A 101,632-nucleotide genomic window follows, 5' to 3' on the forward strand; every position below is an offset into this window, starting at 1 on the left:
GTAATTGGATGGACTCGCCCTCGCCGAGGCGTCGAGCGCGCCACGGTGGCACCCTACGATAACCACCGACAGCGAGGGCAAGGCCATGCAAAAGCGTACGACGAAACCGCAAGCTGCACACCCGGAAACGCTCTCTCTGTGCACGACAGTCGCTGTTGATCTGGCCAAGCAGGTGTTCCAAATCGCCGGCGAAGAGGCGCACGGAGAGCTGGTGTACGAAAAGCGTCTCCAGTCGCGCGAGGCGTTCTCGAGGTTTTTGTACCAGATCGCCAAGGGCGCGACGGTCTTGCTGGAGACCGGGCCGGGCGCACAAGCCTGGGCAAGACAGGTGCAGGCCCTGGGTTGTCAGGTGCGCTTGTTACCCGCACAGCGAGTCGCCGAGCACCGCAGTGGTGCCAAGAACGATCGCAACGATGCGCAGGCGATCTTGCGCGCCGGACGCGATACCACCATCCATGCCGTACCGGTGAAAACCGTGGAGGCCCTGGCCATGCAGGCGGCGCATCGGGTCAGACAGGGCTACCTACGGCGCCGGACGACGCTGGGCAATCAAATCCGGGGGCTGCTGCTCGAGCATGGCCTGGCGATCCCGCAAGGCGCTGCAGCGCTCAGCGACCGCGTGAGCCGGATTCTGGAGGATGCCACGTTGCCGCTGCCAGACCTGCTGCGTGAGCTGATCGCCGATATGCAGGCGGAATGGCAGGCGCTGGAAGGCCGTCTCCTGCTGCTGACCAAACGGCTGGAACAATGTGCACGCGCGGACAAGACCGCCTCGCGACTGATGAGCGTGCGCGGGGTTGGGCCGATCATCGCCACTGCCCTGGTCGCCAAGCAGGTCAAGCCCGCGTGCTTCCCGAATGCACGCCAGTTCGCGGCCTACTTTGGCCTGGTACCCGATCAGCACAGCAGCGGGCAGAAGGTTCGGCTCGGCAAGATGAGCAAACGCGGTGATGGTTATCTGCGCAGCCTGATGGTCGAGGGCGCCCATGCGGTGCTCCGCACGCTCAAGGCTGACTCCGAGGAAGTGGACGACCGTCGGCTGAACCGCTGGATGCAGCGGCACGGACGCAAGGGGGCGGCCATACGTCTGGCCAACCGCAACTTGCGTATCGTCTGGGTGCTGCTGCAGTCGGACGCCCGCTACTGCCGTAATCCCTCTGTCCAACCGGGAGCAACGATAGCCGAATAGATCCCACGAGATCCCGCCACCGAGGCGCTGAGCGCCTCAACCGCTGCTGAGAACATTGACCCCAGGTCAGACCGTCGCGCGATGATGCCTGCCATCCTACTGGCCCCTAAGCCTCTTCGTAATTGGCACGGCGCGAGCTCAGACAATGTTGGCCCGGAGCCCCTTTGCGGCTCCCTTGCTGAGGCCTGATACATAGATGCAACCGGGTTTCTCTGTTCAAAGCGGGTTGACAGTAAAAGGCGAGTCCATACATAGGATGGGGGGAGCGAAGCGATACCCATCGCCGGGCCGTCAGGCAGACGCCTTTTCCGCCCGCTGTAGCTCGCGCCGACGGGCTTCGGCACGCGCCGCCGGAATGATCCAGCGGCCGTAGTCCACGGCGTCGTAGTAGGGGTCGTAACCGCGGTTGAGGAAGGTGGTCACGCCCAGGTCCACGTAATCCAGCAGGGCTTCAGCCACGGTTTCCGGCGTGCCGACCAGGGCGGTGGTGTCGCCGTAGGCGCCGACGGCGGTGGCGGTCGGCATCCACAAGGCGCGGTCGTGGCGGTCTCCAGCGGCGGCTGCGGCGAGCAGACGCTCAGAACCGGTGCCCTTGATTCGCTTGCGCCACGGGCTGCCTTCGGCGAACTGCGGGTTGGCCTGGATCTGAGCGAGGATTTCACCCGCACGTTTCCAGGCCAGTTCTTCTGTAGGGCCAAGTATCAGCCGCACTGACAGACTTACCCGAGGCGATGCCACACCGGCCTGTTGCGCCGCCGCCCGCAGCTTGCCGATCTGCTCTGCCACCCCGGCCAACGGTTCGCCCCACAGCGCGTAGAGATCGGCGTGCCGCACGGCGATCTGGTAGGCAATATCAGACGAGCCGCCGAAGGAAATCGGAATATGTGGCTTCTGCAACGGCTTGACCGGTGAGAAGGCGCCTTTGATCTGGAAGTACTTCCCATGGAAGTCGAAGGGATCTTCGGACGTCCAGGTGCGACGGACGATCTCCAGGTACTCATCCGTGCGCTTGTAGCGTTCGGTCTTGTCCAGCAGCGTGTCGCCTTCCTGGGGTTCGGCGGTGATGCCAGTGATGGCGTGCAGGCGGATGCGCCCGCCGCCAGTGGTGTGATCCAGCGTGGCGAAGGCGCGTGCGGCGACGGTGGGCGAAGTCAGGGCCGGGCGGTGGGCGATCATGAAGCCCAGGCGCTCGGTGTGGGCGGCGACATATGCCGCCAGCTGCAGGCTGTCGGCGCTGCCGGGGCCGCTGGCGATCAGCACCCGATCAAAACCGGCATGCTCGTGGGCACGGGCGTGCTGGCGGAGGAATTCCAGGTCGAAGTCACCCGTGCGCGGGCCCTGGGTTTCGGACCATTGGCGGGGGAAGACCATCCCGACGAATTCGATGGACATTGTTCACTCCTTGAGTGTTGGTGAAGGGCAATGGATGCGCGGGGCTAGCCTCGCGCGGGGTCAGAACTGGTAGTCCACCTGGGCCAGCAGGGTGCGGCCGGGCATTGGCTGGAGGAAGGTGTTGGCGGAGCCGGCGAGGCCGCTGACGAAGTTCAGCTCGTCGGTGAGGTTGAGCACGCGCACGGTCGCGCTCCACTGCGGTTGGCGGTAATAGACCGCCAGGTCGAGGTTGTACTCGTTGGGCACCTTCACGGTCTTCGACAGGTTCAGGTACCAGTCACTGGTCCACCAACCTGACAATTCGGCACCGAAGCCCGAGTCGAAGCTGTAGTCGAGGTAGCCGCTGACGCTGTACTCGGGAATCTGCACAGCATCGAAGCGGCCCGAGGGACGCAGGTTCAGGCTGTTGTTGTCACCAAATACCGTGCCGTTGTCCGGGATGAAACCGGCGGAGGCAAAGCCGGCCTGGGAGACGAACTCGTTGTAGGCGGTGAGGCGCGTGAGGTTCAGGCCGCTGCGCAGGTTGGCGTTGGGCTGGTAGCGCAGGCTGGATTCCACGCCCTTGATGATCAGGCGGGCCATGTTGTTGTTGCTGTCCGGCGCCTGGTCGCGCTCCTGGCGGAAGGCGGCAAGGGTAAAGAACAGCTGGTCCGGCAGGGGTTCGAGCTTCAGGCCCACTTCGTGGAGAACGCTGAGGCTCTTGAAAGACAGCGGGTTGAGCAAGTTGGCGCCGGCGCCCGTGCCCCAGCCGATGCCGTTGGAGAAGAAGCCGGTGTTGACTGCAAGGGAGCGGTCGAAGGTGTAGTACAGCGTGCTGTACTCGGTCGGCTTGAACCAGGGGCTGACCTGCACAGAGAACAGTTTGTAGCTATCGCTGTCCTGGCGCTCGGTGCCGGGGCGCAGGACGAAGGGGTTCTCGATCTGGGCGTCGATCCAGCTGCGGCTGGCACCCAGGTTCAGGCCGAAGCGCTCAGCGAAACGCAGGTTGTGCTGGGTGAAGAAGGTCTTGGTGCTCCAGGTTCCCTCCGCGGTATAGGGCGCGATGGATTCGGCGTAGAGGTGATGGCCCGCCGGGAACATCGGCGCCAGGTTTAGCCAGCCGTAAAGGTCGGAGAATTGCGCAACGCCGGGCTGGCCGATCCAGGCGCCATTGCCGCCAGCGGGGTTGAGGTTGTTCAGGCTGAGCAGGTCGCCAGGGTTCTTGGTGGACGGGTCCTGGGTCAGGTCGTAGGCATGGATGGTGGAACCGAAGCTGTTGTTTGCGGCGATGGAGCGGTTGTATTCGTGACGGTAGATCAGCCCGGTATTGCTGTCGTCACGCACCTTGAGACCGAAGATTTCGCCTTCGTTGCCGGAGCGGAATTCGAAGCGGTTTTCGAAGATTTCATCTTTGGCCTGGACCTGGAACGCGCCCACGGCGTCGGTGGTGTCGTCGGAGTCCTGGTAGTAGGTGCTGTTGGCCAGGGTGATGTCCGGGCTCAGGTCCCATTCGCCGCGCAACTGGGTGGCGAATCGGCGTGAGGTGTTCTTGTCTTCGGCGCGCTGGGAAACCTGCGGGTCCAGGTCGACCAGGCCGTTGCCGGCCAGATTCGGGTCATAGACCCAGCCGCGCAGGCTGCCGGGTCGGGCCTGGGTGTTGGGCGAGGCCGTCCGGAAGCTGCCGTTGACTACGCCGAACTGGCCCTGGGCGTTGCGTTGGCGCTGTACCCAGCCGAGCACGGAGGCATCGGCGGCACCGGAGGAAAGCACCGGAGACCAGAAGGTACTGCCGTTCTGGAAGATCGGTGTGGCGCGGCCGGCGTAATACTTGCCGCTGTCGGCCAGGTCCTGGGTCGGACGGTTCCAGCCGTGGGTGATGTTCCAGTCGTAGTAGTCGTCGTAGCTGGCGTTCCAGTCGACGCGGGCGCTGTCACCGCGCCAGGCGAAGGCGCCGTAAAAGGCGTCGAAGTTGTTTTCGACGTTGTCGTAGAAGGTTTCCTGGCGCTGGCGGGTGATGCTGAGCCGGTAGGCCAGCGCCTCGTTGATCGGGCCGGTGTTGTCCACCGTGAAGCGGGTCGAGTCGCGGGACTCGCCGTCGGGAATCCAGCTGCCCACTTCGCCGCTGAGACGGGTCTTGAAGCCGTCGAAGCTCGGCTTCTTGCTCAGGTAGTTGATGTAGCCGCCGCTGCCGCTGACCGAGCCGTAGACCACGGAGGAGGGGCCGGCGACGATGTCCGCCCCCTCGTAGGCGTTGAAGTTGGCGGGGTGGCGAACGCTGTAGGCGCGCTGGCCGTCCTGGAAGATCTCCGAGTTCTGGGCGCGGAATTGTGGGGCGATACCGGCGTTCTGGCCACCGCCACGGGTGATGCCGGGCGCGTACTTGACCAGGTCGTCGGAGGTGCGGATCGGGTCGTTGGCCAATTGCTCGGCATTGATCTGGTTGACCGAGCGCGGTGTGTCCAGCACCTCTACCTGGCTGCCACCATAGACCGAGGCCACTGGGCGTGCCGGGATCACTGAGGTGTCCGTGTCCAGCTTGCTGCCCTGCACTGTGACCACGCCGAGACGGGTTTCTGCAGCCGGGGGCTTCTGGGTGTTCTTCGCCGTGGGTTTCGTCTCTTCGGCCATGGCAGCTGAGCTGATCAGCGCGAGGATGGCCAGTGACAGCCTGGACGGACGCCAACCTGCTCGTGCGGGCTGGACGGGGAAAGCGGCGTTAGACATGAACTTAAGTTCTCCGAAAGTGGTTTTTCCAGGGCGAGCCGGACCGCACCCGCAGGGCGGCCGTTCAGGTTCGAGTGCATTCACGCGGTAGGAAGGAGTTGTCTCTTCACGCAGGCGGGAGTTGTCTCTTGAATCGCCCTTGGGTGTTTCCCGAGAGAGTTCGCGTTGCCTCTTTCAACTGTTGCCTGGGCGGTTTTGTGCCCAGGTCGAATGGGTAACTGCAGGGTCCATGCCATGTGCGGAACAGTGGTTCTCAGCGGAAAAACGGGGGTATTGAGGGCTCGTTGCTGGTGGGGTTGCTGGAACGGTGCTGGGAACGCGGCAGGGAGTGCTGACTACGTGTTGCGGATACAGCAACACCCCTGCTGCGGCATGAGCCCGGACCGTAGCTTGGGCAGAGCACAGCGAAGCCCAACGTTGCACGGGATCGGTACGGGACAGGCCTTGTAGGAGCGAGCTTGCTCGCTCCTACACAAAGCCTTCGCCAGGCGGAAGCCTTGCCGCGAGGGTGGAGGCGGCGCGGGAGCTGCTGGAATGCCGCAGGAATCTTTGAGGGCAACCGACCTGTAGGAGCGAGCTTGCTCGCGAACAGTCCGAGCACCAGTGGAAAGGAATCAGGCATGGTCGGCCAGCAGCCCGAGGATGTGGCGGTGCTGCTGTGCCAGACGTGCGTCATGGCGTTCGCGGGGGCGTGGGGCGTCGACGTCGAGCACCTCGCGAATGCGGCCGGGACGCGAGTCGAGCACCACGACACGGTCGCCCAGGTAGAGCGCTTCGTCGATGTCGTGGGTGACCAGGATCAGCGTCGCACCGGTCCGTTTCCAGATGCCCAGCAGCTCTTCTTGCAGGCGCTGTCGGGTCAGGGCGTCAAGGGCGCCGAAGGGCTCGTCCAGCAGCAGTACCTGGGGCTCGGCCACCAGTGCCCGGGCAATGGCGGCGCGTTGTGCCATGCCCCCGGAGAGCTGCTCCGGCCGGGCCTGCTCGAAGCCCTGCAGGCCTACCAGTTGCAGGTAATGCCGGACCCGGGCGCGTTTCTCCCTTTCCTCCAGCGGGCTGCGATGCAGGGCGAGTTGCACATTCTCTTCGACGCTCAGCCAGGGGAAGAGACGGTGGTCCTGGAACACGATGCCGCGATCCACGCCGGGCCCTTGCACCGGATACCCGCCGACCCGGACTTCGCCCTGGTCCGCCTGCTCCAGCCCCAGCACCAGGCGCAGCAGGGTGGACTTGCCGCAACCGCTGGCGCCCACCAGGCAGAGAAACTCGCCGGGGCGGGCATCGAGGGAAAGGTCCCGCAGTACTTCGAGGCGCTGACCGGGTAACTGGAAGTGTTTGCTGACCCCGTTCAGGGCCACATTGGCGGCGCTCATGACGTCCTCCTGGAGATTGGTGTTCAGTACCCACGCAGCCAGCGCCGGAGCCGCTGCTCCGCCTGGCGCAGGGCGAAATCGGAGAGCACCGCGAAAGTGCCGATCAGGGCGGTGCCGAGCAGGACCAGGTCAAAACGGCCGACCTCGCGTTGGCCCCAGATGAAGCCACCCAGGCCGGCGGCACTGGCGCCCATGAGGATTTCGGAGCCGATGGTGGCGCTCCAGGCCACGGCCAGGGCAATACGCAGGCCGCCCAGCCAGGCCGGCAGGATGGCGGGTAGCAACAAGACGCGCAGGCGCTTGCCCCAGCCGAGCTGGTAGACCCGTGCCACTTCATCCAGGCGCGGTGGCACGGCGCGCACCCCCTGGTAAGCGGCGATGGTCATGGTGTAGCTGACGGCCAGGCCGATGAAGATCACCTTGGAAGTTTCACCGAAACCGGCCCAGAGCCCCAACAGGGCGATCCAGCCGAACAGCGGCATCTGCCGCAGCGGGTGGACGAGCGAGCCCAGCAAACGATCCAGCAGCGGCCAGGTGGCCATCAGCGCGCCAAGCAGGCTGCCGCTGAGCAGCCCCAGGGCGAGTCCTGCCAGCAGGCGCCCGAGGCTGCCAAGGCTGGCTTGCGTGAGCCGCTGGCCCAGTTCCAGCCACTGGCTGTCGGGCAGTATGGCCGGGCCACGCCAACTGAGCAGTGCCAGGGTGGCGCAGGCGAGCACGGCGCCGACGGCGACGCGGCGCAAGGGATAGTCGAGGCTGCTCATGGTCGGGCTCCGGGCAGGCGGTCATGCAGCCACAGCAGGAAACGGTCACTCAGGAAACCGAGCGCGCCGGTGGCGAGCATGGCGGCCAGGACCACATCCATCTGGAAGTAGATCCGGCCACTGTTCATCAGGTAACCCAGGCCGCTGCTGGAGGCGAACAGCTCGCCGAAGATGGCGGCGATCCAGGCTTTCGAAAGGCCGATTCGCAAGCCGGCCAGCAAAGCGGGAAGAGCCCCGGGCAGGATCACTTTGCGATAGCGCAGGGCCGGCGGTAGCGCGAGTGCGGCAGCGGCCTCCAGCAGGCGCGGAGACAGGCCGAGAATGCCCTCGCGGGTTTTCACCGCGACGGGGAAATAACAGGCGAAGGCAATCAGGAAGACCTTGTAGGCCTCGTCTATGCCCAAGAGGAAGATGATCATCGGCGTCCAGGCAATGGCCGGAACCTGGGCCAGCAGGTTGATGACCAGGCCCAGGTTACGGTCCAGCCCAGGAGATAGCGCAAGCACCACACCGGTGGCGATGCCTACCAGGCTACCGGCGAGGAAACCGGCGACGACCCGCGCCAGGGTGGTGCCTGCCGCCTCCACCAGCTCGCCGCTGCCGAGCATCAGCCAGAGGGTTTCGAGCACTTGCGCCGGCGGCACCAGCAGGGTTGCCGGTGCCAGCTCATTGGCCGCGACCCAGTACCACAGGCCCAGCAACAGCAGCGGGGCGGCAAGCGTCACCGGTAGCCGAAGCAGCGGATGGACCAGGGTCATTGCCGGGCAACCTGGGGCAGCGGGTTACCGTCGCGGTCGTACTCCGGCCAGTGCCCTTCCAGCTGCAGTTCACGCAGGGCAGCATCGACGAAGCTGCGGTCCACCCAGGCGTCGATGTCCACCGGGCGACGGATCAGGTGGTTCTCCAGCATGTAGTTGGCGACTTCCCGGTAGTGGGCCAGCAGGAACGGGTCGGGGATAGGCGAGAAGCGGAACAGGAAGTCGCTGTCGCGGTATTCCTTCCATTGCTGCTCGACGCTGTAGCCCTGGGGTACCCAGGTCTGGAACAGCTCATCGCCGTTCTTCGGATCGCTGGCCCAGGCGCTGACGCGGATCACCGCCTTGAGGAAACGCTTCACGGCGGTCGGGTACTTCCGCGCGAAGTCCTCGGCGACGAAGAAGTCGGCCGCAAACTGCCAGTCCCTGGGCGCTTCGCGGGTTGACCAGAGGATGCGCCCACGGCCATCGGCAGCCAGGTTGGCGCCATACACGCCGGGTGCGTAGAGGGCGTCGATGCGGCCCTGCTCGAGCGCGGTACGAGAGTCCACCAGGCTCAGGTTGAGGACCTTGAAGTCCGCCTGGGTGAACCCCTTGCTGCGCAGCAGGCGGTCGAAGCCGTATTCCCAGGGCTGGCCCTTCATGATGGCGATGCGTTTGCCCTTGAGCTCGGCCAGGTCGTGTGCGGAGGAATCGGCCTTCACCACCAGGTAGGCGTTGTTGCCCCGGAACCCGCCACCGACGAAACGCGTCTTGAGGCCGGCGGCACGGCCGAAGATGGCTGGGAATTCGCCGGCATAGCCGATATCCACGGCACCGCTGGCCAGGGCTTCATTGCTGGCCACGCCGCCACCCAGCGGATGCAGCCATTCGATGCGCACGCCGTCTGCGGCGAACTCCTGCTCCACGGCCTGTCGTGCGGCGGTCAGACCGGAATTGGCGCCGGAGAGCTTGGGCGTCAGTGGCGAGCCGGCGCCGGTGGAAATGCGGATTACCTGCGGGAGCGGCTCGGCCATGCCGAGCATGGGCAGCATGGACAGGAGCACGGTCAGGGCGAGGCTGAAATCCAGCAGACGGCGATGCGTATCCATGGCGTCAGGCTCCGGCGGGACCGTTCACGGAACGCAGTTCTGGCAGGCTGTCGTGGCTGCGGACCAGTTCGGCACGTTCGCTGCGAAAGTGCGGCAGGACGTGCTCGCCCAGGCGATAGGCTTCCTCCAGATGTGGGTAGCCGGCGAGGAAGAACAGGTCGATGCCGGCCGCGTTGTATTCGCGGATGCGCGCGACCACGTTGTCGTAGCTACCCACCAGGGCGCAGCCTGGTGGGATGCCGATGTAGCCAAAACCGGCCCAGACGTTGGGGTAGATGAAGAAGTCGTCGTAGCCCTGGGTTTCATGCTTCTCGGCGTAGCCGTGCTCGTAGCTCAGCTTGCGCGCGGTGCGCAGGCCAGCGTGGGCAGCGACGGCCTTGACCGCACCCTTGGCGATGCCTTCGTCGAAGAAGCGCTTGGCTTCGGCGCGGGCTTCTTCCTCGGTTTCACGGGTGATCACGTCGATGGACATGCCGAAGCGGATATCGCTGCGGCCGTACTTGAGAGCGCGCTCGCGCACATCGGCGATCAACGCTCGGACCTCGTCGGGATGCTCGGCGCGCATCAGGTAGTAATCGGCGTGCTTGGCGGCGAACTCGCGGGCCGGAATCGAGGAGCCGGCGGTGCAGATCAGCGGCAGCTCGGCCTTCTTCAGCGGACCCCGCAGGCCACCGCCTTCAGCGCGGTAGTACTTGCCTTCGTAGTGGAAGTTCTCGTTGTGCCAGTAACCCTTGACCACATCGAGGAACTCGATGGCGCGGTCATAGCGTTCGTCGTGGCTGCTGAAGTCGCCGACCTGGCGCTGGATGACATCGGAACCGCCGTTGATGATGTTCCACACCAGGCGGTTGCCGGTGGCGCGCTGGTAGGTGGCGGCCTGCTGGGCGGCGACCCAGGGCGTGTAGTGATAGGGCTGGAAGGCGGTGACGAACTTGAGGGTGCGGGTTTCCCGTGCGAGCAGGGAGCAGACGGTCCAGGGTTCCTCGCCTGTCGGCGCATTGACCATCAGGGCGCCACCGAAGCCGTTGATTTCCGCGGCCCGGGCGATCTGGCCCAGGTAGTCGATGTAGGTAAAGTGGTCGCCGACGCGGAAGTTGGAGACGGCACCGGTGCCGTGCTCGCCACGGTTCCAGTCGCCGCGGTTGCGCGGGTCGCCGGGCAGGTACTGGGTTTCGCCATGCAGGGGCAGGCGGGTGAAGAATTCAATACTCATGGGGGCCTCGTCAGGAAGCGGTTTATTCGGTCGATTAGGCTTGAGCAGGTTTCGCGCCACTTCGATGCAAGCTTTGCAGGGCGTGGGTTGCGAGCGGTTTGCGGTTCGCCCGTGCTGGAGTGGCAGCAACCCCTTGCTGCTGGCGCAGCAGTGCGCCAGCAGCGTTCGGCCTGTTAGTGGCTGGCGGTGACCTGGTTGCTCAGGGCGGGCCAGTAGTTTTCAAGCTTGAGGTCGAGAATCGCCTGGTTGGTGAAACGGGTGGCGAAGGACTGGGTGATGTCGAAGTCCTGGCGGATCAGCCTGTTGTCCAGGGCGTACTGGGTGAGGGCGCGGTAGTGGGCCTTGAGTTGCGCGTCGCTCTTGGGTGCCCAGCGATCCTTCCAGGCCACCGGGTCGTTCTGGTCATCGCGGCGCAGCACGCTTTCCGGCGTGCCGGCGCGGGAGGAAAGCTGGTAGTAGGCGTCCTTGTTCTGTTCCTGGGAAATCCACCAGGCTGCCTTGACCCAGGCGGTTGCGAGGAGCTGGGTGATCTCGGGGTAGCGCTGGATGAAGTCATCGGTGCCCCACAGGTCGGAGATCAGGCGCCAGCTGTTATCGCCCTGCTTGGTGGACCAGATGATCCGGCCGACACCCTTGTCTTCCAGCAGGTACGACTCGCTGAGCAACACGGCGGCATCCACCTTGCCGGCCGACACCGCTGCGGCGCCGACTTGCGGGTTGAGGTTGGCGACCTTGAAGTCGCTGAGCTTGAGGTCCTTGCTCGCCAGGTAGTTGCTGAAGGCGAACTCCCACGGGCGTCCGCGATGCAGCGCCAGGCGCTTGCCTTTAAGGTCGTCGATGCTCTGGGTGGTGGAGGAGGCGGGCACCACCAGGTAGACGTTGTTGCCGCTGCCGCCAGGGACGATGAGTTTGCCCGGTACGCCACCTGCGCCGCCGATGACCGAGGGCAGGTCGCCACGCACGGCGAAGTCGATGCTGTTGTTGGTGAAGCCTTCGTTGATCTGCGGACCGGCGCCTGCATGGGGCAGGGCGATCCAGTCGAGCTTCACGCCCTTGGCCGCCAGTTCCTTCTCTAGCCAGCCGTCTTCGATCACGCGTCCCGGGATACCACCGAACACCGGCTTGCCGCCCTGGGTGTAGGCGACGATGGCGATTTTCACGGAGGCCGGCACCTCGGCCGCGAGGGCCTGGCCGACGGCGAACACTGCGGCGAGCGCTGCCAGTCCGGCGCGCCATGGATTCTTCATGGGAGTTCTCCTTTCCAGTTCCTGCCAGTTGGTCCGGCATTTGCGGTGGAAAGGAGCGAAATGCATGCCAGCAGCCTGGCAGCGACTTCGGAACCCAGGTGCGACGCGGCCTGCAGTCTTGAGGGGGCTTCTGCTTTCGGTGTTTCGCGAGTGCTGGGATTTCAGCAGTGGTGCTGGAAGGTTGCTTCCGGATCAGCAATTGGTGCCGGGAAAATTTCATATATTCCATTTAGAACTTAATAAATATTTATTAATTCCTTAAGTATCTAAAAGGCTTGATGCAAGATGCCCGGGCGCATCAGAAAGCAAGGAATTCGAGATGTCACTGCTCACTCACCCCCATGCCCGTGAACTGACCAAGTCGGTCCGTGCGACCGTGCTGGTCTTCAAGGACCCGCGCTCGCAGGAATTGCTCAGTCGGATCGAGCGGGTGGCGCCCAGCGAGGCCAATGCGCTGATCATAGGCGAGACCGGAACTGGCAAGGAACTGGTCGCCCGCCATATCCACCACCTCAGCCGACGTAGCAAAGATCCCTTTGTCGCGGTGAACTGCGGCGCCTTCCCCGAAACCCTGGTGGAAAGCGAACTGTTCGGCCATGAGAAGGGCGCCTTTACCGGCGCCACGTCAAACAAGGCCGGCTGGTTCGAGGCGGCCAACGGCGGCACGCTGTTCCTCGACGAGATCGGCGACCTTCCGCTGGCCATGCAGGTGAAATTGCTGCGGGTGCTGCAGGAGCGCGAAGTGGTGCGCCTGGGCTCGCGCACCCCAGTGCCCATCAACGTGCGGGTCATCGCAGCGACCAACGTCAATCTGGCCGATGCCGTGGTGGCCGGGCATTTTCGCGAGGATCTGTTCTATCGCCTGCACGTGGCGACGCTGCGCTTGCCGCCGCTGCGGGAGCGGCCGGGCGATATCCTGCCCCTGGCAGAATTCTTTATCCAGGAACACTGCCAGCGCCTGGGCTACAACCGCGCCACCCTTAGCCTTGACGCCGAGCGCGTGCTGCTCGGCCACAGCTGGCCGGGTAACATCCGCGAACTGGAAAATGCCATTCATCACGCGCTGCTGGTATGCCGCAACGAGGTGGTACAGCCCAACGACCTGCACCTTGTCGACATGCGCACCCAGGCGATCCGTCATGAGGAACGGCTCCCCAGCCTGCCTCTCGCGCACAATCCGGCAGATCTGGATGCGGTGCTCAATCAGCTGTTCGAGAAGAACATCCCGAATCTCTACGAGCACATCGAAGAAACCATCTTCCGTTCGGCCTATCGCTTCTGTCATGGCAACCAGCTGCAGACCGGTAGGCTCCTCGGCATCAGCCGCAATATCGTGAGGGCGCGGCTGGAGAAGATCGGCGAACTGGGCTGAACCCCCAGCTGCAGGGAGAGGGCGAATTCATTAGGCAAGGGCGGCCAAGCTGCCCCGCAGGGCTCTAAAGGCGAACCTGCGGACCGCCTGGCGATTAAAGCACCCCACCGGTAACGCGCCCTGGCTAGGGCCAGCGGTAGGTTGGTCTTCGCGAAGCGAAGCCCAATGGTGCGGTGTTCTGCTTCTGCTTTTCCAGTGGGGATGAATTCATTCGCCCCCACTGAAGTAATTTCTGCCGGGGCCTTAGAGCGGACCGACTTCCACCTTGCCGTCGTGGCGCTCGTTCATCCAGCGCAGTACTTGCTCGCCGAACTCGGGCGGGGCCTTGCGAGCGACGCGGCGCACCAGGTCCAGTACGGTCTGCTGGGCCAAGGCTTCTTCCATGCGTTTCTGCGCCTGCAGCATCACCGCGTGAATGGAGCAGGGGTCGGCAACCGCCCAGTTCGGTGCCGGGCAGTCACTCCCGAAGATCGCGCAACGCTCGCGCACGCCCCGGCACTCGAAAATCTGCTTGTCGCCATCGATGGCGCGGACGATGTCCAGCACTGTGATCTCGTCGGCCGGTCGCGCCAGGCGGAAACCGCCGCGCACGCCTTCGGTAGCAGCCACCAGGCCGGCCTTGGCCAGGCGGGTGAATACCTTGGCCAGCAATTCCGGGGGCACGCCCTGCAGTTCGGCCAGGGCACGCACGCTCGCTTCGCGGCCGTTGCCTTTCTCGTCTGCCAGATAGAGGAGGCAGTGAATGCCGTACTCCACGCCCGCGCTATACAACGCCATTTTTAACTCCGACTATATCTATCGCCTTTAATAGGGCGGCTTTTCGCACATACCGCAATGCTTGGCGCCCTGCAGGGAGGCTTCAGGATTACGCCGATGCCTCTAATACTAAGCTATGCATGGCGAGCTACCCAGATTTGCTGCGGCTTGAAGGTGATGATGGCGACGAGTGGTGCAGCGAGCAAGAAAAAACGCTTGCCGAAATTAACTACGACTAATAAGGTCGTAGTTAGCCGGTGTGGTTCGGGGCGATGACCTCACAGCCCGGCATGAAGATGTCGGGCGCATCAGCCCGGGAAAACCTGACTTTTCGCCTTCTGGAGATACATATGAAACAACGCATTCTGATCGTCGGCGCCGGCTTCGGCGGTATGTGGAGCGCCCTGAGCGCAACCCGCCTGCTGGACCAGCACGGCCGCGATGACGTCGAAGTGGTCGTGCTCGCACCCCAGGCCGAACTGCGCGTCCGTCCGCGCTTCTACGAGCCTGACGTGCACAAGATGGTGGCGCCGTTGGGCGAGCTGTTCGACGCGGTGGGCGTGACCTTCGTCCAGGGCTTTGCCGAGCGCATCGACACCGAGGGCAAGCGTGTCGGTTATCGCACCACTGCTGGGCAGTTCGCTGAGCTGGGCTATGACCGTCTGGTCCTGGCTACCGGCAGCCAGGTGGTACGTCCGGCGCTGGCTGGTGTCGAACACGCTTTCGACGTCGACCAGCTTGAAGAAGCCGTGCGCCTGGAGCGTCATATCCAGTCCCTGGCGAAGCTTCCGGCTTCGGTCAGTCGCAATACCGTGGTCGTGGCCGGTGGTGGCTTCACCGGTATCGAAACCGCGGCCGAAATGCCGGCGCGCTTGCGTGCGGCATTGGGTGAGGACGCCGAAGTGCGTGTGATAGTTGTTGACCGTGGCAGCGAAATCGGTGCCGCGCTGGGTGATGGCCCTCGTGGCGCGATCATCGAAGCCTCCGAGCAACTCGGTGTGGAGTGGCGTCTGAACAGCGCAGTGGCCTCGGTGGACGCCGGTGGCGTAACGCTGGCCAGTGGTGAGCGCATCGAGGCGGCTACCGTGGTGTGGACCGTGGGCGTACGCGCCAGCTCGTTGACCGAGCAGGTTGCCGCCGAGCGCGATGGCCAGGGCCGTCTGCACGTCGACGCGAACCTGCAGGTGCCAGGGCAGGAGGGTCTGTTCGCCACTGGTGACGTGGCTCGCGCCGCTTGCGATGACCAGGGCAACTACGCACTCATGTCCTGCCAGCACGCCATCGCCCTGGGCCGCTCGGCAGGCAACAACGTGGCCGCAAGCCTGCTGGGGGTGGCGCCGATCCCCTATAGCCAGCCCAAGTACGTCACCTGCCTGGACCTGGGCGCCTGGGGTGCGGTGTTCACCGAGGGCTGGGACCGCCAGATCAAGTTCGAGAAGGCCGAAGGCAAGTCCATCAAGCAGCAGATCAACAGCGTGTGGATCTATCCGCCAGCTGCTGAGCGCGCTGCCGCACTGGCTGCCGCCGACCCGTTGATCCCGGTTGTGGCCTGATACCCGCAAGTCCGATCCAACTGCCTGTGCCGCGCCGTCTCTCGACGGCGCGGCATCAGATTCTCCTTTTTCTCGCGGAGGTTGCCATGGGCCTGACGGTGATGATCACGACCCGACCACTGGCCGCAGCACCAATCGAACAACTGCTCGCACGCTGGCTATCGCAGGATTGCTGGACCCTGAAAGCCCGTTCGCCAGACGGGCGCTGCTGGCAACTGCAATTGGCGACGGGGGCATGCACCGCGGCGGCGGAGCGAATGTTCGACGCAATAATGATGAGCGATTGGTTGGTGGCACTGGATTTCGACGCGGCGGAGATCGTCGCCTGACCGGCTACCGCAACACGAGGAGGGCGACCATCACCGCGATTCCATGCTTTTGGATAGTGCGAAGTGGAGCTTGTTGGAACCATAGTCCAGCTCTAGCCTCTAGTATGGCTTTGCCACGCAGGGTCCTGACAACAAGCACAAGGAATCGCCGTGACCGCGCAATCGACCCCCTCGCAGGACATCCTCGACGTGTTGATCGTCGGTGCCGGTCTGTCCGGCATCGGCGCAGCCTGTTACTTGAAACGGGACCAGCCGTCCAAGCGCTTCCAGGTGCTCGAGGCCCGCAATGAGCTGGGTGGCACCTGGGACCTGTTCCGCTACCCGGGCATCCGCTCCGACTCCGACCTCTACACCTTCGGCTTCGAGTTCAAGCCCTGGAAGGACGAGAAGGCGATAGCCGACGCCAGCGCGATCATGAGTTACTTGCGCGAAACCGTGGCCGAGCACCAGATCGACCGGCATATCCGTTACGGCCAGCGCGTGATTGCGGCGAACTGGCGCAGCGAACACGGATGGTGGGAAGCCCAGGTGGAAGATGCCGCCACCGGTCAGCGCAGCATCCAGCGCTGCCGCTGGCTGTTCTCGGCAGGCGGCTATTACCGTTATGACCAGGGGTTCTCCCCGGCCTTCGACGGTATCGAGCGCTTCCAGGGGCAGGTGATCCATCCGCAGCAGTGGCCGGAAAACCTCGACTACTCGGGCAAGCGGGTGCTGGTGATCGGCAGTGGCGCCACAGCCGTGACCCTGGTACCGGCCATGGCCGACAAGGCCGCCCACGTGACCATGCTGCAACGCACGCCGAGCTATGTGATCCCGCTGCCGGCTAAGGACCCGATTGCGCTGCTGCTGCGCAAGCTCCTGCCGGAGCAGACCGCCTATTCCATCGTGCGCTACAAGAACGCCAGGGTCGCGCTGGCCTTGTGGCGCTTCTGCCAGCGATTTCCCAACGCTGCACGGCGCATCATTCGCTTCGTAAACACGCGCGCGCTGCCCAAGGACTATCCGGTGGACGTGCATTTCAACCCACCCTACAACCCTTGGGACCAGCGCCTGTGCGTGGTACCCGACAGCGACCTGTTCCGGGCGCTGGGCAGTGGCAAGGCGTCGATCATCACCGATCACATCGACACCTTTATCGAGCAGGGTGTGCGCCTTAAGTCCGGTAACGTACTGGAGGCGGACATCGTCATCACTGCGACGGGCCTCAACGTGCAGGTATTCGGCGGCGTGCAGCTCTCCCGCGATGGCCGGCCAATTGCCTGGAACGAGACGGTGGCCTACAAGGGCATGATGCTGTCCGGCATCCCCAATTTCGCTTTCGCGGTGGGCTACACCAACGCCTCCTGGACGCTCAAGGTGAGCCTCCTCTGCGAGCACTTCTGCCGCCTGCTGGGCTACATGGATGACCACGGCCACGCCGTGTGCGAACCCCAGGCGCCAGCCGGCATGCCCACCCGCCCGCTACTGGATTTCGGCGCCGGCTATGTGCAGCGTGTGCTGGCCAACCTGCCACGGCAGGGGCCGGGCATGCCCTGGGTGATGTCCATGGACTACTTCAAGGACGTGAAGCTGCTGCGCAAGGGGCCGGTGGCCGATGCCTGCCTGAAGTTCTCCGTCGCGCCGGCCGAGCAGGCCGTTACCGGGGGCACGCCGAGCGGTGAAAGCGCGGCCACGAAATAGAAAGGTGCTAGCAGCGTCGCTAGGCCCTTCCGGGCTCGCGCTTGAGTTGCTCGCGCATCAGTTCCAGGTAGCGCGTGGCGCCTAGGCCCAGGGGGCGGTTCTTGATCCAGACGATGTCGACCCACAGGCGCATCTGGCTGGCCATGTTGTCGAAGCGGACTTCGGCCAGTGCACCGGAGGCAACCAGCGGCTGGATCAGCGGCTGCGGCAGGTAGGCCCAGCCCAGGCCAGCCTGCACCAGGTCGAGGGTGGCCAGGTAACTGTCGGTGAGCCAGATTCGGTGCGACAGCACGATCTGCGGGTCGGAGGCCGTGGGTTCGCCAGAGGCGACGATGATCTGGCGGATAGTGGCCATCTCCGCTTCGCCCAGTGGCACGTCCCCAGCGGCGGTTGGATATCCGGGAGCGGCAACTGCGACCAGCAATTGGCTGCCGGCTTCGATAAACGCCTCGCGCTCGTCGATCCCCGGACGCTCGAAGACCAGCGCCAGTTGCACGCTGCCCTCATGCAGCATGCGCACGGCCTCGGATTGCGAGGCGGAGCGCACCTCGATCTGCAGCGCCGGAAATTCGCGGGACAGGGCTGTCAGGGGACGGCTCCAGGCCCCGGTTTGCAGCTCCGGCGCCATGGCCACTACCAGGCGGGTTTCCAGACCTTGATGCAGTTGCAGGGCATGGGCATCCAGCAGGTTCAACTGGCCGGCGACCTGCCGGGCCTGCGGCTCGAGCGCGCGAGCGGCTGCTGTGGGAAGGGCCTTGCGGGTCGAACGGTCGAACAGTTCCAGATCCAGTTCGGCCTCCAGTTGGGATACCGCCATGCTGACGGCGGAGGGCACGCGGCCAAGCTTGCGGGCTGCAGCGGAGAAAGAGCCTGCTTCGAGGACGGCGAGGAATACTTTGAGCGATTCGCTGGTGAAAGCCATGGTGGTTGTCAGTTTTCCTGATAACAGTTGTCTTTTTCTATCAGGCCTTAGCACCTAATTTCTACTCCATCGACATCAACGGTCAGGAGCGTGAAATGAACAACACAGGTTGGCAGGGACAGGTGGCGCTGGTCAGCGGCGCGGGCAGCGAACTGGGCATCGGCATGGCGATAGCACGCCGGCTCGGGGCCGCCGGGGCGAAATTGATCGTCACCGCGAGCAGCGCCCGAATCGCCCAGCGGGTGGCGGAACTTCGCGCAGAGGGCTTCGAGGCCGAGGGGCGGGCGGCCGACCTGACCGACGAACAGCAGGTGCGCGACCTCGCGACCTGGGCCGAGTCCCGCTGGGGGCGCGTCGACATCCTGGTGAACAACGCCGGCATGGCCATGCAGGGCAGCCCTGAGCCTTTCGCCGAAGTCGCCAGCATGGACCTCGACACCTGGAACCTCTCCATCACCCGAAACCTGACCACGGCGTTCCTGCTGACCCGCGCTGTGCTACCCGGCATGCAGGCGCGGGGTTACGGACGCATCGTGAACATCAGTTCGACCACCGGCACCCGTGGCAGCAATCCCGGCGAAGCCGCCTACAGCGCGGCCAAGGCCGGCATGGTGGGCCTGAACATGGGGCTGGCGCTGGAAGTGGCCCGGCAGGGGATCACGGTCAACAGCGTGGCGCCGGGCTGGATCGCTACCGGCTCGAGTACGGAAGAAGAAGCGCACGCCGCGCGCTATGTGCCCATCGGCAGAGCGGGGCGCCCGGATGAAGTGGCGGCGGCGGTGGCCTTTCTCGCGTCACCGGAAGCCAGCTACATCACCGGTGAACTGCTGGTGGTGGATGGTGGCAACTGCCTGATCGAAAACAAGGCGCCGTGAGCGGGAGGAAAACCAGCATGAGCACTCAAGTCGTACTGATCACGGGCGCCGCCGGCGGAGTCGGCCGCGCACTGGTGCAGCGATTCACCGAAGGCGGTTGGCAGGTTTTCGCCACCGACCTGGATGCCCAGGGCCTCGGCCGATTGCAGGCGGAGTTCCCTGCCTGCGGCACCTTCGTCGGAGACATCCGTCGGCCGTCGACCTGCGAGGAAGCCGTTGCCGCAACGCTGTCGGCTTTCGGTCGGCTGGATGCCCTGGTCAACGCGGCCGGTGTCTGGCGCGAAGGGCCAGTGGAGAGTTTCAGCGAGGAGGACTTCGATCTGGTCCTCGACGTGAACCTCAAGGCCTCCTTCTTCATGTGCGCGGCGGCCATTGCGCCCCTTAAGGAAAGCCAAGGCGCCATCGTCAACATCTCCAGCGACGCCGGCCGCCAGGGCAACCGCAACGCGGCGGCCTACTGCGCCAGCAAAGGCGGGGTGACCTTGCTGACCAAGACCCTGGCACTGGACCTGGCGCCATTTGGCGTGCGCTGCAATGCGGTGTCACCGGGCGATATCGAAACGCCGATGCTGAAGTTCCAGGCCGAGCAGTACGGCCAGGGCGATCCCGAGGGCTACTACCGCGAGTTGCTGGCGAAGTATCCGCAGGGCGATCGAGCCTGTTTCATCCAGCCCCAGGAGGTCGCTGAGCTGACGTATTTCCTCTGCCAGCCCGCGGCCCGCTCGATCACCGGAGCGGATATGGCCATCGACCGAGGCGTATCAGCGGGTAATTGAGGGGGCAGCAAAGCGCTGCCCCTTACCGGGTGCCTTAGCGCTCGACAGCCAGCGCCACACCCATGCCGCCGCCGATGCACAGGGTCGCCAGGCCCTTCTTCGCATCGCGCTTGATCATTTCGTGCAGCAGGCTCACCAGCACGCGGCAGCCGGAGGCGCCGATGGGGTGGCCCAAGGCAATGGCGCCGCCGTTGACGTTGACCTTGGCCATGTCCCAGCCCAGTTCCTGGCTGACCGACAGCGCCTGTGCGGCGAAGGCTTCGTTGGCTTCTATCAGGTCAAGGTCAGCGAGGTTCCAGCCGGCCTTTTCCAGGCAGCGCCGGGTCGCAGAGACCGGGCCGATGCCCATGATCGCCGGGTCGACGCCGGCATTGGCGTAGCCCGCGATGCGTGCCAGCACCGGCAGGCCCAGGGCTTCGGCCTTGGCTGCGCTCATCAGGACCACGGCGGCAGCGCCGTCGTTGATGGTAGAGGCATTGCCGGCGGTGACGCTGCCGTCTTTCTTGAAGGCAGGCTTGAGCTTGGCGAGGCTTTCTGCGGTGGTACCGGCGCGCGGACCTTCATCGGTGGCGAAGGCGATGGGGTCGCCCTTGCGCTGCGGGATCAGGATCGGGGTGATCTCGTCGGTGAAGCGGCCGGCTTCGATGGCGGCGACGGCCTTTTGCTGGGAAGCGGCGGCGAAGGCGTCCTGCTGCTCGCGGGTCAGGCCGTATTTTTCCACCAGGTTCTCGGCGGTCACGCCCATGTGATAGCCGTTGAAGGCGTCGGTCAGGCCGTCGTGGATCATGGTATCCAGCGCCTTGGCATGGCCCATGCGCATGCCGGTGCGGGCTGCCGGGAGGATGTAGGGCGCCAGGCTCATGTTCTCCTGGCCGCCGGCGATGATCACCTCGGCGTCGCCACAGCGGATGGCCTGCACACCCAGGTGCAGGGCCTTGAGGCCGGAGCCGCAGAGCTTGTTCAGGGTCATGGCCGGCACTTCATGGGGCAGGCCAGCGAGGATGGCGGCCTGGCGCGCCGGGTTCTGGCCGCTGCCTGCGGTGAGGACCTGGCCGAGGATCACTTCATCCACCTGGTCGCCCTTGAGGCCCGTTTGCGCCAGCAACTGGCGGATCACGGCGGCACCCAGTTCATGGGCCGGAATGTTCGCCAGGGCACCTTGGAAGCTGCCGATGGCGGTGCGGGTAGCGGCGACGATAACGACGTCTTGCATGCTTGAATCTCCTGAGAAAGGCGCCGGAACGACGAAATAAAAAGGCGCGGCCCGAGTACGGCTGGGCCGCGCGACACGCTAAAGGGTCAGAACTGCTCGGCGGTGAGGCCGAAGAGTGGCTCGCTGCCGCCGCGAATGCTGGCTTCCAGGCCGAGGGTGCGTGGCAGCAGGCGACGGAAGTAGAACTCGGCGGTCGCCAGTTTGGCGGCGTAGAAGCCTTCGTCTTCCTCGCGGCGCGCCTGGGCCACCTGGGCCATGCGCGCCCAGAGCCAGGCGTAGGCCACGTGGCCGAAGAGCTGCAGGTATTCGACCGAGGCAGCGCCGACTTCATTGGGGTTGCGGGCGGCCTGGTCGAGCAGCCACTCACTGGTGCCCTCCAGACGCTGCAGGGCTTCCAGCAGTTCGCCGGAATAGGGCGCGCCGGGCTGGCCGGCAAAGCTGCGCACCTCGGCACAGAACAGGCGCACCGCGGCACCACCATTGGCGACGACCTTGCGGCCCAGCAGGTCCAGGGCCTGGATGCCGTTGGTGCCTTCGTAGATCTGCGCGATGCGCACGTCGCGCACCAGTTGCTCCTGGCCCCATTCGCGGATGTAGCCATGGCCACCGAAGACCTGCTGGCCGAGCACGCAGCTGTCCAGTCCGGTGTCGGTGAAGAAGGCCTTGGCGACTGGCGTGAGCAATGCCACCAGGGCTTCGGCGCGCTGGCGTTCGTCAGCGTCGTCGGCGTACTTGGCGAGGTCCAACTGCTGGCCGACGTAGCAGGCGAAGGCGCGGCCACCCTCGGTCATGGCTTTCATGGACAGCAGCATGCGGCGCACATCGGGGTGCACGATGATCGGGTCGGCCACCTTGTCCTTGGCCACTGCACCGGTGGGGGCGCGGCTCTGGATACGCTCGCGGGCGTAGGCCACGGCGTTCTGGTAGGAGGCGTCGGCGCAACCGATGCCCTGGATACCGATGGACAGGCGCTCGTAGTTCATCATGGTGAACATGGCTGCCAGACCTTTATTGGCCTCGCCAATCAGGTAACCGGTGGCGCCGTCGAAGTTCATCACGCAGGTGGCCGATGCCTTGATGCCCATCTTGTGTTCGATGGAACCGCAGGAAACCGCGTTTTGCGCGCCAAGGGAACCGTCAGCATTGACCATGACCTTGGGCACCAGGAACAGGGAGATGCCCTTGGGCCCGGCCGGGGCGTCCGGCAGTTTCGCCAGCACCAGGTGGATGATGTTCTCGGTCAGGTCCTGCTCGCCACCGGTGATGAAAATCTTGGTGCCGGAAATGTGGTAGCTGCCATCGGCCTGGGGTTCGGCCTTGGTACGGATGATCCCCAGGTCGGTGCCGGCGTGTGGCTCGGTCAGGCACATGGAACCGGCCCAGCGGCCTTCGTACAGGGGCGGCAGGTAGGTGGATTTCAGCGCCTCGCTGGCGTGGGCATCGATGGCCAGGCAGGCACCGGAGGAGAGGGCGGAGTACAGGGCGAAGCTGGCATTGGCGGCGTAAAGCATCTCTTCGAACTGCACGGCGAGCATCTTGGGCATGCCCATGCCGGCATAGTCCGGGTTGCCGGAGAGGCCGACCCAACCGCCTTCGATGTAGGTGGCGTAGGCCTGTTTGAAGCCGGCCGGGGTGGTGACCACGCCGTTCTGCCATTGCGCGCCTTCCTCGTCGCCGCTGCGGTTTAGCGGGGCGATGAGCTGCCCGGTGACCTTGGCGGCTTCTTCCAGGATGGCGTCGGCGGTATCGGCGTCGACGCGCTCGGCCAGGGCGGGCAGGCGAGCCCAGATGGACGGGGCATCGAACACTTCGTGCAGGACGAAGCGCAGATCACGAAGCGGAGCGCAATACTGGGGCATGGGGGTTACCTTGCTTTGGCACGGGTGAAGAGGTTTTGAGGAAATTGATCAGCTGCGACACGGCGCCGAGGATCAGGCTTTCCAGGAATGCTGAGCGTTCGGCATCGGGAAGCCCGGAGTGCTCCAGCCAGTTGGGTATTTGCTGGAAGATGCCCGAGAGCGCATCGCCGGCCGCCTTGCGCCGGGCCGAGGACGGCTCGGCGGCTAGCCCGACGTCGCGCAGCCAGTATTCCTGGCAGCGCAGCTCCAGCTCGTCGATGCGCAGCTGGTGGGCAGGCGTCAGGCAATGACGCTCCTGCATGGCGAGGCGAAAGTGCAGGGGGCGAGCCCTGTGCAGCTCGATCAGTGCGGTGACCAATTCATGCAGCCGCTCGATGCAGGGCTTGCGTGGGTTCGACCGGGACGAAACCGCGAGCAGCCCTTCGTAGTACTCCTCGATGAACTCGAACAGGAGGTCTTCCTTGCTGCTGCAGTGGTGATACAGGGAGCCGGCGGCGAGCCCGAGGTGGGTTGCCAGCTCACGCAGGCTGACCTGGCCAAAACCCTTGCAGGCGAAAAGCTCCAGGGCTTTTTCACGATTGCGCTCGAAACGCGACGCTGACGAGTTGTCGCGACGGACCCCCGGCATGGCATCGTGACTCGCAGACTGTGTGAAACCCACCTTACCTCCTGCATGGGCGCTGATGCCCACCTTCCAATCAGGGTTTCGAGTCTAGGCGCGGGGAGGGCGCTGGCCTATGCCCAAACTGCGCAGGCCGGCGTGGTAGTTTTTGCCACAGGCGCGCTGTCTGGCGGACGTCAGGCTCAACTATCATGGGCGGACTTTCCGCCGGAACGATGCGGAGCATTGAGAGGCAGCATGCGGGAACAGGATTCGGTGGCGGCGTATCTCGTCCAGGCGGCATTGCACAAGCTGGAGGACGCGCCTGAGCGCAAGCGGGCGATACTCGAAGAGGCCGGTATCGACGCCCACTCGCTGGAACGGCCGGACGCCCGCCTACCGGCCACGGCCGTCCACAGTTTCTGGCTGGCCATGGTCCGGGAGTTGAACGACGAGTTCTTCGGGTTCGACTCCCACGGCTTGCCGCGCGGCAGCTTCGCCCTGATCTGTCGGGGCCTCATCCAGGAACCGACCCTGGGCAAGGCGCTGTCGCAATACCTGAGGTACCTCGGGCTGTTCATCCATGACATCCGCGCGAGCCTTGAGGTGCGCAACGGCCAGGCCGTGATCGGCCTGCAGACATCGATGGCCAATCAGGCCATCAGGGGCAGCGCGGAAGAGATCTTCCTCAATATCGTTCTGGGGGTGCTTTGCTGGCTCGTTGGGCGGCGCATTCCCCTGGACCGGACCCGCTTCGGCCATCCGCGTCCTTCTCATGGTTCCGATCCGCTGCTGTGGGGGCCGTTGCTGGAGTTCGACGCTGACCGCACCGAAGTAGTGTTCGACGCTGGCTACCTGGCGCTTCCCGTGGTGCAGGACCTGCCCGCGCTGAAGCACTTCCTGCGGACCTCGCCGCAATGGCTGGTGGTGCGCATACGCAATGACGAGAGCCTGGCTGCACGGGTGTTCCGGCGCCTGCGGCAGCAGGAGGATTTCATCCCACCAACCCTGGTCGCCCTGGCCGAGGAACTGGGAATGAATGCCACCAGCTTCCGCCGCCAACTGGAGCGTGAGGGGTTCAGCTATCAGGAGATCAAGCACGAGGTACGCCGCTCGGTGGCCTTCGAGTTGCTCAAGGGCGACCGCTTCAGCATCAGCGAAATCGCCATCATGAGCGGGTTCCAGGAGCCCAGTGCATTTCATCGGGCCTTTCGTAGCTGGACCGGCGAGAGCCCGGGGCAGTTCAGGAAGCGTGCCCGACAGAAAGTCGAGCCCTGATTCAAAAACCACTCTCTCTGAGGGCCACCGCGGCCACATGGGTCAGCCCCTCGACCAGCAGGCTGCGGCGGCCGCCTTCGATCTGCAGGTGGCCACGGGTTTCGCGCAGGGTCGGCGGGGCGCTGGCCAGTTGCACCAATACGTGGAACAGCGGTGGGTTCGGCACCAGCTCCTGCCCCTGGCTGGCTACCGTAAGCGGGCCGCCGAAGCGGGAGGCGAGCATGGGGTGTTCGAGCTGGCTGACGCGAGTTCTGCCGATGGCCACCACCTTGCCAGCGATGGGCGCCGCGCGGCCTTCGGGGTAGAAGCGCACCGCGCCGCCCTGCATCAACCGTTGCACGTCGTCCTGGTCGACGTAGGCGTCCACCTGCCAGCTCCGTGGGTCCACCAGCATGCCAATGGCTTCGCGGCTATGCACCCACTGCCCCGGCTGCCAGTGGGGGTCGAGGTCCAGCCAGCGGCCGGCGAAGGGGGCCTGGAGCTGCAGCCGGGCGATTTCCGAACGAGCGGCACGAGCTTCCTCGAACTGCACACTCAGGCGCTGGCGCGTGGCCAGGGCCTGGTCGGCACCGCTGGGGTCTGCGATCAGGCCGCCAAGCCGTGCCTCGTAGCTCTTCACGCTGGCCTCGCTGCTGGACACCCGCGAGGCGATATTGGGTTCGTCGAGCGCCACCAGGGTGGCACCGGCCTGCACGTCGCCAGCCGGGTGGATCGTTTGCAAACGAGCCGGGTAGGGCGCGAAGACGCGCAACTGGTGCTCGGCACGCGCCACGCCAACGGCGTGGATCTGGCTGCGCCAGGGTACCGCGAGCAGGAGCAGGAGCAGCGCCATCAGACCCCACCAGAAGCGTCGGCGGCTGGCAGGGATGCCCGCGCGATGGGCCCACCAGTGCTTCAGTTCGCGAAAGACCGGCATGAGGATGAACCAGCAGATTTCCACCACGAACAGCACGATCCCGAGCAGTTTGAAAAAGAGTAGGTAGACCGCCACCGCGATGCCGAGGAACAGCACCAGGCGGTAGACCCAGGTGATCATGGCGAAGGCGACCAGCGCGCGGCGTTTGCCGGGGCTGAAGGCTTCCGGCCATTCCTCGTCCAGGCCCAGCAGCACCCGTCGCAGCGTCACCCGCGCCAGGGCCGAGGAACGTTCGTGGAGGTTCGGGAAGTCCAGCAGGTCCGACAGGATGAAATAGCCGTCGAAACGCATGAACGGGCTGGCGTTAAGGGCCAGGGACAGTACCCAACTGGTGGTCGCCAGATAGAGCAGGCCGTTGCGCAGCGGGCCGGGGTCGCACAGGGCCCAACCGAGGGTGGCCAGGCCCGCCAGGGCCAGTTCGGTGAGGATGCCGGCGGAAGCGATCGCCAGGCGCTGCTTCGAGCTGCGCAGTTTCCAGCTCTCGCCGGTGTCGGTGTAGAGCATCGGCCAGAGCACCACGAAGGCTATCCCCATGTGCCCCACCCGCAGCCCCAGACGCGTCGCCACCAGAGCGTGACCCAGCTCGTGGAGCGTCTTGGCCAGGATCAGCGCGAGGGCGAAGCTCACCAACCCGGACGCGGAGAAGGATTCCACCACTGCGGCGGTGAAGCTGTCCCACTGCTGCAGCACCAGCAACACGCCGAGTATGCCGAGCACCACTACTACCGTGCCGGTCAGTGGCTGGAAGAGCCAGTCCAGGTGCCGGGCCAGGCGTTGCAAAGCGTTCTGCGGGCGCAGCAGCGGTACGCGGAAGAACAGGTAATGGTGCAGCCACCAGCGCCAGTCCAGCCAGGCATTGCCTTCGCTGCGCCGGGCCATGCGTGCGGCGGCGTCGGGCGTCGGGCGCAGCAACTGGTGCTGTTCGAGGAACTGGCGGAACTCCAGCACCTGCTCCACGTCCGGGCGCAGCGGTGTGTGCGCCTCGATGTCCTGGCAGATCCGCGCTGGCGTGCGTTCCCAGCGCAGCAGGCATTCGAACTCAAGCCAGCCGATTCGGTAGAAGCGGTTGACCACCGTGTCCTGGATCACCCAGGCCGGTTCGCCGTCAATGCCCGGCGCGGTTTCCAGCAGGCGCAGGTCTTCGCGCAGCGGTGGCAGCGGCAGCTCGGCCGCGTCCGCCATCACAACCCGCTCCAGGCGCGCAGTGCGGCAAAGGGCCGGCGCAGCAGGTAGTAACCCAGTACCACTCGCTCGCCATAGAGCTTGGCGGTGCCGTGCAGGCCAAGGCGGGCGTGTTCAGGCTGGCCCTCGACACTGGCCAGCAGCCGGTAGGCCACTACGCCCTCTTCATTGGCGCGGGCCTGGTAGCTGGTTTCCAGCACCTGTCCCTTGAGCGGGGAGAGGGGGTAGGCAGTGAGGAATAGCGTGACTTCGGCGCCGGGCTCCAGGGCGATGGCGTCGGCCACCGGCAATTGGATCAGCATCGCCGGATGCGCCGGATCGGCTACCTGGAGAATGCGTTCACCGGTCACCACCGGTTTGCCCAGCCAGTCATTGGGGTCGCTGAACACCGCCACGCCGGCGCGTGGCGCACGCACCCGGGTGCGCTGCAACTGTGCCTGTACCGCTGCCAGCTCGGCGCGTCTTTGCTGCGCGCGCCCATTGAGCAGGGTCAGCTCGCCCTTGCTCTGCGGATTGTCGAAAGCGCGCTGGCTCGCGGCCATCAGCTCGGCATCGGCCACTGCGACTTCCTTGCCGAGTACCTCGGCGCGGCTTCGCAAGGTGGTTTCGTCGAGGGAGAAGAGCAGCGTGCCTTCCTCCACCGGCTGGTTCGGCCGCACCTGCATGCGCTCGATCACGCCATCGATAGGCGAACTGACGATCTGCGCCTGGCGCGAGACGATTTCCGCCGGCGCCAGCGCGGTCTGTCGTACCGGCACCAGCAACAGCAGTGCCGCGACCGCCATCGCCACTAATGCCTGGCGCTTGCTGGGCCGCCAGCCGAGCAGGCGACGCCGGCGGCCGAAGGAGGCCCAGCAGTGGGCCCAGGTCTGCCAGACGCCTTCCATCAAGGGCACCAGGTTTTCCGCCGGTGGTGCTTCGAGCAGAAACAGCGCCAGCCCGAGACGCTGACCATCGCGATCATGCAGGGGAATGCACCAGATTCCGCTCGGCCACCATTCCGCCCACCCTTCGGCAATGTCGTCCGGTGGTGCAAGGCTGTCGCGGCCTAGCCAGCGTGGCTGGGCGTCGGGCAACTGGCTGGCGAGCCAGCGGCTGGCCCGGCGCAGCCAGACCAGGTAAGGCGAATCCTCGCTGGGCCTGGCCAGCCCCGACACACAGAGCAGCTCGAGGTCGTCGCCGCGCTGGGCCAGCACCAGGGCCTGGTGGTAGTGCAGCAGGGCATACGCATCGTTGGCGATGGAGAAGGCCAGTGCGTTGAGCGAGTCGGCGGCAAGGGCACGGTCGCGCAGGGCGGCCAACCCCAGTAGCAATTGCGGATGGGGCAGGCGATCAGTCATGGGCTTGCGGGAATCGTGCGGTGCCGCTCATGCCGGCGATCAGTTCCGGGTGCTCGGCGTCTAGCCGCGCTTCCAGTTCCACGGTCTGGGCCACGGCATCGACCCGCGAGTTGATGGCGCTGATATGGGCGGCGTACGCCTTGCCGGTTTCCAGGATGCTGACCTCCAGCGGCTGACCGGGCTTGAGCCGCGGCAGCAGGGTGGAGGGCACGTTGAGGCGCACCTTCAGGGCACCGTCGCTGACCAGGTCGAACAGCGGGGTGCCCGCGGCTACCGTCTGGTAGGGCTTCACATGGACCTTGGCCACCCGCCCGGAAAAGGGTGCCTGCACCTGGCAGTAGCCGCTCTGGGCCTGGGCCAGGGATCGGGCGCCTTCAGCCTTCTGCACCTCGGTGTTGGCCATGGCCACTTCCAGGTCGCCGACCGCGTCCAGTTTGCGCAGGTTACGCTTGGCGTCGAGGTTCTGCCGGGCCATGGTCAGCTCGGCGACAGCCACTTTGGCGCGGGCCTGGGCTTCTTCGCAGTTGAGCTGGGCCAGCAGGGCGTTCTTCGCCACTTGCTGGCCGAGGGACGCCTTGAGCTCGCCAAGGGTGCCGTTCATCTGGCTGGAAAGGGTGGTTTCCAGGTCGGCGGCGAGCAGCACACGAATCGCGCCAGGGTCCTCCAGGGGACCGGCTGGCGCGGTGTCTTCAGCAAGGGCAGGGGTGAGTACGAGGGACAGCAACAGGGCGAGCAGACTGCGCTCAGCGTTGTACGACATTCGGTGTTCCTTGTTGGCGGACGAGGAGGTTGGTGCGTTCCTGATCGCCCATCGTGCGCTGGATCTCACGGGCCAGGGTCTGGATGTCGTGCTTCTCGATCTGCTCGGGAAGGATGTCCAGTCCGACTGAGTTGTACAGGCGACCCCAGGCGGCCTGGGCGCTGGAGTAGGCCGCTTCGCGCTGGTAGCGCGAAAGCAGGTAGCGGCCCTCGGCGCGAATAAGCTCCAGTTCCGAGCCGTAAGAAGTCGTTCGCGCGGCCTGGGCGTAATCCAGCAGGCTCTTGTCCACACGCAGGCTCTGGTCGGCGAATTCCACTTCCTGGCGCGCCAACTGATAGCGCAGGGTACCCACCCGGACCTGAGTGAGGATGGCCATTGACAGCGCCACCCGGCGCATGTCGTCGGTCTTCTCCTGGGACTCGGCGGCGCGGTTGAGCGAGGGGAGTTGCAGCAGGCGGAGCAGGTTCAGCGACACTTGCAGCCCGGTCTCGGTCCAGTGGCTGTTGTAGAGGAACTTGTTGGAGTCGTACTTGTAGCCGAAGTCCAGGCTGACATTGGGCCAGAGTTGAGCTTTGGCGATCTTCAGGTCATTCTCGTTGACCCGTTTCCGGTACCACTCCTCCATGATCTCCGGACGGTTCTCCAGGGACAGTTGCTCCAGCCTGGCGATGTCCTCGGAGACTGCCGGCAGCGGCTGTTCGGCCTGGTCGGCGAGGATCAGTTTCGAACCCGGTGGCAGGGACATCAACGCAGACAGCTCCGCCTGGGCGAACTCCAGATCCTGGCGGCGCACGGTGAGCAGGTAGATGGAGTCGAGCAGGGCGCGTTGGTAAGCCAGCACTTCCTGGCGCGGCAGCAAGCCCTTGCTCTCGGCCTCACGGGCAGAAAGCAGCGCCTGGTGGGTGCGTACCAGCAGGCGGTCGACCTGGGGCATCAGGCGCTGGGCGCCGACTGCGCGCCAGTAAGCGTTGCGCACGTCCTGCAGGACGTTCTGCGCCACTTTGCGGCGGCGCTCCTCGGCCATATGGATCTGGTCACTCTTCTGCTGGGTGCGGTAGTAGGCCACGCCGAAGTCCAGCAGGCTCCAGGAGAGCCCCAGGCCATAGAGCTCGCGGTAGCGTTCCTCGGACGTGGATGCCCGCAGGCTTTCCTCGCGGTCCTCGATGCCAATGGAGGTACCACCGGAGTCGTTGTTGCGCCCGGCGTAGCCGGCCGAGGCCACCAGGCGCGGCAGCATCTCGTGGCTGGAAACGTCGCGCAGGTCGGAGGCCAGGGCGTTCTCCATCAACTTCAGGCGGTAATCCAGGTTGTACTTCAGGGCCCGCGCGGCGGCCTCGTAAAAGGTGATGGGGGCGGTCACCGGTTCCTGATCGGCGTACATCTGCGCCTGGTCGCGGACGATGCGCTGGCGGTTTTCGTCTTCTGTGAACTCCTGGGTCTTCATTGCCGAACAGGCGCTGAGCAGCAGGACGGAGGCGATGGCGGCGCTCAGAAGTTTCAGGGGGTGTCTTGGCATGGTCTGTCCTTGGTCCTTGCTTATTCGGTCGTACCGTTGCCGAGGGCGCGCAAGCGCTCTGCGGCCTCGCGCAGCTGGGCGCGGAAGCCCGGGGCTGTGCGGGTATCGGAGGGAGGCGGAAGCTGGGCGTCGCCCTGGGTGAGGTTATCCGGGGTGACAGCAAACACGGACGGGTCTGGCAGCAGCCCGTCGGCACTGAGCCCGATGCGTCCATGGCGGCCGAGGACCCAGGCCAGGTCCAGGTTGCTGTCACGGCGGCTTTCACCGACGGCGCGGGCAACGAACTGGCCGGGGATCAGGCCGAGTCGGCTCTCCAACGTGTCGCTCTGGATCTCCGGTACCCGTCCGAGGCTGAGGTCGCTACCGTCGGCTTGCCAACTGGAGAGTTCGAGGTCGCGGTCCTCCGCCTCGACGACGGGGCCGACGAACACCACCGGATCGACACCCGGCAGTGGGAGCCGGCCGAAGGGATCGCGGTCGCCACGGTCGAAGTGCGGATCGATCAGGCCACTATCGGGGGCGGGGATGAAGGGGGCTGCGATATCCAGGTCAATCACCAACTGGGCCAGATCCACCGCACCGGCCCGGTCGCCCACCGTGTAGGTGAAGACGTCCTGCAGGACGCGGCCAAGGCCGGCCGCCCGCAGCACGTCGGGGTTGGTCAGGTCGATGCTGTAGGTGTAGCTGCCATCGGCGTTGATCACCAGGGTGCCGTAGCGGCCGGCCAGGGGTTGGCCGATCGCGCCGGCCGTGCCGCTGCCGTTCTCCGCGCCCGTGCGGATGCCGACCACCTGCAGGAGGTCGCCGCCATCGATGTCCGAGTCGTTCGGCAGCACGTTGCCGGTGGCCTGGGGCGCCGGGGTCTGGTCGCTGGCCAGATTGCCGTCGTCCTGGGCGACCGGGTTGTCGTTGGCGCCCTGGACCAGGATGTTCAGGCGCGCCTCCGACTCGGCTCCGGCGGTGTCGCGCATGCGGTAGGTGAAGACTTCCCGCAGGGTTTCGCCGGCGGTGCGCAAGGCCTGCACCGCGGGGTTCGCGTCATCCAACACATAGACGTAGCTGCCGTCGGCGTTGAGCGTCAGGGTGCCATAGAGCCCCTGCAAGGCCTGACCGACGCTGGCGGACTGGCCGCTGCCATTGCGCACGTCCAGCACCTGCCGGGTTTCCCCATTGCTCACCGCATCCACGTCGACGTCGTTGCCCAGCACATTGCCGGTGGCGGGCTGGCCAGGGGTGGCGTTGTTCACCCCGCCGGCCTCGATGGCAATGCTGTCATCGTCCTGCGCGATCGGTGTGTCGTTGCGGCCGTCGATGGTGATGCGCAGTTCGGCGGTGTCATCCGCCAGGTGTGGGTCGGCCAGGGTGTAGGTAAAGGTATCCACCAGCGTCTGGCCGCTGATGCGCAGGGCCTGGACTTCCGGCAGGCTGTTGTCGACCACGTAGGTCCAGCTGCCGTCGGCGTTCATCGTCAGGTCGCCATAGAGCCCGCGCAGGACCGTGCCTACGGTTCCGCTGGTGCCGCTGCCGGCTTCACTGCCGGTGCGGATGGCCGATACCGACAGCGGTCCGCCTTCGAGGTCGGTGTCGTTGTTCAGCACGTTGCCGCTGGGGTTCAGGCCGGGAACGTCGTTGTTCAGGCCGCCGGCTTCGATGGCCGAGGCTTCGTCATCGAAACCATCGGGCGCATCGTTGCGGCCGATCACTACGATCGACAGCTGTGCGAGGTCGGTCAGCCCGCCAAGGTCGGTGATCTCGTAGGTAAAACGGTCTATCAGGGTGCCGAGCAGGTCCAGGGCCAGTACGTCCGGGTTGCTGGAATCGACCGTGTAGGTGTAACTGCCATCGCTGTGGATCACCAGGGTGCCGTACTGGCCCAGCAGTACGCTGCCGACCGAGCCGGCGACACCGTTGCCGTTCTCCGCGCCGGTACGGATGCCGGTGACGCTGATCTGGTCGCCCTGATCGATGTCGCTGTCGTTGGGCAGCACATTGCCGCTGGGGTTGAGCACCAGGCCGTCGCCATTGTCGGCGACCGCGATGTTGAAGTTGTCGCGGGCGACGGGGGCGTCCCAGGCGCCCTCGATGGTGATGCTGAACTGGGCGATGTCTTCGGCCCCGGCGGTGTCGCGCATCCGGTAGGAGAATACTTCCTGCAGCGTGTCGCCCGGCTTCAGTGCCTGCACGGCGGCCAGGCTGTTGTTCACCACGTAGCTGTAGGTGCCGTTGGCCGAAACCGTGAGGGTGCCGTAGAGGCCGCTAATGACCTGGCTGGCGGTCACCGCGGTGAAGGTTCCGCCGGCGACCTCGCTACCCGTTCGAATGCCGTTGACGGTCTTGGTATCACCGGCGTCGACATCGCGGTCGTTGTCCAGAAGGTTTCCACTTGGGTTCACTCCCGGCGTGGCGTTGTCGGTGCCACCGGCTTCCACGGCAATGGCTCCATCGTTGACGGACAGTGGGTTATCGTTGACGCCACGGATGGTGATTGTCAGGTCCGCGATGCTGTTTGAGCCCGCATCGTCGCGTGTGGCGTAAGTGAAGATTTCGACGAGGGTGTCGCCGTTGACTCGCAGGGCCTGGACCTGCGGATCGTTGTTATCGACCACGTAGGTGTAGCTGCCGTCGTCATTGAGCGTCAGGGTGCCGTAGCGACCTGCGAATGGGACACCGACCGTACCCAGGGTGCCTCCCTGGCGGATACCGATGACGGTGACGGTCTCGCCGTACTGATCCACATCAATATCGTTGTCCAGCACATTGCCGCTGGGGTCGAAACCGGAGGTCCCATTGTTCAGCCCTCCGGCTTCGATCGCTGTCGCGAAGTCGTTATTGTTCTCGCGAGCGTCATTGGCGCCCTGGATGGTGATGCTCAGCCACGCGATGTCGGTGGCGCCAGAGGCATCAATCAGGGTGTAGTTGAATCCGTCTAACAGGGTGTCCGCTGCAGTGCGAAGTGCTTCGACTTCCGGCATGTCATTGTCCAGGCGATAGCTATAGCTGCCGTCGGCGTTCAGGGTCAGCCATCCATAGGCTCCGCGCAATTCGGTACCGAGGATGCCAGTCGTGCCTGCTCCTTCGACAACACCAGTGCGCACCGACGCCACCGCCCGGGTCTCGCCATAGTCGATGGGGTCGAGGGCGCTGCCGTCGACGTCCGTATCGTTGTCCAGGACATTGCCGCTCGGGTCAACGCCGGGAATCTGGTTGTTACGACCACCGGCTTCCACTGCCGTAGCGGTGTCGTTGGTCGCCAACGGGTTGTCGTTGCGGCCAAGGATGAGGATCACCAGTTGCGCTGATTCAGGCGCTTCCAGGCCATCGGAAATGGCGTAGGTGAAGCGCTCGATGAGGAAATCCGAGAGCAGGCGCAGGGCCTCCACTTCGGGGTTGCTGTTGTCCAGCAGGTAGCTGTAGGTACCGTCGGCATTCAGCGTCAGGGTGCCGTACTGGCCAGCGAAGGCCTGGCCGATCACGCCGTTGGTCCCGAGCTCGTCATTGCTCACGGACACAACGGTAAGCGGGTCGCCGTCCGGGTCGACATCGAACAGCAGGGCATCGCCCGTGGGGTCGATGCCCGCCTGGCCGTTGGCTACGCCGCCGCGTTCGACGGCCAGGTTGAAGTGATCCTGGGCAATGGGCGGGTCATTGACCCCGCGGACGGTGATCACCAGTTGCGCCTGGTCGGTCAGGCCGTTGGTGTCGACGATCTGGTAGGTAAAGGTCTCGGTCAGGGTCTGGCCGGCCAGCAGGGCCTGCACCGTGGGGTTGCTGCTGTCCACGTCATAGGTGAAAGAACCGTCGGCGCCGATGCGCAGCACGCCGAAGTTGCCCGCCAGCAGGGTGGCGTTGGCGGTGCTGGTGGAACCGGCGGCTACGCCGATCAGCGCGCCACCGGCGGTTTCCAGGCCGACGCGCACGCCGTTGACGTTGAGCAGGGTGTTGGGCCTATCGGCGGCGTCGACGTCGTTGTCCACGCCATTGCCGCCGGGCTGGGTGACGGTGCCGGGACGGCTCGGGAAGCGGATGACGTTGCCGCTGGGGTTGCTCTCGCCCACGGCGTTGGGGCCTGCCCCGGCCTGGGCGGCGGCCTGGTCATCGCTGGCCACCGGGTTGTCGTAATTGCCGCGTAGGGTGATGCGCAGCTCGGCCAGGTCGCTCAGCCCGAGTGCATCGGTGACCTGGTAGCTGAAGAAGTCGGTCAGCGTGTCATTGGGGCCGAGGCGCTGCACGGCCGTGGCGTTCTCGTTGATGACATAGCTGTAGCTGCCATCGGAGGCGATGGTCAGTGTGCCGTACGTTCCGGCGATGCTCACGCTGCCACCTCCGGGAACGATGGTCAGCAGGCCGGGCACGATCTCCCGCAGCGGACGCACACCGGTGACTGTCTTGGTTTCGCCATAATCGATCGGGTCTACCGGATTCTCGCCGCCGTCAACGTCGATATCGTTGTCCAGCACATTGCCCACGGCGTCGGCACCGGGCACCGGGAAGCCCGGAGGCGGGGTGTCGTTGGGGTTGCCGACGTCGGTGTTGTTGACGCCACCTTGCTCGATGGCGGTGCCCTCGTCGTTGACGCCCTGCGGCGTGTCGTTGGCGCCCTGGATGACCACCGAGAGGGTGGCCGAGGATTGCTGCGGCGGTCCGCCCAGACCGATGTCCGAGATCACGTAGGTGAAGCTCTCGTTCAATTGGTCGCCGGCCTGGCGCAGCGCTTGCACCTCGGGATTGGCGTTGTCGACGATGTACTGGTAGGCGCCGTTGGACTGGACCACCAGTTTGCCGTAGCGCCCGAACACTTCAACCGAGCCAAGCAGCGGAACCGAGACCAGTGCGCCGAGCGGCGAGGTGACCGAAACGACGAAGATCTGATCGCCATTGGTGGCGATATCGACGTCGGTGTCGTTCTCCAGCAGGTTGTCGCGTGGGTCGATGCCCGGCAGACGGTTGAAGGTACCGCCGGCTTCCACCGCCGTGGCGTTGTCATTCACCGCAACAGGCGCATCGTTCACCGGGTCGAGGCGGATCACCAGGAAGTCGCTGTCGGTGCGTGCATCCGCAGGCTCGCCTGGAATGCCGTTGCCGTTGAAGTCGCCGTAGTTGCCCAGGTCGTTGGTCACCACCTGAAGGAAATCGACGCCATTGAAGTTGAGGTTGCCCAGGTAGCTGACGCCCGCCAGGGCCGCATTGATGTCAGCAATCCGGCCCACCAGGACCAGGTTCGTGGTACCGGCGCCGGTGACGGTCACACCCGTGGTCGGACCGGTGAGCGTCAGGGTACCGCGCAGCACTTCGAGGCTGACCTGGATGGCCCGACCATTGACGTTGGGGTCACGCTCGGCATCGATGTCGCTGACGCGGATGCCGCCGATGGCCAGCGGCGTGTCTTCCTGGCCTTGCTGGAAGCCGGGCAGGCTGTTGACCGGTGCATCGTTGAGTTCGACGTAACCGGAGTTGGCCTGCTGGGTGGCGCCTTCGCCGAGGGTCACCCGGACCTGGCCGAGGGTGCCGCCGTCGGTGTCGATGCGAATGCGCAGTTCGCCGAACTGGGCAATGCTGTTCACCGTGGTCGGCGCGTCGATGCGAAACAGGCCGGACGGCAATACGCCAAAGCTGAAGCGGCCGTTGGCGTTGGTGGTGGTGGTGAAGGTCTTGTCGTCGCCATTGCCGAGCACGCCGTCGTTGCCGGCCCAGATCAGGTTGATGGTCTGGTTGGCGATGGCCAGCTCGTAGGCCGGTGTGCCGGGAACCGGGTCGGCGTCCGGGGTGGCGTCGTTGGGCGCCGTGGCGGCCGTGCCGGTATCGTTCCAGAGTGTGCCGCTGATGATCCCCAGGCCGGCACCTTCCCGAAGCACGTAATTGTTCAGGGTGGTGCTATCCGGACCGGGGCCGTTGGAACCGTTGCGCTCACCGGTAGCGGTGCCATCGGGGCCGACCGAAGTGCCACCCCAGCTGGTGAAGGTTTCCGGCAGGCTGCTCCAGGTCAGGTTGGCGTCGGTACTGGCGATGCTTGCGTTGTTGGGAACCTGGACGCTGTAGACCACGCTGACGCTGGTGCCGGGGTCGATTCGGGCAATGTCGACGGTCAGCCCGCCCGTGGTGCTGAAGCTCACGCCGGTGGGCAGGTTGCCCGGGCCATAGGTGGTGCCGCCAATGGTGAGACTGAGCAGGCTGTAGTTGCTGCCGGTGGGGAAGCCGTCCGTCAGTCGGACATCGTAGGCCGGCAAGCTGCCGTTGGCGGTGAAGTCGACGGTGACGGTGGCGGTGCCCAGGCTGCCGCCCGGGTTCGCGTTGAAGTCGGTGACGGTCTTTTCGAGGTTGGCGAAACCGGGCTCGACGATGCGCTCGAACAGGGTATCGCTGGTGGTACGGATGATGCCGTTGACGCGATCATGCACCGTGACGCCGAGCTGGACGGCGGACTGGTTGCCCAGGCTGTTATCCACGCGGGCATTGAACTCGAACACAATCCCTTCCAGGTCGTCATCGTTACCATCGTTGCCCCCGGCGAATCCCTCGTTGGTGATGTTGCCCAGGTTGAGGGTCACCACCTGGTTGCCATTGCCGTCGGTGCCGAGCGAGACGTAGATGGGATTCAGCACCCCGGTTGGGGCCGGTCCGGACAGATTCGGGGTGATGAGTTGGGCTTGCGGGCTGTCTTCGTTGCCGATGATCTGAAGGGTGCCGCTGGTGATCAGGTCGCCGAGGCTGGTGACCAGCCCGCCGTCGGAAATGAACCCAATACGCATGGTGCTGAGGTCATCCACCGTCAGCCCGTCGTCGAGGGTGACAACCAGCTGGTAATTGGGGTTGATGCCCTCGGGAATCAGGACGGCGGTGCGGTAGCGGATGATCTCACCAACGGCCACGACCTCGATCGGTGCATTGGTGGGGTTGGGGGCGGCCGTATCGTTCAACCCCCCCACGCGGGAGAGGCGTATGCCCTGGGCGATGGGAAAAATAAGGATACTGTCGCGCTGGTAGTCGTTGAGCACGCCGGTGTTGAGCAGGCCGTCCTGGCCGGTGCGTTCGCCGGCCGGATCAGCGGCACCGTTGGTGTTGTTGCCGTTGAGGCTGGTCCAGCGCACATCGGCGAGGTTGTCGAAGCGGGCCACCGAGGCACCGGTGGCGTTCACCACGCCACTGATGCGGATGGAGATAGTGCCCCCTTTGGCGATATCGACATTGCCGGTGTTCACCAGCGTGCGGCCCGTCGGATCCAGGCGGAAACTGGCGCTGATATCGGTGCTCACGCCGCCGACAGTGTAGGTCACGCTGACCAGGGTCAACTGATCCAGCTCGGTGGGCAGCTGGCTGGAGAAAGCGATATCGAAGGCGTCGAAGTCGTTTCCACCGTTGCCATTGGCGATGGTGATGCTGAAGTCGACCGGGTCGCCTTCGTCGAAGCCCAGGCCCGGGTTGGTGATCAATTGCTGGCTGAGCTGCAGGGTGGGTTCCTGAATGGTGATCGCGGGCTTGGTGCCAGTCAGGTTCACATCGCGATTCAGCGGCGCGCTGCCGTTCGGGGTGTTGCCATCGGGGTCGCTGTAGCTCAGCCGGGCGTCGTTCTGGCGCACGCCACCGGCCTGGTTGCTAATCACGTTGCTGGCTACCAGGCGCACGCGAATCACGAAGCTGTTGTTACCGGTGTTGTTGTCGCCAGTGGCGCTGGCGACGGTAAAGGTGAAACGTGAGTCGACGCCGTCGGCGCCCAGGGTGCCGCTGGGCGCGGTCATGCTGGCGATGTTGACGGCACCGGCGAAGTTCGCTGTCAGCGCACCGCCAGCGGTGGTGATCAACTGATAGCCCAGGTTGCCGTTGAAGCTGGTGTCCAGGCGCAGGCCGGGAGGAATCAGGTCGTCGATGCGCAGGTTCTGGGTGGTGCCTTCGGGCAGGGTGACGATGATGTCGTAGAGCATGCTCTCGCCGACCACCAGGTTCGCGCCGGTGGTGTGGGCGGCGCTGGAGTCGCCATTGTCCAGGCTGCCGCCAGCGAAGCTCTTGCGGATTTCCGGCGCGCTGACCTGCTGGCTGGCGATATCCGAAAGCGGCACCGGCACGAAATTCTGTCCGCCTTCTGCGCTGGCGTAGTGGGTCAGCTCGGCCGTGCTTTGCCGCGTGGCGCTGGCCCCGATGGCCGCAGCCACCTGCACGTCATAGGTTATGACCACGACGTTGGCGCCGCTGTTATCCGCCGCGGTCCCGGGGCGGCCGGCCAGCAGGGCACCGACGCCGGGTGAATCGATGAAGGTGATGGTGTTGGTGGCGTTGTTCACGGTGAAGTGGGTGCCGGCGACCAGCCGGGTGCCATCGCCGCGATAGATCAGCAGGTTGGCGGCGGACAGGTTGCCACCGACGAAGGACATTCCCGGCGGTAGGGTGATGCGGGTGCTGACGTCGTAGGCGGTGCCGCCACCGTGGTTCTCGATGGCGGTAGCCAGGCGCAGGCGGTCGTTGGCATCGATTCCGGTGACATTGCCGTTGACCGCAAGGATATCGGTGATGCTGCCGCTGAACGGAACGCCCGTGGTACCCGGTGCGTTCCAGGTGCCGGTGGTGCCGGTGACCGTGCCATGGCTGGTGGATACCACGCCGTGGCCAATGGTCAGCACCGGCTCGGCGACCGAAGCGATCAGGGTGACGTCATCGGTGGTGATCAGGACGCTCCTGTCCAGGGTTCGGGTCTGGTTCGATTGGCCCAGCACGTTGAAGGCGCGCTGGTCGGCGAATGGCTGGTCGCTGACGGTCAGGGTGAAGTCAATGGCGATGCGGCTGCCGTTGATGCCGGAATTGACGTAGTCGGCAAAGGTGAAGACCAGTGAGTTGCCGGGGCCAAGGGTGACCGAAGCGGGGCTGTTGGGGTTGGTGTTGCCAGTGGCCAGGCGCCAGATTGCATTCGGATCGAGGCCCGTCAGGTCGAACAGGGGCAGCGGCAGGTAGGCGGTGAGCGTGAAGTTCTCGTAGTCGCCGGTTATCAGGTCGTAGCTGAGGCGGAAGGTGACGACGTCTCCCGGGCTAAGCTCGGTGCCCGGCGCCGGCGCGCCACCGCCGTTAAGGTCCGCGAGGTCGATCTGCACCTGGCTGGTAGGAATGGTGCTGGTGGTGCTGGAACCATCGCTTTCGTCGAAACCGCTCAGGTTGTTCACGTCCAGCAGCACGGTCGCGGTGACCGTCGCACTGTTGCCGATGGAGTCGCCTTCGTTGATCTCGCTGTGGGGCGCGCCTGCCGGCGGCGTATAACTCTGCCCGACACGTGCCTGGTAAGCGATCACGGCGAGGGTGGCGCCTTGCAGTAGATCATCGAACGCCAGGTCGCCATTGAGCCAGTTGCGGACGCCGAATGCATTGGCCAGCGACTGGGCGATGTCGAACACCATGGACGTTGTGCCATCGGCGTTGACCGCGCTGCTGGTGACCAGCGCGATGGTCTGGGTGACGCCGTTCTGGCTCAGCGTCAGCGTGGCGGTGCCGGCGACCAGGCTCTGCCCGTCACCCAATTGGTCGGAAACCAGGAAGTTGCCGTTGCCGAGGAAGGTCTTGCCGAAGGCGAAGTAGTCGGACAGCGCGATATTCAGGTTGTAGTTGAGCGTATCGCCCGGGCTCAGCCCGGTAGCACCGACATCGGTGCGCACGCTGACCTGCTTCTGCAGCGTGATGGACTTGGCGACGAAGCTGACATCGTCGCCCTGGCCATCGAAGCGGATCAGGCCATCGGTGGCGTCGCGCGGGTCAAGGGGTTGCCAGTTGCCTTCCACCGTCGGTGCGCCGAAGGTGATGGTGACGTCGTCGCCAGTGGCCGGGTTGAGGATCGGTGCACCCGTGGCATCGTCATCCGGTACGAAGAAATGCACGCTGGTGGTGGTGGCAGCGGTCAGCGTTGGGTAGCGGACGGTGAACTCGCGGATGTACAGGTCGTTGCTGAGGTCGCCGTCGCTGTTCTGCGCCAGGATCGCCTGGATCAGCGCCGGGTTGGTGACGGCGTTGCCATTGAACAGGGTGATCGAAGCAATGGTTCCGCCACCGCCGGGGCTGATGGCAGTGACGATGACGTTGCCCGGAACCGGCTGGATGAGCACCACATCGCTCAGGGTTTGCGAGTCGGCCGGGGTGATGATCACGTCCAGCTCGCGGCCGAAGTTCGGCCCGGTTGCGGTTTCCCCTTCGGGCGTTGTGATGACCTGGTCGAAGTTGATTACCGTCGGGTGCACCACGTAACTGTCGGCGTTGGCGCTCGGCTCCACGATGCTGGGGTCGGTCGCCGGGTTGTTCAGCGAGTCGTTGCCGTACTGGAAGCCACTGCGCGCGCGAATGGTCAGGTCAGGCGTCGGGCCCGAGAAGGAAAAATCGGTGTCGGCCAGATCGCTCAGCGAAGCCGTCACTTGCACCGTGATAGGTGGTTGGCCCTGACTGACACTGGCGAATGGCAGTTCCACCACCACCATCTGGTCGCCGGCGCGCATGCCGAAGTCGGCGGCGTTGATGACCAACGGCAGGCCGTTCGTCCCCACCGCCAGCGGGTGGCTGGCCTGGCCATTGGCATCGAAGGTCAGGACATGGGTGGTCAACGTCTGCCCCAGGTAAGTGGCGGAGACGAAGGTGATGCCGTCGTCGATCTCGGCACCCGCGCCATCCTTGCCTGTGGCCGGGAAGAACAGGTCGAGGAAGGGGGCGTAACCCGTGTCGGTGGTGATGTTGGTAAAGGTGACGTCGAAGGTGAAGGTATCGCCCAGCAGCACGTCGGCGCCACCGGTCAGGGTGGTGGTCGGGCCGGCGGCCAGCAGGCGGTCATAGGCTGCCGTGGCGGTGGCGGCCAGAGCGATGGGCTTGTCGATTTCACCGCTGGTGACTTCCAGTTCCCAGTCGCCGCCCACGCGGGTACTGCCAGTGTCGTCACTGGAGGCCGCAACATCCGCGCCGGTCCAGCGCGCCAGCTCGTTGACCAGGGTGCGTCCCGCGCTGCCTTCGCCCACCTTGCAGCCATAGAGCTGGATGTCGGCGCCTTCGCTGAGGGACTTGCTCCACTCGCTGAGAGGCTGGGCGAACTGGCCGATGTTGTCGGCAGTCAGGGTGGTGCTACCGAGGGTGAATTCGCCGGAGGCACCGTGGGAGAGGATCTGGATGGAGTCCACCTGGCCAAGCTGGGCGAGCGCGGCGGAAATCGCGGCCAGACCGTCCTGGCTACTGTCCACCACCAGTGCCTCGACGTTGGAGGGCAACTGGCCCACCAGCTTCTCGCGGTGCTCGATGCGGCTGTCCAGTACCAGCAGGTGGCGCGTTGCTGATTGCTGCTGGCCCGGCTCGCTGCGGGCATCGTCCGGGGTGGCGTGGGACTGGGCGGCGTCGGCGTTGTCGCCGTTGTCCTGATGCTGCTGGTCGACAGTCGCGGCCGCAGCGGCGCCGTCGAAGAGAATGCGCGGCTCCAATGCCATGGCGCGGCGTTGCGGTTTGAAAACGGGCGGCACGAGGGCACCCAGCTTGGTTTTCATATCCATATTTTCACCAAGAGTCGTGCCCGCGCAGGCAGGCGCAAAGAGCAAGGAGGAATCAGCCGAGAATCAACCTCGGCCCAAATCCGGGTAAATCGGATGCTGTGGTGGCATCCAGAATGCGTGTGCAAATCCGTGCACTTGACGGTCCCTTTAATACATCAACGCGATATTTGTAGGAAACATCTGTCAGAAAAAAAGTAGATAGCGGACACATGACTCGCCAGTCCGCCCATCGTTTATGTCGATTCCGACAACGAGGAGTGCCAGCAGTGGACGGCTGTGCGGGCACGCCAGTCTTTCGGTTCATTCTGGTGTTGCCGGTGCCTGATGCCCTGCCAGGGAGAGTGCCCCTAGGCTGCAAACAGGTAGGGTGAAAGACGTTTCGCAAGTCCGCAGGTTTACTCTGGATGAGCCCCCGCAGATTCGTCCGCCTGCACTAAGCTCGTTTCAGCAAGCCGTTTTCGGCGTGCGTTGTTCGCTGTAAGGAAAGAGGCCAAGAACCTTTTGGGGCGGGAACATGCGGATACGAGTGCAGGGGTGGCTGGCGTTTGGTTTGAGTGCCTTTCTGTGGACGTTGTCCTGGGGGGTGCAAGCGGCAGGGGAGGGGGAGGGGGAGGCAGAGGTTGCATCGCCGCCTTCGGTGGAGTTGAAGATTGCCAATCGAAGCATCTTCACGTTCCACGGCACCTTGCTTGGCGAGACGCCGGAAGCCCGTGCCAGGCGCGCCGATGCCGTGATTGAAGAAATGCTCGAGGGCACCGAGGAACTGGATGTCACCCTGGACACCATCCAGGACAGCTACCTCGTGCTGCTCGGCGACCGCCGGGCCTTCATCGTCTCGCCTAAGGACGTGGACTCGGCTGACGGATCGGTCCGGGAAGCGGCGGAAAAGGCGGCCCAACGGCTTCGCCAGGTCGTTGCGGAATCCCAGGAGGCCCGTAGCCTGCGCTTCCTGCTGACCGCTGGCGGGTTCACCGCCGTGGCGACCCTGATGTACATCGCGCTGTTGCGGCTGTTCTCCTGGGGTCACGAGAAGGCGCTGTCCTGGCTGCCCAAGCGCATGCGCAAGCACACCAGCGCATTGAAGATCGGTCAGACGCAACTGGTGGATACCAGCAACCTGTTCCCGATCATCCGGCGCCTGCTGGCGCTGTTCTATTGGTCCGCGGTGCTGTTGCTCACGTACGAATGGCTGACCTTCGTCCTGCAGCGCTTCCCCTACACGCGACCCTGGGGTGAAAGCCTCAACCAGTACTTGGTGGAACTGATCCGTTACCTGCTGGATGCCATCGTCAGCGCCATTCCGGGCCTTGTGATCGCGCTGCTTATCTTCTTCATTGCGCGCGGCTTCAGCGCGTTCAGCAAGCGTGTGCTGGAGCGCTTGTCTCGCCCGGGCACCATCAGCTGGCTCAACCATGAAACCCTGCAGCCGACCACCCGGTTGACGTCGCTGGCCATCTGGTTGTTCGCCTTGGCGATGGCCTATCCCTACTTGCCGGGTGCCGGGACCGAAGCGTTCAAGGGGCTGTCAGTGCTGATCGGCCTGATGATTTCCCTGGGCGCTTCCAGTGTCGTCGGCCAGGCTGCCTCCGGTTTGATCCTTACCTATACCCGCACGTTGCGCCCCGGCGAGTTTGTCCGGGTGGGCGAGCATGAAGGCACGGTAACCGAGGTCGGCATGTTCACCACCAGCATCCGCACCGGCCTCGGCGAAGTGCTGACACTGCCCAACTCGATGATCACCGGCTCGGTGACCAAGAACTACTCTCGGGTGGTCCAGGGCGCCGGCTACGTGGTGGATACGGTGGTCACCATCGGCTACGACACACCCTGGCGTCAGGTCGAGGCGATGCTCAAGGAAGCCGCCCGCCGAACGCCAGGCATTCTGCAGACGCCCGCTCCACAGGTGTTCCAGACGGCTCTGTCCGACTTCTACCCCGAGTACCGGTTGGTGGCCCAGGCGGTTCCCAGCGAACCCAGGCCACGCGCCGAGCTGCTGACCCTGTTGCACGCCAATATCCAGGACGTGTTCAACGAGTTCGGCGTGCAGATCATGTCGCCGCATTACCTGGGCGACCCTGCGCAGGAGAAGTGGGTACCCAAGGAGCGTTGGTTCACTGCACCGGCCAAGGCGTCTGACCAGGAAGGAGCGGAGCAATGATTGACTTCGTACTCGGCGCCCTGCGCTCGAACCCGGAGATCGCTGTATTCCTGGCCATCGCCCTGGGTGTACTGATCGGGCGGATTCGGCTGGGCAGTTTCCACCTGGGGTCGGTGGCTGGGGCCTTGCTGATGGGCCTGATCATTGGACAGATCGGCCTGGAGGTGCCCCACGAGTTGAAGTCGGTGTTCTTCGTGCTGTTCATCTACGCCGTGGGTTTCAAAAGTGGACCGGAGTTCTTCGGCAGCCTCAACCGGGGCACCCTCAAGCTGGTGCTGTTTTCCGTGGTGCTCTGTGCCACCGCCCTGGGCACCATCCTGGCGGTGAACGCCTACTTTCATTTCGACGCCGGCTTTACTGCCGGCCTGGGCGCTGGCGCCCTGACCGACACCGCCATCATGGGCACTGCCAGCAGCGCCATCGCCCAACTGTCCCTGGATGATGCGGCCAAGGCCCAACTCAACAGCCACATGGCCATCGCCTATGCCATCACCTACCTGTTCGGCACCATCGGCCTGATCGTCTTCGTCGGCAGTATTGCGCCCAAGCTGCTGGGGGTGGACATGCGCACCTCGGCGCGGGAACTGGAGCTGGAGCTGGGCATCGCCAGCAACGAGAAGATCATCAGCATTCCCTACACCCGCATTGTGGTGCGGGCGCACCGGGTCGCCGGGGGAGCCGCGGGCACGTCCATCGCCGATATCGAACGACTGCACCCGTCTCTGAGCATCGAGCGTGTGGTGCGCGCGGGGCAGGTCCATGACCGTGAACCCGACCTCGTGTTGCAGGCGGGCGACATCGCTGGCGTCTACGCGCTGCGCGAAGCTGTGGGCGAACTGGACGGCTGGATCGGCCCGGAGGTCGATCACCCGGAGTCGCTGTCGTTCCCGACGAAAACAGCGGACATCGTGCTGACCTCCGCCGAACTGTCCGGAAAGACCATCCACGAGATCAGGTCGCATCTGGTCGGTGCGAACCGCATGGGCTGCTTCATCAACACCATCACCCGCCAGGGGCTCGACCTGCCACTGCTGCCCAACACCGTATTGCGCCGAGGCGACGTCATTTCCCTCACCGGGCGCTCTTCGAGCATCGATGCGCTGGCCGCTCAACTGGGGCGGGTGCGTGAACGTAGCTACAAGTCCGACATCGCGGTGCACAGCCTGGGCATGGTGCTGGGCGCACTGCTGGGGATGCTCTCCACCCATGTGGGCATGATCCCCATCGAGCTAGGCGTTGGTGGCGGCGTGCTGGTGGTGGCGCTGCTGATCGGCTGGTACAACTCCCGCCACCCCGAAATCGGGGCCTTGCCGCCAGCGGCACAATGGGCGTTTTCCGAATTCGGCCTGACCGCCTTCGGTGCCGTGGTGGGGCTGCTGGCCGGACCGGCGGCCATTGCGGCGATGCAGGAGCAGGGCGTTGCACTGCTGGTCTCGGGCGTGATAGTCACCCTGGTGCCGCCCCTGGTGGCGCTCTATTTCGGGCGGTATGTGCTGCGCCTGCACCCGATGATCCTGTTCGGCGCACTCGCCGGGGCGCAGACCGAAGCGGCGTCCATGAACAAGATCATCGAGCAATCCGGCAGCAACACCCCGGTGATAGGCTTCACCGTCTGCTATGCGATTTCCAATGTGCTGCTGGCTGTATGCGGGCCAATCATCGTGTTTGCGTCCAGCTAGGTAATAGGCCTTACAACTAAAAAAGCCCGATCAAGGGCAAATTGAATAGACCGTGGAGCAAGGGAATGAAAGGTGGAGTGGCAGGGGGAAGACTGTGGGTCATCCTGCGGTCGGGCGCGCTCGTGGCGATGCTTTTCGCCATGCATCTCGCCTGGGCCGGTGATGAAGGGCACGGCAGGCCGCCAGAGCGTGCCAGCAAGGCTGAAGGTTATGCGGATGCCGCAAGCTGCCTGGGCTGTCATGCCACACAGGCCGGCGAGTGGAAAGACTCCGACCACGGTTGGGCCATGCGCGATGCCGTTGCTGACAATGTGCTGGGCCAGTTCGATGGTTCGGGCTTCGAAGCAGATGGGGTCAAGGCCCGCTTCTTCCAGAAGGATGGCCACTTCTTCGTCAACACCGAGGGCGAGGACGGCAAGCCGGCTGACTTCCAGATTCTCTACACCTTTGGTTTTTACCCGCTTCAGCAGTATCTGGTGGCCTTCCCCGGCGGACGGCTGCAGGCGCTGACGATTGCCTGGGACAGCCGCTCGAAAGAGCAGGGCGGGCAACGCTGGTTTTCCCTGTATCCGGGGCAGCGCTTCTCACCTGACGATCCGCTGCACTGGACCGGGCGCTACCAGAACTGGAACGCCATGTGCGCCGATTGCCACTCGACCCGTTTGATGAAGAACTACAACGACCGCAGCGACACCTTTGCCAGTACCTGGCACGAGCAGACCGTCGGCTGCCAGGGGTGCCACGGTCCGGGGCAGGCCCATGTGGACTGGGCAAAACAGAACAAAGCCGGTAACCGGACCTACGCCGCGGCCAGTGAGCTTGGATTGAAGGTGGACTTCAAGGCCCTGGGTAGCCAGGGCCTCGTGGAGCAGTGCGCCTATTGCCATAGCCGCCGCCAGGGCTTGGGCACGGGGCAGGAACCCGGCCACCCGCAGCTTGACCAGAGCCTGCCGGCCACATTGCGTGCGGGGCTCTATCACGCCGACGGCCAGATCGACGGGGAAGTCTACGAGTACGGCTCTTTCACCCAGAGCAAGATGTACGCCGCTGGCGTGGCCTGCACCGACTGCCACAACCCCCACACCACCAAGGTGCGAATCGAGGGGAACGGTCTCTGCATGCAATGCCACAACGCCCAGCCTCCCGCCGTGCGGTTCCCCAGCCTGCAGGCCAAGGACTACGACAACAAAGCGCATCACCATCACGAACCGGGCACCCCGGGTGCCCAGTGCGTCAACTGCCATATGCCGAGCAAGACCTACATGGTGGTGGACCCACGCCGCGACCACAGTTTCCGCGTTCCACGCCCGGATCTGGCGGAAAAAACCGCCAGCCCCGACGCCTGCACGAGTTGCCATCAAGGCAAACAGCCCGAATGGGCGGCCAAGGCCATCGAGGGCTGGTTCGGCCAGCCCAAGCGGCCGCCACACTACGGCGACACCTTCAATGCTGTGCGCAATGGCCAGGGCATCGCCTTGAGCCTGCTGGGCTCGGTCCTGGCGGACAAGGGCAAGCCCGCCATCGTCCGCGCCACTGCTGCCGAACAGATGGCCGACCTGGGACCGCCGGCCATGTCGAACCTGCAATGGGCGCTCCAGGATGACAGCGCACTGGTGCGGGCCTACGCCATCTCGGGCTTTACCAGCATGCCGGCGGCCGAACGCCTGAAGCCGCTGCTGCCGCTGCTGGAAGACCCCACCCTTGCGGTGCGGGACGAGGCCGTGCGTGCACTGGCCGACGTACCGACGGAGCAATTGCCCGCCGAACGCCGCGAGCGCTTCAAGGCGCTACTGGCCGAGTACGAGACCCGCCTGCGCGGTAACGCTGACCTGCCCGGCGGGCGCCTGAACCTCGCGGTGCTGCTGTCACGCCAGGGACGGGATACGGAAGCAATGGAGGAATATCGACAAGCACTGCGCCTGGACCCGTACTTCGCGCCCGCGAGGGTCAACCTGGTCACCCTGGCCAGTGCATCGCAGCGAATGGACGAAGCCGAGCAGCTGCTGCGCGAGGGCCTGGCGTTGGAAAAAATGCCCGTTGTCGATCACGGCAACCTCGCTTACATGCTGGCCCTGCTGCTGGTGGAACGGAGCCGGGCGGAGGAGGCGTTGAAGTGGATGGAGGTGGCAGCGGTCGCCCTGCCTGGTAACTCCCGCATCCGTTACAACCAGGGCTTGCTGTTGTCGCGTATGAACCGTCGCGACGAGGCGCTCAGCGCCCTGCGTGCTGGCCTGGAACAGTCTCCAGAAAACGCAGACTTGCTCTATACGCTGATCTATATGCACGCAGTGGAAGGTGAGCAGGCCGAGGCGTTCGAGTACGTCAAACGCATGCGTCTGGCCGCACCTGACGACCCGCGCCTGCACGCCATCGAGCCTTACTGGCAGCAGTGACCACAGTCAGGAATGCCCTCCAGCGAGGGCATTCCGTTTTCAAGTACGGCTAGAAACGCCAGGTCGCGCCCCCGCCGATCACATGCAGGGAACTGTTGTCGAAACTGCCGGAAAGCGTATCGCCCGAGCGCTGCTTGGTCTGTTCCACCTCCATGTCGCCCAGCCAGATGAGGGTGTACGCCATATGCAGGTCCAGGCCTTGTTCCACCGCGTAGTTCACGCCGGCCGCCAGGCGCCAGGACTCGGCCATGGGGTTGTCCACGGTGCGGTCCTCGTCGTCCACCGCTGAGCTGTCGTAACCCAGGCCCATGCTCCAACGCAGTTTCGGGCTGGCCTGGTACTGAGCCCCCACCGAGGCGTGCCAGGTGTCCTTGTACTGCCGGTCGACGGTGCGGCTGGTGCCGAGGTTGTTGGCATCCACTTCCACACCGATGTTCCCGAACTCGCTCCAGTCCTGCCAGCCAAGACTGGCAAGCAGCGTCCATTGCGAGTCCAGGTCATGGGCCACGCTCAGCAGCGCGGTTTGCGGCACTTCCATGTCGATATCGAGGTTGTCCACGTTCAGCCGTTGTAGCGCCAGGTTCAGCAACGGGTTGCTGATGTCATCCACGCTGGGGCGATCGGAGAATTCCAGGTCGACCTTGCTGGTGTAGGCAAGGCCCACGCGGGTGCTCTCGTTGACGCGGTACAAAAGACCCATGTTGAAGCCCACGCCAAAGTCGGTGTCCTTGTATTCCAGTTGGCCGTCCGGCCGGTTCGCCAGGCCCAACAGGTTGTTGTTGACGGCCACCTCGGTGCGGTAATAGCCGTACATCATGCGCGGTCCGAAACCGATGGAGAGGTCGTCGTTGATCTTGTAGGCATAGGTGGGTTGCAGCGAAACGCCGATGACCGCGGCCTCCTGGGTGAAGTAGCGTCCGGCCCAGTCATCGTCGTAGTCCACCGCCAGGCCGAAATTCCCATACATGCCAAAACCGATGCTCGCCTGGTCGTTGATCTGGTGACTGACGAACAGACTGGCACCGGGCAAGTACTGCAATGCATTGCCACCTTCGTTGCCGTCGAACTGGTTGCTGGCATCGCGGGAGAAACTGATATCGCCGAAGATCACCTGGCCATTGGCGCTGATCTGAGTGCCCGGCAGTTCCGTCAGGCCGGCCGGATTGTTCATCAGCACGCTCGGGTCGGAAGCCAGCGCCGCAGCGCCGGCATTGGCCAGTCCGGCGCCTTCCTGGCCGGCCTCGTAGATCATGATGCCACCGGCCCAACTCGCGCCGGGCAGTAGCCACAGCAGCGAGCCCAGGGTTGAGAGCTTGGCGACGCGCAGTGACATGGGATGGCTGCTTAACATGGCGCTTCCTCTGCTGGTCCTTGGCTTTTCTTGTGTTGGAGCGTCTCGTTGCCGGCATGGATGCCCACAGGCCAACGTTATCCAGCCTAGATGCTTGTCCTGCAGGCGCAACCAACCCGCAGCCTGAGCCAAAGTCGGGCGTTTTCTGGCGCATGGCACGCAGGCAACTAGAGTTACCAAACCCGTAGATCGCGAATGCATCTCGTCTCGAAGGGTTGAGCCTCGTCTTCTGGCTTGCCACAAACCAATGGTTGCGCTTGCGATCGGGCAACTTCCGAGCAGGCTCTGACAGGGAATCGATCAGTGACTACACGCGAGCAGATAACAGGGTTGGAGGCGAGTGTTTCTGAACAGGTCCTGGGCCAGTCCCAGACGATCCGGCACGTTCTGCTGGGGCTGTTGGCCAATGGTCACGTGCTTCTCGAGAGCCTGCCGGGCCTGGCCAAGACCCGCACCGTAAAGGCCCTGGCAACCCACCTGGATGCGCGGATGAGCCGCATCCAGTTCACCCCGGACCTGCTGCCGTCGGATATCACCGGCGGCGAGATCCTCCAGCAGACTGCCGAAGGCAACCAGATCAAATTCCAGCCCGGCCCACTGTTCGGCAACGTGATTCTCGCCGACGAGATCAACCGGGCTCCGGCCAAGGTCCAGGCGGCCTTGCTGGAGGCCATGGAGGAACGCCAGATCACCGTGGCAGGGCAGAGCTACCCCATGCCGGGGCTGTTCATGGTGCTGGCGACCCAGAACCCTATCGAGCAGGAAGGCACCTATCCGTTGCCCGAGGCACAGATGGACCGCTTCCTGATGAAGCTGAAACTGGACTATCCGAAGGTCGAGGACGAGGCTCGGGTCCTGCGCCTGGTGCGTGGCGAGGAACAGCGGCAGCAGGACGGCAGCGCTGTCCAGACGCCTGCGCGCCTGCCCCAGGAGGTGCTTTTTGCAGCTCGCCGCGAAATGTCTGGCGTGCACGTGTCCGAGGCCATCGACCGCTACTTCATGGGCCTGATCACCGCAACCCGCAAGCCGGCGGATTACGATGCGGACCTGGCGCGCTGGATCAACATCGGCGCCAGCCCGCGCGGCGGTATCGCCCTGGATCGCGTGTCTCGTGCCCATGCCTGGCTGTCCGGCAATGAGTTCGTCTCGCCGGACGATGTGCGCGCCGTGGTGCATCCCGTGCTGCGTCACCGCTTGCAGCTTTCCTACGACGCGATCGCCGATGGCGTGAATGCAGACCAGGTCATCGACCGCCTGCTGGACAAGGTAGCGATCCCGGCCTGAGCGGAGCCATGCCCATGCAACAGACAAAACCGGCTCCGGATGGCTTCGTCCACGCCTCGCTCGCCCAGATGATGGCGTTGGAGCATCGCGCGCGCGGCCTGAGTTTCCTGTCGCGACAGCCGCTTTCGAGCATCCTTTCCGGCAATCATGCCTCGCGCCTGCGGGGGCGTGGGCTCAGCTTCGACGAGCTGCGCCACTACCTTCCCGGCGACGACCTGCGTCACCTCGACTGGCGCGCCTCACTGCGCTACGGCAAGCCCTTCGTGCGCACCTTCACCGAGGAGCGCGATCGCCCGACGCTGTTGCTGGTGGACCAGCGCATGAACATGTACTTCGGTTCCCAACGCTGCTTCAAGTCCGTGACGGCGGCGGAACTGGCGGCGCTTTCCGCGTGGATCGCCTTTCACGCCGGTGACCGCGTGGGAGGGCTGGTGTTCGGTGATCATCAGGTTGAGCACATCCGGCCGTTGCGCAGCCGGGCGCGGGTGGAGGCGCTGTGTGCCACTGTTGTGCGCGCCAACCACAGGCTGAGCGCAACCGGCTCGGATGCCGAGCATCACGACCAGCTCGACATCGCGCTACGCAGTTGCATCGGCGCTGCTGGCCACGACCATCTGGTGTGCATCATCAGCGACTTCGCCGGTGTCACCCCGAAGACGTTGCAACTGCTTCGCCAGCTCAGCGCCCACAACGACGTGATCGCCATGCAGGTCTATGACCCCATCGCGTTGCAGGTGCCGGACAAGGGCCGCATCACCGTCACCCAGGGCGCATTGCAGGTAGAGCTGGAGGTCGAGCGCCGCCAGGTGCATCGGCCCCTTGGCGAGTTCCTATCCGGTCGTCTGCGTGATGTCGCCGAGCTGCTGCGGCGCAGCCAGGTACCGGTGATGATGATCAGCACCGGGGAAGACTCCCTGGCGCAACTTCGCCGGGAACTGGGGCGACTGACGGGGAGAGCGCGATGACGACCCCGAACGTGCCCAGCGTCGACCAGCTCAAGGAGCTGGCCATTCCCGCACCGCCTTTCAGCTATTTCCCCCAGACCTGGGGTTGGTTGGTCCTGTTGCTGATCCTGCTGGCCATTGCGGTTGTCTGGGGGGCGCTGCGTTGGCGACGCTGGCAGCGTGATCGTTACCGCCGCGAGGCCCTGGCCCGTCTGGGTTCCCTCGGGCAGGCCCTGACTGATGGCGAGCAACGCCTGCCGGCACTGCGCGAGATGCCGGAGCTGCTCAAGCGTGTGGCCCTTTCCATGCCGGACGCGCCGCCAGTGGCGCGCTTGGGGGGAACTGAGTGGCAGGCATTCCTCGCGCAACGCTCGAAGGAGCCGCTGCCGGAGGGGTTTGCCGCGCGGCTGTTCACCCTGGCCTATGCACCGGATGCCCAGGTGCTGGCGATTCCCGAGGAGGAGGCGAGGGCGCTTCTGGCCGGCTGCCGGCAATGGATCGAGGCTCACCATGTGGCAGTTTGACTACCCCTGGGTACTTTTCCTGTTGCCGTTGGTGTGGCTGGGATGGCGCTACCTGGGCGAGTACCGGGAAGAGCACAGCGCCTTGCGGGTGCCATTTTTCGCTGCAATGAGTCGCGCGGTGGGGCAATCGCCGGGAACCGCTGGGGCCAGAGGAGGGCGTTGGCAACGGGTATTGAACCTGCTGGTCTGGGCGCTGCTGGTAACGGCCTGCGCTCGCCCGGTCTTCGTCGAGCAGGCTATCGAACACGAGCAGCCGATTCGCGACATGATGCTTGCCATCGATATTTCCCAGTCCATGCAGACCACCGACTACACCGATGCCAGCGGACAGCGCGTGGACCGCCTGACGGCGGTGAAGGCCGTGGTGCGCGACTTCATCGACCGGCGCAAGGACGATCGCATCGGCCTGATCGCGTTCGGCACCGGCGCCTATCCGCAGGCGCCACTCACCCTCGACCATGCCAGCCTGCGGGTGCTGCTCGATGAAGTGGGCATCGGAATGGCCGGCCCCAATACCGCGCTGGGAGACGCCATCGGGCTTTCCATAAAGCTGCTGGAGAGCGCCCGTGAACAGGAGAAGGTCCTGATCCTGCTCACTGATGGCAACGACACCGGCAGCGCCATTACCCCTGGGCATGCGGCTCAGATGGCAGGTGCTCGGGACGTTGTCGTGCATACAATCGGCATTGGTGATCCGCAGGCCAGTGGCGATGCCAAGGTGGATCTACAGACCCTTCAGAACATCGCTCGCGCCACGGGTGGCCGTTTCTTCCGTGCCGATGATCGCGATGCCTTGCAGCAGGTCTACGCGACCCTCGACCAACTCACGCCGCACAAAGTGAAGACCTTCAGCCACCAACCCAAGCGCGACCTGTTCTGGTGGCCGCTGGGCGGGGCATTGCTGCTCCTGGCTGCGAGCCATGGACTCGCGGCGCTGGCGAGTCGAATCTCGTCGGCCCGCGTGGTCCGGTCGCAAGGGGAACGCTGAGATGGACATCGATCTGAGCGCCTTCCACTTCCTGCGGCCGCTCTGGTTGCTGCTGATCGTGCCGGGAGTGCTTCTACCGTTGGCGTGGCTGCGTCGCCATGACCTCAAGCGCCAACTGGATGGCATCATCGCGCCCCACTTGGTCGAACACCTGGTCATCACCCCGGACGACGACCAGCGCCTGCGCCCGGTTCACTTGCTCGGTGCCTTGCTGGTACTGGGCGGGGTCGCCGCAGCCGGCCCGACCTGGCAGCAGGACGTTCCGGATTTTCTCGACAACCGTGCGCCGCTGATCCTCGCTGTAGACCTGTCGCCTTCCATGGATGCCGACGATGTTCCGCCCACCCGGCTGGCCGCCACCCGACACAAGCTGCACGACCTCATTCAGCGCCGAGCCGGGAGCCGTACCGCACTGATCGCCTATGCCGGAAGCGCACACCTGGTGTTGCCGGCCACCGAAGACCCGGTTTTGCTGGATACCTTCCTCCAGGCGCTGGACACCGGTCTCATGACGCAACCCGGCAAGGATGTACTGGGCGTGATCGACCAAGCGAGGACGCTGCTGGATGCCGAAAAAGCCCCCGGCACATTGGTGCTGGTGACCGATGGCGCCGATGCCGGCCAGTTCGAGGCGATCAGCAAGCGGCTGGAGGGTGGCGACTTGCAGGTACTGGTGCTGGCGGTCGGTAGCCAGGACGGTGGACTGGTGCGTGATGCCAAGGGGCAGCCCCGGGTCGCGTCCGATGGCCGGCCCGTGCAGGCCAGTTTCGATGAGGATGCGCTGAAGCGACTCGCCGATGCCGCCAACGCTCCCCTTGGCAGCCTGACTCTGAATGACGACGACCTCGACTGGATCGAACTGCATGCCCAACAGCATTTCGAAGCGGTGCAAGGTGACGGCCAGGAAGTGCATTGGAAAGACGCCGGCTACTGGCTGTGCTGGCCGTTGGCACTGATTGCGTTCTTCTGCGTGCGACGGGGCTGGCAGGTGCACTGGCTGGGCGGCTTGTTCCTGGCAGTGCTGCTGGGCGCAACGCCGGCGCCAGTCCGTGCCGGTGCGTTGGCGGATGCCTTCTTCACGCCCGACCAGCAAGGGCGCTGGGCCTTCGAGCATGGGCATTTCCCACAGGCTGCGGCACGCTTTGCCGACCCTTACTGGAAGGGCGTGGCGGCCTATCAGGCCGCTGACTACGACGCAGCCCTGGCAAGCTTCGCGCGGCTCGACACGGCGCCGGCCTATTTCTTCCTCGGCAACATCTACGTGCATCACTTCAAGTTCCCTGAGGCCATCGCCGCCTACAAACAGGCCCTCGCCAGGCAGGCGGACTTCCCTGAAGCCACGGCCAACCTCGCCTTGGCCGAGGCGCTGCTGAAGGACTACGAAGACCAGCAAGACGCTGGCACGCCAGACGAAAAGGCCGACAAGGAGGTGGAGGACCAGACGCCTGCCAAGGGCGGCCAGGAAAGGCAGCAGAACAACCCCCAGGCGGCTTCCGACCAACTCTGGCTGAACAACCTCACCACCTCGCCAGCGCAATTCCTCAAGCGCAAGTTCATGCTTCAGGAAGCCGCGCGCCAGAAGGCTGCGGAGGTAAAACCATGAAACGGCTGCTCATCTGCTTGCTGCTCTGCCTACCACTGCTGACGATGGCCGACGAGCCCGAAGTACGGGTGCAAAACCGCCTGGCGCCCGCCGACTCGGTGATGGTGGGCGGCACGATCAATCTTGAGGTGGACCTGCTGGTGGACACCTGGTTCACCGCTGCCCCCATCCTGCCAAAGCTGGAGTTGCCCGGGGCGGTGGTGAACCCGCCCAGTGGCGAGGCGCAGCACCTGACTGAGCAACAGGATGGCAAGACTTTCTTCGGCCTGCGCTTCACCTATCAGATCACCCCGCAGACGGCGCAGCGCTTCGAGATTCCGGCGCTGGAATTCCAGGTACAACCCGGCCAAGCCAGCGGCCCGGTCAAGGTGCGCAGCCAGCCCCTGGTCTTCGCCGCCAAGGAGCTGGTCGGTGAGTCAGACGGCCATCGGCTGGTTGCGACGAGCGTCACTTTCACCCAGGAAATCGAGCGCTCCCATGATCAATTGCGGGTTGGCGACAGCATCACCCGCAGGGTCAAGGTGCAAGCAGAAGGTGCCCAGGCAATGCTGCTGCCTCCACCCGAGTTCGTCGAGGTGAACGGGCTCAAGCGCTATGTGCAGACGCCACGCGTGACACCGCTCAGCGATGGCCGGGGCGGCACCCTGGGTGGCGTCCGCGAGGACTCTGTCACCTACGTGATCAGCGAGGCGGGGGAGATCGACTTGCCCGCCATCGAGCTCAAGTGGTGGGACGCCGCGACAGGTGAGGGCCACAGTGCCTCGGTACCGACGGTCGAGCTGAAGGCCGCCAAGGGCGACTACCAGGCGCCGTTTTCCATCAGCGAAGACTTGCGTGCCCTGGGGCAGAAAACCCGCCTCCGGCTTTCCGGCCATGGGGTGTTGCTGGGGATGTTTCTGGTGTTCGGCGGTGGCCTGGCCTATTTCGGGCGGCCCTGGGGCAGGGCGGCACTGGTATCGCTGCGGCGCTGGAAAGAGGCACGAAAGCAGGCCTGGCTGGAATCCCCCGACTACGCCTGGCAACTCGCCCGCCAGCAGTTGAAGGGGCGTCCCGCGCAACTGGGCGGCCTTTACCTCTGGGTTCGGCGAAGCACGGGAAGTCGGACCTTGTCGGAATTTTCCGACCCATCCTGCGACGCATTCTCAGATCGTTTGCTAGGCTTCTTCAAATCTCGCTACGGGGTGGCTTCGGCGCCGAGTCAAGCGCCTGCCGACTTGAAGCGTGTTCTGCCGGATGTACGGCGAGCGGTATCGGTACGGAAGAAGGTGCGCCCTGCAGGACGCGGGCTCAAACCCCTAAACCCCTGACTCGGTCGAGCCAGGCAAACCGAAACTCAGCAAGGACGTCACATGCATCAGTCTCACGCTCCGTACAGGCTTCGTTGGTGGTTGGCCTTGCTCCTGCTCCTGCCCGTGCTGGCCCAGGCGCAGGACCCGTTGCCCTCCTGGAAGGACGGCCCCTCGCGCACGGCCATCGAGGCCTTCGTCGCAGCCGTGACCACTGAGGGCGGCAAGGACTTCGTGCCGCCAGCCGAACGCATTGCGGTGTTCGACAACGACGGCACCCTGTGGAGCGAGCAGCCGATGTACTTCGAGGTGCTGTTCTCAATGGATGAGGTTCGGCGCCTGGCCCCGCAGCATCCCGAATGGAAGGAGCAGCAGCCCTTCAAGGCAGTGCTGGAAGGCGACCAAAAAGCCCTCGCCGAAAGCGGCATGGAAGGGCTGATGAAAATCATCGCCGCTACCCATTCCGGCATGAGCACCGAGGACTTCATAGGCCAGACCCGCGGCTGGCTCGCCAAGGCGGTACATCCGCGCAGCAAGAAGCCCTACACCGAGATGGTCTTCCAGCCGATGCTGGAGCTACTCGCCTATCTGCGCGCCAATGGCTTCAGGACGTACATCGTTTCCGGCGGCGAAGTGGCGTTCATGCGCGCCTTCGCCGAAGAGGTGTACGGCATTCCACCGGAGCAGGTGATCGGTACCACCTTCGAATCCCAGTTCCAGGACAAGGACGGCAAGCTGTCGATCCAGCGCCTGCCGAAGCTGGCCCACAACGATGACGGGCCCGGCAAGCCGGTCAGCATCGACGCCATCATCGGCCGACGGCCGATCTTTGCCTTCGGCAACTCCGACGGCGACTTGCAGATGCTCCAGTGGACCATGGCCGGATCGGGCAAGCGCTTTGCCGGACTGGTGCATCACACCGATGCCCAGCGTGAGTGGGCCTACGATCGGGACAGCAAGGTCGGCCGGCTGGACAAGGCGCTGGAGGCTGCCAAAAGCGGCAATTGGACAGTGGTCGACATGGCGCAGGAGTGGAGCCGTGTCTATCCCTTCGAGCAGAACTGACAAGACCGCAGGAACACAGGGATCCCCAGCCAGGCAGTCGGCCTCTCTCGTGTGCGTAGTCGTGGCAACGACAGAAACGTGAAACGGAGAAGTGACCTTATGAAGCGCAGCGGAAAATGGTTAACCAGGGTCGCACTTGCTGCGACGGCGGTAGTCGGGGCGAGCATCGCCTCTGCCGCAGACAAGCCGAACATCCTGGTGATCTTCGGTGACGACATCGGGCAGACCAACATCAGCGCCTATTCCAAGGGCGTGGTGGGCTACCAGACGCCGAACATCGACCGGATCGCCAAGGAAGGCATGATGTTCACCGACTACTACGCGGAGAACAGCTGCACGGCGGGCCGCTCGACCTTCATTACCGGGCAGTCGATCTTGCGTACAGGCCTGTCCAAGGTCGGCATGCCGGGCGTGCCGGTAGGCCTGCAGGCGAGGGACGTCACCATCGCCCAAGCGCTCAAATCCCATGGCTATGCCACGGGTCAGTTCGGCAAGAACCACCTGGGTGACCGGGACGAGTACCTGCCCACCAACCACGGTTTTGACGAATTCTTCGGCAATCTCTACCACCTCAATGCTGAGGAAGAGCCCGAGCGTCCCTACTGGCCGAAGGACGACGAGGCCTTCGTCAAGTCTGCCTCGCCGCGCGGTGTGATCAAATCCAGCGCGGATGGCAAGATCGAAGACACCGGCGCGCTGACCAGCAAGCGCATGGAAACCATCGACGACGAAACCACCCAGGCCGCCATCGACTTCATCAACAAGCAGGCAAAGGCCGACAAACCCTTCTTCGTCTGGATGAACACCACCCGCATGCACGCCTTCACCCATGTGCGGGAATCCATGCAGGGCCAGAGTGGGATGCCTGGGAACGATTACGCCGACGGCATGCTGGAGCATGACGGCGACGTGGGCAAACTGCTCAAGACCCTTGATGATCTGAAGATCACCGACAACACCATCGTCGTCTACACCACCGACAACGGCCCGAACCAGTGGTCCTGGCCGGATGCGGCGACCACACCGTTCCGTAACGAGAAGAACTCCAACTGGGAAGGCGCCTACCGGGTGCCGGCGATAATCCGCTGGCCAGGCAAGGTCAAGCCTGACAGCATTTCCACGCAGATGTTCTCTGGCCTCGACTGGTTCCCCACGCTGCTGGCGGCGGTAGGTGATACCGACATCAAAGAGCGCCTGCTCAAGGGCACCGACCTGGGTGGCAAGACCTTCAAAGTGCATCTGGATGGTTACAACCAACTGGACCTGCTGACCGGCAAGTCCGACAAGAGCGCCCGCAAGGAGTTCTATTACTTCAACGATGAGGCGGAGCTGGTTGGCATGCGTTTCGCCGACTGGAAAGTCGTCTGGTGCGAACAGCGTGCACCGGGGGGCTTGCAAGTGTGGAGCGAGCCCTTCACCTGCCTGCGGGTGCCCAAGCTGTTCAATCTGCGTATGGATCCCTACGAGCGGGCGGACGTCGTCTCTGACCAGTACTACGACTGGCTGACCAAGAACGACTACCTGCTCTTCCAGGGCACGCAGAAGGCCGCGAAATTCCTGCAGACCTTCGTCGAGTACCCGCCGAGCCAGCGCCCGGCGAGCTTCAGCATCGACCAGATCCGCGCCGACGTGGACAAGAAAATCGAAGAGAAAATGAAGAAGCAGTAGATTGGCCCGGCGCCCGCCCATGGCGGGCGCTTCTTTTACCTTCCTGTTGCGGGTTCAGCAATCCGATAAGGCTCGTCGATGTCCTCAGCCACCCGTTCTTCCCGTGTGCGTTCGCGTGCCACGGTTGGTGAAGGTGCCCGCAAACGGCTTCCCCTGCAGATGCTCATTCCCGCCGTGCTGCTGTTCATTTCCGGCGGCGCCGCCCTGGTGTACCAGGTGCTCTGGGTCAAACAACTTTCCTTGGTGGTGGGGGTGGAGGTGTATGCCGTCACCACCGGCATCAGTGCCTTTTTCGCCGGGCTCGCCCTGGGTGGCCTGGTGTTCGGCCGCTGGGCGGACCGCCTGCGCCAGCCCGTCAGGCTCTACGCGATTCTGGAGCTGGCCGTGGCCGTCCTTGGAATTGGCGCAACCCTGGCGCTCGCTCACGCGGCAGGGCCATTCGCCCGACTGGAAGAGCGCGTCGGCCTGCTGGCCTGGGGCCTGCCTTTTGCGCTGGTCGGACTGCCGGCCTTCCTCATGGGCGGCACGCTACCGGTGCTGGTCCGCGCACTGACGCCCGCCGATGGCCAACTGGGCGAGGCGGGTGGCCGGCTCTATGCCGCTAACACCGCCGGCGCCATTGCCGGAACCCTGCTCGCAGCCTTCGTGCTGTTGCCGCAGCTGGGCGTTTCCGGCAGCGCCTTCGCGGCAGCGTCCCTCAACCTGCTTGCGGCGGCGGGTGCCTGGATTGCCCGTCGGGGCGACGACCTGACGGCGCAGCCAGCTGAAACCACGCGGATGCCCCGCTCAGCGCCAGCGCGGCTGGCCATCGTGCTCTACTGCGTGGCTGGCGGCGTGGCACTTGGCTACGAGGTGGTCTGGACGCAGTCCATCGTGCAATTCATGAGTACCCGGACTTTTGCCTTCGCGATGGTGCTCGCCACCTATCTGGCCGGACTGGTGCTGGGCAGCGCGCTCTATGCGCGCCGGGCCGACCGTATCCGCGATCCCTGGGGCCTGTTCGGTCTGCTGATCGCCCTGGCGGGTCTGCTCGCCTTGCTGCAGATTGCCGGCCTGGGCCGCTGGCTGATAATGGCCCAGACCCACATGGAGATGCTCGCGCTGCAGGCAACCGGCAGCGAACTGGCGGGCATGTGCGCACGCTTCGCCACCGCCGCGGTGTGTGTGGTTTTCCTGCCCACCACACTGCTGGGTGCTGCCTTTCCCCTGGCCTTGCGGCTCTCGGTGGACAGCGCCCACGTTGGGCGTGACGTGGGCGCCGTGGTAGGGCTGAACACCCTGGGGGGCATAGTCGGGGTCATGCTCACCGGTTTTGTGCTGGTGCCACAGGTCGGCCTGGTGCGGACATTGGCTGTCCTTGCGGTGCTGGCGGCAGGCATCGGTTGCATGGCCGCCTGGCGCGGCGCCGGGGTCCACCGCCTCATGCGCGGCGCGATCAGCGTGGTGGCCGTGGTGACCCTGGTCACCGCAGTGCTGACACCGCCGGACCGGCTGGCCGAGCTGCTGCCGGGTGCGCGCAACGGGCGCATCACCTTCTACGAGGAGGGCAGGGGTGGCACGGTTGCCGTGGTTGCCCAGGGGCGGCAGGGCAAGGCGTTCAATCGTCTCTATATCCAGGGCGTATCCAATACCGGGGATGCCATGCCGTCGTTGCGCTATATGCGTCTTCAGGCCCTGCTGCCGTTGCTGATCCATGACGGCGATCCGCGCTCGGCCCTGGTGATCGGTTTTGGCACCGGCATCACGGCTGGTGCCATGCTGCGCTATCCCGGCCTGCAACGGCCCGTGGTCGCTGAACTGCTGCCGGAAGTGCTCGCGGCTGCGCCGCTATTCCATGGCAACTACGACGCGGTGCACGACCCGCGCCTGGACATCCGCCTGCGCGACGGCCGACGGGAACTGCTACGCAGCGCCGAGCGCTATGACCTGATCACGCTGGAACCGCCACCGCCGTCAGCGGCCGGTGTGGTCAACCTCTATTCGCGAGACTTCTACCAGTTGGCCGCTTCCCGTCTGGAGGAGGGCGGCATCGTCGCCCAGTGGCTGCCGCTACCGACCCAGAACGATGAGGACAGCCGATCGCTGGTGCGCAGCTTCCTCGATGCCTTCCCCCATGCGTCACTCTGGACCACCGAGTTCCATGAGATGTTGCTGATCGGCTCCCCGCAGCCACTGGTGCTGGACGCCGAGCGCATTCGCCAGCGCTTCGAGCAGCCGGACGTGGCGGCGGCGCTGGGCGAAGTCGGGGTGGATTCGGTAACGGCCTTGCTCGCCACCTGGGTGACCGACCGGGCAGGACTGGAGCGTTACGCGGCAAACGCCCAGCCGGTGACTGATGACCGGCCACGGATCGAATACGCCGCCTGGGTGCGTCCCAAGGAGATCACACGGGTTTTGCCCGAGTTGCTGGCCTTGCGGACGCCTCCACCGCTCCTGAATGCCGATGCCGGCCTGCGTGGGGCGGTCGAGGACGATTGGCAGGCCCTCGGCCGCTTCTATGCCGTGACGCTCCACGCCTACAACGGTAATCGCCAGGCCTGGGCGCGTGGAATGCAGCATCTGGTCCAGCAGGACGGCGACAATCCTTACTACCGCTGGTTTATCGGGGGAGGGCAGCAGTAAGGGGAGCGAAGCCTGCTCCATGCGGGCCGCTGGCTTACCTCCCCACCTTAAGCCGCCCGTAGCCCTCAGCGCTGCGCCAGCAGCGCCTTTCTGCGCGCGCCGGGTGTCACGTCGAACCAGCGGCGGCAGGCGCGGTTGAATACGCTCTGCTCGCTGTAGCCGAGCATGCCCGCGATCTGCGACAGGGGAATGTCGCGCTCGGCCAGGTAGAAGTCGGCCCGTTCGCGGCGTATTTCCTCGACCAGTTCCTCGAATGTGCGGGCCTGTTCGGCCAGATGCCGTTGCAGGGTGCGCTCGTGCAGGCCGAGTTGCTCGGCCACCAGAAGCAAGCGGCATTGTTGCGTCGGCAAGAGACGCAGTACCAGGCGGCGGACTTGGTCAAGCAGGCCCGGGGAGCCTTGCAGGTGAACCTGGCTGAGGTACTGGACCAGGGTCCGGTGAAGAGACGGGTCATGCCGTTCGATGCGCTGTTCCAGGTGCCTTCCCGTCAGAACCAGGGCATTGCAGGCCTGTCCGCTATAGGCCTCGCTGGCGAAGTAGCGGCGGTAACGGGCCAGCGGAAGCGGGCTGATGCCGGACAGCAATACAGCCCTGGCACTGAAGGTCGGTCCACACAGCATCTTCATGGTGTTGTGCGCCACGCCCAGGGCCAGCTCGACCATCTGCCGCTGGGGGCCGGGCATGCGCAGTTCGATGACCAGACGCGGAGCCTCCGGCTCGCTGCGGTCCAGGTCCAACTGGATTCCGGAGCTGTGGTAGCCGATGAAGCGGATGATTTCGGAGAGCGCATGGCCCACCGTCTCCGCGTTGCGGGCGATCAGTGCGATCGGGCCCAGTACCGGCAGGTTCTGGTACTCGGCCATGCGCAGGCCGAAGTCGGCGCAGTCCAGCTCGTCGGCTGCGCATTCCAGCAGACCGATGAGCGACCGGAAGGGGACGCGGGCGTCTTCGTCGTCCAGCAATTCCGGGCGGACACGAAAACGGGCGAGGAGGGGTGCTGGGTCGTGTCCGAGCTGTGCGACCAGTTCGCGAAAGCCGCCGAATGAAGTGGTTCTGATGAAAGGTTCCATGTCGTGCAGGATCAAATATATGTCATGAAAGATCAATATCAGCCGGTCGTTGGCGGAGAAGAATTCCAGGGCCACTCCCCACTTCGGAGCTTCCCATGGAGTTCGACTACATCATCGTCGGCGCCGGTTCTGCCGGTTGCGTACTGGCCAACCGTCTGAGTGCCGACCCGGCCGTCTCCGTGTGCTTGCTCGAAGCGGGCCCCCGGGACTGGTCGCCCCTGGTCCACGCTCCGGCGGGCGTTGCGGCGATCCTGCCGACTCGCCACGTGAACTGGGCGTTCGATACGGTGCCGCAGCCCGGATTGGCCGGCCGCCGGGGCTACCAGCCGCGCGGCAAGGTGCTCGGCGGGAGTAGCTCGATCAACGGGATGATCTACATCCGCGGCCATCAGAGCGATTACGACGAATGGGCTGCGCTGGGAAATTCCGGCTGGTCGTTCGCCGAGGTGCTGCCGTACTTCCGCAAGAGCCAGATGCACCACCGCGGCGCCAGCGAATTCCACGGCGGTGAGGGCGAACTCTACGTCGGCCAGATCGAGGCCCATGCCGCCACTCGTGCCTTCATCGAGGCGGGGCAGAAAGCGGGGCATCGTTACAACGCCGATTTCAACGGGGCGGATCAGGAGGGGATTGGTCAGTACGACGTGACTATTCGCGGCGGTCGCCGCTGGAGCACGGCCACGGCCTTCCTCAAACCCATACGCGGCAAGCGCCGCAACCTCACCGTGCTGACTGGCGCCACTGCCGAGCGCGTGCTGTTGCAAGGCAAGCAGGCCAGTGGCGTGCAGGTGCAGATCAAGGGCGAGTCCCTCACCCTGAAAGCGCGCCGTGAGGTGCTGCTCAGCGCGGGCGCCTTCGGTACCCCGCAATTGCTGATGCTCTCCGGCATTGGCCCGGAGTCCGAACTCAAGCCCCATGGCATCGCCGTCACGCATGAACTGCCTGGCGTCGGGCAGAACCTGCAAGACCACCCGGATGTGGTGCTGGGCTACCAGAGCACCGACAACTCGCTCCTCGGCTATTCGCTGGGCGGGAGCCTGAAGATGGGCGCGGCCCTGGCCCAGTACCTGGCCCGCAAGCGCGGCCCGCTGGCGAGCAACTTCGCCGAGGGTGGCGGCTTCCTGAAGACCCGCGCCGAGCTGGTCCGCCCGGACATCCAGCTGCACTCGGTGGTCAGCCTGCTCGACGACCACAATCGCAAGCTGCACTGGGGGCACGGCTTCAGCTGCCACGTCTGCGTGCTACGGCCGAAGAGCGTCGGCACGGTCGGCCTGCAGTCGGTAGACCCGAAGGCGCCGCCGCGTATCGATCCCGCCTTCCTCAGCCATGACGATGACGTGCAGACCCTGCTCAAGGGCTACCGCATGGCTCGCGAGATCATCGCGCAGGCGCCCATGGCCCGCTTCGGCCTCAAGGACAAATTCAGCGACGGCCTGCACAGCGATGAGCAACTCATCGGCCTGCTGCGTCGGCGCACCGATTCCATCTACCACCCGGTAGGCACCTGCCGCATGGGCAACGACGAGCTCGCGGTGGTGGACAGTCAACTGCGCGTTCACGGCATCCAGGGCCTGCGCGTGGTCGACGCCTCCATCATGCCGACCCTGGTCGGCGGCAACACCAACGCGCCCACCATCATGATCGCCGAGCGCGCGGCGGAGTGGATCGCGAACACCCGATAACAACAACGAGGAAGCATCACATGCACCATGCCCTGAATCGCCTGGCTGTCGCCGGCCTGAGCCTGACGCTGCTGGCCAGTACGATCGCCCAGGCCGCGCCGGTACCTGCCAAACCCGCCAGCGAAGTGACCCGCGCCGCCAACGAAGCCGTGCTGAAGCAGTTGCCTTTCGCCGATCGCCAGGACTTCGCCAATGCCGAACGTGGCTTTATCGCCAAGCCGGACACCCTGACCATCAAGGATGCCAACGGCAAGGTGGTCTGGGATCTGGAGAGCTACAAGCAGTACATCACGATGGACAAGCAGGCCCCGGACACAGTCAATCCCAGCCTGTGGCGCAACGCCCAGTTGAACGTGCAGTACGGCCTGTACAAGGTCACCGACCGTATCTATCAGGTGCGCGGCTATGACGTCTCCAACATCACTTTCATCCAGGGCGACACGGGCTGGATCGTCTTCGACCCGCTGCTGAGCCAGGAAACCGCCAAGGCCACCTATGACCTGGTCAGCCAGCATCTGGGCAAAAAGCCAGTGGTTGGCGTTGTCTATAGCCACTCGCACATCGACCATTTCGGCGGCGTGCGCGGCATCGTCGACGAAGCGGACGTGAAAAGCGGCAAGGTCAGGATCATCGCCCCGGAAGGTTTCTCCAAAGAAGCGGTAAGCGAAAACGTCATTGCCGGCAACGCCATGGCCCGTCGTGCCGTCTACATGTTTGGCGCGTTGTTGCCGCGCAATCCCCAGGGCAGCGTTGGCGCAGGTCTCGGCCTGACCGTATCTACCGGGACCACGACCCTGATCCAGCCCACCGAGTTCGTCGAGAAGACCGGCCAGGAAGTGACCATCGACGGGGTCAAGATGGTGTTCCAGATGACGCCGGGCACCGAGGCACCGGTGGAGATGCACACCTGGTTCCCGCAGTTCAAGGCGCTGTGGATGGCCGAGAACACGACGAACACCATGCATAACGTGCTGACCTTGCGCGGGGCGCAGGTCCGCGACGCCTTGCAGTGGTCGAAGTACATAGGCGAAGCGCTGGCGCTGTATGGCGACAAGGCCGAAGTGAAGTTCCAGAGCCACCACTGGCCGGTGTGGGGCAAGGCTGAGATCGAGGACTACCTGAAGAAGCAGCGTGCGCTGTACAAGTACATCCACGACCAGACCGTGCACATGATGAACCAGGGCATGACCGGCGAAGAGATCGCCGAGACAATCAAGCTGCCGCCGGAACTGGAGGCTTTCTGGCCGGGGCGTGGTTACTACGGCACGCTCAAGCACAACTCCAAGGCTGTCTACCAGCGCTACATGGGCTGGTATGACGGCAACCCGGCCAACTTGGACAAGCTGCCGCCGCAGCCGGCGGCAAAGAAGTACGTCGAATACATGGGTGGCTCAGCGGCGGTACTGGACAAGGCCCGAGCCGACTTCGCCAAGGGCGAGTACCGCTGGGTGGCCGAGGCTACCAAGCAGGTGGTGTTCGCCGAACCGGATAACGCCGCGGCAAAAAACCTGATGGCCGATGCCTTCGAACAACTGGGCTACCAGGCCGAGTCCGGCCCCTGGCGCTCGATCTACCTGCAAGGCGCGTACGAGCTGCGCAATGGCGTACCGACCCTGGGCAATACGGTTACCGCCAGCCCCGACGTGATTCACGCGATGACGCCGGAAATGCTCTTCGACTACCTCGCGGTGCGCCTGAACGGCGAGCGCGCGGCGGGCAAGAAACTGGTGCTGAACTTCAACTTCACTGACCTGGGCAAGCGCTACGCCCTGACCGTAGAGAACGCCGTGCTCACCTATGAGCCGAAGGCGAGCGACAAGGCCGATGTCGGCCTGACCATGACGAAGGGCACTCTGGAAGACATCCAGTTGGGCAGGACCACCCTGGAGCAGAAGGTCGCTTCCGGCGAGCTGAAGTTCGACGGTCGCCAGCAAGCCTTCGGTGAATTCATGGGGCTGCTCGACACGTTCGACTTCTGGTTCGACATCGTTACGCCATGAGAGCCGTGATACTTGGCCTGGCGGTGCTGCTGTGCAGCGCCGCCCCGGCCTCTCTGGCCTGTGGCTATGACGGCATGGCGATGGACCTGGCCCTGGCACATCCGGCCTCCCTGGATGTGTCCCTGGCCATCCACCAGGCCTACCAGGACGAACTGATCGCCAAGCCGCTGCCATTACCCGGCGGCTTCGGCATGCGCCGTGCACTGACCGCGATGGATCGCCTGGCCAGTCGCTTGCCACCCAGTGGCAACGATTTCAGCCTGTTGCTGGTGGAGCCTGGTTTGTGGACCCGCTTCGAGCTGCGCGATGGCCAGTGGCATCTGACCCCGCATGCGCCGGCACCCGCCAAGGGGGAGAGCCTGGTGATAGTGGGCGAGGGCGTGCTGCTGGCCATGCTGGCGAGCCGGATGACTGCTACGCAGGCGCTGGAACATGGGCTCGTGCATACCGAAGGTGATGATCGGCTGACCGGGCAGTGGCGGTCGGCCTTCGATGACTGACGGCCTTCGTTCGACGCGTGGGTCCGCACTCACGCAACCCTATTGAGGTGTAAACCACATGCAGCTGAACGACTGCTAGGGAGAGGCCGTACACACCGTGGTCGGCCTGAAGCCCGATGCGCAGGCTAGCGCAGGGGAGCGGGCACATTGCCGGGAGCGCACTGCCGGCTACAAATGCCCGAAGACGGTGGAGATTCGCGAAGCACTGCCCATGTCGGCGGCTGGCAAGATCCTTAAGCGCGATCTTCGTGCGCCTTACTGGCAGAACCGCGAATAAGTGCGCTTGCATGCAGGTGGTTACGGGAAGGCTGCAGGGGGAGGGTGGGGAAAGTAAGCGTTCTCCTACAGAAATCGTCTTGCGATAAGTCGTTGTGCCGACAGCAAGGTTTCCTACACAGCTTTAACCTTGAGCGCCTACAAACACGCTGGATAGAGTGCCGGCCGTCACGGTCAATCCGTGGCCGGGTTTGACGACCCGATGAAATGGCGTGATCGCGCCGCACGTGACTGCAGAAAGCATCCAGCGTTCTGTTGTTGCCGGCACCTTTGCAGTTCTGGACTGCATCGCTTTATGGCGGATCGCGTGGGGAGGCCCTAGGGCCTACCGGGTGCCATTTCACCGGTTCGTCAACCCCACGCGGTCCGCCTCCTCTCGTTTGACGACGTATTTGGCGGCTCCTTCCAGAATGAAATGGAGCTTCACCATGCAAGACGCATATACCCCCGTCGTATTCCAGCGCCATACCCATCAACTGCGGGCCGTGATAATCGACAACCAGCCCTGGTTCGTCGCCTACGATTTCGCCCTGCTGATCGGCGCTCACCGCCCTTACCGCCTGCCCAAGCGCATGGACCCGCACCAGAAGCGCAGCGTGATGCTGCAGTACGCCAGTGGGTTTCGCGAAGAGGTCGAGGTGATCAGCGATGCCGGGGCCTACAAGGCGCTGTACCGCTTCGGGCACCCGGAACATCGGGTGATCAGCCAGTGGCTGAGCGAGGTGCTGGTGCCGACGCTGCACGACTATCACCGCGCGGCGGATGCCACGCCGCATCGGGCTTTCATGACCTGGCCAATCAGCGGATCGGCGTGGTGAAGTGGCAGGGGGAAATCTGGATCGCCCGGACGGACCTGCCTCGATTCATGGCAGCGACGGATGACCCGGTGTTACGGGATGAGCCAAGCTGGAGGCGAATGCCGGAGTAGGGCTACTTCATCTGTGAAACGCAGGTGTCATTGCACAGCACTCACCGTGGAGCGGTAAGAGCGGGTCCCGTGATGCGCTGCATTCAGCGTTTCCAGAAAAGACCAGCCCGTCCGTGCGTGTGTGTATTGGACCGGCATCCAGACCCGGCCACCCAATGAGTGAGCTGCCAGCCAAGGTCAACGGGGGGCGTTCAGGAGCGTGTGCGTCATGGCGATAAGGTCCGCTGTGCCCTCGGAAACAAGCGCCTCGACCTGTTGGTAACCGGCGAGGGCGCTGGTCATCGCCACGGGAACTGCCACTGCCGTCTTCAATGCTCGAGCAAGCGACACCAGGTTTACGCGTACTACCGGAGCAGAGTCGCGGGGCTTGATTCCACCTGAGGACACCTGAATGGCACTGCAGCCTCTGGCCTCCAGTTCCTTGGCGAAGATCAGGGCTTGCTCAAGCGTCCAACCGACATCACTACCCTCCGACGCGCAAAGGCGCGCGGAAATAGGGCGACTGGCTGGAAAGGCATCGCGCACCTGGTCGAAGACCTCGAGGGGGAATCGCATCCGACCGAGCAGCGATCCGCCGTACACATCGGCACGCTGGTTAGTGAGCGGAGAAAGAAACTGATGAAGCAGAAATCCCTGGGCAATGTTGATCTGGACTGCGTCGATACCTGCGCGCGAGGCACGCAAGGCGGCTTTGGCGAACCCTTCGCGTATCCGTCGCAGGTCGAAGCGATCCAATGCCTGGGGGGCAACCTGGCCTGATCGGTAGGGCACCGCGGAAGGTGCCTTGGCCTGCCAGCCCCAGGCCTCGTACTGGCACATGGGGCCGACCACTATGCGATTGGCCAGCTGCAGACATCCGAGAGGCAGCGGCTCGAAAAGCCTGGAACGCGTCACGACGCTTCCTCCTCACACTCGAACGCATGACGGAACCCCCATGGGCACCGGTACGAGAGACTGTCGCCCTATTTGACAGGGCGACAGTGCGCCGTCAGGTCAGCTTCAGCGTCCCGGCTGGCCTTTGGTACCGGTCCAGATCCTAACGATCAGATAGGGTGGCACGCCGGTGTCCCCGGCCCCCGTGAAGATGGGATTTCGATGCAGTTGGTTGATTGCCACGTAGAGCCAGGAGTCGGGTCCGAAGTGGGCATTGTCAGCCCAGAGAAAGCGCTCATCCCGCACCAGCGGTTTCAGCTCGCCCTTGGCGGTCAGGACGTCAACCCCATTGTCCGGCAGGTTGGTGATGAAGTGATTGCCTTCGGCATCCGTCGCGGCGCCATCGGAAATTGGCTTGGCACCTACACGCGTGATGGCCGAGGCAATCTGCGCATCCGCAGCACCTTCGCGGAACAGGCGGGCGGGTACGGCGTACCAGCTGGTGCCGTTCATCGCACCAAAGTAAAGCGTCTCGCCATCGGCCGACAGCGTGATGGGGTTGATCCCGACACGCGCCGGCGCCATGCGACCGCCTTCACCCGGGAAGAGCAGTGGCTTGCCTTCCACGACCAGTTCGACGTCTTCGGCCGCCAGGGACGGATGTCCGCGGAAGCGGCGAGCGGTGCCTTTTTTCGTATCGACAACCACGATGGCCGGGTCCAGGCCGCAGTCCGCGACGTAGACGAAGCCCCGCTCACCATCCACCGCCAGGTCCTGGAGGATCTGCCCTGCCGGTGCCACCCAGCCATTGAAGTCGTGGCGGTAGACGAGTTCACGCGTGTTGATATCGAATGCCAGGAGTTTCGGCGGCTGCGGCTTGTCCATCCAATTGCCGTGATCGATCACCCACAGGCGGTCCTGGCCATCGATCACCACCCCGTGGGGGGTGTTCAGAACGTCCTGCCCGCTGCCGGGCTTGGCATTCCAGGCGTCATTCGGGAACGGCGCATAGGCGTTGTTGCCGGTGATTTCCACCAGCTGTACGGGGCCCCGGCGCATGCCGTGGACGCTGGCGAACACCCGCCCATCCTTGGAAGCGGTGACATTGCCGGGGGTGATTTCGAGTTCGGCCACCAGCTCCACCTTACCCACCTCAGGTTGTGCGGCGTTGGCAGTCAGGGTGAAGGCGGAGGCCACCAGTAGGGTGGCAAGCAAGGGGGAGTAGAGCGGTTTCATCACGATGTCTCCTGTTGAACCGGCACCTCGCATCGTTTAACGCGTGCGGAACGAGGTCCGGGGTGGCTTTCATGAGTCGCGCCCACGCCGTGCCCAGGGGGGGCAGGTGGGCGATGGGGGTTCGGCTACTCTCGGAACCAGGCAGCGACCACGTCTGGATTGGCCGCCATCCAGTCACGAGCGACCTGCTCGGCGGGTCTCCCTTCCACCATCATCTGGCGTTCGAGCTCGGTGGCCACCGGGATGCCCAGGTGCACACGTTTCAAAACCACCTGCGTGCGCTCGGGGAGTTGCTGCCAGACCTCCTTGCGCACCACGACCACCGCGCGATCGACACCGAAGATCCCACGCGGGTCGTCGAGTATTCGCACGGGGTAGAGCGCGTTTAGGTACTGCGGTTGCCATAGGGGCATCACCATCCAGCGGCCGCTTTCAGATGCATCGGCCAACCGAAGGGACCACTCCAGGGCGGGCGCTACCTTGAGGCTGTAGCCAGCAGCCTGCAGGCCGTAGCGCTGCATGATCCGCTCAGACCCGTTCATCAGGCCCGACCCTGGTCCGACGCCGACGATGACCCGGTCCATGCGTTCGAGCACGTCGGGTTTCTTCAGGTCGTCGATGGATCGCACGGCCTCCTGCGGAACGTGGGCCGGTACCGCCCAGTACAGGCGAGCGTCTTCGTACAGCGTCGAGGCCTCCACCAACTGGTCCGCCAGGGGTGCCTGAAGATGGCCGTGGGCATTGGGCAGCCAGGATGCGATGAGCAGATCGGCCTCGCCACGTCCCAGTCGACCGTAGATGTCGGGATGGTTACCTTCCACCACCTGCACCGGGTGTCCGAGCTGGCCTAGTACTTCTTTCACGACGGCAGCGCTGGCGGTGTAGAAGCTCAGATTGATCTGGCCCACCACCAATGCCTGAGGCTCGGCCCGACTCGGTTGAGCGAAGGCCAACGAGAGCAGCAGCAGTGTGGTTGCGAATGTCTTCATGGTCCTATCCGCGTCGTCGTAAAGGCGTGCACAGGGGAGGGCGGGTTACCCGCCGAGCTGCTTGCGACGGGCTTCATAGGCCCCGTCGAAGGTCTGCTTGGCATGGCCCTGAACCTGGACGAACTCCAGTTGTTCGCCCTCGGGCCCCTTGCAGTAGATCAGCGACCAGCCCGCGGAGGGCCCCTCGGTGATCTTGTTGGTGTTGCTGTCGATGGCCGCCTTGAGCCGCTGCTGTTCCGTTGTTGCTCTGACGATCCGGTTGGCCTTTACCTGCGTCATGCCGCGCCGGGCGGACTCCGCTTCGAGGTCGTGGACGAACTGATTGAAGTCGACATCGTCGCGGATGTAGAAGCACACGTGCATGGAGCGAGGGAACGCCGGGCTGGTCAGTTCCCGCGCCGGGGCGAAGCTGTCGCCCTGGCCGGCTGGCTCTTCCTTGTCCCGGTACTGGAGGAGTTCGATCACCACGTTGTCGAACTGGATGAACCTGACATCCAGGCGCTGGGCGCCGCCGCGAAGGTCGGGAATGCCGAGCGTGCGTGGGTTGACCCCATCCGCTATCGCTTGCACCTCCTCCGTGAGCAGGAGGGTGTTCTGGATGCGATCCCCGAAGAAGTCACCGTCCCGCATGATCTCAGTTCCACCGAGAACCTCGGTGTAGAACTCGTACGCGCGGTCCATGTTCTGCACCGTAATGCCGAAGTGCTGAACACCGCGAAGACGGGAGCCCAGGCTTGTTGTACCTGCGGCGCTGGCGGCCTCGGCCCGAGATGGTAGGGTCAACCCAAGGGAAGAGCCCAGGATGCCTCCAAGAGTGACGATTCCCGTGGCCCGCAGCAGATCACGGCGCTGGGGATCATCAAGTTCGCTTGCACGCTCACATTCACGAGTTTTCATGACGGCTCCAGTTCGAATGCAGGGTAAAGGACACGGGGTGCCAGTCGGGAAGGACCAGCAACTCGTCAACGAGGCTCAGAATGCGCGCCATGAAGTCATTCAGCCAATTTATCTGTTGAATTCCAGTTATGTCCTCAGCAATATGCCTCGATGCGATACGACATGAACCTGCTGCCCGTTTTCCTGACGCTGATGGAAGAGCGCAATGTCACGCGGGCGGCCGAACGCCTGGGGATGACGCAGCCAGCGCTTTCCAACGCCCTGGCGCGACTTCGGGACATGCTTCAGGACCCGTTGTTCATTCGTGAACGCTACGGGATGCAGCCGACCGAGAAGGCCGAAGCGCTGGCTCCCGGTATTGCTGCTGCCGTTTCTAGCCTGGACGAACTGGTGCTTGGCCAACAGGGCTTCGACCCGACCAAGGCGGAGCGACTGTTCACCCTGGCACCGAACAGCTACGTCGAGTTCGTGCTACTGCCGGGCATCGTCGCGCGTCTGCGTGAACGGGCGCCGGGCATCCGGCTGCGGATGGTGCCGTTCGGCGCCGACCTGGCAGAGACCGGTGTCATCTCTGGAACAACGGCAATGGTGCTGGGGCGCATCACTGACCCGCCCGACAATCTGGTGGTGCAACCCCTGATGGAAGACGGCCTGGCCTGCGTGGTTCGCGCCGACCATCCTCGTATCAGCAAACGGATATCCAGGCAGCAGTACGAACAGCTTCGGCACGTCACCGTACTTCCTCCGGGGCGCTTGCGAGCAGGCCTGTTTCAGGCGCTCCAGCGCCAGGGACTGCAGCGAGAGGTGGCGGTATCGGTAACGCACTTCCTGGCCATTCCGGAACTCATAGCCGCGACGGATTATTGCGCGACCCTGCCCAAGCTGATCTGCCAGCATCTGGCCCGCGACCCACGGTTGAAGGTGCTGGCCGCGCCTGTCGACCTGGGCACTTTCCCGGTAGAAATGGCGTGGCACGTGCGCTATCGCCACGACCCCGCGCATCAGTGGCTGCGTGACCTCGTAGGCGAGGTCGCACGCGAAGCCGTGCTCAATCAGTCGTAATCCACACGCGCCTTCGATCACTGCAGGTTCTGCCTGCGTCGTGAAGCGCAAGGCAGGAGCCTCGGGCACCAGCTTTACGAGGCTTCACAATGCAGCAGCTTTCCTTGAACACGCCTGGAGGCCATGAATTGAACAGAATCTCGGATTATGCGCAGTGGATGCCCGGAAAATGTTGGCGAGAACGACACAGCTGTGAGGATGCATAAGTACGCATAATCTATATTATGTTAAACGATAAGCTATGTTGGAAATGTTCATGAGTAACGCAATCCCCTAGAGCGCTCCGAACTAAAAAATTGAAATTTCGAGAACTAATTCTGAATCGCCTCGACCTTCCGAAGTGACAATGAGACCAGAATCAATATCGATTACACGCTGAAAATCTGGTAACCCGCGAGTCTCCACGTTTGAATCGCCGCCATGGAGGGCTCTGCACTCAATAGTGGAATGTCTCTCTCCCTCCTCTTGGAAAAGCGCAACCGAACGCAATCCCGGTGTAGCGAGCACGTTGAGGACGGCAGGTGACTACCCGCTGCTCATCGTCGCCAGCTTCATCGCCGAGACCCTGCTGGTTGGCTGCGGCGGAAGGCTCGGCAAGAATCGCCTGGCCTCGGAAGTCGGCGAGCAGCACACACGGTGAAACTCAGGTCCCGTTTCCTCGCTTCGATTGCGAGCGCCGATCCAGTTCTTCCCGGCTCGCTGCTTTCACGTCACGATCGACTTGCTGCGCCAGTCGCAGACTCAGCCAGACAACGAAAACCGGACAGGCCAGCAATAACAACGCCACTAGAAGCGACACCAACGAGACGCCATAACTGAACAGCACCCAACCCGCCAGCGCCAGCGCCAACAACGCGCAGATCCAGTACCCCGCTCGTCTCATGAGGCCTCCGTTTTCGCCCCTGCAGGGAGTCGTACCCGTTTCAACAGCGCGGAGTTGACGATCACCGAGAGCGACGACAATGCCATGGCCGCCGCCGCGAGGATCGGATTGAGGAATCCCAGTGCAGCGACCGGGATTCCGATGCTGTTGTAGATGAACGCCCAGAACAGGTTCTGCTTGATCTTGCGCATGGTCGCGCGCGACAGCTGGATCGCTGCCACCACATCGCGCACGTCATCGCGGATCAGGATAATGTTGCCGGTCTCCTTGGCAACATCGGAGCCGGAGCCGATGGCGATGCCGATATCGGCGGCGGCCAGGGCCGGGGCATCGTTGACACCATCGCCGACCATCGCCACCACCTGCCCCTCGCCCTGCAACTGGCGGATGACCTCTACCTTGTCGTCCGGCAGGACTTCGGCGATCACCTGCTCGATTCCAACCTGCCGTGCCACCGCTTCGGCGGTGCGCCGGTTGTCGCCGCTCAGCAGTACGACCCTGACTCCGCTCGCTTTCAATGCCGTGACGGCTTCGGCCGCCTCGGGCTTGACCGTATCAGCAACCGCGATGATCCCGAGCAGGCGGTCATCAATGCCAACCAACATGGCGGTCTTGCCGTCCGCCTCCAGGCTAACAAGGTCCGCTTCGGCCGAGTCGGTCGCAATTCCCTGGCGGGCGAACAAACGCCGGTTGCCCAGCCAGATCTTGCGGCCATCGATATTGCCTTCGATGCCATGGCCGGCGATCCCGTTGATGCCGGTTGCTTTTGGCAGGCTGATGTCGCGATGCCGGGCGGCGCGCACGATCGCTTCGCCGAGCGGGTGTTCGGAGCCTGACTCTACGGCGGCGGCAAGCAACAAGACCTCGTTTTCGGAGGCGGCAGCGTACGGGATCACGTCGGTCACATTCGGTTCGCCACGGGTGATGGTACCGGTCTTGTCAAAGACTACTGCACTCAGCTTTTCCGCCCGTTCCAGCACTTCGCCGCCACGTATCAGGATGCCGCTGTCGGCGCCCTTGCCGACGCCGACCATCAGCGCGGCAGGTGTGGCCACGCCCAGCGCGCAGGGGCAGGAAATGATCAGCACCGCGATGAAGGCCAACAAGCCTTGCGGAAAACTCCCCGCGAAGGTCCAACCGAGCAGCGCCAGCAGCGCGATCGCCACCACAGCTGGCACAAAATAGCCAGTGACCTGGTCGGCCAGCCGCTGGACCTGTGCCGTACTGGCTTGCGCTTCTTCGACCATTTTGATGATCTGCGCCAGGGCGGTGTCGGCGCCGATCCTGCTCGCCTTGAAGGTGAATACCCCGCTGCGATTGAGCGTGCCGCCGATCACGCTACTGCCCGGCCGTTTGTCGACCGGCATCGATTCGCCGGTCAGCATCGATTCGTCAACCGTAGACTGGCCTTCGCTCACCTCGCCATCGGTGGGAATCTTTTCGCCGGGTTTGACGATCACGTACTCGCCAACCATGACGCTTTCCGCCGGCAACTCGATCTCCTCGCCGTCACGCAGCACATGGGCGGTCGCCGGCTTGAGGTCCAACAGACGACGCACCGCAGCCGAGGATTTCTTCTTAATGATTTCTTCCATGTATTTGCCGAGCAGTACGAAGGCGATGATGACCGCCGACACCTCGAAATAGACATCGCGTTCCTCTACCTTGACCGGTAGGACGTCCGGGGCGAAAAGCACCGCGACGCTGTAGAAATAGGCAACCGAGGTGCCTAGCGCGATCAGAAAATCCATGTTGATGTTACGAGTGCGCACGGCACTCCATGCGCCCTTGTAGAAGCTCCAGCCTCCGATGAACTGCACTGGGGTCACCAACAGGAAAAGCCACATGCCCCAGGTGAACCAGGGCAGCGCCGGAATCGGCACCCAAGTCAGCAGGGTGGCCCCGGCGGCTAGGGCGATGAACGCGCCGGCACGCAGCATGGCCAGCGCCAGCACGCCGGTCAGCGCAATTGCCACGCGGGCTTTCATTGCCTTTAGTTCACGTTCAGGCGACTCGAAAATGCGCACGCAGCTGTCACTGCAGAAGTAGTAGGTTCGCCCGCCGCGCTCTCGTGAAAGCGCCGTGGCCTTGTCCACCATCATTCCGCAGATCGGGTCTTTCGCCAGTTGCCTGCTACCGGCCGCGACCGCAGCGCCGGACTCTACCGCCGGGGCGGCATGACGGCGCTCTGCCGGGCAAGATTGCCCGGAGGCTGCGCCCCTGGCGTAACGGGGCGCATCGCTCAGGAACTCCTCGCGGCAGTGATTGGAGCAGAACCAATAGCGCTGCCCGTCGAATTCCACGCTGCCAGCAGCCGTGTTCGGAACCACGGCCATGCCGCACACCGGATCGAGAATGCGCGGTTGCTCGTCCCCCACAGCGATTGCGTTTCCAGGTGGTACGGCGTGCCGATGGTCAGCGTGCCGCATAGGTGATTCGTCCATGGGTGGCCTCCTCAGCGCGAGCTTCCGTGGAGTTTGCGATAAAGCCATGCAAACAGAGTTCCGACCAACAGCCCCCACAGGGTCAGTACCAGCAGCGGGCCAACGAAGGTCGCGACGGTATAGGTCTGCGACGTCTGCAGGCCGTTGAAGTCGAGCCCGTGGAACAGAGCGTTAAGGAAGGCGATGCCTTGTGCCGGCCACAACGCATAGAGCACGGCGCAGACGGTGTAGGACGCTGCCATGGTCAAGGCCAGGGCCACCCCGGTTTTCCAAGGGACGATCATGACTTTCCCCTAGCGTCTGGATGGCCACCATCGGCGGCGTTGGAGCGACGGGAGCCGGGCCGCGGCAGGAAGGCCGGGGTCCGCTCTCGATAGGCGAGATAGTCCGCGCCGAACCGTGCGGTCATGTCCCGCTCCTCGGATTTCGCCAGCAAGGCATACATCACCAGCAAAATCGGGAACATGATCAGGGTGATTAGCGTCGGCCACTGCAGCAGGAATCCGAACATGATCAGCACGAAGCCGACGTACTGCGGGTGGCGGATTCGCGCATAGGGACCGTCAAGGGCCAGCGCGCCGCTGCGTTGGGCCTGGTAGAGCACGCGCCAAGAGGCCGCCAGCAACCAGAAACCGCCCAGGGTCAGCACGTTGCTGAGCAGGTGGAACGGCCCCCAGTGGGGATTGGCCCGCCAACCAAACATAATTTCGAGCAGATGACCGGCGTCGTGCGACAGGAAGTCGATGCCTGGGAAGTACCGGCTGAGCCAGGGCAGCAACAGATAGAGCGTCAGTGGGAAGCCGTACATCTCGGTGAACAACGCCACCAGAAAGGCCGAGAACATACCGAAGGAGCGCCAGTCGCGGGTCGTTCGGGGTCGAGTGAAGCTGAAGGCGAACAGGATGAAGACCAGCGAGTTGATAATGACCAGGGACCACAGTCCGTACGCAGACTCGGAATGATTCATGGCCTGCCCTCCTCCTCATCTCTTCGCGGTCGCCGCCCATCTCCGTGTCGATGGCCGCCGTGACCGTGATGCATGAACAAGTGCATCAGCGGACAAGCCGCCAGCAACAGGTAGGGCAGAATGCCCAACACGTGAGCACGGTGCTCGGTCAGCAGAAAAAAGCCAGCAATAATGGCGAAGCCCCCGAATACCCAGAGATGCCTGGAGCTGGCCCCTTGTGGTGTGTGATTCATGTTCACCTCCGCCGGCAGCAGGGAAACCTCGCCGCTGGCTCGTCCTGCCGGAAACGGACCTAGCCAGCAGCGCAGCGCGTGCACGCCGCCTCACTGCTGGTCCATCGGCATCCCCATCATGGCTTCTTGCTGCTTCATCATCTTCATCATCATGTCCATCATTCCCATGCCGCCTTTCGAGCCAGGCGTCCCCATGCCCATGCCCATGCATCCAGCGGCCCCCTGCTGTTTGCTCATCATGGTCAGGCTCTCCTGCATGGTCGCCATGCCCTCCTGCAGCGCGGCTTGGCGCTCGGCTGGCGTTTTCGCGGCAGACGCCTTGTCGTGCGCCGCCTGCATCTTCTGCATTTGTCGGCTCATGGCTTGATCAAGGGCCGCCAGGTCGGCCGCCGCAGGCGCGGCTGCGTCAGCGGGCGCATTGGCCGGATGATGCGCCTCCTCGGCCACGGCCATATAGGCGCCGCTTGTCAGGATGGCGGCCAAGACCAGTTTCAGTTGCGTTTGCATGATGATCTCCTGGTGATGAGGGTCCGGAGGGCAGATCTGGATTGCGCCGGATCGGCGCAATGAAGCGCGGCGGCCGCTGTTCGGCCGGCCTGAAATGCGGATCAATCGTTGAAGCGAACGAACATCAGGCGGGCTGGGGGCCTCGACGGCACAGGGGACCTAAGGGCTAGGGAGGCAAAGGCGTTAGAGCGGATCAAGAGTAGAGCCGGCACCAGTAACCCGTTGGCCCAGCCGAGGCTATCCAGCCCCGACGGATGAGGCAGAGAGTTGATTGCCGTAACGGCATCGCCTGTGTTTTGCGGGCAACTGCAGGTGTGCGGAGTCTGCTGGGTTGCAACGAACGCGTCCTGCCCCTTGGCATGATCGTGCTGCGCCCGCAGCACGCAGCCCTGGAATGCCATCACGAGCAGCATCGCCACCCATCCCGCCAGGATGAGGCGTAAAACGCTGTAGCGGTATCGAGGTAAGCCGTACATGACGCACTCGCCCATGTTCTCAGCTCTTATCGGATGAGTGTAGTCAGCGATGCAGTACAAAAATTGATCTAAATCAAGTTGGGTTCTTCGCGGATTCGCCCATCACGAATAGGCAATCTGGGTGAGGGTCATCGATCGCGCGAGGTCGTTGCAATTTCGTAGCAGGGCCCTGGTTTGCTGATCCTGCGAAACCCACTCACACTCAACTGGCCGTTCCTGAGCCGTGGTCATCCCATGTACCAGAACCTTTCTGTTCTCGCTGCCATTCTCCTCGTCTACGGCATCTTCGCAGGAGGCGTCGAGTCGTGTCTGGCGCTGGGCATCTCCCGTTTGGGGAGACTCTGAAGGAGAGTCATAACCACCGATACCAGCCCTCGCGGCTAGGCCATAACGGACAGGAGAGAAGGACATGGAACTTGTGATAACCAAGCACGAATCGTTTCATACGCGCGAATTCGAAATGTGCGAACACAAAGGCATCGGTCATCCGGACAGCCTTTGCGATGGAGTCGCGGAGGCTGTGTCGCTGACTCTCAATGGCGCATATCTACAGACCTTCGGACGCATCTTGCATTACAACGTCGACAAGGCCTTGTTGATTGGCGGCCAGAGTCTGCCGCGTTTTGGCGGCGGACAGGTGCTGACGCCGATACGCCTGATCATAAGCGGTCGAGCCAGTCCCTTGCCTGATATCGAACTGTCCGAGTTAGTAAGGGCCGCCGCATACCGCTATCTGTCCCAAGCGGTGCGTTGTGACACGACCTTGTTCGAAGTCGAATGTGCCGTGCGCAGCGGCAGTCCCAACCTGCAACAGGTTTTCGTGCGCGGGGTGTCCCGTGCCCGTGCCCTTGCCAATGACACCTCATTCGGAGTCGGTTTCGCTCCATACTCGCCCCTCGAGAAACAGGCGCTGCAACTTGGGGAGCTATTGCACTCGGCAGCGTTCCAAACGCGATTTCCAGCGGCGGGCGACGACTACAAGGTCATGGCAGCACGGATTGGCGAAAAGTTGACATTCACCGTCGCGTTGGCGCTCATCGACCGGGAGATTTGCGATGCAAAAGAGTACTTTGCAGTCAAGGAGGCTATCAGGGAGCATTTACTCTCGACCCTGATGAGCCCCTGTGATCTCGCCATTAATGCGCTCGACGACGCGCATGCGAGCAGCGTGGATGAGTTATACCTGACTGTGTCCGGATTAAGTGCAGAGCATGGTGATGACGGCGAGGTCGGTCGCGGCAACCGAATGAACGGACTGATCACCCCTTGCCGCAGCATGTCGCTTGAGGCAGTGGCAGGAAAAAACCCAGTGTCCCACGTCGGCAAACTGTATAACGCACTCGCTTTGGAAATAGCACGTGCCGTGATTGCCGAGATCGAAGGCGTGGAAGAAGCTACTGTGCAGTTGCTATCGCGCATTGGCCAGCCGGTCGAGCGCCCAGCGCTGGTTGCGATTGAACTGGCGTGCTGCGGGCGCCTGACCTTGGCTATGCGCCAAGCGATTCAGGTTCTTGTACATGCACGGCTGTCCAACATCGAGCGTACTTCTTCACTCTTGATACGTGGCGAGCTGCCTGTCTTCTGATCAAAAGCGCGGTCTGATAGGCGAGTCTCGTGCGATCCATGAACTCAACTTCCTTCACCTGAACGGTGAACTTCCTGTGGTTCGCGATTTTCTCGAAGGTCTCCCGGCAGAAAGCCGGGCTAGCGAGCGCTACCGCGCCGTTCGATCCTTTCTCAAGTCCTATGCCGGTAATCAGGCGACCCTCAACGCCTTCGGACCGATGGTCAAATCTCGATTTTCACACACGGATGGCAGGAAGAAGCAGGGAACTGGCACCTACATTCTCAACAGTGAATGGCGACCGTTCAGCCTTACCATCACCAAACGCGAGTGCAAGATTGCGGCAGAAACCGTCACCGCCCTTCCCTCCCGGGCCTACCGGATGTCCCAGGGCGCGGTGGCCCAGGTGTTTGCGCTGTGTGGCAGCCTCCTCCAGCACACCATTGATTAGGTTTATGAATCGTCATGGGCCAATCGGTGGCTAACCGACAAGGATTTCACTTACGAACAATACGACTCGCGCTGGTCTTCAATCAGCGTCAACGCGGCTTCCCAGGCCATGTCGATGATGCCGTCGATGTTGTCCCCTTCGAATTGCCAGCTGGTTCGATACCGTGGTGAACGCCTGGCTGCTGGAGCGCAAGCTGCTGGACCTGGTCGAGAGTCCCAAGGTGGGCCTGGTGGTGGAGACCGGCTGCAGCTACTTCTCGTCGATCGCCTTCCCCGACCTCGTGCGTGCAGGGCTGCGGGTAACGCGCCTGGGCACCTCCAGCGTGCGCTACGAAGTCGGCCTGTTCGCCAACGACCATGACATCGCGTCGGCCCAGGGGCATTCGTGCACGTGTACGTGAACCGCGTGAACCGGTGCCCGGTGCCGCTGCCGGATGACCTGCGCCGCGTACTGGAAAGCATCTAGGTCACATCCTGAGTCAGCTTCCAGATCCCGCGAGCAGGCCGGGGCGGAGACTCCCAGCATCGTTCGGCAGATGTGCGCACGGCGCACCCTGGCCGACTTGAAAACGCCTGCTTACTCGGCGGGCGTTGCCTCAACTGTCCAGCCGCTGCAGTTCGGTGTGCTGGTCGAACGCCTGGTAACGGGACTGCCGATCGCGCAGGACCTTGATCATGGCGAAGTCGGGATCACGCGGCAGGAACAGCCGCCCGCCATTGGCCACCAGGTGGTCCAGCAGGCGCTCCTTCTCATCGATCAGGCACTCCGGATTGCGATCGAGTGCTGTGGTCAGGTCAAGCCTGAGCCAGTGCACGGCGGGCACCAGGTCGCCCGCGAACACCACCGGGCCGCCGGGCATGTCGATTTCCGGCAGCAACTGGCCCGGGGTGTAGCCGTCGCTTAGATGGAAACGCCAGCCTGCACCCAGCAATTCGCAGCCTCTCTCGTCGAGCAGCTTCAGGCGGCCGCTGTTTTCCAGCTGGCGGATGATCTGCGGCACGAACAGTGCGCGGTCGCGGGGGTGGGGATGCTGGGCCCGCAGCCAATGGCGGCGCCCGGTCAGGTAGCGTGCCGTTGGGAACAGCAGGCGTGGCGCATTGCCGTCCTGGATCGCATCCTGCACGTCCGGCGGCAACACCGCATGCAGATGAGGCAACACCACGGCATGGATCTGCCCTTCCCCCAGGCCAAGTTCGGCGAGGCTGTCCAGAAGCCCCACAGCCGGGCGCTGGCAACGGCAGGTGCGTGGAGGCGGCGCCAGGAGCGCGTCGGTCCCGGCCATGACGAGGATGTTCAAGCCGCCCTGCTGGACCAGCAGAGCTCGGGTGGCCACTTCCACCTGATTGTCGTGGTTGGGGCTCATCCACTCGACCCACATCCGTCGCGGTGTGGCGCCGAACAGTGCGCCGCCGTCGAGCTTGCGGCTTCTGCCTGCCAGCATGGAAATACTGCGATTCACGGCATTTACCTCTCTGAATAGTGCCGGCCATTGGCGGTTGGGCGGTGCCAAATGGACGCTGACAGCCTATTCAGATTCCAAGCGTAGCTACCCCACCCTCGCGGAGTGGGGCCAGGATGTCGACGACAAGGCATAGTCCCGGCATCGCACTCATTCTCCATCGAGCACTCATGCAAGACGTCGTTATCGTCGCCGCCACCCGTACCGCCATCGGCTGAATCGCCCTGGCCAAAACTAATGCGACTGACCCGGTTGTAAGCATCGCCACAGGCATCCCATCGCCAAGGACTATTCAGACACGGAAATGGTCACTCGTTCATTTGATTTGGTTTTTCGCCAGGGAATCAGGGCAATCGGCCTAGCGTTTCATCGCCCAGAGCGGATCGTTGGCCATTAGCGCTGCTCCCCACTCCGCAAAGGCGCGGACCCGCGCAGACAAATGTCGTGTCGGGGGATACACCAGGCTGATGGGCATGCCATCCATCTCCCAGCCAGGCAGGACCTCAACCAGAGTCCCCGACTGAAAATGGGGACTCGCCTCCGCGCGTGGCACCGAAACGATGCCTAGGCCTGCCATACCGGCCGAGATGTAGGCGCCGCCGTTATTGAACCGCATTGCCGGCATCTGTTCGATCCTGAAGCTGTCGTCGCCTCGCCGCAGTATCGGGATCATTTGCTTGCCTGAGCCGGGAAATGTGAAACCGAGATACCGCTGATGCAGCAAGTCGTCGGGCTTGAGAATCGGCGCGGCGTTCATCAGGTACATCGGTGACGCACAGAGGCAGAAGCGCATCAGCCCCACAGGGCGACACACCAGGTCCTGATCCGCGACCAAGCCACCCCGGAAAGCACAGTCGATGCCTTCCTGGACCAGGTCGACCACTCGTTCGCTGCACCCGACATCCAGCTGAATCTGCGGATGTTGTGCGGTGAACGCCGGTAGTGAAGGAATCACAAGGCAAGTCGCGACGCCAGAAGGCATCTCAACCCTCACCCTGCCCCGTGCCAAGCTGCGACTCTGGGCAACCGACGCCTCAAGTTCGTCGAGGTCATCCAGTACAGAGCGCGCCCTTTCGTAATAGGCGGCACCATCAGTGGTCGGTGTGACTCGTCGCGTGGTCCTGTGCAGCAGCTTCACACCCAGCGACGATTCCAACCCCTGAATCTGGCCGGAGATGGTGGTTTTCGCGACGTTCAACGCCTCCGCCGCCCGGGTAAAGCTTCCCACCTCCACGATCCGGCAGAAGGCACGCATTGCTTCCAATCGATCGAAGGCCATGATTGTCCTGATTTCCGCACAAAGAAAACGATTAAGGCCAGTTTATCCGCGCATTTCCCACCAATAAAGTGCACTCCAGAGCCGAAATCCTTCGGCCACCCTGGAGAGTTCAGCGATGAGTTCCAAACGCCTCAACTACTACCAAGCCGCCCCGCAAGCCATGAAGGCCATGATGGGCCTTGAGAAAGCCGCATCCGAATCGTTGCTGCCACGTTCCCTGCGTGAGCTAGTCCGGATTCGCGCCTCTCAGATCAACGGATGCGCCTACTGCATCGACATGCACACCACCGATGCGGCCAAGGAAGGCGAAAGCCTCCAGCGTCTGATGGCGATTAGCGTCTGGAACGAAACGCCGTTCTTCGATGAGCGCGAACGCGCCGCCCTGCTGTGGACCGAGACGTTGACTCTGGTTGCCACTCGCCATGCGCCGAATGAGATCTACGAACAGGTGGCGGCTGTGTTCACCGAGCAAGAACTGGCAGAACTGACTTTCGTCATTGCCGCGATCAACGCCTGGAATCGCTTCGGCGTCGGCTTTGCGATGCAGCCGGAGTTGGCGCCATGAACCTGTTCGCCAAGACCATCGGAATTGCCTTCATGGGGTTGCTCAGTACCGCTGCCCTGGCCCACGGGAGCGGCGGTGCCGGAGACGAGATCGTCACGCCGGTCGCGCAGACCACTCTGCCGCCCCAGCTATACAGGACGGCCACCGCGCTTCGGGTGGACTTTGCCCCTGGGGCCACCTCGACGCCCCATCGCCACCCCGGACACGTCTTCGTGGTGGTGCTGAGCGGTGAAGTGGAGTCTGCCCTCGACGGCCAGCCTCCGCAGCGCTTCAAGGCAGGCGACGCCTGGTACGAAAGCCCCATGCAGTTGCACCGCATCACTCGTAATGCCAGTGCTTCGGAACCGGCTTCATTGGTGGCCTGGCTGCTGTCCGACGGCAAAGAGGCGCTCGTCCAGCCCGTCAAGTTGAAACCCTAGTTCGCCCTGCAGCGGCAATGCCGCTTCCCCCGGTTGCCGGCAGAAATCGGTGCTCTCGCAACTTTCGATGGAAACGAGAGCGCCACCTTTACTCGAACATCACGTTCCGGAGCTCGATATGAAAGCCCTCAAAATCCTGTTCATTTGTGCCGTCGTGGGCACTGCAGCCCCGGTATTTGCCGAGGGCGGTAGTGACCGTCTGATCGAGCAGATCGACGCCCGCCACGCCTCGTCCATCAGCGGCTAGGCCGCAGCCGGTCCTTTTCCTTGAAGCGTTCAAGTGGCCCGGAAACACCGAAGCACTTCGTCAGGCGTTGATGACGGCCTGATGAACACGACCAGCCCCTACCCCATCGCACACCGCAAACATGATGCGGACGGAGAACCATCTTGAACAATCCCGCCCAGATCAGAGGAACTTCAGTTTTAGAGTCCCGAGACCATTCGCTCCTCAGGTAGCACCGTTCGTGCGTGCAGTTGAAGCTCGCAGCTTCAACTGTTGATTTAGGTCAATTCGAAACGCCTCAGCACAGCCCACAAGAGATCAACCCTTCCTCCAGCCAATTGCTGATAAGGGCTCCAGCAGTCTCTCGTCCCTTGCATGGGGAGATTTAGACATGATCACGAGACGTCAAGTTTTGCAGTACAGCGCATTCGCCGCAGGCGCTTATCTGCTTCCCGCCCCCGCCTTTCTGCGTCAGGCCCAGGCGGTCGCTCTCCTTTCCAATGTCGGCTTGTTGAGCGATCCGGCGCTACAACCGAAGTTCGTCGAGCTTGCGCCCAACGCGTTGGATCCGGCGTTCCTATTCAAAGACCTCAACAGTGACGGTCACCCGAGCAAGCTGCCGAACTTCAACATTCGCATCAGTGAAACCGAGCAGCAGACGGGGCTGATCAACCCGAAGAATGCCAAGAAGTTGTGGACCCGGGTCTGGGGGTACGGAAACAAGATCGTGAGCTGGCCGGGCCAGACCATCCAGGTCGTCAGCAGCTCGGCGGGCGGAGCCGACGAGACGCTGGTGCGCTGGAGGAACGAACTCAAGAGCAGGCAGCACCTGCTTCCTCTCGATACCAATCTGCACTGGTGCTACTCGCTGCACGGCGAACACTCGGCCAATGGCGTCGACTACCGGCAGTTCAGCGTCAGGGAGAATGGCGTACCGATCAGCACCCACCTCCATGGCGGGAACAGCGATTTCCAGTTCGACGGTAATCCCGAGTTCTTCTACAGCCCCTATGCCGCAGTAACGGGGCCGCAGTGGGACTTCGTTGAAGGCGGATTCACCGACCGTTTCCGCTACAACAACGCTGTGCCAGCTAACCACCTCTGGTACCACGACCATGCCTTGGGCATTACTCGACTAAACGTCTATGCAGGTCTCGCGGGCCAGTACTTCGTCCGCGACGAATTCGATACGGGCCTTACGGATAATCCGTTGAACCTCCCCGCCTATCCGTACGAACTTGCCTATCTCATCCAGGACCGGATGTTCACCGAGAAAGGCGCGTTGTTCTATCCGGCCTTTCCGGGCGATCCCGCCTACGCCGACTTCATCACCGGCGAAGGCGCGATACTACCTCCCGAACTCTTCCCCAACGGTGGCCCGACCGCGCTGGCCGAGTTCTTCGGCGATCATATCGTCGTCAACGGCAAGATCTGGCCCAAGGCCAATGTCGAGCCGCGTCACTATCGCTTGCGCCTGCTGAACGGCTGCGATTCACGGTTCATGGTGCTCCAGTTCGTAACAGTCGCTACACACGTCACGGATCCTGAGCACCCCAGCGCAGGCGCACCTCTGCCCTTCTGGGTCATTGGCAGCGATCAGGGACTTGGCACTCCGCGCCAGACCGACACCCTGGTGTTCGAGCCAGGCGGACGCTATGACGTCGTCATCGACTTCTCGCAGGTCCCCGCCGGTAGCCGCGTCATCATGAAAAACCTCGGGGGCGATTCGCCGTTTGGCGGCGCCTTCGGTGATGACCTTGCCCCGGAAGACCTGTTCGACGATCGCCAAACCGACCGGGTCATGGCCTTCGACGTGATCAAGCCGAAATCCGGGGTGCCGGATACCTTCAACCCGGCAAGCCTCCCCAGTTATGCGGGCGTATCCGGCGGTGCCTCGACCCGCAGAGTTGCACTCTTCGAAGGCATGGATGAATTCGGGCGGCTCCAGCCTCTGTTGGGCACCGTCAAGGATGGCAACCTCAACGCCACGAATGTCGCCACCGCGTACGCGTGGTTCCAACCCACAACCGAAACTCCGGACGCGGACACCACAGAGATCTGGGAGATCTACAACTTCACTGCTGACGCACACCCGGTCCACCTGCATCTGGTCAACTTCGAGATCCTCGACCGGCAAGTATTCGAGTATCAGGTCACCGGCTCGCAGATGACGCATCAGCACGACGGTATGACCGGCGAGGCACCGGAAATTTCCTTCGTCACAAATTTTGCCCCAGCTCCCATTGGACCGGAGTACTTCGAGGCAGCCCCAAGGGACATGGTCATCGCGTTGCCGGGAAACCCCGAGCCCGAGTCCGGTAATCCCACGGGCCAGATGGTTCGGGTAAAAGCCCACTTCAACAAGTCGGGGCAATATGTATGGCACTGCCACATCCTCTCCCATGAGGACCACGAGATGATGCGGATACTCCAGGTGGTTTGAACGATGCGGTAACTGGACGGCCCCACTGCCCCCAGTCATCCCTGCGACTGTCGATGGACCCTCGGACGCAGGGATCCGGGAAACGTTGAGGCAAGCGCTCTCGCCGGCGACCGTTGATCCTGCGTGGGTGGCTCTGCATCGCCGGGTGCATGCTGACGGCCCAGCGTCTCCGCTAACCCAGCCTAATATGTGCAACATGACCACAGCGGGTCGTTGCTTGGTGGCTACTGATGAAAAACCGTAGTTCGATACGTGGCCGAATGGTCGCTGCCTTTGTGCTGTTAGCGGCGATCATTGGTGGGGTATTCGCCGGCTCAGCCTTCTTCGTGATCGAGGCGATCGAGAGCCAACTAATCGATAAGCGCCTGGTTCGAGTAACCGAACAATGGACCGAAGGCTTGAACAGCACAACGCAGCTGCAGACGAGTGACCTGAGCTTCTTCGTCGGTCAGCAGCTGCCACAGTCTTTGCGGAGCTTGAACTCAGGGATCCATGAGTTGCGTCTAAACGGTCGGACGTTGCACGTGTTGATTGGCGAGTTGGATGGCCAGCGCTATGCCGTCGTGGATGACCAAAGCGACTTCGAAGCGATTGAAGACCGCACCTATATGGCCTTGAGCCTGGCATTTCTAGGCGGGCTCGCATTGGCGTTACTCGTTGGGCGGGCCAGCGCAAGCAAGGTGATTCTGCCCCTGACTGAACTGGCCTCCGCAGTTCAGGATGAGCAGCGAGAGGAAAGGCTTCCCGGGCTCGATGCAACTGACGAGCTCGGCGTATTGGCCCGTGCGATCGAGGATCGCACTAATCAACTGAACCGGGCCCTCCAGCGCGAGCGTTGGTTCACGGCTGACGTCAGCCATGAACTGCGCAATCCGCTGACTATTTTGCTCGGCGCAGCGGAAGCCCTGAGGCGGGGGTTGAAGGATCATCCCAAATTGCAGGCGATGACCGAGTGCATTCGGCAAAACGCTGCGGACATCGCTCAACAAATGGGCGCCTTGTTGGAACTGGCGCAGGTGCCTGAGAGTAGCCACCTTTTCCGTATAGCCTTGCGTCCGCTGATTGAGCAGGAACTGCAGCGCTGCCAGCCGTTGCTACTGGGAAAACCTGTGGAGATCGAGTTTATCTCGACTGATGACGTGCTCGTCCCCGCCATTCCGGAGTTGGTTTCCATTGCGGTGAGCCACCTCCTTCGTAATGCCTGCTTGCACACTGAAAGGGGGGTAATAACCATACATTTGAGCGCTGGAGGGATCGCAATCGAGGACAATGGGACCGGGGTATTTGACGCCCCCAGCAGGGGACCATTCAAACGACCAACATGCGCTCATGGCGAAACCAGTAGCGGGCCTGGTTTGAATTTGTCCATCGTCAAGCGAGTGGCAGATCACTTGGGTTGGACAGTGCGCCATACGTCAGTGACTTCGGGAGGTAGCCGATACATCCTGGAGTTCGACGACAGGCGCAGCCACGTCTTGCAGATGGCGTTTGCAGGCTGAAATAGTTCAGTGGGTCGATGTGCTATCCATGCCCTGACCTCGTCAATCAAATCCCTTGAGGACAGCAAACTCCTCCACCGGCGCGCGCTCGGAGCGCAGGTTGTTCACCACCGCCGACGCGTCCGCATGACCCAGGGCCATGCCGCAATAAACCAGCTCCTGCTCCGGCAGCCCGAAGTGCCGATGCAGGCTTTGGCGCACCATCGCCCACGCCTCCTGCATGCAGGTCGATAGCCCCTGCTCTTCCGCTGCCAGTGCCAACGACTGCATGAACATGCCCAAATGCGCCCACTGGCCGTGCCCCATGGCGCGGTCGATGACGAAGAACAGCCCGACTGGCGCCCCGAAGAACTGGTAGTTGCGCGCCACCGCACGCAGCCGAGCAGCCTTGTCTTCACGCGGTATACCCATCAGTGCATAGAGGTCTTCGCCGACTCGATAACGACGCGTCCGGTAGGGTTCGGCCAACCCTTCCGGATAGATGGGGTAGTCACCCGCTTCGCCGCGAGGGTTGCGCGCCAGGGTTTCCATGGCCAGGCGTTCCACGGCGAGTTTCTCGGCGCCACTGACCACAATCACCTTCCACGGCTGCAGGTTGCCGCCGGACGGCGACCAGCGCGCCGTTTCCAGCAAGTCCAGGACCTGTTGCGCAATGACGGGCTTGTCACTGAACGCGCGGACGGAAATGCGTTTCTTCAGAAGCTCGGCTACGGACATGGTGTGTTTTCCTGGCGGGTTCAACGGCAGTCAACTCGAGATCGGTTCGAACATCAATACCCTGGTGAGGCACAGCCCTCATCTCCCCAATGGGCCGGCATTCATATTGGAAGCGAGCGAACGGCTGCATCTTGCCGGCGGCTATAAGAGCGTTCAGTGACTGTTTCCAGAAATAAAAAAAGGCCGCCTTGGGCAAGGCGGCCATTAAATAAAACCAAAGGAATGATGAAGCGGAGGAGCCGATCGCATTTCTTGGGGGAGGACCAGAAAGTGCGTCCGGCCAATATCTTCATCGAGGCCCAGTTTACTGGTTTCACCTCGACGCCCAAATCAAACGCCTTGATAGCAACTATTGATGACGACCCATAGGAATCTTTGAATTTAGCTGTTATTTGCCACGCTTACGACATTTTACCGGGCTTGACAACCTGTCGCCAATTGACACTCAGGTCGCACAAATTTCATGCGAATCAACCCTTTAAGCTTTGCGTCAATGCTCGGAGCAATATTGCAAGCCCCCCCCTTAACGCATTTACATGATCCAGACAATCCCTGCATGGCTACGCGCATAAAAAAAGCCGCCTCCGAAGAAGCGGCCTAAATCAAAGAGTAACTCGATGAAGCATCTGCCAACTCACACAAGCGATTGTGCAAGTTCATCCTTCATCAGGCGCAGGATACCCGTCCTGTAAATTTCGTAAACATTGATATCATTGATACATGAAATTGATGATTACAGTTTTTTCAGTTGCCCGAACCGTGATAACTGTTTGCGCGCATCGCGTCGGCACAGCCGGCCACCAGAACGATAATGAATGGATATGCTTGTCAGGACCGGGCAGTGTCACTGTTCCTGGTCATTGATAGCGCCTTGAATTCCTGCCAATCCCAATACCAACAAAGCGACCATCAGGAGCAACCGTGATGCAATTCAATCCTCTGAGCGCCCTGGCACTGGCGGTTTCCGCCGCCATCAGCCTGCCCGCCCTCGCCAGCGAGCAATCCGAATCCAAGGGCTTCGTCGAAGACGCAAGCGCGACCTTGCTGCTGCGCAACGCCTACTTCAACCGTGACTTCAAGGACCGCACCAACGACGCCAAGACCTGGGGCCAGGGTTTCATCGGTACCTTCGAATCCGGTTTCACCCAGGGCACCGTCGGTTTCGGCGTCGACGCCTACGGCTTGCTCGGCGTGAAGCTGGACAGCGGCCGGGGCCGCAATTACAGCGCCTTCTTCGATACCGACAGCGACGGCCATCCGGTGGATGACCTCTCTGAAGCCGGCGGCGTGCTCAAGCTGCGCGTCTCCAACACCGTGCTCAAGTACGGTAACCAGTTCCCCAACCTGCCCGTACTCGCCCATGACGACAGCCGCCTGCTGCCCCAGGCCTTCACCGGCACCCTGGTTACCAGCAAGGAAATCGAGGGCCTGGAACTGAACGTCGGACGCTTCACCGGCGACAGCCCCATGGGCGACCCGGCGCGCGACCCCAACCGCCTGAAGAGCATCGATGTGATCGGCGGCAGCTACGCGGTCAGTGATGACTTCAGTGTGTCGCTCTACCACTCCGACGTGGAGGACATGTACAAGAAGTACTACGCCAACCTGAACTACAACATCCCGTTCAGTGATGAGCAGGCGCTGAACTTCGACTTCAACATCTACCGCACCAAGTACGACGACGGCTCTGTGGCTGCACTGGCGTTCGGCGGTGATGGCCATGACGACAAGAACACCCTCTGGAGCCTGGCAGCCAAGTACAGCATCGGCGCCCACGCGTTCATCGTGGCCCACCAGCGCAATACCGGCGATGCCGGCTATGCCTACGACTTCGGCGACGGTGGCAGCACCATCTACGTGGCCAACTCCTACTACTCCGACTTCAACCTGGAAGACGAACAGTCCTGGCAGGCCAGCTACGAGCTGGACTTCAGCACCTATGGCGTACCGGGCTTGAGCTACAAGTTCGCCTACGTGCGTGGCACCGATATCGTCGCCGGCGGCGAGAATGACGGTACCGAGCGCGAGATCTTCAACCAGTTCAAGTACGTTGTGCAGGACGGCCCGGCCAAGGACCTCTCCTTCAAGCTGCGCAACTCCATCTACCGCGCCGACAACCAGGTAGGCCCGGACCTCAACGAAGTCCGCGCCTTCATCGAGTACCCACTCAGCATTCTCTGATGAGCATGGTCGCGCCGGTTCGCCGGCGCGATTTCCCCTCCCAGGCCGTTCAAGCCTGTGACTCGATACCGCTAGCGACTGCCCTTCTCCTTGCCTGATTCAGCCGAGTCCCTTTCCTGCCCTGCTCCCCTGGGACGGTCGAGACGGTTCGAGGGAATCCTGATCAGCTGGTAGACCAGCCGGTCGACGACGGCGCGCACATGCGCGATCCAGCCGCGCAGACCCTTCCGTTTCGGCGAGGTCGACGGCCCGGAGCGAATGGGAATAATCTTGGCCATGGCAGTGCCTCCTCTTAGTCAACTGATGAGACCAGCGTGCGCTTGAGCCCCGGCGCTCGCGTTGACCTGCAGCAACTGATTCGGATGCTGCGGATGCACACCGGCCTGCTTGCCGCTTGTTCGATTGACCCGAATCGAATGCCTGCAACCGGAACCGGCACAACTCGCCCCGGATGATCGACGGCCTGGCACTTTGAGCGGCTCGGCCCCGACCTCATGGAGCAAGGGGCAGCTCCAGGCGGCGGGCAAGAAGTGGCTAGTCAAATCGGCTAAGGCGCTGTAGTTTACGTGCCGGGTGTCTGGTTGCTGCCAGACAGGTTTCATGTGTTGGTCGGGCCGCCGCACAAGCTGCTGAGAATTAGCGACCATGAACCAAGCCCCTTCCCCCAAGGCGCTGCCGGCTGCGCAGCGTATTGCCGAAAAGGCATTCTCCGTTCTTGATAAGTTCCTCCACACCGAGGCCATCAGCGGCATTGTCCTGCTGATTGCGGCGGCATTTGCACTGGCCTGGGCAAACTCGCCCTTTGCCAGTGGCTACGAACATTTGTGGCACCTGCCGCTGTCATTCGGTCTGGGGGATTTCGTCATCTCGAAGTCGCTGCATTTCTGGATCAACGATGCCCTGATGACGGTGTTCTTCCTGGTAGTCGGCATGGAAATTCGCCGGGAAATCCACGAAGGCGCACTGGCCAACCTCAAGCTGGCAGCCTTGCCGATGGTTGCTGCGTTTGGCGGGGTCGTCGTACCCGCCCTGCTGTATCTCTCGCTCAACAACGTCGATGGCTTGCGCCAGGGCTGGGCGGTCCCGACGGCCACCGACATTGCCTTCGCGGTGGGCGTGCTGGCCCTGCTCGGGCGCTCGGTGCCCGCTTCGGTGCGCATCTTCCTGCTTGCACTCGCAATCATCGACGACATCGTCGCGGTGCTGATCATCGCGCTGTTCTATTCAGGCGGCCTGGACCCGGTGGGATTCGTCATCGCTGCAGCGGGAGTCCTGTTGGTGCTGGGCCTGCAGCGCATCGGAATCGGTTCGGCCTATGCCTACCTGCTACCCGGTGCGTTGCTCTGGTTCGGCCTGCTGAAAACCGGCGCCCACCCCACGTTGGCGGGTGTGGTGCTGGGCCTGATGACACCCGTCCGCCCAGTCAAACTCATGGAGCCGCCGTTGCAAACGGCAACCCGTGCCATCACTGATTTTGCCGCGCGCGAGCATGACTCGAACGGCGATGCCGCAGAGCTGATTCAACCCATCAAACAGCTCCGCCAGGCCCAGCGCGAGCTCCTGCCCCCGGTAACACGCATACAGCTGGCGTTGCACCCTTGGGTCGCCTTTCTGGTGATGCCGCTGTTCGCCTTGGCCAACGCCGGGGTGAGCCTCGATGGCGTGGACCTCGGTGAGGCCGGTTCCCTCGCAGTGCTTTCGGGTGTCGCGCTGGCCCTGGTCGTGGGTAAGCCGCTGGGGGTCCTGTGTACCAGCTGGCTTATGGTTCGCCTGGGATGGTGCAGTCTGCCGCCCGGCATGACCTGGCCCTGGATGGCACTGATCGGATGTCTGGCCGGGATCGGCTTCACCATGTCGATCTTCATCGCCAATCTTGCTTTCACCCAGCAGGACCTGTTGAGCGCTGCCAAGCTCGGTGTCCTGGCGGCCTCCGTTGTAGCCGGCGTCATCGGCCTGGCCTATGGACGAGTACTGGCAGCCCGCGCTCGGGCGATCGGCGGTCAAGGCCCTGCCGAGCACTGAGGAAACGCTCGACGACTCCAGTCCGCCGCCGGAGCCTGGTCTACCCTGCATGGTTGCCACCATTGCATTGCGGACCAGGTGTTGCGGCCGCTGCGCGCGATGACGGCATTACCGCCATTCCTGACCCAGCCGCTCAGCGCCGAGAAGGAGCCACGTCATGCCGAACGCCCAATCCGCCAGTCAGGTGCCCAACCAGTTCATTGAATGCAATGGCCGCCGTCTGGCCTACCGGGTGATCGGCGAAGGCACGCCGATGGTCCTGTGCCTGCGCTTTCGCGGCGTCATGGACTCCTGGGATCCCGCCTTTCTCGACGAGCTCGCGGAACTGGGCTTCAAGGTGCATGTGTTCGACTACAGTGGCCTGGGCCTGTCTGGCGGTACGCGCACCTATGACCCGGCATCGCTGGCGCGCGACACACTCGAACTGATCAACGCCTTGGGGCTGAGCAGGGTCGTGCTCGGGGGCTGGTCCCTGGGCGGCATTGCTGCACAGGTGGCCATGCTGCAAGCGCCGCAACGGGTCAGTCATCTTGTACTGATTGGCACTACGCCCCCCGGCCAATTGGTGAAGACCGGCGAGGCGCTGTTCTACGAACTGGCACGTCGGGAAAACGACTTCGAGGATTTCGTGAAGCTCTTTTTCGAACCGGCGTCGGCTGCCAGCCGCGAAGCCGCCGTACGCTCCGCCGAGCGCATCGCTGCACGCCAGGACGGGCGATGCCCCGAGGTACCCCATGAATGGGCCGGCCAGCAGCTGGGGGATGGGCCACGCAATCCGATGTTCCCGCTGCAGCCTGCGCTGGATGCGCTTTGCACAACCAGCACGCCGGTCCTGCATCTCGGCGGCGACCATGACATCGTATTCCCGGTCGAAAACTGGCACGCACTGAGCCGCGCCCTGCCGACCCTTCACCTGGTGACGCTGCCAAGCACGGGCCATGGGCCGCACCTGCAGTACCCGCACGCCAGCGCCAGGCACATAGCGGCTTTCGTTGCGGGCTGAGGAGAATCAGGTGCCGGGATCAGCCCCGCTGGGCACTGCGCTCGACCATAGCCACGATGGTTTCGCGGAGTTCGTCCTGCGCTTCTTGCGGCGTGATTTCGCCGGTGGCGGCGGCATGGGACAGCGCCTCCGCCGCCCCCAGCATCGCTCGCAAGCCTGCTGTAGCAACGCCGTTTCCACCGGCGAATGGCACCAGGGCGTCGCGGCATTTCTCCAGGAACGCCGATTCAAACCCGCATTTGATGGACTCAAGCTCCGGCGAGCCAGCCAGTGCCGCGATCACGCCAGGGATCTCGCGGCCCTGGAGCAGCACGCACTCGACATAGGACGAGGCGATTACCCCCGCCCTGCCCTGCAAACTCTCCTCGCTGGCCTGTAGTGCGGCATACATCGCCGCCGTCTGGCGTGCATCGAACTCCATGTACAGCGCTGCAAGCAGCCCCGCCCGGGTACCGAAATGGTCGTAAACCACCGGCTTGGTAACGCCAGCCTGCTCGGCCAGCCGGCCCAGGGACAGGGCGTCGGTGCCCTCCTCCCGGATCAACTGCCAGGCCGTATCCAGCAGCTGTCGCTGCCGCTCTTCCCTGGATAAGCGGCGACGCGGACGCGTTTGATCTTCATGTGTTGACACAGCAAACCTACCGAAAGTAACTTACCAATCGTAACTTACCGAAAGTAACTTGTGCTCAGCATATCGAGCGCGTCTCTCAGCCGCAATCAGCCAATTGGAGTTCTTACCATGCATGCCCTGATCGTCGTTGCCCATCACGATCCCCGCTCGCTCACCCATAGCCTCGCATCACAGGTCGCCGCAGGATTGGGCTTGGCCGGCCACAGCGCCGAGATCGGTGATCTCGCCCAGGAAGGTTTCGACCCGAGGTTCAACCTCGCGGACCATGCCGTCCACCGCCACCAGCTAGCACCGCCTGCCGAGGTAGCCGCCGAACAGGCCCGCATCGACCGGTCCGACGCCCTGGTGCTGGTCTTCCCTGTGTACTGGTGGTCGATGCCAGGGCTGCTCAAGGGCTGGATCGACCGCGTGTTCGCCAACGGCTGGGCGTTTGAATACAGCCTGGAAGGGGGGCTCACGAAGAAACTGCGAAACCTCAAGGTTCACCTGATTGGCGTAGCCGGCGCGGATGCCGGCACCTTTGAGCGGCATGGCTATCGCCAGGCCATGAAGACGCAGATCGATCACGGGATATTCGACTACTGTGGTGCCCGCGTGCTGACCTCCGAACTGTTCTTCGAATCGGAGTCCAGCGATCCGGTGCCTCACCTGGAGGCCGCGCGCTCCATCGGCCTCAGATTGTTCGAGGTTATTCCGCAGTACGAAGTGGCTGGTGTCGCTTGAACAGCCAGGGCGCCCTACCGCACGGTGGGCGCCTGTTCCGCCAGGTACTCGGCGAGGATCGAGAGTTCGACTTCAGCGGCCTTCAGTTCCGACTCGCCGGCGATTTCCCAGCGATCCTTGAGCACCAGCAGGTCCGCCTCCTGGTCGGCCTTGAGGCACCACTGGAAGTGGTCGTGCCAATCCCCCAGGGCGGATTGCACGGCCTTCAGGGCAGGGATTGCGTCATGGGGAATGGGTGAGAGATTCGGGTATGCCTCATGCACGTAGCGCATGCGCTTGACCAGCAGACGCAGCGCATGGCGGTCGAACGCAGGGTCTGCCAGGGCCTCGCGTAGACGCTGCAACTGCCGCTGCAGGCGAATCCGCACCCGGTCGCGGAGCTGCTCCAGTTCGCCCTGTCGATCGGCCTCGCGCATCCGCGCCGGCCAACCATCCAGCACGGCCATGAAGCGTTGCACCGTGGCGCTGTTCTCGATAACGGCATAGCGGGATTCGAGCAGGTGTTTGCGTCGCCCTGCCTGGTCATGAAAGCCCTGGCGCTGCAGTTCGGCGATCAGCACTTCAAGGTCGCGTACCGGCGTGGTCAACCGGCCTACATCGGCCGCAGCGGCATCCAGCTCCTTCGTGGCATCCAGTCGGCGCATGGGCCGCAGCAGGCTGCGCAACTTGCGCAGGCTGATTCGCAGGTCGTGGAGCGCCTCATCATCAGTCCGGCAGGCAAGCCGCGCATAGGCGTGATGAATCCCGACTTCCAGCACCAGAACCTGAGCGACTATCGAATCGATGAATGACATCCCGGCTACCCTTCGAAACCCTGTCCGGGGGAGCTTAGCCAAGGAAGATGAGCGTGTTATTGCACGAGATCAAATACGCTTCTGGCGGCTGAGGGAGCGGACATGGACAGGCCGGGATGGTTGTGGCAGCGTCCGCTCGACCATGGCACACCAGGGAGTCCGGAATGGCCGACAAGAAAGAAGCGATAGCCCGATTCATCCAGCAGGAATTTCCCCAGACCCGCGTCGTGGTCGAAGCCGTGGGCGACCGTAGCGCACGGGTTTCGCAGGAGGTGGGCGAGTCTGACTTGCGCCCTGGCGGCACCGTCTCCGGCCCCACCTTGATGGCGATTGCCGACGTAGCGCTCTACATCGCCCTGCTGGGCGAGATCGGCATCGTGCCGCTGGCAGTCACCACCAGCTTGACCATCAACTTCCTGCGCAAGCCCGAAGCACGCAAACGCGTGATTGGCGAGTGCCAACTGATGAAGGTCGGCAAGACCCTGGCCGTGGGAGAGGTTTCACTCTATTCGGAGGGGCTGGAGGAACCGGTGGCCCATGTGGTGGGCACCTACTCGATTCCTCCGGCCCGCCTCACCTGACCATCGACCACCATCCGGCACCCCATGGATGCCCGGGTGGCGCATGCCCGCTACAATGCGCCACTTGCACCCGTGCCGAACGTGATTGACATGCCTCTGCCAAAAAACCAATTAGAACTGCTCAGCCCCGCCCGTGACGTCAACATTGCCCGCGAGGCCATCCTGCATGGCGCCGACGCCGTGTACATCGGCGGCCCGAGTTTCGGCGCGCGCCACAACGCCTGCAATGAAGTGGCGGATATCGCCAAACTGGTCGAATTCGCCCACCAGTTCCATGTGCGGGTGTTCGTCACCCTCAACACCATCCTTCATGACGACGAGCTGGAGCCGGCGCGCAAGCTGATCCACCAGCTCTACGACGCCGGCGTCGACGCGCTGATCGTGCAGGACATGGGCGTGCTCGAACTGGATATCCCGCCCATCGAACTGCACGCCAGCACCCAGACCGACATCCGCACGCTGGAACGGGCCAGATTCCTCGACCAGGCCGGGTTCTCCCAACTGGTGCTGGCCCGCGAGCTGAACCTCAAGCAGATCCGCGCCATTGCCGATGAAACCGACGCGGCCATCGAATTCTTCATTCACGGTGCGCTTTGCGTCGCCTTCTCCGGCCAGTGCAACATCTCCCATGCGCAGACAGGTCGCAGTGCCAACCGGGGCGATTGCTCCCAGGCCTGCCGCCTGCCCTACACCCTGAAAGACGACCAGGGCCGCGTGGTGGCGTTCGAGAAGCACCTACTGTCGATGAAGGACAACAACCAGAGCGCCAACCTCAGCGCCCTGGTCGATGCCGGCGTGCGCTCCTTCAAGATCGAAGGGCGCTACAAGGACGCGAGCTACGTCAAGAACATCACCGCTTACTACCGCCAGCGCCTGGACGGCATCCTCGCCGAGCGCCCGGACCTCGCCCGCGCCTCCAGCGGCCGTACCGACCACTTCTTCGTGCCGGACCCGGACAAGACCTTCCACCGTGGCAGCACCGATTACTTCGTCACCGAGCGCAAGATCGACATCGGCGCCTTCGACACCCCGACCTTCACCGGCCTGCTGGTTGGCGAAGTCGAGAAAGTCGGCAAGCGCGACCTGATCGTCGTGACCCGCGAGCCGCTGTCCAACGGCGACGGCCTCAACGTACTGGTCAAGCGCGAAGTGGTGGGTTTCCGCGCCAACATCGCCGAGCTCAAGGATGAGTTCGAGGAAGACGGCGACAAGCGCTGGCGCTACCGGGTCGAACCCAACGAGATGCCCGCCGGGCTCTTCCGCCTGCGCCCGAACCACCCACTCTCCCGTAACCTGGACCACAACTGGCAACAGGCCTTGCTGAAGACCTCTGCCGAGCGCCGCATTGGCGTCAAGTGGAAGGCGACCCTGCGCGAAGCGCGCCTGGAACTGACCGCAACCAGCGAAGAAGGCGTGAGTGCGTCGGTCAAACTGGACGGCCCGTTCGGCGCGGCGAACAAGCCCGAGCAGGCCCTGGAGCAGCTGCACGACCTGCTCGGTCAGTTAGGCACCACCCAGTACCACGCCGAGAAGATCGAGCTGGATGCCCCGCAGGCATTCTTCATCCCCAACTCACAGCTCAAGGCCCTGCGCCGCGAAGCCATCGAAGCGCTGACCGCTGCCCGCGTTGCCGCGCATCCGCATGGATACCGCAAGGCCGTCAGTGTGCCGCCTCCGGTCTACCCCGAGGCGCATCTGTCGTTCCTCTACAACGTCTACAACCAGAAAGCGCGCGACTTCTACCACCGCTATGGCGTGCAACTGATCGACGCGGCCTACGAGGCCCATGAAGAGGCCGGCGAAGTGCCGGTGATGATCACCAAGCACTGCCTGCGCTTCTCCTTCAACCTCTGCCCGAAACAGGCCAAGGGCGTCACTGGCGTGCGCACCAAGGTCGCGCCGATGCAACTGGTCCACGGCGACGAAGTGCTGACCCTGAAATTCGACTGCAAACCCTGCGAAATGCATGTGGTGGGCAAGATGAAGGGGCACATCCTCGACCTGCCTCAACCGGGCAGCGCAGCGAGCAATGTGGTCGGCCAGATCAGCCCCGATGACCTGCTGAAGACCATCCGCAACCGCGCGCCGCGCTAAGTTGCGGCGCGCACCGCCAAGGAAGGCCGATGGGCTTCTCGCGTCGTCAGATCCACTGATCGTTACGCTTGCGCCGCACCCGCAGCATGGTCGGCAGGATCAGACCGACGATCAGCCCGGCACCGGCGATGCTGCCGCCGTAAACCATGTAGCGCATCAGTACCTGCTTGTTCTCGTCACCCAGTTGCGCCTGCGCATCGCGCAATTCGGTGCGGACCTGGGTCAGTTCGGCGTCCAGTGCCGAGCGTGCTGCCTGCAGTTCGTCGATCAGCTTCTTGCGCGCGTCGAGTGTCTCCTGCATGCCTTGCACGCGGGTCTTCCAGGTTCCGTCGATGCCTTCCAGTTCGGCGGTTAGTTCGGCCACCTTCTGGTCGAGTTGAGGCAGACGCTCGGCCTGGCCAGGCACTTCCTGCAGGTCGCGACTGGGAATCCACACGGTGCTGCCGTTCTCACCGCGCACCTGGCTGTAGTCCCCCTGGGTCGTCAACAGCTCGACTTTCTGCCCTGAAGTGAGCGTACCGACTATGCGGTAGCCATCAGTCGGGCCGCTGCGCACGTAGGTAGTCAGGCTGTCGCTCACCCAGCGCACGTTGCCGGCGGGCTCCTCGGCCTGGGCCGGCGCAGCCGACGTCAGCAGGCCACCCAACAAGAGCGCAGCGAAGGCGCGAGGCTGGAGCGGAGAAACACCGGCGGAGAAATGACGGGATAGGGGCATGGGCAATCTTCACATGGCGATGGGACAAAACCCGGCATACGGGCGCGAAAGTGGCCGGCCACGCGAAGTGCTCTAGACAGGAACGCGATCAGATGGAGCCAGGGACAGCCCAGCCACCCCTGTAGCGAATGGCCATGCAATCCACCCAATGGGCCGACAGCAGACAGACACCGGGCACCCGGAAGGAGTTCATTCGCATAACCGGCGCGGGATGGGCGGTGTTTCGGGAATGCATCCGGGCGATGCTCTGCCAGTCTGCTCGTGGGGCCTGCTATCACGCCCCGAGCAAGTGCCGTGTTGGGATCCGAAAATCAGTGAATGGCGCAGGCGGGCGGCGGTGCTTTGCCGGGCCAGCACATGGGGCAGCGAGTGTGCCGAAGATCAGAGCCTCCAGACCGCCGCGAGATGGCAAAGGACTTTCACAGCAAACGCGAAAATAACACGGGCCATCCTGGTTATTTTCGCGACGGACCACAACTGGGACAAATATCGCCTCACGCGTGCATGAGTCTTCGGCTCAAAAGCGGTGACTGAGCACCAAGCCGCCACCGGTATCCGGGCTGGAGTCGGAAAATCCCTTGAGCGCGTACAGCTGAACCTTCCACTCGGTGCTGAGCCGTTGTGTCAGGAACAGGGTGAACTCCTGGATTTCGTCACCATCAGACGTCACTTTCTCGCGCCAGTCGTAAGCCGCACCCACGGAGGTGGACGGTGCCAGGCGAGTGACCAGGCCGATCGAGGTGAAGATTGGATCGCGGAAGTCAGTATCCGATGGATCGCCGAATTTCTTCCAGCCCAGCGTGGCGAACCCGCTGATTGCACCGAAGGTTTGAGTGAGGTCGACCTGGGCGGAGTAGTCGGTCTTGCCGGTTCCGAGACAATGGTTCTCGTCGGCCGTCGGCAGTTTCACCTTGCCTACAAGATCCACCAGCAGGCTTCCGCCGTCGCTGCCGTCCAGCAGTGCGTAATCGGCACTTGCCACGGTGTCGCCGACGCCGCTCTCGACGCTGCCGCAGTCGTCACCCGCCAAGGGTTCGCCATCCGGGCCCACCGCCGGGTTGGTGATTCGCAGGTAGGGAATGGTCAACTTGTAGATCATCGGGCCGGTTTCATACTTGCCGACCACTGGGACATACCAGGTCTCACTGGTTGTCGGGGTTCCATAATCGCCCCGCGAATAATCGAGCCCCATCGACATCGTGAATTCGTCCGACAAGGCCGGCAATGCCAGGAACACCAGCAGGCTCGGTGAAATCACGCGCGTGGGGCTCATGATTACCTCGTGACGATACGGACATCGACGTTCACATCAAATGCGTTGCCCCGAAGATGGCCTCACCGCTTACGGCGATAGCCATCCGTTCTCCTGGCTATCAGGCTGACGCCCGGCACGGGACACCCTTCCCAGCATAGACGGCGTGCCGGATTCCGTTTTGGGGTGTGCAGGGCTGCGGTTGTTTGCGTTGGCTATGCCTGCGTTAGTTGTTGCAACGATGAAGGAAGTGCTCTAGTGCAGACCTTCGAGGCTTCCGCGCCAGCC

The 101,632-nt window shown here is 63.6% G+C and carries 79 protein-coding genes and 1 pseudogene; 40 read left to right on the forward strand and 40 right to left on the reverse strand.

Annotation, left to right across the window (positions count from 1 at the left end):
• Positions 1-85 precede the first annotated feature (85 nt).
• On the forward strand, positions 86-1,189 hold the full coding sequence (locus tag E8F20_RS06620) for an IS110 family transposase (protein ID WP_280282091.1): 1,104 nt from the start codon (positions 86-88) through the stop codon (positions 1,187-1,189).
• Between the two features lie 291 nt (positions 1,190-1,480).
• On the opposite strand, the gene E8F20_RS06625 is transcribed toward E8F20_RS06620, so the two are convergent.
• The 8 genes from E8F20_RS06625 to E8F20_RS06660 form a co-directional block, all read right to left on the reverse strand.
• Complete coding sequence (locus E8F20_RS06625; RefSeq protein WP_280283043.1) at positions 1,481-2,581, reverse strand: LLM class flavin-dependent oxidoreductase; 1,101 nt, start codon at positions 2,579-2,581, stop codon at positions 1,481-1,483.
• 60 nt (positions 2,582-2,641) lie between these two features.
• Positions 2,642-5,188: a TonB-dependent receptor plug domain-containing protein gene (locus E8F20_RS06630; RefSeq protein WP_348529613.1), complete on the reverse strand. Its 2,547-nt coding sequence runs from the start codon at positions 5,186-5,188 to the stop codon at positions 2,642-2,644.
• Positions 5,189-5,898: 710 nt separating this feature from the next.
• Positions 5,899-6,654, reverse strand: a complete 756-nt coding sequence (locus tag E8F20_RS06635) for an ABC transporter ATP-binding protein (RefSeq protein ID WP_280283045.1) — start codon at positions 6,652-6,654, stop codon at positions 5,899-5,901.
• A 23-nt stretch (positions 6,655-6,677) separates the two neighbouring features.
• The gene (locus E8F20_RS06640) at positions 6,678-7,415 is read right to left on the reverse strand and encodes an ABC transporter permease subunit (protein WP_280283046.1); all 738 of its coding nucleotides are present in this window, start codon (positions 7,413-7,415) and stop codon (positions 6,678-6,680) included.
• Entirely contained in the window at positions 7,412-8,173 is a 762-nt protein-coding gene (locus E8F20_RS06645; protein WP_280283047.1) for an ABC transporter permease, read from the reverse strand. Before E8F20_RS06645 ends, E8F20_RS06640 begins: the two co-directional genes overlap by 4 nt.
• Positions 8,170-9,261 (reverse strand): ABC transporter substrate-binding protein, encoded by a 1,092-nt coding sequence (locus E8F20_RS06650; protein WP_280283048.1) that lies wholly within the window; start codon positions 9,259-9,261, stop codon positions 8,170-8,172. Before E8F20_RS06650 ends, E8F20_RS06645 begins: the two co-directional genes overlap by 4 nt.
• Positions 9,262-9,265: 4 nt before the next feature.
• Positions 9,266-10,474, reverse strand: coding sequence for an LLM class flavin-dependent oxidoreductase (locus E8F20_RS06655; protein ID WP_280283049.1), 1,209 nt, complete (start codon positions 10,472-10,474; stop codon positions 9,266-9,268).
• 173 nt (positions 10,475-10,647) lie between these two features.
• On the reverse strand, positions 10,648-11,721 hold the full coding sequence (locus tag E8F20_RS06660; RefSeq protein WP_280283050.1) for a PhnD/SsuA/transferrin family substrate-binding protein: 1,074 nt from the start codon (positions 11,719-11,721) through the stop codon (positions 10,648-10,650).
• Positions 11,722-12,040: 319 nt separating this feature from the next.
• Between E8F20_RS06660 and E8F20_RS06665 the strand changes: the two genes are divergently transcribed.
• The gene (locus E8F20_RS06665; RefSeq protein WP_280283051.1) at positions 12,041-13,093 is read left to right on the forward strand and encodes a sigma-54 dependent transcriptional regulator; all 1,053 of its coding nucleotides are present in this window, start codon (positions 12,041-12,043) and stop codon (positions 13,091-13,093) included.
• A gap of 243 nt (positions 13,094-13,336) precedes the next feature.
• Here the strand turns inward: E8F20_RS06665 and E8F20_RS06670 are convergent, their stop codons facing one another.
• Positions 13,337-13,870 (reverse strand): Rrf2 family transcriptional regulator, encoded by a 534-nt coding sequence (locus E8F20_RS06670; protein ID WP_280283052.1) that lies wholly within the window; start codon positions 13,868-13,870, stop codon positions 13,337-13,339.
• A 329-nt stretch (positions 13,871-14,199) separates the two neighbouring features.
• On the opposite strand from E8F20_RS06670, the gene E8F20_RS06675 reads away from it, so the two are divergent.
• The 3 genes from E8F20_RS06675 to E8F20_RS06685 all read left to right on the forward strand — a co-directional run bounded on the left by E8F20_RS06675 (position 14,200) and on the right by E8F20_RS06685 (position 17,411).
• Positions 14,200-15,402: an NAD(P)/FAD-dependent oxidoreductase gene (locus tag E8F20_RS06675; RefSeq protein WP_280283053.1), complete on the forward strand. Its 1,203-nt coding sequence runs from the start codon at positions 14,200-14,202 to the stop codon at positions 15,400-15,402.
• Between the two features lie 86 nt (positions 15,403-15,488).
• Positions 15,489-15,731 (forward strand): hypothetical protein, encoded by a 243-nt coding sequence (locus E8F20_RS06680; RefSeq protein WP_280283054.1) that lies wholly within the window; start codon positions 15,489-15,491, stop codon positions 15,729-15,731.
• Positions 15,732-15,881: 150 nt separating this feature from the next.
• Positions 15,882-17,411 (forward strand): NAD(P)/FAD-dependent oxidoreductase, encoded by a 1,530-nt coding sequence (locus E8F20_RS06685; RefSeq protein WP_280283055.1) that lies wholly within the window; start codon positions 15,882-15,884, stop codon positions 17,409-17,411.
• 19 nt (positions 17,412-17,430) lie between these two features.
• Here E8F20_RS06685 and E8F20_RS06690 read toward each other — a convergent pair whose 3' ends face one another.
• Entirely contained in the window at positions 17,431-18,333 is a 903-nt protein-coding gene (locus E8F20_RS06690) for a LysR family transcriptional regulator (RefSeq protein ID WP_280283056.1), read from the reverse strand.
• Positions 18,334-18,428: 95 nt separating this feature from the next.
• Between E8F20_RS06690 and E8F20_RS06695 the strand changes: the two genes are divergently transcribed.
• Positions 18,429-19,208 (forward strand): SDR family NAD(P)-dependent oxidoreductase, encoded by a 780-nt coding sequence (locus E8F20_RS06695; RefSeq protein WP_280283057.1) that lies wholly within the window; start codon positions 18,429-18,431, stop codon positions 19,206-19,208.
• A 17-nt stretch (positions 19,209-19,225) separates the two neighbouring features.
• A complete protein-coding gene (locus E8F20_RS06700; RefSeq protein ID WP_280283058.1) occupies positions 19,226-19,984 on the forward strand; it encodes an SDR family oxidoreductase in 759 nt (252 codons plus the stop codon).
• Between the two features lie 34 nt (positions 19,985-20,018).
• On the opposite strand, the gene E8F20_RS06705 is transcribed toward E8F20_RS06700, so the two are convergent.
• The 3 genes from E8F20_RS06705 to E8F20_RS06715 form a co-directional block, all read right to left on the reverse strand.
• Complete coding sequence (locus E8F20_RS06705; RefSeq protein ID WP_280283059.1) at positions 20,019-21,197, reverse strand: acetyl-CoA C-acetyltransferase; 1,179 nt, start codon at positions 21,195-21,197, stop codon at positions 20,019-20,021.
• Positions 21,198-21,283: 86 nt separating this feature from the next.
• Complete coding sequence (locus E8F20_RS06710; RefSeq protein ID WP_280283060.1) at positions 21,284-23,056, reverse strand: acyl-CoA dehydrogenase C-terminal domain-containing protein; 1,773 nt, start codon at positions 23,054-23,056, stop codon at positions 21,284-21,286.
• Positions 23,028-23,717, reverse strand: coding sequence for a TetR/AcrR family transcriptional regulator (locus E8F20_RS06715; RefSeq protein ID WP_280283061.1), 690 nt, complete (start codon positions 23,715-23,717; stop codon positions 23,028-23,030). Before E8F20_RS06715 ends, E8F20_RS06710 begins: the two co-directional genes overlap by 29 nt.
• A gap of 198 nt (positions 23,718-23,915) precedes the next feature.
• Between E8F20_RS06715 and E8F20_RS06720 the strand changes: the two genes are divergently transcribed.
• Positions 23,916-24,935: an AraC family transcriptional regulator gene (locus E8F20_RS06720; protein ID WP_280283062.1), complete on the forward strand. Its 1,020-nt coding sequence runs from the start codon at positions 23,916-23,918 to the stop codon at positions 24,933-24,935.
• Between the two features lies 1 nt (position 24,936).
• Here E8F20_RS06720 and E8F20_RS06725 read toward each other — a convergent pair whose 3' ends face one another.
• From E8F20_RS06725 to E8F20_RS06745, 5 genes are read right to left on the reverse strand one after another with little or no spacing between them, the layout of a single operon-like run.
• A complete protein-coding gene (locus tag E8F20_RS06725; RefSeq protein WP_280283063.1) occupies positions 24,937-27,033 on the reverse strand; it encodes an HlyD family efflux transporter periplasmic adaptor subunit in 2,097 nt (698 codons plus the stop codon).
• Positions 27,033-28,373, reverse strand: a complete 1,341-nt coding sequence (locus E8F20_RS06730) for an HlyD family secretion protein (RefSeq protein WP_280283064.1) — start codon at positions 28,371-28,373, stop codon at positions 27,033-27,035. The genes E8F20_RS06725 and E8F20_RS06730 overlap by 1 nt, the downstream gene beginning before the upstream one ends.
• Positions 28,366-29,133: an efflux RND transporter periplasmic adaptor subunit gene (locus E8F20_RS06735; RefSeq protein ID WP_280283065.1), complete on the reverse strand. Its 768-nt coding sequence runs from the start codon at positions 29,131-29,133 to the stop codon at positions 28,366-28,368. The genes E8F20_RS06730 and E8F20_RS06735 overlap by 8 nt, the downstream gene beginning before the upstream one ends.
• Entirely contained in the window at positions 29,117-30,649 is a 1,533-nt protein-coding gene (locus tag E8F20_RS06740; RefSeq protein WP_280283066.1) for a TolC family protein, read from the reverse strand. Before E8F20_RS06740 ends, E8F20_RS06735 begins: the two co-directional genes overlap by 17 nt.
• A gap of 20 nt (positions 30,650-30,669) precedes the next feature.
• Positions 30,670-42,132, reverse strand: a complete 11,463-nt coding sequence (locus E8F20_RS06745) for a VCBS domain-containing protein (RefSeq protein WP_280283067.1) — start codon at positions 42,130-42,132, stop codon at positions 30,670-30,672.
• 589 nt (positions 42,133-42,721) lie between these two features.
• Between E8F20_RS06745 and E8F20_RS06750 the strand changes: the two genes are divergently transcribed.
• The 3 genes from E8F20_RS06750 (at position 42,722) to E8F20_RS06760 (ending at position 48,368) form a co-directional block, all read left to right on the forward strand.
• Complete coding sequence (locus E8F20_RS06750; protein ID WP_280283118.1) at positions 42,722-44,296, forward strand: mechanosensitive ion channel domain-containing protein; 1,575 nt, start codon at positions 42,722-42,724, stop codon at positions 44,294-44,296.
• Entirely contained in the window at positions 44,293-45,975 is a 1,683-nt protein-coding gene (aspT, locus tag E8F20_RS06755; RefSeq protein WP_280283068.1) for an aspartate-alanine antiporter, read from the forward strand. The genes E8F20_RS06750 and aspT overlap by 4 nt, the downstream gene beginning before the upstream one ends.
• A 140-nt stretch (positions 45,976-46,115) precedes the next feature.
• Positions 46,116-48,368, forward strand: coding sequence for a tetratricopeptide repeat protein (locus E8F20_RS06760; protein WP_280283069.1), 2,253 nt, complete (start codon positions 46,116-46,118; stop codon positions 48,366-48,368).
• A 49-nt stretch (positions 48,369-48,417) separates the two neighbouring features.
• On the opposite strand, the gene E8F20_RS06765 is transcribed toward E8F20_RS06760, so the two are convergent.
• Entirely contained in the window at positions 48,418-49,701 is a 1,284-nt protein-coding gene (locus E8F20_RS06765; RefSeq protein WP_280283070.1) for an outer membrane protein transport protein, read from the reverse strand.
• Between the two features lie 321 nt (positions 49,702-50,022).
• Between E8F20_RS06765 and E8F20_RS06770 the strand changes: the two genes are divergently transcribed.
• The 9 genes from E8F20_RS06770 to E8F20_RS06810 all read left to right on the forward strand — a co-directional run bounded on the left by E8F20_RS06770 (position 50,023) and on the right by E8F20_RS06810 (position 61,703).
• Positions 50,023-51,003 (forward strand): MoxR family ATPase, encoded by a 981-nt coding sequence (locus tag E8F20_RS06770; protein WP_280283071.1) that lies wholly within the window; start codon positions 50,023-50,025, stop codon positions 51,001-51,003.
• 14 nt (positions 51,004-51,017) lie between these two features.
• Positions 51,018-51,968 (forward strand): DUF58 domain-containing protein, encoded by a 951-nt coding sequence (locus E8F20_RS06775; RefSeq protein ID WP_280283072.1) that lies wholly within the window; start codon positions 51,018-51,020, stop codon positions 51,966-51,968.
• Positions 51,965-52,471, forward strand: a complete 507-nt coding sequence (locus E8F20_RS06780) for a DUF4381 domain-containing protein (RefSeq protein ID WP_280283073.1) — start codon at positions 51,965-51,967, stop codon at positions 52,469-52,471. The genes E8F20_RS06775 and E8F20_RS06780 overlap by 4 nt, the downstream gene beginning before the upstream one ends.
• Complete coding sequence (locus E8F20_RS06785) at positions 52,458-53,459, forward strand: VWA domain-containing protein (protein WP_280283074.1); 1,002 nt, start codon at positions 52,458-52,460, stop codon at positions 53,457-53,459. Before E8F20_RS06780 ends, E8F20_RS06785 begins: the two co-directional genes overlap by 14 nt.
• A 1-nt stretch (position 53,460) precedes the next feature.
• A complete protein-coding gene (locus tag E8F20_RS06790; RefSeq protein ID WP_280283075.1) occupies positions 53,461-55,062 on the forward strand; it encodes a VWA domain-containing protein in 1,602 nt (533 codons plus the stop codon).
• Entirely contained in the window at positions 55,059-56,369 is a 1,311-nt protein-coding gene (locus E8F20_RS06795) for a hypothetical protein (protein WP_280283076.1), read from the forward strand. The genes E8F20_RS06790 and E8F20_RS06795 overlap by 4 nt, the downstream gene beginning before the upstream one ends.
• Positions 56,370-56,411: 42 nt before the next feature.
• Positions 56,412-57,413 carry an HAD family hydrolase gene (locus E8F20_RS06800; RefSeq protein ID WP_280283077.1) on the forward strand — a complete coding sequence of 334 codons (1,002 nt, stop codon included), beginning with the start codon at positions 56,412-56,414 and terminating at the stop codon, positions 57,411-57,413.
• A 99-nt stretch (positions 57,414-57,512) separates the two neighbouring features.
• Positions 57,513-59,081: an arylsulfatase gene (locus E8F20_RS06805; RefSeq protein WP_280283078.1), complete on the forward strand. Its 1,569-nt coding sequence runs from the start codon at positions 57,513-57,515 to the stop codon at positions 59,079-59,081.
• Between the two features lie 159 nt (positions 59,082-59,240).
• Positions 59,241-61,703: a fused MFS/spermidine synthase gene (locus tag E8F20_RS06810; protein WP_280283119.1), complete on the forward strand. Its 2,463-nt coding sequence runs from the start codon at positions 59,241-59,243 to the stop codon at positions 61,701-61,703.
• 65 nt (positions 61,704-61,768) lie between these two features.
• Here the strand turns inward: E8F20_RS06810 and E8F20_RS06815 are convergent, their stop codons facing one another.
• Positions 61,769-62,773 (reverse strand): AraC family transcriptional regulator, encoded by a 1,005-nt coding sequence (locus tag E8F20_RS06815; RefSeq protein ID WP_280283079.1) that lies wholly within the window; start codon positions 62,771-62,773, stop codon positions 61,769-61,771.
• 95 nt (positions 62,774-62,868) lie between these two features.
• On the opposite strand from E8F20_RS06815, the gene E8F20_RS06820 reads away from it, so the two are divergent.
• The 4 genes from E8F20_RS06820 (at position 62,869) to E8F20_RS06835 (ending at position 68,049) form a co-directional block, all read left to right on the forward strand.
• Positions 62,869-64,455: a choline dehydrogenase gene (locus E8F20_RS06820; RefSeq protein WP_280283080.1), complete on the forward strand. Its 1,587-nt coding sequence runs from the start codon at positions 62,869-62,871 to the stop codon at positions 64,453-64,455.
• Between the two features lie 20 nt (positions 64,456-64,475).
• Positions 64,476-66,455: an alkyl sulfatase dimerization domain-containing protein gene (locus E8F20_RS06825; protein ID WP_280283081.1), complete on the forward strand. Its 1,980-nt coding sequence runs from the start codon at positions 64,476-64,478 to the stop codon at positions 66,453-66,455.
• Entirely contained in the window at positions 66,452-66,955 is a 504-nt protein-coding gene (locus tag E8F20_RS06830) for a hypothetical protein (RefSeq protein ID WP_280283082.1), read from the forward strand. Before E8F20_RS06825 ends, E8F20_RS06830 begins: the two co-directional genes overlap by 4 nt.
• 704 nt (positions 66,956-67,659) lie before the next feature.
• Positions 67,660-68,049 (forward strand): BRO family protein, encoded by a 390-nt coding sequence (locus tag E8F20_RS06835; protein ID WP_348529611.1) that lies wholly within the window; start codon positions 67,660-67,662, stop codon positions 68,047-68,049.
• 287 nt (positions 68,050-68,336) lie between these two features.
• Here the strand turns inward: E8F20_RS06835 and E8F20_RS06840 are convergent, their stop codons facing one another.
• The 4 genes from E8F20_RS06840 to E8F20_RS06855 form a co-directional block, all read right to left on the reverse strand.
• Complete coding sequence (locus E8F20_RS06840; protein ID WP_280283083.1) at positions 68,337-69,053, reverse strand: hypothetical protein; 717 nt, start codon at positions 69,051-69,053, stop codon at positions 68,337-68,339.
• A gap of 105 nt (positions 69,054-69,158) precedes the next feature.
• Positions 69,159-70,268, reverse strand: a complete 1,110-nt coding sequence (locus tag E8F20_RS06845) for an L-dopachrome tautomerase-related protein (RefSeq protein WP_280283084.1) — start codon at positions 70,266-70,268, stop codon at positions 69,159-69,161.
• A gap of 125 nt (positions 70,269-70,393) precedes the next feature.
• The gene (locus tag E8F20_RS06850) at positions 70,394-71,257 is read right to left on the reverse strand and encodes a glycine betaine ABC transporter substrate-binding protein (RefSeq protein ID WP_280283085.1); all 864 of its coding nucleotides are present in this window, start codon (positions 71,255-71,257) and stop codon (positions 70,394-70,396) included.
• 45 nt (positions 71,258-71,302) lie between these two features.
• Positions 71,303-72,154 (reverse strand): VOC family protein, encoded by an 852-nt coding sequence (locus E8F20_RS06855; protein WP_280283086.1) that lies wholly within the window; start codon positions 72,152-72,154, stop codon positions 71,303-71,305.
• 162 nt (positions 72,155-72,316) lie between these two features.
• Here E8F20_RS06855 and E8F20_RS06860 point away from each other — a divergent pair, with 162 nt between their 5' ends.
• Together E8F20_RS06860 and E8F20_RS06865 are read left to right on the forward strand one after the other, a co-directional pair.
• Entirely contained in the window at positions 72,317-73,216 is a 900-nt protein-coding gene (locus E8F20_RS06860) for a LysR substrate-binding domain-containing protein (protein WP_280283087.1), read from the forward strand.
• 508 nt (positions 73,217-73,724) lie between these two features.
• Entirely contained in the window at positions 73,725-73,856 is a 132-nt protein-coding gene (locus tag E8F20_RS06865; protein WP_280283088.1) for a hypothetical protein, read from the forward strand.
• A gap of 3 nt (positions 73,857-73,859) precedes the next feature.
• On the opposite strand, the gene E8F20_RS06870 is transcribed toward E8F20_RS06865, so the two are convergent.
• From E8F20_RS06870 to E8F20_RS06900, 7 genes are all read right to left on the reverse strand, one after another.
• Positions 73,860-74,066: a hypothetical protein gene (locus E8F20_RS06870; protein WP_280283089.1), complete on the reverse strand. Its 207-nt coding sequence runs from the start codon at positions 74,064-74,066 to the stop codon at positions 73,860-73,862.
• A 29-nt stretch (positions 74,067-74,095) separates the two neighbouring features.
• Entirely contained in the window at positions 74,096-76,543 is a 2,448-nt protein-coding gene (locus E8F20_RS06875; RefSeq protein WP_280283090.1) for a heavy metal translocating P-type ATPase, read from the reverse strand.
• Between the two features lie 11 nt (positions 76,544-76,554).
• Positions 76,555-76,827, reverse strand: a complete 273-nt coding sequence (locus E8F20_RS06880; RefSeq protein ID WP_280283091.1) for a DUF5676 family membrane protein — start codon at positions 76,825-76,827, stop codon at positions 76,555-76,557.
• On the reverse strand, positions 76,824-77,510 hold the full coding sequence (locus E8F20_RS06885) for an isoprenylcysteine carboxylmethyltransferase family protein (protein ID WP_280283092.1): 687 nt from the start codon (positions 77,508-77,510) through the stop codon (positions 76,824-76,826). Before E8F20_RS06885 ends, E8F20_RS06880 begins: the two co-directional genes overlap by 4 nt.
• The gene (locus E8F20_RS06890) at positions 77,507-77,743 is read right to left on the reverse strand and encodes a DUF2933 domain-containing protein (protein ID WP_280283093.1); all 237 of its coding nucleotides are present in this window, start codon (positions 77,741-77,743) and stop codon (positions 77,507-77,509) included. The genes E8F20_RS06885 and E8F20_RS06890 overlap by 4 nt, the downstream gene beginning before the upstream one ends.
• Before the next feature lie 90 nt (positions 77,744-77,833).
• Positions 77,834-78,250 carry a hypothetical protein gene (locus tag E8F20_RS06895; protein WP_280283094.1) on the reverse strand — a complete coding sequence of 139 codons (417 nt, stop codon included), beginning with the start codon at positions 78,248-78,250 and terminating at the stop codon, positions 77,834-77,836.
• Positions 78,251-78,351: 101 nt separating this feature from the next.
• Entirely contained in the window at positions 78,352-78,741 is a 390-nt protein-coding gene (locus E8F20_RS06900) for a hypothetical protein (RefSeq protein WP_280283095.1), read from the reverse strand.
• 394 nt (positions 78,742-79,135) lie between these two features.
• Here E8F20_RS06900 and E8F20_RS06905 point away from each other — a divergent pair, with 394 nt between their 5' ends.
• Both E8F20_RS06905 and E8F20_RS06910 read left to right on the forward strand, forming a co-directional pair.
• Positions 79,136-80,311 (forward strand): methionine adenosyltransferase, encoded by a 1,176-nt coding sequence (locus E8F20_RS06905; RefSeq protein WP_280283096.1) that lies wholly within the window; start codon positions 79,136-79,138, stop codon positions 80,309-80,311.
• A 76-nt stretch (positions 80,312-80,387) separates the two neighbouring features.
• Positions 80,388-80,741 carry a hypothetical protein gene (locus tag E8F20_RS06910; RefSeq protein WP_280283097.1) on the forward strand — a complete coding sequence of 118 codons (354 nt, stop codon included), beginning with the start codon at positions 80,388-80,390 and terminating at the stop codon, positions 80,739-80,741.
• 50 nt (positions 80,742-80,791) lie between these two features.
• On the opposite strand, the pseudogene E8F20_RS06915 reads toward E8F20_RS06910, so the two are convergent.
• Positions 80,792-80,896, reverse strand: a pseudogene (locus E8F20_RS06915) (class II aldolase/adducin family protein); the annotation flags it as partial.
• 8 nt (positions 80,897-80,904) lie between these two features.
• Here E8F20_RS06915 and E8F20_RS06920 point away from each other — a divergent pair.
• The gene (locus E8F20_RS06920; RefSeq protein WP_280283098.1) at positions 80,905-81,141 is read left to right on the forward strand and encodes a hotdog domain-containing protein; all 237 of its coding nucleotides are present in this window, start codon (positions 80,905-80,907) and stop codon (positions 81,139-81,141) included.
• A gap of 195 nt (positions 81,142-81,336) precedes the next feature.
• On the opposite strand, the gene E8F20_RS06925 is transcribed toward E8F20_RS06920, so the two are convergent.
• Together E8F20_RS06925 and E8F20_RS06930 are read right to left on the reverse strand one after the other, a co-directional pair.
• Positions 81,337-82,200, reverse strand: a complete 864-nt coding sequence (locus E8F20_RS06925; protein WP_280283099.1) for an MBL fold metallo-hydrolase — start codon at positions 82,198-82,200, stop codon at positions 81,337-81,339.
• Positions 82,201-82,558: 358 nt separating this feature from the next.
• On the reverse strand, positions 82,559-83,479 hold the full coding sequence (locus tag E8F20_RS06930) for a LysR family transcriptional regulator (RefSeq protein WP_280283100.1): 921 nt from the start codon (positions 83,477-83,479) through the stop codon (positions 82,559-82,561).
• A 115-nt stretch (positions 83,480-83,594) separates the two neighbouring features.
• On the opposite strand from E8F20_RS06930, the gene E8F20_RS06935 reads away from it, so the two are divergent.
• The 5 genes from E8F20_RS06935 (at position 83,595) to E8F20_RS06955 (ending at position 88,631) form a co-directional block, all read left to right on the forward strand.
• Positions 83,595-84,044: a carboxymuconolactone decarboxylase family protein gene (locus E8F20_RS06935; protein ID WP_280283101.1), complete on the forward strand. Its 450-nt coding sequence runs from the start codon at positions 83,595-83,597 to the stop codon at positions 84,042-84,044.
• The gene (locus E8F20_RS06940) at positions 84,041-84,463 is read left to right on the forward strand and encodes a cupin domain-containing protein (protein WP_280283102.1); all 423 of its coding nucleotides are present in this window, start codon (positions 84,041-84,043) and stop codon (positions 84,461-84,463) included. The genes E8F20_RS06935 and E8F20_RS06940 overlap by 4 nt, the downstream gene beginning before the upstream one ends.
• 118 nt (positions 84,464-84,581) lie before the next feature.
• Positions 84,582-84,710 (forward strand): co-regulatory protein PtrA N-terminal domain-containing protein, encoded by a 129-nt coding sequence (locus E8F20_RS06945; RefSeq protein WP_280283103.1) that lies wholly within the window; start codon positions 84,582-84,584, stop codon positions 84,708-84,710.
• A 370-nt stretch (positions 84,711-85,080) separates the two neighbouring features.
• Positions 85,081-87,132, forward strand: a complete 2,052-nt coding sequence (locus E8F20_RS06950) for a multicopper oxidase domain-containing protein (protein ID WP_280283104.1) — start codon at positions 85,081-85,083, stop codon at positions 87,130-87,132.
• 230 nt (positions 87,133-87,362) lie between these two features.
• Complete coding sequence (locus tag E8F20_RS06955) at positions 87,363-88,631, forward strand: HAMP domain-containing sensor histidine kinase (RefSeq protein WP_280283105.1); 1,269 nt, start codon at positions 87,363-87,365, stop codon at positions 88,629-88,631.
• Between the two features lie 42 nt (positions 88,632-88,673).
• On the opposite strand, the gene E8F20_RS06960 is transcribed toward E8F20_RS06955, so the two are convergent.
• The gene (locus E8F20_RS06960) at positions 88,674-89,348 is read right to left on the reverse strand and encodes a nitroreductase (protein WP_280283106.1); all 675 of its coding nucleotides are present in this window, start codon (positions 89,346-89,348) and stop codon (positions 88,674-88,676) included.
• 924 nt (positions 89,349-90,272) lie between these two features.
• Between E8F20_RS06960 and E8F20_RS06965 the strand changes: the two genes are divergently transcribed.
• Positions 90,273-91,529 (forward strand): OprD family porin, encoded by a 1,257-nt coding sequence (locus tag E8F20_RS06965; protein ID WP_280283107.1) that lies wholly within the window; start codon positions 90,273-90,275, stop codon positions 91,527-91,529.
• Between the two features lie 71 nt (positions 91,530-91,600).
• On the opposite strand, the gene E8F20_RS06970 is transcribed toward E8F20_RS06965, so the two are convergent.
• A complete protein-coding gene (locus E8F20_RS06970) occupies positions 91,601-91,807 on the reverse strand; it encodes a hypothetical protein (protein WP_280283108.1) in 207 nt (68 codons plus the stop codon).
• 367 nt (positions 91,808-92,174) lie between these two features.
• Between E8F20_RS06970 and nhaA the strand changes: the two genes are divergently transcribed.
• Positions 92,175-93,551, forward strand: a complete 1,377-nt coding sequence (gene nhaA / locus E8F20_RS06975) for a Na+/H+ antiporter NhaA (RefSeq protein ID WP_280283109.1) — start codon at positions 92,175-92,177, stop codon at positions 93,549-93,551.
• Positions 93,552-93,708: 157 nt separating this feature from the next.
• Positions 93,709-94,554, forward strand: a complete 846-nt coding sequence (locus E8F20_RS06980) for an alpha/beta hydrolase (RefSeq protein ID WP_280283110.1) — start codon at positions 93,709-93,711, stop codon at positions 94,552-94,554.
• 19 nt (positions 94,555-94,573) lie between these two features.
• Here E8F20_RS06980 and E8F20_RS06985 read toward each other — a convergent pair whose 3' ends face one another.
• Positions 94,574-95,185, reverse strand: a complete 612-nt coding sequence (locus E8F20_RS06985; RefSeq protein WP_280283111.1) for a TetR/AcrR family transcriptional regulator — start codon at positions 95,183-95,185, stop codon at positions 94,574-94,576.
• 108 nt (positions 95,186-95,293) lie between these two features.
• On the opposite strand from E8F20_RS06985, the gene E8F20_RS06990 reads away from it, so the two are divergent.
• Complete coding sequence (locus tag E8F20_RS06990) at positions 95,294-95,908, forward strand: NAD(P)H-dependent oxidoreductase (protein WP_280283112.1); 615 nt, start codon at positions 95,294-95,296, stop codon at positions 95,906-95,908.
• 14 nt (positions 95,909-95,922) lie between these two features.
• Here the strand turns inward: E8F20_RS06990 and E8F20_RS06995 are convergent, their stop codons facing one another.
• A complete protein-coding gene (locus E8F20_RS06995) occupies positions 95,923-96,702 on the reverse strand; it encodes a CHAD domain-containing protein (protein WP_280283113.1) in 780 nt (259 codons plus the stop codon).
• A gap of 164 nt (positions 96,703-96,866) precedes the next feature.
• Here E8F20_RS06995 and E8F20_RS07000 point away from each other — a divergent pair, with 164 nt between their 5' ends.
• The gene (locus E8F20_RS07000) at positions 96,867-97,283 is read left to right on the forward strand and encodes a PaaI family thioesterase (RefSeq protein WP_280283114.1); all 417 of its coding nucleotides are present in this window, start codon (positions 96,867-96,869) and stop codon (positions 97,281-97,283) included.
• Between the two features lie 90 nt (positions 97,284-97,373).
• Positions 97,374-99,377: a U32 family peptidase gene (locus tag E8F20_RS07005; protein WP_280283115.1), complete on the forward strand. Its 2,004-nt coding sequence runs from the start codon at positions 97,374-97,376 to the stop codon at positions 99,375-99,377.
• A 46-nt stretch (positions 99,378-99,423) separates the two neighbouring features.
• Here the strand turns inward: E8F20_RS07005 and E8F20_RS07010 are convergent, their stop codons facing one another.
• A complete protein-coding gene (locus tag E8F20_RS07010) occupies positions 99,424-100,092 on the reverse strand; it encodes a TIGR04211 family SH3 domain-containing protein (protein ID WP_280283116.1) in 669 nt (222 codons plus the stop codon).
• 517 nt (positions 100,093-100,609) lie between these two features.
• On the reverse strand, positions 100,610-101,365 hold the full coding sequence (locus E8F20_RS07015) for a hypothetical protein (RefSeq protein ID WP_280283117.1): 756 nt from the start codon (positions 101,363-101,365) through the stop codon (positions 100,610-100,612).
• Positions 101,366-101,632 lie beyond the last annotated feature (267 nt).

Source organism: Pseudomonas sp. BN415, assembly GCF_029871195.1.
In the GTDB taxonomy this organism is placed as follows: Bacteria; Pseudomonadota; Gammaproteobacteria; order Pseudomonadales; family Pseudomonadaceae; genus Metapseudomonas; species Metapseudomonas resinovorans.

Bases quoted from the DNA above. Each gene is read 5' to 3' on its own strand.
- E8F20_RS06620 (WP_280282091.1), top strand. From the start codon at position 86: ATGCAAAAGCGTACGACGAAACCGCAAGCTGCACACCCGGAAACGCTC.
- E8F20_RS06625 (WP_280283043.1), bottom strand. From the start codon at position 2,581: ATGTCCATCGAATTCGTCGGGATGGTCTTCCCCCGCCAATGGTCCGAA.
- E8F20_RS06630 (WP_348529613.1), bottom strand. From the start codon at position 5,188: ATGGCCGAAGAGACGAAACCCACGGCGAAGAACACCCAGAAGCCCCCG.
- E8F20_RS06635 (WP_280283045.1), bottom strand. From the start codon at position 6,654: ATGAGCGCCGCCAATGTGGCCCTGAACGGGGTCAGCAAACACTTCCAG.
- E8F20_RS06640 (WP_280283046.1), bottom strand. From the start codon at position 7,415: ATGAGCAGCCTCGACTATCCCTTGCGCCGCGTCGCCGTCGGCGCCGTG.
- E8F20_RS06645 (WP_280283047.1), bottom strand. From the start codon at position 8,173: ATGACCCTGGTCCATCCGCTGCTTCGGCTACCGGTGACGCTTGCCGCC.
- E8F20_RS06650 (WP_280283048.1), bottom strand. From the start codon at position 9,261: ATGGATACGCATCGCCGTCTGCTGGATTTCAGCCTCGCCCTGACCGTG.
- E8F20_RS06655 (WP_280283049.1), bottom strand. From the start codon at position 10,474: ATGAGTATTGAATTCTTCACCCGCCTGCCCCTGCATGGCGAAACCCAG.
- E8F20_RS06660 (WP_280283050.1), bottom strand. From the start codon at position 11,721: ATGAAGAATCCATGGCGCGCCGGACTGGCAGCGCTCGCCGCAGTGTTC.
- E8F20_RS06665 (WP_280283051.1), top strand. From the start codon at position 12,041: ATGTCACTGCTCACTCACCCCCATGCCCGTGAACTGACCAAGTCGGTC.
- E8F20_RS06670 (WP_280283052.1), bottom strand. From the start codon at position 13,870: ATGGCGTTGTATAGCGCGGGCGTGGAGTACGGCATTCACTGCCTCCTC.
- E8F20_RS06675 (WP_280283053.1), top strand. From the start codon at position 14,200: ATGAAACAACGCATTCTGATCGTCGGCGCCGGCTTCGGCGGTATGTGG.
- E8F20_RS06680 (WP_280283054.1), top strand. From the start codon at position 15,489: ATGGGCCTGACGGTGATGATCACGACCCGACCACTGGCCGCAGCACCA.
- E8F20_RS06690 (WP_280283056.1), bottom strand. From the start codon at position 18,333: ATGGCTTTCACCAGCGAATCGCTCAAAGTATTCCTCGCCGTCCTCGAA.
- E8F20_RS06695 (WP_280283057.1), top strand. From the start codon at position 18,429: ATGAACAACACAGGTTGGCAGGGACAGGTGGCGCTGGTCAGCGGCGCG.
- E8F20_RS06700 (WP_280283058.1), top strand. From the start codon at position 19,226: ATGAGCACTCAAGTCGTACTGATCACGGGCGCCGCCGGCGGAGTCGGC.
- E8F20_RS06705 (WP_280283059.1), bottom strand. From the start codon at position 21,197: ATGCAAGACGTCGTTATCGTCGCCGCTACCCGCACCGCCATCGGCAGC.
- E8F20_RS06710 (WP_280283060.1), bottom strand. From the start codon at position 23,056: ATGCCCCAGTATTGCGCTCCGCTTCGTGATCTGCGCTTCGTCCTGCAC.
- E8F20_RS06720 (WP_280283062.1), top strand. From the start codon at position 23,916: ATGCGGGAACAGGATTCGGTGGCGGCGTATCTCGTCCAGGCGGCATTG.
- E8F20_RS06725 (WP_280283063.1), bottom strand. From the start codon at position 27,033: ATGGCGGACGCGGCCGAGCTGCCGCTGCCACCGCTGCGCGAAGACCTG.
- E8F20_RS06730 (WP_280283064.1), bottom strand. From the start codon at position 28,373: ATGACTGATCGCCTGCCCCATCCGCAATTGCTACTGGGGTTGGCCGCC.
- E8F20_RS06735 (WP_280283065.1), bottom strand. From the start codon at position 29,133: ATGTCGTACAACGCTGAGCGCAGTCTGCTCGCCCTGTTGCTGTCCCTC.
- E8F20_RS06740 (WP_280283066.1), bottom strand. From the start codon at position 30,649: ATGCCAAGACACCCCCTGAAACTTCTGAGCGCCGCCATCGCCTCCGTC.
- E8F20_RS06745 (WP_280283067.1), bottom strand. From the start codon at position 42,132: ATGAAAACCAAGCTGGGTGCCCTCGTGCCGCCCGTTTTCAAACCGCAA.
- aspT (WP_280283068.1), top strand. From the start codon at position 44,293: ATGATTGACTTCGTACTCGGCGCCCTGCGCTCGAACCCGGAGATCGCT.
- E8F20_RS06760 (WP_280283069.1), top strand. From the start codon at position 46,116: ATGCATCTCGCCTGGGCCGGTGATGAAGGGCACGGCAGGCCGCCAGAG.
- E8F20_RS06765 (WP_280283070.1), bottom strand. From the start codon at position 49,701: ATGTCACTGCGCGTCGCCAAGCTCTCAACCCTGGGCTCGCTGCTGTGG.
- E8F20_RS06775 (WP_280283072.1), top strand. From the start codon at position 51,018: ATGCAACAGACAAAACCGGCTCCGGATGGCTTCGTCCACGCCTCGCTC.
- E8F20_RS06780 (WP_280283073.1), top strand. From the start codon at position 51,965: ATGACGACCCCGAACGTGCCCAGCGTCGACCAGCTCAAGGAGCTGGCC.
- E8F20_RS06785 (WP_280283074.1), top strand. From the start codon at position 52,458: ATGTGGCAGTTTGACTACCCCTGGGTACTTTTCCTGTTGCCGTTGGTG.
- E8F20_RS06790 (WP_280283075.1), top strand. From the start codon at position 53,461: ATGGACATCGATCTGAGCGCCTTCCACTTCCTGCGGCCGCTCTGGTTG.
- E8F20_RS06795 (WP_280283076.1), top strand. From the start codon at position 55,059: ATGAAACGGCTGCTCATCTGCTTGCTGCTCTGCCTACCACTGCTGACG.
- E8F20_RS06800 (WP_280283077.1), top strand. From the start codon at position 56,412: ATGCATCAGTCTCACGCTCCGTACAGGCTTCGTTGGTGGTTGGCCTTG.
- E8F20_RS06805 (WP_280283078.1), top strand. From the start codon at position 57,513: ATGAAGCGCAGCGGAAAATGGTTAACCAGGGTCGCACTTGCTGCGACG.
- E8F20_RS06810 (WP_280283119.1), top strand. From the start codon at position 59,241: ATGCTCATTCCCGCCGTGCTGCTGTTCATTTCCGGCGGCGCCGCCCTG.
- E8F20_RS06815 (WP_280283079.1), bottom strand. From the start codon at position 62,773: ATGGAACCTTTCATCAGAACCACTTCATTCGGCGGCTTTCGCGAACTG.
- E8F20_RS06820 (WP_280283080.1), top strand. From the start codon at position 62,869: ATGGAGTTCGACTACATCATCGTCGGCGCCGGTTCTGCCGGTTGCGTA.
- E8F20_RS06825 (WP_280283081.1), top strand. From the start codon at position 64,476: ATGCACCATGCCCTGAATCGCCTGGCTGTCGCCGGCCTGAGCCTGACG.
- E8F20_RS06830 (WP_280283082.1), top strand. From the start codon at position 66,452: ATGAGAGCCGTGATACTTGGCCTGGCGGTGCTGCTGTGCAGCGCCGCC.
- E8F20_RS06835 (WP_348529611.1), top strand. From the start codon at position 67,660: ATGCAAGACGCATATACCCCCGTCGTATTCCAGCGCCATACCCATCAA.
- E8F20_RS06845 (WP_280283084.1), bottom strand. From the start codon at position 70,268: ATGAAACCGCTCTACTCCCCCTTGCTTGCCACCCTACTGGTGGCCTCC.
- E8F20_RS06850 (WP_280283085.1), bottom strand. From the start codon at position 71,257: ATGAAGACATTCGCAACCACACTGCTGCTGCTCTCGTTGGCCTTCGCT.
- E8F20_RS06855 (WP_280283086.1), bottom strand. From the start codon at position 72,154: ATGAAAACTCGTGAATGTGAGCGTGCAAGCGAACTTGATGATCCCCAG.
- E8F20_RS06860 (WP_280283087.1), top strand. From the start codon at position 72,317: ATGAACCTGCTGCCCGTTTTCCTGACGCTGATGGAAGAGCGCAATGTC.
- E8F20_RS06875 (WP_280283090.1), bottom strand. From the start codon at position 76,543: ATGGACGAATCACCTATGCGGCACGCTGACCATCGGCACGCCGTACCA.
- E8F20_RS06880 (WP_280283091.1), bottom strand. From the start codon at position 76,827: ATGATCGTCCCTTGGAAAACCGGGGTGGCCCTGGCCTTGACCATGGCA.
- E8F20_RS06885 (WP_280283092.1), bottom strand. From the start codon at position 77,510: ATGAATCATTCCGAGTCTGCGTACGGACTGTGGTCCCTGGTCATTATC.
- E8F20_RS06890 (WP_280283093.1), bottom strand. From the start codon at position 77,743: ATGAATCACACACCACAAGGGGCCAGCTCCAGGCATCTCTGGGTATTC.
- E8F20_RS06895 (WP_280283094.1), bottom strand. From the start codon at position 78,250: ATGCAAACGCAACTGAAACTGGTCTTGGCCGCCATCCTGACAAGCGGC.
- E8F20_RS06900 (WP_280283095.1), bottom strand. From the start codon at position 78,741: ATGGGCGAGTGCGTCATGTACGGCTTACCTCGATACCGCTACAGCGTT.
- E8F20_RS06905 (WP_280283096.1), top strand. From the start codon at position 79,136: ATGGAACTTGTGATAACCAAGCACGAATCGTTTCATACGCGCGAATTC.
- E8F20_RS06930 (WP_280283100.1), bottom strand. From the start codon at position 83,479: ATGGCCTTCGATCGATTGGAAGCAATGCGTGCCTTCTGCCGGATCGTG.
- E8F20_RS06935 (WP_280283101.1), top strand. From the start codon at position 83,595: ATGAGTTCCAAACGCCTCAACTACTACCAAGCCGCCCCGCAAGCCATG.
- E8F20_RS06940 (WP_280283102.1), top strand. From the start codon at position 84,041: ATGAACCTGTTCGCCAAGACCATCGGAATTGCCTTCATGGGGTTGCTC.
- E8F20_RS06945 (WP_280283103.1), top strand. From the start codon at position 84,582: ATGAAAGCCCTCAAAATCCTGTTCATTTGTGCCGTCGTGGGCACTGCA.
- E8F20_RS06950 (WP_280283104.1), top strand. From the start codon at position 85,081: ATGATCACGAGACGTCAAGTTTTGCAGTACAGCGCATTCGCCGCAGGC.
- E8F20_RS06955 (WP_280283105.1), top strand. From the start codon at position 87,363: ATGAAAAACCGTAGTTCGATACGTGGCCGAATGGTCGCTGCCTTTGTG.
- E8F20_RS06960 (WP_280283106.1), bottom strand. From the start codon at position 89,348: ATGTCCGTAGCCGAGCTTCTGAAGAAACGCATTTCCGTCCGCGCGTTC.
- E8F20_RS06965 (WP_280283107.1), top strand. From the start codon at position 90,273: ATGCAATTCAATCCTCTGAGCGCCCTGGCACTGGCGGTTTCCGCCGCC.
- E8F20_RS06970 (WP_280283108.1), bottom strand. From the start codon at position 91,807: ATGGCCAAGATTATTCCCATTCGCTCCGGGCCGTCGACCTCGCCGAAA.
- nhaA (WP_280283109.1), top strand. From the start codon at position 92,175: ATGAACCAAGCCCCTTCCCCCAAGGCGCTGCCGGCTGCGCAGCGTATT.
- E8F20_RS06980 (WP_280283110.1), top strand. From the start codon at position 93,709: ATGCCGAACGCCCAATCCGCCAGTCAGGTGCCCAACCAGTTCATTGAA.
- E8F20_RS06990 (WP_280283112.1), top strand. From the start codon at position 95,294: ATGCATGCCCTGATCGTCGTTGCCCATCACGATCCCCGCTCGCTCACC.
- E8F20_RS06995 (WP_280283113.1), bottom strand. From the start codon at position 96,702: ATGTCATTCATCGATTCGATAGTCGCTCAGGTTCTGGTGCTGGAAGTC.
- E8F20_RS07000 (WP_280283114.1), top strand. From the start codon at position 96,867: ATGGCCGACAAGAAAGAAGCGATAGCCCGATTCATCCAGCAGGAATTT.
- E8F20_RS07005 (WP_280283115.1), top strand. From the start codon at position 97,374: ATGCCTCTGCCAAAAAACCAATTAGAACTGCTCAGCCCCGCCCGTGAC.
- E8F20_RS07010 (WP_280283116.1), bottom strand. From the start codon at position 100,092: ATGCCCCTATCCCGTCATTTCTCCGCCGGTGTTTCTCCGCTCCAGCCT.
- E8F20_RS07015 (WP_280283117.1), bottom strand. From the start codon at position 101,365: ATGAGCCCCACGCGCGTGATTTCACCGAGCCTGCTGGTGTTCCTGGCA.